General features: G+C 74.4%; 93 protein-coding genes, 1 other RNA gene, 3 pseudogenes and 1 riboswitch. Of the genes and pseudogenes, 53 read left to right on the top strand and 44 right to left on the bottom strand.

The window, feature by feature from the left end:
• Window positions 1–39 precede the first annotated feature (39 nt).
• Window positions 40–546: a GNAT family N-acetyltransferase gene (locus IF83_RS0117830; RefSeq protein ID WP_030545229.1), complete on the bottom strand. Its 507-nt coding sequence runs from the start codon at window positions 544–546 to the stop codon at window positions 40–42.
• Between the two features lie 144 nt (window positions 547–690).
• On the opposite strand from IF83_RS0117830, the gene IF83_RS0117825 reads away from it, so the two are divergent.
• The 4 genes from IF83_RS0117825 to IF83_RS0117805 all read left to right on the top strand — a co-directional run bounded on the left by IF83_RS0117825 (window position 691) and on the right by IF83_RS0117805 (window position 7,491).
• Complete coding sequence (locus IF83_RS0117825) at window positions 691–1,383, top strand: preprotein translocase subunit SecG (RefSeq protein WP_051722879.1); 693 nt, start codon at window positions 691–693, stop codon at window positions 1,381–1,383.
• A gap of 419 nt (window positions 1,384–1,802) precedes the next feature.
• Complete coding sequence (locus IF83_RS33770) at window positions 1,803–2,375, top strand: hypothetical protein (protein WP_158711060.1); 573 nt, start codon at window positions 1,803–1,805, stop codon at window positions 2,373–2,375.
• 882 nt (window positions 2,376–3,257) lie between these two features.
• On the top strand, window positions 3,258–4,739 hold the full coding sequence (locus IF83_RS35325; protein WP_030545222.1) for an IPT/TIG domain-containing protein: 1,482 nt from the start codon (window positions 3,258–3,260) through the stop codon (window positions 4,737–4,739).
• Between the two features lie 568 nt (window positions 4,740–5,307).
• On the top strand, window positions 5,308–7,491 hold the full coding sequence (locus tag IF83_RS0117805) for a bifunctional glycosyltransferase 87/phosphatase PAP2 family protein (RefSeq protein ID WP_051722877.1): 2,184 nt from the start codon (window positions 5,308–5,310) through the stop codon (window positions 7,489–7,491).
• Between the two features lie 117 nt (window positions 7,492–7,608).
• Here IF83_RS0117805 and IF83_RS0117800 read toward each other — a convergent pair whose 3' ends face one another.
• The 3 genes from IF83_RS0117800 to IF83_RS0117790 form a co-directional block, all read right to left on the bottom strand.
• On the bottom strand, window positions 7,609–8,310 hold the full coding sequence (locus tag IF83_RS0117800) for a hypothetical protein (RefSeq protein WP_030545218.1): 702 nt from the start codon (window positions 8,308–8,310) through the stop codon (window positions 7,609–7,611).
• Between the two features lie 117 nt (window positions 8,311–8,427).
• Entirely contained in the window at window positions 8,428–9,021 is a 594-nt protein-coding gene (locus IF83_RS34825; RefSeq protein ID WP_244177113.1) for a DUF6114 domain-containing protein, read from the bottom strand.
• A 1-nt stretch (window position 9,022) separates the two neighbouring features.
• On the bottom strand, window positions 9,023–9,658 hold the full coding sequence (locus tag IF83_RS0117790; RefSeq protein ID WP_030545215.1) for a DUF6230 family protein: 636 nt from the start codon (window positions 9,656–9,658) through the stop codon (window positions 9,023–9,025).
• A gap of 159 nt (window positions 9,659–9,817) precedes the next feature.
• Here IF83_RS0117790 and IF83_RS0117785 point away from each other — a divergent pair, with 159 nt between their 5' ends.
• Window positions 9,818–11,038, top strand: a complete 1,221-nt coding sequence (locus IF83_RS0117785; RefSeq protein ID WP_030545213.1) for an RNA-guided endonuclease InsQ/TnpB family protein — start codon at window positions 9,818–9,820, stop codon at window positions 11,036–11,038.
• Between the two features lie 287 nt (window positions 11,039–11,325).
• Here IF83_RS0117785 and IF83_RS0117780 read toward each other — a convergent pair whose 3' ends face one another.
• The 5 genes and pseudogenes from IF83_RS0117780 to IF83_RS0117760 all read right to left on the bottom strand — a co-directional run bounded on the left by IF83_RS0117780 (window position 11,326) and on the right by IF83_RS0117760 (window position 18,209).
• A complete protein-coding gene (locus IF83_RS0117780) occupies window positions 11,326–12,171 on the bottom strand; it encodes an ECF transporter S component (RefSeq protein WP_208605894.1) in 846 nt (281 codons plus the stop codon).
• A complete protein-coding gene (locus IF83_RS0117775) occupies window positions 12,168–13,907 on the bottom strand; it encodes an ABC transporter ATP-binding protein (RefSeq protein ID WP_030545209.1) in 1,740 nt (579 codons plus the stop codon). Before IF83_RS0117775 ends, IF83_RS0117780 begins: the two co-directional genes overlap by 4 nt.
• Window positions 13,908–14,616: 709 nt before the next feature.
• A pseudogene (locus IF83_RS0117770) lies at window positions 14,617–15,664 on the bottom strand (CbiQ family ECF transporter T component); the annotation flags it as partial.
• Window positions 15,665–16,167: 503 nt separating this feature from the next.
• Window positions 16,168–16,869, bottom strand: a complete 702-nt coding sequence (locus IF83_RS0117765; RefSeq protein WP_030545206.1) for an SCO2322 family protein — start codon at window positions 16,867–16,869, stop codon at window positions 16,168–16,170.
• 68 nt (window positions 16,870–16,937) lie between these two features.
• Entirely contained in the window at window positions 16,938–18,209 is a 1,272-nt protein-coding gene (locus IF83_RS0117760; protein ID WP_030545204.1) for a prenyltransferase/squalene oxidase repeat-containing protein, read from the bottom strand.
• Window positions 18,210–18,375: 166 nt separating this feature from the next.
• Window positions 18,376–18,536: riboswitch (cobalamin riboswitch) on the bottom strand.
• Window positions 18,537–19,046: 510 nt separating this feature from the next.
• On the opposite strand from IF83_RS0117760, the gene lanKC reads away from it, so the two are divergent.
• From lanKC to IF83_RS0117740, 4 genes are all read left to right on the top strand, one after another.
• Entirely contained in the window at window positions 19,047–21,767 is a 2,721-nt protein-coding gene (lanKC, locus tag IF83_RS0117755) for a class III lanthionine synthetase LanKC (RefSeq protein WP_030545202.1), read from the top strand.
• Window positions 21,764–21,898 carry a SapB/AmfS family lanthipeptide gene (locus tag IF83_RS0117750; RefSeq protein WP_030545200.1) on the top strand — a complete coding sequence of 45 codons (135 nt, stop codon included), beginning with the start codon at window positions 21,764–21,766 and terminating at the stop codon, window positions 21,896–21,898. Before lanKC ends, IF83_RS0117750 begins: the two co-directional genes overlap by 4 nt.
• A gap of 129 nt (window positions 21,899–22,027) precedes the next feature.
• Window positions 22,028–24,448: an ABC transporter ATP-binding protein gene (locus IF83_RS0117745; RefSeq protein ID WP_107046796.1), complete on the top strand. Its 2,421-nt coding sequence runs from the start codon at window positions 22,028–22,030 to the stop codon at window positions 24,446–24,448.
• Between the two features lie 260 nt (window positions 24,449–24,708).
• Complete coding sequence (locus tag IF83_RS0117740; RefSeq protein WP_037680409.1) at window positions 24,709–26,709, top strand: ATP-binding cassette domain-containing protein; 2,001 nt, start codon at window positions 24,709–24,711, stop codon at window positions 26,707–26,709.
• A gap of 84 nt (window positions 26,710–26,793) precedes the next feature.
• Here IF83_RS0117740 and IF83_RS0117735 read toward each other — a convergent pair whose 3' ends face one another.
• Together IF83_RS0117735 and IF83_RS0117730 are read right to left on the bottom strand one after the other, a co-directional pair.
• On the bottom strand, window positions 26,794–27,432 hold the full coding sequence (locus IF83_RS0117735; RefSeq protein WP_030545192.1) for a response regulator transcription factor: 639 nt from the start codon (window positions 27,430–27,432) through the stop codon (window positions 26,794–26,796).
• A gap of 166 nt (window positions 27,433–27,598) precedes the next feature.
• Window positions 27,599–28,330, bottom strand: a complete 732-nt coding sequence (locus IF83_RS0117730; protein WP_051722876.1) for a TetR family transcriptional regulator — start codon at window positions 28,328–28,330, stop codon at window positions 27,599–27,601.
• 354 nt (window positions 28,331–28,684) lie between these two features.
• Here IF83_RS0117730 and IF83_RS0117725 point away from each other — a divergent pair, with 354 nt between their 5' ends.
• From IF83_RS0117725 to IF83_RS0117715, 3 genes are all read left to right on the top strand, one after another.
• Complete coding sequence (locus IF83_RS0117725) at window positions 28,685–30,064, top strand: glycosyltransferase family 4 protein (RefSeq protein WP_037680354.1); 1,380 nt, start codon at window positions 28,685–28,687, stop codon at window positions 30,062–30,064.
• A gap of 66 nt (window positions 30,065–30,130) precedes the next feature.
• Window positions 30,131–30,946, top strand: a complete 816-nt coding sequence (locus IF83_RS0117720; protein WP_030545186.1) for a class I SAM-dependent methyltransferase — start codon at window positions 30,131–30,133, stop codon at window positions 30,944–30,946.
• A complete protein-coding gene (locus IF83_RS0117715) occupies window positions 30,943–32,046 on the top strand; it encodes a glycoside hydrolase family 15 protein (RefSeq protein ID WP_030545184.1) in 1,104 nt (367 codons plus the stop codon). Before IF83_RS0117720 ends, IF83_RS0117715 begins: the two co-directional genes overlap by 4 nt.
• Before the next feature lie 205 nt (window positions 32,047–32,251).
• On the opposite strand, the gene IF83_RS0117710 is transcribed toward IF83_RS0117715, so the two are convergent.
• The 4 genes from IF83_RS0117710 to IF83_RS0117695 form a co-directional block, all read right to left on the bottom strand.
• Window positions 32,252–32,548, bottom strand: coding sequence for a hypothetical protein (locus IF83_RS0117710; RefSeq protein WP_030545182.1), 297 nt, complete (start codon window positions 32,546–32,548; stop codon window positions 32,252–32,254).
• 430 nt (window positions 32,549–32,978) lie between these two features.
• Window positions 32,979–33,863: a hypothetical protein gene (locus IF83_RS0117705; RefSeq protein ID WP_030545180.1), complete on the bottom strand. Its 885-nt coding sequence runs from the start codon at window positions 33,861–33,863 to the stop codon at window positions 32,979–32,981.
• A 245-nt stretch (window positions 33,864–34,108) separates the two neighbouring features.
• Entirely contained in the window at window positions 34,109–35,032 is a 924-nt protein-coding gene (locus tag IF83_RS0117700; protein WP_030545178.1) for an N-acetylmuramoyl-L-alanine amidase, read from the bottom strand.
• Between the two features lie 23 nt (window positions 35,033–35,055).
• Window positions 35,056–35,724 carry a class I SAM-dependent methyltransferase gene (locus tag IF83_RS0117695; RefSeq protein WP_030545176.1) on the bottom strand — a complete coding sequence of 223 codons (669 nt, stop codon included), beginning with the start codon at window positions 35,722–35,724 and terminating at the stop codon, window positions 35,056–35,058.
• A 753-nt stretch (window positions 35,725–36,477) separates the two neighbouring features.
• Here IF83_RS0117695 and IF83_RS0117690 point away from each other — a divergent pair.
• Both IF83_RS0117690 and IF83_RS0117685 read left to right on the top strand, forming a co-directional pair.
• Window positions 36,478–37,218: an SDR family NAD(P)-dependent oxidoreductase gene (locus IF83_RS0117690; protein ID WP_244177111.1), complete on the top strand. Its 741-nt coding sequence runs from the start codon at window positions 36,478–36,480 to the stop codon at window positions 37,216–37,218.
• 267 nt (window positions 37,219–37,485) lie between these two features.
• Window positions 37,486–37,770, top strand: coding sequence for a hypothetical protein (locus IF83_RS0117685; RefSeq protein ID WP_030545173.1), 285 nt, complete (start codon window positions 37,486–37,488; stop codon window positions 37,768–37,770).
• Window positions 37,771–38,208: 438 nt separating this feature from the next.
• Here the strand turns inward: IF83_RS0117685 and IF83_RS34110 are convergent, their stop codons facing one another.
• Both IF83_RS34110 and IF83_RS34820 read right to left on the bottom strand, forming a co-directional pair.
• Complete coding sequence (locus IF83_RS34110; RefSeq protein WP_167343598.1) at window positions 38,209–38,370, bottom strand: hypothetical protein; 162 nt, start codon at window positions 38,368–38,370, stop codon at window positions 38,209–38,211.
• A 163-nt stretch (window positions 38,371–38,533) separates the two neighbouring features.
• Window positions 38,534–40,123: a hypothetical protein gene (locus tag IF83_RS34820; RefSeq protein WP_051722875.1), complete on the bottom strand. Its 1,590-nt coding sequence runs from the start codon at window positions 40,121–40,123 to the stop codon at window positions 38,534–38,536.
• Between the two features lie 349 nt (window positions 40,124–40,472).
• Between IF83_RS34820 and IF83_RS0117670 the strand changes: the two genes are divergently transcribed.
• Genes IF83_RS0117670 through IF83_RS0117660 form a run of 3 tightly spaced genes read left to right on the top strand, consistent with a single transcriptional unit; the run spans window position 40,473 to window position 43,338 of the window.
• On the top strand, window positions 40,473–41,348 hold the full coding sequence (locus IF83_RS0117670) for a Nif3-like dinuclear metal center hexameric protein (RefSeq protein WP_030545171.1): 876 nt from the start codon (window positions 40,473–40,475) through the stop codon (window positions 41,346–41,348).
• A complete protein-coding gene (locus IF83_RS0117665; protein ID WP_208605904.1) occupies window positions 41,345–42,088 on the top strand; it encodes a zinc ribbon domain-containing protein in 744 nt (247 codons plus the stop codon). The genes IF83_RS0117670 and IF83_RS0117665 overlap by 4 nt, the downstream gene beginning before the upstream one ends.
• A gap of 5 nt (window positions 42,089–42,093) precedes the next feature.
• Window positions 42,094–43,338 (top strand): bifunctional RNase H/acid phosphatase, encoded by a 1,245-nt coding sequence (locus IF83_RS0117660; RefSeq protein WP_030545169.1) that lies wholly within the window; start codon window positions 42,094–42,096, stop codon window positions 43,336–43,338.
• Between the two features lie 295 nt (window positions 43,339–43,633).
• On the opposite strand, the gene yaaA is transcribed toward IF83_RS0117660, so the two are convergent.
• The 4 genes from yaaA to IF83_RS0117640 all read right to left on the bottom strand — a co-directional run bounded on the left by yaaA (window position 43,634) and on the right by IF83_RS0117640 (window position 46,912).
• Complete coding sequence (yaaA, locus tag IF83_RS0117655; RefSeq protein ID WP_030545168.1) at window positions 43,634–44,443, bottom strand: peroxide stress protein YaaA; 810 nt, start codon at window positions 44,441–44,443, stop codon at window positions 43,634–43,636.
• A gap of 340 nt (window positions 44,444–44,783) precedes the next feature.
• Entirely contained in the window at window positions 44,784–45,068 is a 285-nt protein-coding gene (locus IF83_RS33200) for a hypothetical protein (protein WP_030545167.1), read from the bottom strand.
• Window positions 45,069–45,191: 123 nt separating this feature from the next.
• Window positions 45,192–46,217 (bottom strand): hypothetical protein, encoded by a 1,026-nt coding sequence (locus tag IF83_RS33195; protein WP_208605893.1) that lies wholly within the window; start codon window positions 46,215–46,217, stop codon window positions 45,192–45,194.
• Entirely contained in the window at window positions 46,214–46,912 is a 699-nt protein-coding gene (locus IF83_RS0117640) for a MerR family transcriptional regulator (RefSeq protein ID WP_051722874.1), read from the bottom strand. Before IF83_RS0117640 ends, IF83_RS33195 begins: the two co-directional genes overlap by 4 nt.
• 92 nt (window positions 46,913–47,004) lie before the next feature.
• Between IF83_RS0117640 and IF83_RS0117635 the strand changes: the two genes are divergently transcribed.
• The 3 genes and pseudogenes from IF83_RS0117635 to IF83_RS34815 form a co-directional block, all read left to right on the top strand.
• Window positions 47,005–47,574 carry a Uma2 family endonuclease gene (locus tag IF83_RS0117635; protein WP_030545650.1) on the top strand — a complete coding sequence of 190 codons (570 nt, stop codon included), beginning with the start codon at window positions 47,005–47,007 and terminating at the stop codon, window positions 47,572–47,574.
• On the top strand, window positions 47,571–48,155 hold the full coding sequence (locus IF83_RS0117630) for a Uma2 family endonuclease (protein ID WP_030545164.1): 585 nt from the start codon (window positions 47,571–47,573) through the stop codon (window positions 48,153–48,155). Before IF83_RS0117635 ends, IF83_RS0117630 begins: the two co-directional genes overlap by 4 nt.
• A 107-nt stretch (window positions 48,156–48,262) precedes the next feature.
• Window positions 48,263–48,589 (top strand): annotated as a pseudogene (locus IF83_RS34815) (STAS domain-containing protein); the annotation flags it as partial.
• On the opposite strand, the gene IF83_RS0117620 reads toward IF83_RS34815, so the two are convergent.
• The gene (locus IF83_RS0117620; protein ID WP_078843567.1) at window positions 48,581–49,699 is read right to left on the bottom strand and encodes a sigma-70 family RNA polymerase sigma factor; all 1,119 of its coding nucleotides are present in this window, start codon (window positions 49,697–49,699) and stop codon (window positions 48,581–48,583) included. The pseudogene IF83_RS34815 and the gene IF83_RS0117620 overlap by 9 nt on opposite strands.
• A 189-nt stretch (window positions 49,700–49,888) precedes the next feature.
• Here IF83_RS0117620 and rnpB point away from each other — a divergent pair.
• Window positions 49,889–50,295: RNase P RNA component class A (gene rnpB / locus IF83_RS31270), an RNA gene on the top strand.
• A gap of 720 nt (window positions 50,296–51,015) precedes the next feature.
• Entirely contained in the window at window positions 51,016–52,644 is a 1,629-nt protein-coding gene (locus tag IF83_RS0117615; RefSeq protein ID WP_030545161.1) for an alkaline phosphatase D family protein, read from the top strand.
• Window positions 52,645–52,788: 144 nt separating this feature from the next.
• Here IF83_RS0117615 and IF83_RS0117610 read toward each other — a convergent pair whose 3' ends face one another.
• On the bottom strand, window positions 52,789–53,772 hold the full coding sequence (locus IF83_RS0117610) for a Gfo/Idh/MocA family protein (RefSeq protein WP_394297336.1): 984 nt from the start codon (window positions 53,770–53,772) through the stop codon (window positions 52,789–52,791).
• Window positions 53,773–53,989: 217 nt separating this feature from the next.
• Between IF83_RS0117610 and IF83_RS0117605 the strand changes: the two genes are divergently transcribed.
• The 5 genes from IF83_RS0117605 to IF83_RS0117580 all read left to right on the top strand — a co-directional run bounded on the left by IF83_RS0117605 (window position 53,990) and on the right by IF83_RS0117580 (window position 59,502).
• A complete protein-coding gene (locus tag IF83_RS0117605; protein ID WP_107046806.1) occupies window positions 53,990–55,336 on the top strand; it encodes a multidrug effflux MFS transporter in 1,347 nt (448 codons plus the stop codon).
• Complete coding sequence (locus IF83_RS0117595; RefSeq protein ID WP_051722914.1) at window positions 55,333–56,493, top strand: serine hydrolase domain-containing protein; 1,161 nt, start codon at window positions 55,333–55,335, stop codon at window positions 56,491–56,493. The genes IF83_RS0117605 and IF83_RS0117595 overlap by 4 nt, the downstream gene beginning before the upstream one ends.
• Before the next feature lie 285 nt (window positions 56,494–56,778).
• A complete protein-coding gene (locus IF83_RS0117590; protein ID WP_030545158.1) occupies window positions 56,779–57,870 on the top strand; it encodes a small ribosomal subunit Rsm22 family protein in 1,092 nt (363 codons plus the stop codon).
• A gap of 88 nt (window positions 57,871–57,958) precedes the next feature.
• A complete protein-coding gene (locus IF83_RS0117585) occupies window positions 57,959–58,561 on the top strand; it encodes a TetR/AcrR family transcriptional regulator (protein ID WP_030545157.1) in 603 nt (200 codons plus the stop codon).
• A gap of 200 nt (window positions 58,562–58,761) precedes the next feature.
• On the top strand, window positions 58,762–59,502 hold the full coding sequence (locus tag IF83_RS0117580; protein ID WP_030545156.1) for a bifunctional DNA primase/polymerase: 741 nt from the start codon (window positions 58,762–58,764) through the stop codon (window positions 59,500–59,502).
• Window positions 59,503–59,591: 89 nt separating this feature from the next.
• On the opposite strand, the gene IF83_RS0117575 is transcribed toward IF83_RS0117580, so the two are convergent.
• Window positions 59,592–60,566, bottom strand: a complete 975-nt coding sequence (locus IF83_RS0117575; protein WP_030545155.1) for an SCO2278 family lipoprotein — start codon at window positions 60,564–60,566, stop codon at window positions 59,592–59,594.
• A gap of 325 nt (window positions 60,567–60,891) precedes the next feature.
• Here IF83_RS0117575 and IF83_RS0117570 point away from each other — a divergent pair, with 325 nt between their 5' ends.
• Window positions 60,892–61,638 carry a CDP-alcohol phosphatidyltransferase family protein gene (locus IF83_RS0117570; protein WP_051722873.1) on the top strand — a complete coding sequence of 249 codons (747 nt, stop codon included), beginning with the start codon at window positions 60,892–60,894 and terminating at the stop codon, window positions 61,636–61,638.
• Here the strand turns inward: IF83_RS0117570 and IF83_RS0117565 are convergent.
• Entirely contained in the window at window positions 61,592–62,062 is a 471-nt protein-coding gene (locus IF83_RS0117565; RefSeq protein ID WP_030545153.1) for an FAD synthase family protein, read from the bottom strand. The two genes, IF83_RS0117570 and IF83_RS0117565, sit on opposite strands and share 47 nt — an antisense overlap.
• Window positions 62,063–62,234: 172 nt before the next feature.
• Between IF83_RS0117565 and IF83_RS0117560 the strand changes: the two genes are divergently transcribed.
• From IF83_RS0117560 to IF83_RS0117550, 3 genes are all read left to right on the top strand, one after another.
• The gene (locus tag IF83_RS0117560; protein WP_030545152.1) at window positions 62,235–63,497 is read left to right on the top strand and encodes a glycosyltransferase; all 1,263 of its coding nucleotides are present in this window, start codon (window positions 62,235–62,237) and stop codon (window positions 63,495–63,497) included.
• Window positions 63,497–65,284 (top strand): lipopolysaccharide biosynthesis protein, encoded by a 1,788-nt coding sequence (locus IF83_RS0117555; protein WP_051722872.1) that lies wholly within the window; start codon window positions 63,497–63,499, stop codon window positions 65,282–65,284. Before IF83_RS0117560 ends, IF83_RS0117555 begins: the two co-directional genes overlap by 1 nt.
• Before the next feature lie 194 nt (window positions 65,285–65,478).
• Window positions 65,479–66,747: an MATE family efflux transporter gene (locus IF83_RS0117550; RefSeq protein WP_030545150.1), complete on the top strand. Its 1,269-nt coding sequence runs from the start codon at window positions 65,479–65,481 to the stop codon at window positions 66,745–66,747.
• Window positions 66,748–66,925: 178 nt separating this feature from the next.
• Here IF83_RS0117550 and IF83_RS0117545 read toward each other — a convergent pair whose 3' ends face one another.
• Window positions 66,926–68,539, bottom strand: coding sequence for a hypothetical protein (locus tag IF83_RS0117545; RefSeq protein WP_347877108.1), 1,614 nt, complete (start codon window positions 68,537–68,539; stop codon window positions 66,926–66,928).
• A gap of 178 nt (window positions 68,540–68,717) precedes the next feature.
• On the opposite strand from IF83_RS0117545, the gene IF83_RS0117540 reads away from it, so the two are divergent.
• Window positions 68,718–69,875 carry a glycosyltransferase gene (locus IF83_RS0117540; RefSeq protein WP_030545148.1) on the top strand — a complete coding sequence of 386 codons (1,158 nt, stop codon included), beginning with the start codon at window positions 68,718–68,720 and terminating at the stop codon, window positions 69,873–69,875.
• 60 nt (window positions 69,876–69,935) lie between these two features.
• Here IF83_RS0117540 and IF83_RS0117535 read toward each other — a convergent pair whose 3' ends face one another.
• The 4 genes from IF83_RS0117535 to gmd all read right to left on the bottom strand — a co-directional run bounded on the left by IF83_RS0117535 (window position 69,936) and on the right by gmd (window position 75,508).
• A complete protein-coding gene (locus IF83_RS0117535; protein ID WP_030545147.1) occupies window positions 69,936–70,772 on the bottom strand; it encodes a glycosyltransferase family 2 protein in 837 nt (278 codons plus the stop codon).
• Window positions 70,769–71,551 carry a hypothetical protein gene (locus IF83_RS0117530; protein ID WP_030545146.1) on the bottom strand — a complete coding sequence of 261 codons (783 nt, stop codon included), beginning with the start codon at window positions 71,549–71,551 and terminating at the stop codon, window positions 70,769–70,771. The genes IF83_RS0117535 and IF83_RS0117530 overlap by 4 nt, the downstream gene beginning before the upstream one ends.
• A complete protein-coding gene (locus IF83_RS0117525; RefSeq protein WP_030545145.1) occupies window positions 71,548–74,283 on the bottom strand; it encodes a LamG-like jellyroll fold domain-containing protein in 2,736 nt (911 codons plus the stop codon). The genes IF83_RS0117530 and IF83_RS0117525 overlap by 4 nt, the downstream gene beginning before the upstream one ends.
• A gap of 226 nt (window positions 74,284–74,509) precedes the next feature.
• Entirely contained in the window at window positions 74,510–75,508 is a 999-nt protein-coding gene (gene gmd, locus IF83_RS0117520) for a GDP-mannose 4,6-dehydratase (protein WP_030545144.1), read from the bottom strand.
• 208 nt (window positions 75,509–75,716) lie between these two features.
• Here gmd and IF83_RS0117515 point away from each other — a divergent pair, with 208 nt between their 5' ends.
• A complete protein-coding gene (locus tag IF83_RS0117515) occupies window positions 75,717–76,667 on the top strand; it encodes a GDP-L-fucose synthase family protein (protein ID WP_030545143.1) in 951 nt (316 codons plus the stop codon).
• An 88-nt stretch (window positions 76,668–76,755) separates the two neighbouring features.
• Here the strand turns inward: IF83_RS0117515 and IF83_RS0117510 are convergent, their stop codons facing one another.
• The 3 genes from IF83_RS0117510 to map all read right to left on the bottom strand — a co-directional run bounded on the left by IF83_RS0117510 (window position 76,756) and on the right by map (window position 80,425).
• Entirely contained in the window at window positions 76,756–78,237 is a 1,482-nt protein-coding gene (locus IF83_RS0117510; protein ID WP_051722871.1) for a sugar transferase, read from the bottom strand.
• Between the two features lie 240 nt (window positions 78,238–78,477).
• Window positions 78,478–79,158: a biliverdin-producing heme oxygenase gene (locus IF83_RS0117505; RefSeq protein WP_030545141.1), complete on the bottom strand. Its 681-nt coding sequence runs from the start codon at window positions 79,156–79,158 to the stop codon at window positions 78,478–78,480.
• A 409-nt stretch (window positions 79,159–79,567) separates the two neighbouring features.
• Complete coding sequence (gene map / locus IF83_RS0117500; protein WP_030545140.1) at window positions 79,568–80,425, bottom strand: type I methionyl aminopeptidase; 858 nt, start codon at window positions 80,423–80,425, stop codon at window positions 79,568–79,570.
• Between the two features lie 101 nt (window positions 80,426–80,526).
• On the opposite strand from map, the gene IF83_RS0117495 reads away from it, so the two are divergent.
• Window positions 80,527–80,772, top strand: coding sequence for a hypothetical protein (locus IF83_RS0117495; RefSeq protein ID WP_030545139.1), 246 nt, complete (start codon window positions 80,527–80,529; stop codon window positions 80,770–80,772).
• A gap of 107 nt (window positions 80,773–80,879) precedes the next feature.
• On the opposite strand, the gene IF83_RS0117490 is transcribed toward IF83_RS0117495, so the two are convergent.
• Entirely contained in the window at window positions 80,880–81,521 is a 642-nt protein-coding gene (locus tag IF83_RS0117490; RefSeq protein WP_030545138.1) for a hypothetical protein, read from the bottom strand.
• A 189-nt stretch (window positions 81,522–81,710) separates the two neighbouring features.
• Between IF83_RS0117490 and npdG the strand changes: the two genes are divergently transcribed.
• From npdG to IF83_RS0117475, 3 genes are all read left to right on the top strand, one after another.
• A complete protein-coding gene (gene npdG, locus IF83_RS0117485) occupies window positions 81,711–82,415 on the top strand; it encodes an NADPH-dependent F420 reductase (protein WP_030545137.1) in 705 nt (234 codons plus the stop codon).
• 132 nt (window positions 82,416–82,547) lie between these two features.
• Window positions 82,548–82,739, top strand: a complete 192-nt coding sequence (locus IF83_RS0117480) for a hypothetical protein (RefSeq protein WP_030545136.1) — start codon at window positions 82,548–82,550, stop codon at window positions 82,737–82,739.
• 119 nt (window positions 82,740–82,858) lie between these two features.
• Window positions 82,859–83,149, top strand: a complete 291-nt coding sequence (locus IF83_RS0117475; RefSeq protein WP_051722870.1) for a hypothetical protein — start codon at window positions 82,859–82,861, stop codon at window positions 83,147–83,149.
• Here the strand turns inward: IF83_RS0117475 and IF83_RS0117470 are convergent.
• The gene (locus IF83_RS0117470) at window positions 83,122–83,946 is read right to left on the bottom strand and encodes a site-2 protease family protein (RefSeq protein ID WP_037680350.1); all 825 of its coding nucleotides are present in this window, start codon (window positions 83,944–83,946) and stop codon (window positions 83,122–83,124) included. The two genes, IF83_RS0117475 and IF83_RS0117470, sit on opposite strands and share 28 nt — an antisense overlap.
• Window positions 83,947–84,064: 118 nt before the next feature.
• Between IF83_RS0117470 and IF83_RS0117465 the strand changes: the two genes are divergently transcribed.
• A complete protein-coding gene (locus tag IF83_RS0117465) occupies window positions 84,065–85,819 on the top strand; it encodes an NAD+ synthase (RefSeq protein ID WP_030545133.1) in 1,755 nt (584 codons plus the stop codon).
• A gap of 235 nt (window positions 85,820–86,054) precedes the next feature.
• Here IF83_RS0117465 and IF83_RS0117460 read toward each other — a convergent pair whose 3' ends face one another.
• Window positions 86,055–87,074, bottom strand: a complete 1,020-nt coding sequence (locus IF83_RS0117460; RefSeq protein ID WP_030545132.1) for an endonuclease/exonuclease/phosphatase family protein — start codon at window positions 87,072–87,074, stop codon at window positions 86,055–86,057.
• A gap of 330 nt (window positions 87,075–87,404) precedes the next feature.
• Here IF83_RS0117460 and panB point away from each other — a divergent pair, with 330 nt between their 5' ends.
• Together panB and IF83_RS0117450 are read left to right on the top strand one after the other, a co-directional pair.
• Window positions 87,405–88,283 (top strand): 3-methyl-2-oxobutanoate hydroxymethyltransferase, encoded by an 879-nt coding sequence (gene panB, locus IF83_RS0117455; protein WP_030545131.1) that lies wholly within the window; start codon window positions 87,405–87,407, stop codon window positions 88,281–88,283.
• 463 nt (window positions 88,284–88,746) lie between these two features.
• Entirely contained in the window at window positions 88,747–90,108 is a 1,362-nt protein-coding gene (locus IF83_RS0117450) for a glutamine synthetase family protein (RefSeq protein WP_030545130.1), read from the top strand.
• A 450-nt stretch (window positions 90,109–90,558) separates the two neighbouring features.
• Here IF83_RS0117450 and IF83_RS33765 read toward each other — a convergent pair whose 3' ends face one another.
• The gene (locus IF83_RS33765; protein WP_158711059.1) at window positions 90,559–91,317 is read right to left on the bottom strand and encodes a hypothetical protein; all 759 of its coding nucleotides are present in this window, start codon (window positions 91,315–91,317) and stop codon (window positions 90,559–90,561) included.
• A 23-nt stretch (window positions 91,318–91,340) separates the two neighbouring features.
• Entirely contained in the window at window positions 91,341–91,934 is a 594-nt protein-coding gene (locus tag IF83_RS0117445; protein ID WP_158711058.1) for a DUF6932 family protein, read from the bottom strand.
• 279 nt (window positions 91,935–92,213) lie between these two features.
• Between IF83_RS0117445 and IF83_RS0117440 the strand changes: the two genes are divergently transcribed.
• On the top strand, window positions 92,214–95,351 hold the full coding sequence (locus IF83_RS0117440) for a bifunctional [glutamine synthetase] adenylyltransferase/[glutamine synthetase]-adenylyl-L-tyrosine phosphorylase (RefSeq protein ID WP_030545128.1): 3,138 nt from the start codon (window positions 92,214–92,216) through the stop codon (window positions 95,349–95,351).
• A gap of 79 nt (window positions 95,352–95,430) precedes the next feature.
• On the opposite strand, the gene IF83_RS0117435 is transcribed toward IF83_RS0117440, so the two are convergent.
• The 4 genes from IF83_RS0117435 to IF83_RS0117420 are packed head-to-tail and all read right to left on the bottom strand — an operon-like array spanning window position 95,431 to window position 100,135.
• Window positions 95,431–96,405 (bottom strand): HAD family hydrolase, encoded by a 975-nt coding sequence (locus IF83_RS0117435; RefSeq protein WP_078843563.1) that lies wholly within the window; start codon window positions 96,403–96,405, stop codon window positions 95,431–95,433.
• Window positions 96,395–97,231, bottom strand: coding sequence for a phosphatase PAP2 family protein (locus tag IF83_RS0117430; protein ID WP_030545126.1), 837 nt, complete (start codon window positions 97,229–97,231; stop codon window positions 96,395–96,397). The genes IF83_RS0117435 and IF83_RS0117430 overlap by 11 nt, the downstream gene beginning before the upstream one ends.
• Window positions 97,232–97,266: 35 nt before the next feature.
• Entirely contained in the window at window positions 97,267–98,334 is a 1,068-nt protein-coding gene (locus IF83_RS0117425) for a LacI family DNA-binding transcriptional regulator (RefSeq protein WP_030545125.1), read from the bottom strand.
• 25 nt (window positions 98,335–98,359) lie between these two features.
• Window positions 98,360–100,135, bottom strand: a complete 1,776-nt coding sequence (locus tag IF83_RS0117420; protein WP_030545124.1) for a glycoside hydrolase family 13 protein — start codon at window positions 100,133–100,135, stop codon at window positions 98,360–98,362.
• Between the two features lie 364 nt (window positions 100,136–100,499).
• Between IF83_RS0117420 and IF83_RS0117415 the strand changes: the two genes are divergently transcribed.
• The 11 genes from IF83_RS0117415 (at window position 100,500) to IF83_RS0117365 (ending at window position 112,477) form a co-directional block, all read left to right on the top strand.
• Window positions 100,500–101,783 carry an extracellular solute-binding protein gene (locus IF83_RS0117415; protein WP_030545123.1) on the top strand — a complete coding sequence of 428 codons (1,284 nt, stop codon included), beginning with the start codon at window positions 100,500–100,502 and terminating at the stop codon, window positions 101,781–101,783.
• A 38-nt stretch (window positions 101,784–101,821) separates the two neighbouring features.
• Window positions 101,822–102,829: a carbohydrate ABC transporter permease gene (locus IF83_RS0117410; RefSeq protein WP_030545122.1), complete on the top strand. Its 1,008-nt coding sequence runs from the start codon at window positions 101,822–101,824 to the stop codon at window positions 102,827–102,829.
• Between the two features lie 5 nt (window positions 102,830–102,834).
• Complete coding sequence (locus tag IF83_RS0117405; protein ID WP_078843601.1) at window positions 102,835–103,785, top strand: sugar ABC transporter permease; 951 nt, start codon at window positions 102,835–102,837, stop codon at window positions 103,783–103,785.
• 98 nt (window positions 103,786–103,883) lie between these two features.
• A complete protein-coding gene (locus IF83_RS0117400) occupies window positions 103,884–105,599 on the top strand; it encodes a glycoside hydrolase family 13 protein (RefSeq protein WP_030545120.1) in 1,716 nt (571 codons plus the stop codon).
• A gap of 2 nt (window positions 105,600–105,601) precedes the next feature.
• Complete coding sequence (locus IF83_RS0117395; protein WP_051722869.1) at window positions 105,602–106,660, top strand: LacI family DNA-binding transcriptional regulator; 1,059 nt, start codon at window positions 105,602–105,604, stop codon at window positions 106,658–106,660.
• Between the two features lie 1,417 nt (window positions 106,661–108,077).
• Window positions 108,078–108,857 carry an AbfB domain-containing protein gene (locus IF83_RS33760; protein ID WP_158711057.1) on the top strand — a complete coding sequence of 260 codons (780 nt, stop codon included), beginning with the start codon at window positions 108,078–108,080 and terminating at the stop codon, window positions 108,855–108,857.
• Between the two features lie 214 nt (window positions 108,858–109,071).
• Entirely contained in the window at window positions 109,072–110,133 is a 1,062-nt protein-coding gene (locus IF83_RS33190; protein ID WP_051722867.1) for an AbfB domain-containing protein, read from the top strand.
• Between the two features lie 190 nt (window positions 110,134–110,323).
• Window positions 110,324–110,872 (top strand): RNA polymerase sigma factor, encoded by a 549-nt coding sequence (locus IF83_RS0117380; RefSeq protein ID WP_030545116.1) that lies wholly within the window; start codon window positions 110,324–110,326, stop codon window positions 110,870–110,872.
• Complete coding sequence (locus IF83_RS0117375; RefSeq protein WP_030545115.1) at window positions 110,869–111,366, top strand: hypothetical protein; 498 nt, start codon at window positions 110,869–110,871, stop codon at window positions 111,364–111,366. The genes IF83_RS0117380 and IF83_RS0117375 overlap by 4 nt, the downstream gene beginning before the upstream one ends.
• 58 nt (window positions 111,367–111,424) lie before the next feature.
• On the top strand, window positions 111,425–111,565 hold the full coding sequence (locus IF83_RS33755) for a hypothetical protein (RefSeq protein WP_158711056.1): 141 nt from the start codon (window positions 111,425–111,427) through the stop codon (window positions 111,563–111,565).
• Between the two features lie 171 nt (window positions 111,566–111,736).
• Complete coding sequence (locus tag IF83_RS0117365; RefSeq protein ID WP_030545114.1) at window positions 111,737–112,477, top strand: hypothetical protein; 741 nt, start codon at window positions 111,737–111,739, stop codon at window positions 112,475–112,477.
• A 31-nt stretch (window positions 112,478–112,508) separates the two neighbouring features.
• On the opposite strand, the gene IF83_RS0117360 is transcribed toward IF83_RS0117365, so the two are convergent.
• Window positions 112,509–113,012, bottom strand: coding sequence for a DinB family protein (locus tag IF83_RS0117360; RefSeq protein ID WP_030545113.1), 504 nt, complete (start codon window positions 113,010–113,012; stop codon window positions 112,509–112,511).
• Between the two features lie 265 nt (window positions 113,013–113,277).
• Window positions 113,278–113,734 (bottom strand): annotated as a pseudogene (gene tnpA, locus IF83_RS32190) (IS200/IS605 family transposase).
• 50 nt (window positions 113,735–113,784) lie between these two features.
• Here tnpA and IF83_RS0117355 point away from each other — a divergent pair.
• Window positions 113,785–114,789 (top strand): RNA-guided endonuclease InsQ/TnpB family protein (locus tag IF83_RS0117355; RefSeq protein WP_051722911.1); only part of this gene is annotated, 1,005 nt, incomplete at its 3' end.

Here is a 114,789-nt window from a genome sequence, read left to right as displayed (position 1 = left end):
GCCGCCCGGTTCCCCTGTGGAGGTCGGCCGGTGTGGACGTCAGCCGAGCCTCTTGGCGAACCAGTGCTCGGCGTACGGGTCCGCGTTGTAGGCGGGCACCTCCGCGTAGCCGTGTTTGGCGTACAGCGCCCGTGCCTCGACGAGATCGTGGCGGGTGTCGAGGACGACGCGGTCCGCCCCCAGCTCCCGGGCCGCCGTCTCCACCGCCGCGAGCAGGGCGCCGCCGCCGCCCGTGCCCCGCGCCTCCGGGCGGACGTAGAGCCGCTTGAGCTCGGCCGTGCCCGGCCGCAGCAGACGCAGCCCGCCGCAGCCGGCCGGCTCGCCGCCGAGGCGGGCGACGAGGAAGACGCCCGTGGGCGCGGTCAGGTCGTCGCTGTGGTGCTCGACGAGCCCTTCGTCGATCTCCGCCTTCGTGACGGCGCGCCCGTAGTACCGGCCGGCGACCTCGGCGTAGTAGTCGCGCAACAGCCGCCCGGCGACGGGCGATCCGACGGGTTCGGGGGAGACGGTCCAGGTGGCGGTGGGGTGGGTGCCGGTCCAGGTCATGGACGCATTCTGTGACGGCCGCGGCCCCGGTGGCAGCCCAATTTCCGGATGCCGGGGTCGGTTTGGCGGCGTTTGCGGTCCGTGGCCGGGGCAACACGCGGTGATGAAAGCCTCGCACGAGGGGAGCTCAGCGAAAGGCACGACATGTCCACAGGCGTGATCATCATCTTGGCCGTGGCGGCTCTCGTCATCGTCGCGCTCGTGCTCGCCCCGCGCGTCATGCAGAGTGGCGGTGGCGGTCTGAAGCGCCGGTTCGGCCCCGAGTACGAGCGGACGGTGGCCCACCACAACGGCGACCGGAAGGCCGCGGAACGGGAACTCTCCGAGCGGCTGCGGCGTCACGGCGATCTGCGGACGCGCCCGCTGAGCGCCGAGGCGCGCGAACAGTACGTGGCCCGCTGGGCCGGTGTGCAGGAGCAGTTCGTCGACTCGCCGTCGCAGGCGGTCGACGCCGCCGAGCGGCTGCTGGGCGAACTGATCCGCGAACGCGGCTTCCCGGCCGACGAGTACGACGAGCAGGTCGCGGCCCTGTCGGTGCACCACAGCCACCACGTCGACGGCTACCGGCACGTGCACGCCGTCGCCGCCCGGGCCCGCGACGGCCGGGCGGAGACCGAGGAACTGCGCGAGGCCGTGGTCCACGCCCGCGCGCTCTTCGAGGAACTGGTCACCACGCACCCGCAGGACAACGCGCGGCACCGCGCCGGCGACCGCGGCACCGAGCGGCACGGCGCCCGCACCCCGGCCGCCGGGGCCGGCAAGCAGCGGCTCACCGAGCGCCTGCAGGGCCCCTGGGCCGCCCGGCACAACACCGGAACGACGAAGGGCGGTGCGTAATGGCGCATCTCGGCAGGAACAAGCACGGTAACGAACACGAGCACGGCGACGGATTCGCGCGGGGACCGGGCTCCGGCCCGGAACCGGCGACGGCCGGCGACGGCGGCACCGCGGGCCAGGGCTTCCCGGCCACGGGGACGGCTCCGGCGGGCCCCGCGTCCCCCACGGCCCCGGCGGCCCCTGCGTCTCCCACGGCCCCCACGGCCCCCGCGGCTCCCGGGACTTCGACGGGCGCGGAGTACGCGGGCGGCCCGGAGGCTCCGGCGACTCCGGCGGCTCCGGCGACTCCGGGGCACACGGGCGGCGCGGCGGCTCCCGTCACCCCGCCGGACCCGGCCGGTCCCACGGCGACCACGGCCGCCCCCGCCACCTCGGCGGCCCCGTACGCCCCGCCGGCGCCGGACGGCGGGACCGCCCCGGTGGACCCGGCCACCGGCCTCCCGGCCCGCCCGTACTCCGGCCCGGACGCCCACCCCGGAGGCTCGGGCTCCCCGCACCACGACGGTGCGGCGCACGACGGCCGTGCGGCGTACGGCGACGGCGCGACGCACGACGACCGTGCGGCGTATGGCGACCGTGCGGGGTACGGCGACGGCGCGGCGTATGGCGACCGCCCGGCGTACGGCGGTGCCGCGGCTCACGGCGGCGGTGCGGCGCGCCACGGCGACACCGCTCTCCGGTCCGCGGCAGCGCCGCTGCTGCCGCAGCGTCAGTGCGACCAGCTCACGGAACGGCTGCAGCACACGGTGACGGGCTTCGTCGACAGCCCTCGGGAAGCGGTCCGCGAGGCCGACGCCCTGTTCGAAGAGGCCGCGGAGAACTTCGCGAAGGCCCTCACCGAGCAGCGCCGCAAGCTGCGCGCCGCCTGGGAGCACAACGGCGGCAACGGCAACGGCAAGGGCAAGAGCGGGGAGGCCCACCCCGACACCGAGGAGCTGCGCACGGCCCTGCGCGACTACCGCGATCTGACGGAGCGCCTGCTCCGCGTCTGAACCGCCGCCGCACTGCCGCGGCCGGCCGTCGGACCCTTCGGACACCCGTTGGGGGAGGGGCCGGTACGGCCCGCGAGGCCCCGGAAGCCACACGGCTTCCGGGGCCTCTCCGCCGTGCGTGCGCCCCGGACGAACACCGACCCGCCAAGGCATTCCAGGCCCTGCCCTGCCTGGCCCTGCCCCGTCCGGCATGGTCCGGCCCCGCCCCGCCCCGCCCGGTCCGGGGCGGTCCCGCATGGCCCGGTCCGGCCCCGCACGGTCCGGGGTGGTCAGCGCGCGGTTCGGTGTGGCGGCAAGGGTCGTTGCGGCCCAGTGCGGTCCGATGCGGCGTCCCCCACCGGGCCCGGCTCCCGGCATGTCCGGTCCGGTGCGCCGGCTGTCCCTGCCCCCCGGCTTGCCGAGGCGTTTCCGATCCGGCCCTGCCCGGCCTTCACTGCCCGGCATGCCCCGGCTCACCCGGCGCTCCCTGCCCAGCCCAGCCCAGCCCGGCCCGGGCGTGGCGCGGCGCCACCCGGCCCGGGCGTGGCGCGGCGCGGCCGGCGCCCGTGAGGGCGGCCGCCGAGCGGCGGGGAAGGGCGGCCGCCAGTGGTGCGCGGGAGCCTCCGGGGTGGCGTGAAACGGCGCGTACTATAAGAGGTTTGCTGCTGAATGGCAGGTATTGAGGCCATCGCCCCGGTTATGTCTGTCCGGGGCAGGGGATCAGCAGAAGGTCCGCGGCAGGCGGGCCATGTGCCGGCCCGGCCGGGGCCGCCGGCCCGCACGGCCGGGGCCGCCGGAGATCCGGCGGACGCGGGACCCGCGCAGGTCCACCGGGCGCCGATGCCGCACACGGCACCCGCTCCGGGCGGGCACCACACTCCGTACCTCTACGGGAGATTTCCCATGGACGCGCACACGCAGCAGTCCCGGCAGCGGGCGGGGCGCCCGCCCCGGCAGACGGACGGACGGCCGCCCCGGGCGCCGGGGGCCCGAACGGCGGCCGCGCGGACCGGCGTTCCGCAGCCGTCCGCGATCCCGGCCGGTACCGCGCCGTCCGCCGTGGCGGTCACACCGGAAGGCAAGGTGCGCGTGATCCCCGCCGACGCCGGCCGCACCTCCGGCCCCGCCCCCGGCCCCGGCACCGGCCCCGGCTCCGGTCCCGACCCCGGCCCCAACTCGGGCTCTGGTACCGACCTCGGCCCCGGCTCCGACCTCAACGCCGACTCCGGCTCCGAACTCAACCCTGGTTCCGGCCCCAGCTCCAACCCCGACCCCGGCCCCAACCCCAACCCCGACCCCGGCCTCCAGCACAGGTCCGCCCCGGGGGCGGCGGCCGGCACGGTCGGTGCCGGCATCGTGGCCATCGTCGCACTGCCGCCCGGTACCGAGCCGGTCGCGATCGCCCTCGCGGACGAGGGCCGGGCCGCCCGCGTGACCGACGGTGCCGGGGACGTGGCGCTGGTGATCGACACGGCCACCAACACCCTTCTGCAGACCGTCGCGGCCGGCACCGCGCCGTACGGGTTCGCGGTCGCTCCCGGCGGCGGCATCCAGGTGTTCGACCATGCCACGGGTGAGGTCAGGGCCCTGGCCGTGCCCGGGGTCCCGGGCGTCGCCCCGGCGACGGGACCCTCCACGGGCGGGACGGCGATCACCATCACCGGCAGTGGTTTCACCGGGGCGACCGACGTCACCGTCGCCGGGGTGCCGGCCGCTTCCGTCACCGTGGACGGCGACACCTCCGTCACCGCGGTCACCGCGCCCGGTACGGGCACCGGCCCGGTGATCGTCACCACCGCCGAGGGGTCCGGCACGAGCGCCGGCGTCTTCACGTACGTCTTCACCCCCACCTCCACCATGACGAGCCTGGAGGTGATCCCGGGGCAGGCGGCGTGCGGGGAGGGCGTCGCGCTCCGGGCGACGGTGCTCACGGCGGCCGGAGACGCGGTGACCACCGGTGCGGTGACCTTCCTTCTCGGCGACGCCGGTCCCGCCCGGACGGTGGCCCTGGACACCTCCGGGCAGGCCGGTGCGGTCTTCTCCGGCCTCGGCCTGGGTGGGCGGCAGGCCGCGGCGTTCTTCGTCCCGGCCGGCCCGGGCACCGCCGCGTCGAACTCCCCGCTGACGCCCGTCACCGTCGACTCGCTCGCAACGCCCGCCCCGGGCACGGCCGTCCACGCCTCCACCACACCGGGATCGCCCGCCGCGCCGCCACCGCCCCCGTCACCGCCATCACCCCCGGCACCCCCGCGGCCTTCCGCGCGGTACCGACCGGCGTCCCCGGCACCCCCACCGCCGGCAACACCCCGCCGGCCACCCCCGGGCAGGGCCTTCCGGGCGCTGCCGTCACTGACGCCTCCGGTGTCGCCACCCACGGCGATGTGACCGTCCGATCGACCCCGGACCGTTCCCAACCCCGGGCCCGTCCCCAACCCCGGTGCGACCCCGATCCCAGGGCCTGACCCCCGCCCCGTTCCCCGACCCGTTCCCGGGTCCGATCGGTTCCCGTTCCCGTCCCCGGGGCCGGCCCGTTCCCGGCGGCGGCCCCGGTCGGCTTCCACCGGCCCGGACCGGTCTCGCGCAACCTCGCCCAACCCCGCGCGGTCCCCGTCCACAGCCCGTCCGCCGACGCGGCGCCGCCGGGCTTCCGGCACGCAGCCGGTCGGGGTCGCGGGGTTGCCGTACCACGAGCCGGGGGCCGTACCGGGTGGTGACCAGAACCTCGCTGCGGCTCCCTTCCAGCCCCTTTTGCGCCGTTCCCGCCCCGGCGGCGGGATCCGGCCACTGCCCCCCGCCACCACCGGCCGACAAGGCCGGAAACACCCGGACAAGCCGCCCACGTCCCGGAGAAGATCGGGGCTAATCTGCGGGCAATGCGCGGCGACGGTCAGGTGGCCGCCGGGTGTCCCGCGTCTTGCCGGGCGCGAGGGCAGCGGACAGCGGACACCCACGGGTGGAGAAGACGGGGGACGGGCGGACGGTGGCGAATCCGGAGAGAAGCGGACTGGGGGCGGTCGCGGAACCGGCGGCATCGCGGGCGGTGCCGGCCGCCGTCGCGCTCTGGCTGATCGTCGCCCTGCTGGCGGCCCGTCAGGCAGCGGCCGTACTGCAACTGCCCCCGCAGCGCCGGCTGGCCGATCTGGAGACCTGGATCGGGGAGAACGGCGTCCTGCGGGCCGGACAGCCGCTGTACGGGGACGGTGACGGGGCCGACGCCTTCACCGGAACCCCGTTCGCCGGGCTCGTCCTCAGCCCTCTGACCCGGGCCGCCGAACAGACCCTCGGGGTCGGCTGGACCTTCGGCACCCTGCTGCTGGTCGTTGCCACCGGACTGGTGACGGCGCGTCTGCTGCCGGGGCCGCGCTCCCGCAACGCCGTGCTGTTCGGCGCGCCCGTCGCGCTGGTCCTGCTGGTCGTCTCGGTGCCGGTGCGCAACACCTTCACCCTGGGCCAGACGAGCGTCCTCCCCGTTCTGCTGGTGCTCACCGCCTTCCTGCCGCGCTGCTCCGCCCGCGCCTCCGGTGTACTCATCGGGATCGCGGCCGCGCTCCAGCCGACCGTGCTGCTCTTCGCCGCACTGCTGTGGGCGACCGGCCGGCGGCAGGCCGCGGCGACCGCCGCGGGAACCTTCGCCGCCTGCTCGGCCCTGGCCTGGGCCGCGTCACCAGACGACTCCTGGACGTACTGGCTGCGCCACGCCGCCGGCGCGGGGCTCGGCGGGCCCGCCGACAGCCCCGCCAACCAGTCCCTGCACGGACTGCTGCTCCGGCTCGGCGCCCAGGGCCCGCTGGAGGTCGTGCTCTTCCTCGCCCTCGCGGCGGCCGTCGCGGTCCTCGGGCTGCGCCGGGCGGCGCGGTACGCGGCCGACGGCCAGTGGCTGCTCGCCGTGGCGCTGGCCGGCTGCGTGGCGGTGGCCGTCTCGCCCACCGCGTGGCAGCACCAGCAGCTGTGGATCCTGCTCGCCGCCGTCGGGCGGGTCGGGCGGCGCCGCGCCGACCGGCTCGTCTGGCCCGCGGTCGTCGTCCTGGTGATGACGCTGCACCGGGACGCCCTGGTGCCGAAGATCGAGTGGATAGGGCTCATCGGGGAGAACGCCCCGCTGCTGGCGGCGCTGGCCGCCGCCTGCGTAGTGCCGTTCCTGAGCCGCGCCGAGCCCGAGTGGCGGCGGCCGCGCCCGGCACCGCAGGCCGCCCCCGCGACGGCCGGGACCGCCGCGGCCGCCGCGGCCGGGCGGCTGCCGCTGCTGCGCTCCTGGCCGCGCCCGCTCACCCGGCCCAATCTGCTGCTGGAACTGCTGCTCATCCGGGTCGGCTACTGGGCGTACTCCTGGGTCCGCGGCCAGGCGCCCGACGGCCGGTGGCTCGCGGAGCACCACGGGTGGCAGATCCTGGAGATCGAGGCGGCGCTCCGTATCGACGTCGAACTCTGGTTCAACCTGCTGGTGGCGCGCACCGGTTGGCTGGAGAGCGCCATGAACTTCTCCTACACGACCTTCCACTTCCTGGTGCCGCTGTCGCTGCTGGGCTTCATGTATCTGCGCCGCCCGGTGCTCTACCGCTGGGGGCGCACCTCGCTCGCGCTCGCCACCCTGCTGGCCCTGATCGGCTTCTGGGCCTATCCGCTGGCGCCGCCGCGCCTGATGCCGGGGCTCGGTTTCGTCGACACGGCCCACGGCCCGCAGGACCTGGACCACCCGGACTTCGGCGCGCTGACGGGGATCTCCAACCAGTACGCGGCCATGCCGTCGCTGCACGTGGGCTGGTCGCTGTGGTGCGCCGTGGTGGTGTGGCGGCTGACGCCCGCGCTGTGGCCGAGGGTGCTGGGCGTGCTCTATCCGGTGCTCACGACGGTGGTGATCGTCGGCACCGCCAACCACTATCTGCTCGACGCGGCGGGCGGGGTGGCGGTGGTGGCGGCCGGCTTCGGACTGCGGCATCTGCTCATCGGCCGTGCGGCGGAGGGGGCCGGTGATGCGGAGGCGCCGGGCGGTGCGCCGCGGGAGCGCGGCGCGGGCGGGGCCCGTGCGCCGGGTGTACCAGGCGCGGCGAACACGCCGGATCCGGTGGGGGCGGCAGCGGAGGCGGTGGATGCGCCGGGCTCGGCGGACGCGGTGACCGGAGCCGACCGTCCCGGGTGACGCGGGCGCCGGCACCGCGCGGGGACCCGTACGGACCGGGCGCGCAACCGGTCCGTACGGGCGTCGTCCCGCTGTCCGGCGGAGGGGACCGGCGCGGACCGCGGGAGCCGGTGCGGATCAGCCGGTGACGGTGATCTGCGAGGCCGGGTCGGTCACATCGGTGACGTCATAGGTGGCGTTGAAGGCCGAGGTCTTGGCGCTGGTCGGGCAGCCGAAGCCGCCGGTCGCGGACACCGGGACCTGGGCGTCGGTGAAGTCGAGCTGCGAGGGAGCGCCGTTGGTCCAGGTGCCGGCCACGGGCGCGGCGCCGTCGGGGGCGGCGGTCACCGTGCAGGAGGCGAGACCGCTGGTCTTCAGCACGAAGCCGCCCTGGGGGATGGTCAGGGTGGCGCCGCTGGGGTCGCCGTGCTGCATGGAGACTCCCCAGATCCCGGTGGTGGTGATGGTGACGGACACCCCGGGGAGGCTGGAGCGGCAGGAGCTGTAGGTCGGAGCGTTGATGACGCTCTCCACCGGGCCCTCGGCGTTGGTGTTGCCGGGGGCCTCGGGGACCTGGTTGGCGCCCGCGGTGCCGCCCGCGGCGGGCGCGGAGCTGGAGACGGTGCAGGTGACGGTCACCGCGCCGGCCTTGAAGGTCGCCGATCCGTTGAGGGTGGCGGCGAACTGGTGTCCGGCGGGGGAGACGGTCGTCGGCCCGGCCGCGGCGGTGTCCGCCGGGGCCGCGGTGGCGGAGCCGGCGCCGGTGAGGGCCAGGGCGGCGGCGGTGGCGGCTCCGGTGCCGCAGGCGACGAGGGCGCGCAGGGATAAGGCTCGCGTCATGGTGGGGGTTCTCCTTGTGAGGGTCGGGGTGGGGGTTGGGTGAGGAGGGGGTGGTGCGTGTGCGGGGGGACGAGCCCGGGGATCGACTCCCGGTTACGGCGGCCGGTTCGGGCCCGGTCACCGGCGCCGGCGTCGGCGCCGGGGCGGTGGCCGGTCCCCGGCCTCGTCCCCCTTCGCCCGCTGCGGCACGGGCCGCCAGGCGAAGATCATGGAGCCGCCGACGATGCCCAGCACGGTGCCGATGAAGAAGCCTCCGAGGTTGGACATCACCAGCGCGGCGGCGGCGAGCAGGACGGTGACGACGCCCGCGAGGCCGCGGTAGTGGGGCGCGAACCAGACGCTCAGCCCCAGCACGATCATGATGAGGGCGAGCAGGACGGAGGGCAGGCCCGCGATGCCCTGGTGCAGCATCATCTCGACGGGGGCGAGCGGGATGACGCTGATCTCCAGACCGGCGAGGACGGTGACGAGGCCGCCCCAGAAGGGCCGGCTCCGGCGCCACCGCCGCCACCGGGCCCGGAGGCCGGGCCGGGCTCCCGCTCCGGCACCAGTTCCGGCCCCGGCGCCGTCGTCGGAACCGGAGACGACCGGGGAGCCGCCGGTCACGTCCGTGCCGGCGGTCGCGGCGGCCCCGACGGGGGCGGCTCGCCCGGCGGGTCCGGCGGGTCCGGCGGCGGCGCGGGCCGGGTCGGAGGGGGCGCTGCCGGGCACGTCAGAAGCACTCCGTCCGGCCCTTGTGGATCTTCATGTGCAGCCCGGCGAGCTTGAAGGTGCCGGCGGTCGTCGCCCAGGCGGTCTGCCTCAGGTTCGTCATGCGGATGTCGTCGGCCTGCTGGGAGAAGAGGTCCTGCATGCCCTGGGCGCCGTCCGGCCCCTTGTCGAGCGTGGAGGCGTCCCGGCCGATCTCGATGTTGGTGAAGGAGGCGTTGCCCGCGAGCTGGGTGGCGTCCAGCATCAGGTCGGTGGCCTCGACCTTCTTCTTCCCGGTGCCTGCCGAGAGCTTGAGCGAGATGTCGCCGACGACCGGGAGGCTGGTGACGACGGACTGGCAGAGATTGGTCATCTCCGCCTTCCGCAGTCCGGTCACGGCCACGGGCAGCAACTCGTCCCGGACGTTGGTGTCGAAGCTGCCGTACTGGACGAAGCCGTCGCCGGTGAGTTCGTCGGCGGAGACCTTGAACTCCTGGCCGGAGACGGCGAACGAGGCGGCGAGCGCCCCGTTGGCCAGGGCGACGGCGAGCGCCGCCGTGGCCGCGAAACCCGGGACCGCGAGTAACGCGAATCTCCGTATGCCGACCCGGCCGGTGACGTGACCGTCCGCGTCGTCCTTGTTCCGAACGTCTTCCATCAGACCTTCTTTCGAGGGGACCACCGGCTTCAGCCGGTGGGGGAATCGAATCTTTGGGCCGGAGCCGCGCAGCGGCGGAGCACGCTGCGTTGTCAGTGGGGGTCGGTAGCGTGAACCCGCCGGTGTCGGCCGCGGGGAAACGGGGGAGGCGGGGTGGGTGTGAGGCGGGCGTACAAGTTTCTGCTGCGTCCCACGGTCCGGCAGGAGCGGGCGCTGGTGGAGATGTTGCGGGATCACTGCTCCTTGTACAACGGGGCTCTTCAGGAGCGTCGTGATGCCTACCGGCACAGTTCCCGGACGTCGGTGCGGTACGGGGATCAGTCGGCGCAGTTGAGGGAGATCCGGGCGTTTGATCCGGAGCGTCAGGGCCGGTGGTCCTTCTCGTCCCAGCAGACGACCCTGCGCCGTCTGGACCGGGCTTTCCAGGCTTTCTTCCGGCGGGTGAAGGCCGGTGGCACCCCCGGGTACCCGCGGTTCAAGGGGGTCGGGCACTTCGACACCGTGACCTTCCCGAAGGACGGGGACGGCTGCCGGTGGAACTCCACCCCCCACGACACGCGCACCCGGGTCCGCCTGCAAGGCGTCGGGCACGTCCGGGTCCACCGGCACCGGAGCGTGAAGGGCCGGGTCAAGACGGTCAGCATCAAGCGGGAGGGCCAGCGCTGGTACGTGATCCTGGCCTGTGACGAGGTGCCCGCCGAGCCGCTGCCCCCGACCGGCAGCAGGGTGGGTATCGACCTGGGCACGGTCCACTTCCTCACCGACTCCAGCGGCCGCCACGTCGGGAATCCGAAGTTTCTTGCAGCCTCGGCCGGGGAGTTGGCCGCAGCGCAGCAGCACCTGGCGACGTTCCCGAAGCGCACGCGGCGTCGTACGAAGAAGCATCGTGCCGCGGCCCGCAAGGTCGCGAAGCTGCACGCGAAGATCCGGCGCCGGCGTCTGGATCACCACCACAAAGCCGCACTCGACCTCGTGCGCGAGCATGATGTGATCGGGCATGAGCGGCTGAACACCGCGGGCATGACGAGGGCGCCCGCACCCAAGCCCGACCCCGACCGCGACGGTGCGTTCCTGGCAAACGGCGCGGCGGCGAAGGCCGGGCTGAACCGCAGTATTCTCGACGCGGGTTGGGGGCAGTTCCTGCGGATCCTGGCGGACAAGGCTGAAAGCGCCGGTCGCCGTGTGATCCCGGTGGACGCCCGCAATACTTCCCGCACCTGCCCACCCAGCATTGGCGGGTGCGGGCACGTGGCGAAGGAGAACCGCGTCACCCAGGCGAAGTTCGCGTGCGTCAACTGCGGCCTGGTCGCGAACGCCGACCACGTCGGCGCGGTCAACGTCAAACACAGGGCCGGGCTGGTCCTCTGCGACGGTGCATAGCCACCGACACAGGAAGCCCGCGACTTCAGTCGTGAGTGGAGTCACCGTCTGTCCCCTTGCTGGTGAGCGGTGAAGAACGGGGTCAGCGCCTCGGACTGCGCGTCAGCGGTGCGTGGGGGAGGTGGTGCGGCTCTGTGCGCGGTACGAAGGGGCGCGGTGATGCAGTATTGAGTGCATGTCAAGCCGTGGGTTACCGAGGGTATGACTCGTCGGTAACCATGGCAAGACCGCTGCGGGAAAGGGCTTGCCGGACCGCCGGGGCCCGTCGCGGCGCGCCGGGCCCCGGGTCAGGGGCGCTCGAAGGCGACCGGGGCCTCGAAGGCGGCGCGGCGGGTGGCGCGGCGGAGGGCCGCCAGGACGGTGGAGCCGAGGGTGAGGGTCAGCACCACGGTCAGCGCGGCCCGGGGCAGGTCCCAGCCGAGGGAGGTCGCCAGGCAGTAGGCGGCGAAGCGGACCAGGTTCTCGTGCACGGGGTCGCCCGGGACGAAGGAGATGCCCGTCCCCAGGCCGCCGATGTACGGCCAGCCCTGGAGGTTCATCACCGTGCCGTAGAGGACGGCCGTGGCCCCGCCGTACGCGGCCAGCATCCACCGCTCCGCCCGGCCGCGCAGCCGTTCCGCCCCCGGCAGCAGGCCCGCGCCCATCGCCACCCAGCCCATCGACAGCATCTGGAACGGCATCCAGGGACCCACCCCGCCGGTCAGCAGGGCCGAGGCGAACATCGTCACCGCGCCGAGGACGAAGCCGAAGCCCGGGCCGAGTACCCGGCCGCTCAGCACCATCAGGAAGAACATCGGCTCCAGCCCGGCGGTGCCCGCGCCGAGCGGCCGCAGCGCGGCGCCGGCCGCCGCGAGCACGCCCAGCATGGCGATGGCCTTGGCGTCCAGCCCGGTGTCGGCGACCGTCGCCACCACCACGGCCACCAGCAGCGGCAGCAGCGCCGCGAACAGCCAGGGCGCGTCGCCCGAGTGCGCGAGCCCGGAGGCGGAGTCGGCGAGCAGCGGCCAGCCGAAGGCCATCACGCCGATCGCGCTGACGAGGACGAGCGCCGCGACCGAGCGCGGGCCCAGGCGGACCGCCCGCACCCGGCGGGGCGCCGGCTGCCCGGTGGGTGCCGGCTGCTCGGGGCTCACCGGGCGGCCTCCGTCCGGGAAGGGGCCTGCGAGGCGGCCTGCGGGGACGCCGCGGACAGGGCGTTCCGCACCTCGGAGACGGTCAGCCACGCCTGCGGGGCCAGGATCTTCGACACCTGCGGGGAGAAGGCCGGGGAGGCGGTGACGACCTCGGCGGTCGGGCCGTCCGCGACCAGCTCGCCGTCCGCCAGGATCACCACCCGGTGCGCCAGTTCGGCCACGAGCTCCACGTCATGGGTCGCCAGCAGGACCGCGTGCCCGTCCGCCGCCAGCCCGCGCAGGATCTCCACCAGCCGGGACTTGGCGGCGTAGTCGAGGCCGCGGGTCGGCTCGTCGAGCAGCAGCAGCGGCGGACGTGCCGTCAGTACGACGGCCAGCGCGAGCGCGAGCCGCTGGCCCTCGGAGAGGTCGCGCGGGTGCGTGGTGTCGGAGACGTCCGGCAGCAGGGCGGTGACCAGCGCCCGGCAGCTGCCCGGCTCGGCGTCCGCGTCCCCGTCCGCCGCCGCGCACTCCGCCGCGACCGTGTCCGCGTAGAGGAGGTCGCGCGGCTCCTGCGGTACGAGCCCGACCCGGCGGATCAGGTCGCGCGGGGGCGTGCGGTGCGGGACGACGCCCCCCACGACGGCCGTGCCGGCCGCCGGGCGGTGCAGCCCGGCGAGGGTGTTCAGCAGCGTCGACTTGCCCGCGCCGTTGCGGCCCATCAGGGCCACCGTCTCGCCCGGCCGCACGGTCAGCCCGATCCGGCGCAGCACCTCGGTACGGCCGCGCCGCACCGAGAGCCGGGACACCTCGGCGGCGGGGGCGGTGGCTGTGCCGGCGCCCGGTGCGACATCCGGCGCGGAGTCCGGGACGGTTCCGCCGGCGGCCGGGCGCGGGGCGGGTACGGAGTCCGCGCCCGGGTGCGGCTCCGGGGTGAGCCCCGCGAGCCGTTCCCGCAGCGGGCCGGCCATCCGGCGCGCGTCCCGTACGGACAGCGGCAGCGGCGACCAGCCGGCGAGCCGCCCCAGGGAGACGACCGGCGGCGTGACCGGCGACACGGCCATGATCTCGGCCGGTCCGCCCGTCACCGGGGGCGCCCCGGGCGCGGGCAGCAGGATGACCTGGTCCGCGTAGTGCACCACCCGCTCCAGCCGGTGTTCGGCCATCAGCACCGTGGTGCCCAGGTCGTGCACCAGCCGCTGGAGGACCGCCAGCACCTCCTCGGCGGCGGCCGGGTCGAGCGCGGAGGTCGGCTCGTCCAGCACCAGCACCCGCGGGTGCGGGGTCAGCACGGAGCCGATCGCCACCCGCTGCTGCTGGCCGCCGGAGAGGGTGGCGATGGGGCGGTCGCGGAGCGCGGCGAGGCCGAGCAGATCGAGGGTCTCCTCGACCCGGCGGCGCATCACGGCCGGGGCGAGGCCCAACGACTCCATGCCGTACGCCAGTTCGTCCTCGACGGTGTCGGTGACGAAGTGCGCGAGCGGGTCCTGTCCGACGGTGCCGACGACGTCCGCCAGCTCGCGCGGCTTGTGGGTGCGGGTGTCGCGGCCCGCGACGGTGACCCGGCCGCGCAGGGTGCCGCCGGTGAAGTGCGGGACGAGACCGCTGACCGTACCCAGCAATGTCGACTTGCCGACTCCGGAGGGGCCGACGAGCAGGCACAGCTCGCCCTCGGGGACGGTCAGGTCCACACCGGTGAGCGCCGGTGAGGCGGCCGCGCCTTCGTAGCGGACCGACACGTCGTCGAACCGGATCACGGTGTCTCCTCCGGTGGGGTGGTGGACGCGGCGCTGCGGCGCTCCGCGCGGCGGGACGGGCGGGGGCGGTCCGGCGGGGTGGCGGGCGAGGCGGCCGGACGGTCCGGCCCGCTGGTGCCGCTCCGCGCGGGCCCGGGGCGGCCGGTACGGCGGCCCCGGGCGGGCGGATCGTCTGTCGGGAGACCGGCGGACGTGCCCGGGGCCGGCCGCTCGGCCATGCGGTGCGGCGGCTCTGGCCGCTCCGCCGGGCCTTCGGCCGTCCGCTCCCGGTCCGGGCGGGCCGGGGCGGCGGGAGCCGCGGGGGCGCCGTCGCCCCCGGCGGTGCCGGTGGCGTCGTCCGCGCCGCCGTGCGCGTCGGCGTCACCGCCGCCGGGGCACCGCTGGGTGCCGGGCTCCGGGGTCTCGGCCGGTGCCGTGGCCGGCACCGCCCCGCCGGCCGTCCGGCCGCGGATGGAGCCGCTTCCTGCCGGGCGGAGGCGCCAGGCGGCGACGGCCCTTTCGGGGACGGCGTCCGGGTCCGGGTCCGGGTGGGGAGGGGAGGACGGGGCCGGGAACCGGCTTCTCCGGGCGTCCCGTTCGTATCGGCCGCCGCGTGCGTACCGGCGGTCCCGTTCGACCCGCTCGTCCGCCGGACCGCCGGCTTCCGCCCGCCGCGCGCCGGGGAGCGCCCCGGACCCGTCATCCGCCCCCGTACGGCGGGTGCGGGACGCGGGCGCCGGGGCGGCCACCGCCGGGAGCAGGCCCAGCAGCACTCCGGCCGCGGGCCACAGGGGGAGGGCCGGCGCCGTCAGCGGGACGACCGAGGGGTGCAGGTCCGCCCGGCCGGGGGAGGCGGAGGCGGACCAGATCATCACCGCCGCCACCGCCGCCCCGGACCCGGCGACCAGCCAGGAGCGCACGCCCCAGCGGTCCGGCCGGTAGCGGCTGCGCACCGAGCGGCGGCCGCCCAGCCACAGCCCGCCCAGTGCGGCGAGCAGCCCCAGCAGCAGAACGGGCAGGCCGAAGCCCGCGCCCTCCGCGGCCAGCAGACCGTAGGTGCCGGCGCAGACGCCGAGCAGTCCGCCGAGGGTCAGCGCCGTCGTGGTGTGCCGTACGGCGGCCGGGACCCGCGCCGTGCGGCCGTAACCGCGCGCGTCCATCGCGGCCGCGAGCGCGACGGACCGTTCCAGAGCGCCCTCCAGCACCGGCAGCGCGATCTGGAGGATCGCCTTGACGCCCCGGTCGGCGCGCCCGCGCAGCCGGCGGGCGGCGCGCAGCCGCACCACGTCGGCGACCAGGTTGGGGGCGAAGGTCATGGCGACGACGACGGCCACGCCCGCCTCGTACAGCGCGCCCGGCAGCGACTTGAGAAGCCGCGCCGGGTTCGCCAGCGCGTTCGCCGCGCCCACGCAGGCCAGGAGCACGGCCAGTTTGAGGCCGTCGTAGAAGGCGAAGACGAGCCCCTCGGCGGTGACCCGGCCGCCGATCCGCACCCCGCGCGCCCACTCCGGCAGCGGCACCTCGGGCAGCGTGAAGAGCACCTGGCTGCCGGGGATCGGCGAGCCGAGGAGGACCGAGAAGACCAGCCGGATGCCGATCACCAGCAGGCCGAGCTTGAGGAACGCGCTGTAACTGCGCGCCCAGGGCGCGTCGGTGCGCCGGGCAGCCACGACGTAGCCGGCGACGGTGGCCAGCAGGGCGAGCAGCAGCGGGTTGGTGGTCCGGGACGCGGCGGTGGCCAGGCCGAGGGCCCACAGCCACCAGGCCCCGGCGTGCAGGGCGTTGCCGCGCGTCGCCTCCGGCGCCCGGGACGCGAGACGGCTCCGGAACCGCCGTACCGTGGACGGTCCCGCGCCCCGGCCCGTGCCCGCGGCTCGGGTTGTGCCCGCGACTCGGGCTGCGCTGGCGTTCGGGCTCGCGGCTCCGGCCGTGCCTGCGGCTCGGGCTGTGCCCGCGACTTGGGCTGTGTCCGTTCCCGGGGCCGCGCCCGTCTCCGGGGCCGCGCCCGTCTCCGGGCCCGCGCCCGCGTTCGAGCCCGCGTCCGTCTCCGGGCCTGTGTCTTCGCCCGGCTCCGGGTCCGGGCTCGGGCTCCGGTGCGGGCTCGAGGTTGTGCCCTCGCGCGGATCTCTGCCTTTGCCCGGGGCGGACTCCCGCTCCGGCCGGCGCCGTGCGGCGGGTGCGGCGGCGGCCGGAGCCGGGCGTGCCGGAGCGGCACCGCGGTCCGCTGCCGGCCGGGTGCTGCCGAGGGGGCCGGGACGGGGCGTCCCGGGGGTGCCGGTGCTCATCCGCGGCGTCGGCGGGCCTGCCAGACGGCGCCCGCGGCGAGGACGGCGACGACGGCGGCACCCGCGTAGAGGCCGGTGGACGAGCCGCCGGCCTCGTCCACCGGTGCGTCACCGGCCCGGTCGCCGCCCGCACGGTCGTCACCGGCACGGTCGGAACCGCTCTCACCGGACGACTCCCCGCCGCCCGTCCCGGCGCCCGCGTCGCCGGACACCTGTTCGCCGCAGCCGCGCTCCGGGTAGCCGGCGATCGCGCACAGCAGCGCGGAGGTGTTGTAGCGGAGCGGCTTGGCCACGGCGGCCAGGGCCTCGCCGCTGGTCGCGTCCTCGGGAAGGGAAGCGCACTCCGTGCGGGGCTCCGGGGGCCGTTCGCCGTCCGGCGCGTCCCCGGCGGTGCCGAAGTCCAGCAGCAGGGCGACCCGCTTGCGGCCGTCCTCGGCGGGGGTGCCGGCGCAGATGGCGTCGAAGTCGGCCCTGCCGCGCGGCTTCGCGGCGTCCTGGCTGTCGGCGCTCACGGAGAAGCGGAAGCCCTCGACGTCGCCGTCGGCGGGCCGGGCGGTCGCCGGCCCCTCGGTGGCGTAGCTCCAACTGCCGCCGTCCCGCTGCCAGAAGGACCAGTAGCGGTACCCCTCGGCCTGCGCGGGCCCCGCGCCGAGCGCGGTGACGGCGACGGCGAGCGGCAGGACGGCCGCCCCGCGCACCCCGAGGCGCGCGACCGGGCGCCGTCGGACGCCGGCCCGGCGTCCGGCGGCGCCTCGCGGTCGCCCGTTCACGACCGCTTCCTCCGGGCACCGGCCAGCAGCAGGGCGGCGCCGGCGACGAGACCCGCGAGCACGCCCGCGCCCAGGACCCACCAGAGGACGGAGACGTCGCCGGATCCGGCCTTCTCCCCCTCCTCGCCGGCGTCCGCGCCGGCCGCCTTCACCGACTCCGGCTCCGGTCCGGTGGCGTTGAGCTGCTTCACCAGGTCGGTGCCGCCGAAGGAGCGCGGGTCGCCGCCCGTGGCGTGCGCGGCGAGGACGAGCGTGCCCAGACCGGCCGGGTTGTCCGCGGCCCACTCGGCGGAGTTCTTCTCCAGCCAGGCCAGCGGCGCCTCGGCCGCCTCCGGGTGGCCGGCCGCCGCCAGGGCGATCACGGCCTCGGCGGTGTTGGAGTGGTCCGGCACCGGCTTGTCGGCGCCGGGCGCGACGGAGGTGAGGTGCCCGTCCTTCTCCAGCAGTCCGGTGAGGTACGCGGCGGCGCCGGACGCGGCCTCCTCCGGCGTGCGGTCGGCGTCCGCGCCGGAGCCGCATTCCAGCGGCTCGGGTGCGCCGCCGCCCTTGCCGTCCCCGGCGGCCGGGTCGACCAGGAGGCCCTTGCCGTGGCCGGCCAGGACACCGGCCACCGTGGCGTCGGCGTTGGCGGCGAGGGCGCCCTTCTTGTCCGGCTGGTAGGCGTAGGCGCCGCGGTCACCGGCGTCGGCGTCGCAGCCGAGCTGCAGCTCGGCCAGCGCGTCGTACGGGGACTTGCCGCCCGCCCGGGCCGCCTCCGGCTTCTCGCCGGCCGCGGCCAGCGCGCCGGCGACCACGGAGGTGGAGTTGGTGTCGCTGGGGCTCCCGGGCAGGTAACCCCAGCCGCCGTCCTCGTTCTGCACGGACTTGAGCCAGCCGACGGCCTTCCGGACCTCGCCGGTGTGCCCGCCGAGAGCCGCGAGCGCCTGTACGGCGATGGCGGTGGCGTTGCTGTCCACCGGTGTCTTGGCGTCGCACCCGGCCGAGGCGTCCGCGCGGTACGCGGCGAACGCGCCGGAGTCGCACTGCTGTCCCGTCAGCCAGTCCACGGCCTCCGCGGACGGGGTGACACCCGCGGTGTCCTGGGCGAGCAGGGCTATGGACTGCCGCCACACACCGTCGTAGGTGGGGTCCTTGTCGCCGTGGAGCCCGGCCGGGAGCTTCGCGGCGGAGGGAGAGGGCGCGGCGGTGCCGGCCGAGGCGGCGGGTGCGGCGAGCGCACCCAGCACGGCGGACGCGGCGAGGGCCGCGGCGGTGCGGCGTACGTTCATGGTTCGGTGCCTTCCGTAGGTGGTTCTCGCGGTGGGGGGCAGCCGGGCACGGCCGACCCCGGACGCGCGGACCGCACGCGGAGGGCACACCGGGCTCGTCTTCCGTATACCTCGACGGTGCCGTCCGGGGAGCGGGCGCCTCGGAGGGCGACGCACCGGCGGACGGGAGCCTGTTCGCGCCCGGACAGGTGCTCCGGCTTGTACGGCCGCGCGGGGCGCGGGTTGTACTCACGGTTGCGGGTCAGCGCCGGATTCGCACCGGTCTTCCCCTGTCAGGGCACGGATGAAGTTGTCGGGAGACACCATAACCGGCCGGTAGAAGATCATCGAACGGGCGTCCGCCCATCCCGCCGGAGTGCGCCCCGAGACTCTCCCCGGCATGAGTTCCGAAGGCTCCGGAGGTGCCCGGGAGTCCGCGGAGCGCGGGTGATCCGCGAAAGGTGTGCCCGGTGCGGGAAACCGCGTGCCCGGTGTGCTGTTCGCCACCGGATGTCCGGAGACGCCCGGCGTGCCGCTCCGGGCCGGGCATCACCCCGGGGCGGGAGGCGATACGTGCCGGTCCTCCCACGGAGCCCCGCCGCCGCCCCCGCGGCCCGTATCCGCGACGCCTCCGGGGCGGCACCGGCCGTGAGCGGGCAGGCCGGGACACATGGAGGCAGGGCGGGACATCCGGGCCGGCGAGATATCCCCGTTCGACACCATTCGAACTGCCCTAACTTACTCATGCGTTCCGCACACCAGGGTCGTGACAGCTGTGACTGTTCCCGCCGGCGCCCCCGGTGACAGTCTCGAAGCACACCGAGAGGCCCGCACCACCGGACGGGATGAAGGAGCGTCATGGACCTGGGGTACGCCGTGTACTGCGACGCGGACCGCACGTTCTACGACGCCCCGCACCGTCTCTCCGCCGGCGCCGGGGACACCCCCGGAGCGCCCGGCGCGCTCTACGAGCACGCTCGCCGCGAGGCCCCCGAGGGCTGGCAGCGGCACAGCAACGGCGACTGGCTGGCCTTCCGCCCGCTCGACACCGCGCTGCCCGCCCAGGGCTGGAAGATCCACGTCTCGGCCACGCTCGACAACGCCGAGAAGATCCTCACCCGGGTCTGGGACTACTGCGTGCCGCGGTCGGTGGCCTTCAAGTTCATCCCGGGCCGGCACCTCCTCCGCGCCCGCAACGCCAAGTACGCGGACCGCGGCGCCAGCGGCAAGTTCATCACCGTCTACCCGGAGAACGACGAGCAGTTCGCGGTCATCGCCCGCGAGCTCGGCGAACTCCTCGACGGGGAGCCCGGCCCGTACATCCTCAGCGATCTGCGCTGGGGCGCCGGCCCGGTCCACGTGCGCTACGGCAGCTTCACCGAACGGCACTGCTACGACGACCAGGGCGTCCTGCGCCCCGCCGTGGCCGACGCCGAGGGGAGGCTCGTACCCGACCGCCGGGACCCGGCCTTCCACATACCCGACTGGGTGGAGCCGCCGGCCTGCCTCACCCCGCACATCGAGGCCCGCACGGCCACCCGGACCACCGGCATCCCCTACCGCATCGAGAAGGCGCTGCACTTCTCCAACGGCGGCGGCGTCTACGCCGGGACGGACACCCGCACCGGTGAGAAGGTCGTCCTCAAGGAGGCCCGGCCGCACGCCGGCCTCGCGGCCGACGGAGCCGACGCCGTGGCCCGGCTGGAGCGCGAACGCGCCGCCCTGGAACGCCTGTCGGGGCTGCCGTACACCCCGGAGGTGCGCGACTCCTTCGTCCTCGGCGACCACCACTTCATGGTGCTGGAGTTCCTGGAGGGCAAGCCGCTCAACACCTTCTTCGCCCGCCGGCACCCGCTCATCGAGCCCGCCCCCTCACCGGAGGCGCTCGCCGAGTACACGGACTGGGCGATACGGATGCACGGCATGGTCACCGAGGCCGTCGAGGCGGTCCACGCCCGCGGCGTCGTCTTCAACGACCTGCATCTGTTCAACATCATGGTCTCCGAGGACGAATCCTCCGTCGCCCTCCTCGACTTCGAGGCCGCCGCGCACATCGACGAGGGCCGCCGCCAGGTCGTCGCCAACCCCGGTTTCGTCGCCCCCGCGGGACACCGCGGCTTCGACGTCGACCGCTATGCGCTCGCCTGTCTGCGCATCGCCCTCTTCCTTCCGCTCACGAGCCTCTTCGCCGTCGACCGGAACAAGGCCGCGCACCTCGCGGAGATCGCCGCCCAGGAGTTCCCGGTGGCCCGCGAGTTCCTCGACGAGGCGGTGGCCGAGATCCTCCGCGACCCCGCGGCGGAACCGGCGGCCGGCGCGGACGGCAGCGCCCCGGCGGCCCGCGCCCCGTACCTGCCCGTCGAGCCCGCGGACTGGCCCCGCAGCCGGGACTCCATGGCCCGCGCCATCCTCGCCTCGGCCACCCCGGACCGCCACGACCGCTTCTTCCCGGGCGACATCGCCCAGTTCCGGGCCGGCGGCGGCCTCTGCTACGGCTACGGCGCGGCCGGTGTGCTGCACGCCCTCGCCGAGACCGGCGGCGGACGGCACCCGGAGGCGGAGGAGTGGCTGCTGCGCCGCACCGAACGGCCCGCCCCCGGCACCCCGCTCGGCTTCTACGACGGCATCGCCGGCATCGCCTGGACCCTGGACCGCCTCGGCCACCGCGAACGCGCCCTGGAACTCGCCGGGCGCGCCCTCGCCGAGGACTGGTCCGGCATGGCGCCCGACCTGCACAGCGGACTCGCCGGCATCGCCCTCGCCCTGGATTCCCTGGGCGCGAGCACGGGCGAGATCGCCCTGGAGGACGCGGCCGCGCGCTGCACCGCGATCGTCGCGGACCGCTTCGCCCGCTCCGACGGAACCGAGGCCGCCACCGGCGGCGGAACCGGACGGACCGGCGGCGGAGTGCCGCGCGCCGGACTCCTCCACGGCGGCGCCGGCCAGGCCCTGCTCTTCATCCGCCGCTACGAGCGCACCGGGGACCCCGCGCTGCTGGACCTGGCGGCGCAGGCCCTGCGCCGCGACCTCGCCCGCTGCGTCGAGGGGGCCGGGGGAGCGCTCCAGGTCGACGAGGGCAAGCGCACCATGCCCTACCTCGGCGCCGGCAGCGTCGGCATCGGCATGGTCCTCGACGACTACCTGGCCCACCGCCACGACGAGGACTTCGACCGGGCGCGCGGCGGGATCGTGCAGGCCGCCCAGGGCAAGTTCTACGCCCAGCCCGGGCTGTTCCGGGGCGCGGCCGGCATGGTCCTGTACCTGGCCCGCACCACGGCCGGCGGCCCCGGCACGGACGAGAGCGCCCTGCGCCGCCAGATCACCTCCCTCACCTGGGGCGCCGTCCCCTTCCGCGGGGAACTCGCCTTCCCCGGGGAGCAGATGATGCGTCTCTCCATGGACCTCAGCACAGGCACCGCCGGGTGCCTGCTCGCCCTGGGCAGCGCGCTGCACGGCTCCCCCGTGCACCTGCCCTTCCTCCCGCCGCCCACCGGGCGGCCCCACGAGCCGGTCTCCGCCGGAGGCCGTACCCGAGAAAATCCCGTCCCCACGGACATCAAGGAAAGGACACTGTCATGACCCTTCTCGACCTGCAGACCCTGGAGACCCCCGCCGAGGAGATCACCGGTGAGCTGGCGACGGGCGGCGGCTCCCGCGCCTCCCTGCTGCTCTGCGGCGACAGCTCCCTGAGCGTCACCACCTGCAACTGATCCGGGCCTCCTAGGAGGCAGATGGATCTGCGCGGCCCCGGACGGCGACACTCCGCCCGGGGCCGCGCGCCCACCGTACGCGCCGCCTTCGTCCGCGCGTCAGCGCCAGGAGGGGAGAGACCGCAGCCCATGGCCACCGAGCCGGCCGGCACCGGCCCCTCCTCCGCGGAAGTTCCCGACGCCGGGGCCCGTGGCCCCGAAGCCCCCGGCCCCCGGGCAGGACGTGAGAAGCCCCGGCGCTCCGGCGCCCGCTCCACCGGTTCACCGGCCGCCGCTCCGGGGAGCGACGGGGCCGCAGGCGGGGACGATCGCGGTGAGCCGGCCCGTACCGGTGAGGCCCGTACCCAAGAGCCCCGTGGCGGGGCAACCCCCGGTGAGCGGCCCCCGGCCGGAGGAGTCCGCGGCGGCCGGGCCCGGACCGCCGGGTCACCGCGGGACGAAGCCCGCACCGTTCCGCCCGGCGCGGGCACCGCCGGCACCCCGGCCGCCGCCGGGACGTCCGCCGCCGGTGCCGCCGGGCAGCCCCGTGCCGCAGAGGCCGCCGGACAGCCCTCCGCTCCCCGCGCCCGCCGGCTGCTGGCCGGCGCCGCGCGCCGCAGCACCGGCCGGGCCGTACTGATCCTCCTGGCCACCACGGCCTCCGCCGCCGCGACCATCGCCCTGCCCGCCGTGCTCGGCCACACCCTCGACCTGCTCCTGGACCGGCGGGACGGCGCCCGGACGTGGGTGGCGCTCTGCGGCGTGCTGCTCGCGGCCGAGGTGCTGCTCGACGCGCTCACCGCCCACGCCACCGGCGTCACCAACGCCCGTTCCACCGCCTGGCTGCGCAACCTCGGCACCGTCCACCTCCTCTCCGTCGGCCCGCGCCGCGCCGCCCGCTTCGCCCCGGGCGACGTCGTGACCCGGCTGACGGGCAACGCCGCCGAGGCGGGCACGGTGCCCGCCACCGCGGCCGCCTCCGCGGCCTCGGTGCTCACGCCGGTGGGCGGCATCGTCGCCCTCGTCCTCGTCGACGCCTGGACCGCCGCGGTGTTCCTCGCCGGGGTGCCCGTCCTGCTCCTGCTGCTGCGCGTCTTCGTGCGCAGCTCTTCCGACAGCGTGACGCGCTACCAGCGCGTCCAGGGAGACATCGCGGCCCGGCTGATGGAGGCGCTCGGGGGCGCGCGGACCGTCGCGGCCGCCGGTACCGCCCGCCGCGAGCGGGACCGGGTGCTCGCGCCCCTCCCCGAACTCGACGCCCAGGGGCGCCGGATGTGGCAGGTGTACGGCCGCGCCGTCACCCAGGGCGGCATCCTGGTGCCGCTGCTGACCACCGCCGTCCTGGCCGTCGGCGGGGTACGGCTGGCCGCCGGGCACCTCAGCGTCGGCGAACTCCTGGCCGCCGCCCGCTACGCGGGCCTCGCCGCCGGGATCGGGGGCGTCGTCGGGCAGCTCAACGCCCTGGTGCGGGGCCGGGCGGCCGCCCGCCGCACCGCCGAACTGCTGTCCGCGCCACGTGTGCGCCACGGCACTCGCCGGCTGCCGCCCGGCGGGCCCGGCCGGCTCGAACTGCGCGGCGTCGCCGTCGTACGGGGCGGCGCCCGGGTGCTGGACGGCGTCGACCTCACCGTCCCCGGCGGTGTCACGGCCGCCGTCGTCGGGCGGTCCGGCGCCGGCAAGTCGGTGCTGGCCGCCGTCGCGGGCCGGCTGGAGGACCCGGACGACGGCGAGGTCCTGCTCGACGGCGTACCGCTGCCCGAACTCGACCGGACGGAGCTGCGTCGCGAGGTCGGCTACGCCTTCGAACGCCCCGCGCTGTTCGGCGGGACGGTGGGCGCGGCCATCGCCTTCGGCACCGGCGACCCCCCGGAGGAGTCCGTGCGGGCCGCCGCCCGCACCGCGCGCGCCGACTCCTTCATCCGGCTGCTGCCCGCCGGATACGGCACCCCGCTCGCCGACGCGCCGCTCTCCGGCGGCGAGCTGCAACGCCTCGGCCTGGCACGGGCGTTCGCCCACGCCGGCCGGCTGCTGGTGCTGGACGACGCCACCTCCAGCCTGGACAGCGTCACCGAGCTGGAGGTGGGACGCGCGCTGACCCGCGACGTCCGGGCCGGCACCCGTCTGCTCATCGCCCACCGGGTGTCCTCGGCGGCCCGCGCCGACCTGGTGGTCTGGCTGGAGAACGGCCGGGTCCGCGCCGTGGGCCCGCACGAGACCCTGTGGGAACGCCCCGCGTACCGCGCGGTCTTCGCCGACCCGGAGGACGTGCCGGACCCGGCCGGCACGGCGGCGACCGGCATCGCCTCCCACCCCCCGGGCATCCCCGGAGGGCTCGCACCGGAAGCCGCGGACGGTCCGGAGCGAACCGGCGAAGCCGGCGCGACGGTACGGACGGCCGTGCGGGACTCCGTCACCGGCCGGCCGGAGAAGGGCGCTCCGTCCGCGTCCGCCGTGCCCGGCGCACCGCGGGGCAACGGCCTGGAGCGCACGCCCGGGGGCCCCGGGGCACACGCCGGTGGACCGTCCGTCTCCCGCGCTGCCGGCCGGGACCGGACGGGAGGCACCCCGTGACCCGGCCCGGGCGGACGGAGGACACCGCGCCGGAACGGTGGGCCGTACCCGGCCCGGAGGCCGGACGGCGGGGCCAACCGGCGGTGGAGCGGGACACCGCTGCCCCACACCCCGTCGCGGGAGGGGACGGCGCGGGACCGGACCGGGCCGGAGAAGGCCGCGCCGGGACGGGCCGCGCCGGGACGGACCGTGCCGGAACGGGCCGGGCCCGCGAGGACGGGACCGGTGAGGACCGGGCCGGGCGGGGGGCGCTGCGGCGGATCCTGCCGCAGGCGCGCCGGTTCCTGGCGGCGCGGCTCCGCGTCCTGGCCGCGCTCGGCGGCTGGTCGCTGCTGGAGTCGGCGCACACCTTCCTCGGCGGCTACAGCGTGGCGCAGGCCCTGGACCGGGGCTTCCTCGCCGGGGACACCCGCACCGGCCTGCTCTGGCTGGCCGTGGCCGCCGCGGCCGTCGTCGTCGGCGGCTTCGCCAACCAGGGGGTGTTCCGCGGTCTGGCCGGTCTCGTCGAACCCCTGCGCGACGGACTGCTGCGCCGGGTGGTGTCGGCCTCCCTGCGCGAGGCGGTCGCCGATCCGGCGCGGGCCGACAGCGCGGTCGTCTCCCGGATCACGCATCAGACGGAGACCGCCCGGGACAGTTTCGCGGGGCTCGTGCTGGTCGCCCGCTCTTTCCTGTTCACCGCCGCCGGAGCCCTGCTCGGGCTGGCTTCCCTCGCCCCGCTGCTGCTGCTCGTCGTCGGGCCGCCGCTGCTGCTGGGCCTGGCGCTGTTCCTCGGCACGCTGATCCCGATGGCCGCCCGGCAGCGCGACTACCTCCGCGCGGACGAGGCGCTCGCCGAGGAGTACGGGGCGGTCGCCGGGGGCGTCCGGGACATCGTGGCCTGCGGCGCCGAGGACCGTACGGCCGCGCGCGCGGCGCGGCTCGCCGAGGCCGAGGTGGGCGCCGCGCGGTCGCTCGCCCGGTGGGCCGCGGCGCGCACCCTGTCGCTCGGCGTGGCCGGGCAGTTGCCCGTCCTGCTGCTGGTCGTCGCCACGCCCTGGCTGCTCGACCGGGGCGTCACGGCCGGTGAACTGCTGGGCGCGCTGACCTACTTGACGCAGTCGCTGCTGCCCGCGCTGCACACCCTGATGACGGCGCTGGGCGCCGCGGGCACCCGGCTGCTGGTGATCCTGGACCGGCTCACCGGCGGCCACGAACCCTCACGTGACGCGGGGGAGCCGGGCGCGACGGTCGCGGTGCCGGGTCCGGACCCGTTCGCGACGGCGCCCTCCGCAGCGGCCGGCGCAGCGGACGGCGCGACGGCCCGTGCGGGGAGCCGGGAGCCCGCCGGACAGCCGGGACACCCCGGGCCGGCCGCGCCGGCGGCAGGATCCGCCGTGCCCTCCGGGCCTGCTGGTTTCTCCGGGTCCGCCGGAGCCGATTCCGGCCCGGGCGGGAGCCCGGACCCGGGCCCGCTCACCGCGGAAACCGTCGGCGCGGCGGCCCCCGCGGCCGCCCCGGGCGATCCCGGGCTCGCGGCCCTGGTTCCGGGTGCGGGCGCCCCGGCCGTCGAACTCCGCTCGGTCACCTTCGCCTACGGCGCCGGCGCGCACCCCGTGCTGCGCGATCTCGACCTCACCGTCATGGCGGGGGAGTGCCTGGCCGTGGTCGGGCCCAGCGGCATCGGCAAGTCCACCCTGACCGGCCTGGTCGCCGGGCTGCTGACCCCGGACCGGGGTGAGGTCCGGGTGCTCGGCCGCCCCGCCGGCTCGTGGTCGGCCGGTGAGCCGGCGCGGCTGCGGGTCCTCATCCCCCAGCAGGCGTACGTCTTCACCGGCACCCTGCGGGAGAATCTGCTCTACCTCTGCCCGGACGGCGCCCCGCCGGAGGCGGTGGCGGCCTCGGCGGAGGCGGTGGGCCTCGGCCCGCTGGCGGACCGGCTCGGCGGCCTCGACGCGGTCGTCGACCCCTCCGTACTGTCGCAGGGCGAGCGGCAGTTGATCGCCCTGGCCCGGGCCCATCTGTCGCCCGCCCCGGTGGTGCTGCTGGATGAGGCCACCTGCCACCTGGACCCGGTGGCGGAGGAACGGGCCGAGCGCGCCTTCGCGGAACGGCCCGGCACGGTGATCACGGTCGCGCACCGGATCAGCTCGGCCCGCCGCGCCGACCGCGTCCTGGTGATGGACGGTGTCCACGCGGTCTGCGGCAGCCACGACGAGGTGCTGGACCGCTCCGGCCTCTACCGCGACCTCGTGGGCCACTGGCAGACCGCGCGCGTCTGACCTCCGTCCCGCCGCCGCGGTTCACGCCCCTGCCCGCCGCCCGGTCCCGGAGGACAGGCGGCGGGCAGGGGCGGGGAACAGATATCAGACCCAGCCGGCGCTCTGCGATATGCGCACGGCGTCGATGCGGTTTCTCGCGCCGGTCTTGCGGATCACCGAGGCCATGTAGTTGCGCACGGTCCCGTTGCACAGATGGAGACTCTTGGCGATCTCGGCGATCGGCGCGCCCTCGGCGGCCAGGGACAGCACGCTCAACTCCCGTGCCGTCAGCGGCATCTCGGCCGCCTGCATGAAGCCGAAAGCGAGCGATTCGTCCACGAATCGCTCGCCCTTGGAGACCTTCCGGATGGCGTCCAGTAATCGCTGCGGGGTCGCGTTCTTGCTGACGTACCCGAGGGCGCTGGCGTCGAAGGCGCGGCGGAGCGCGCCGGGCCGTCCCGCGGTCACCAGGGCGAGCAGCGCGCTGCCGCGGCCGGAACCTCCGGCCCTTCCGGCTCCCCGGGCCTCTGCCTCCCGTTCGGCGGCTTCCAGCACGGTGGTGACCGAGTCCGAGGCCGGGTTGTCCGCGTCGACCACGCAGACGTCCGGACGGGTGGCTCGCGCCCGTGCCGGGAACTTGTCCCAAGTCGCCGCCGTGACCTCCAAATCCTGTTCCCTCCCCAGCAGTGCGGCCAGCGCCGACCGCAGAAGCCCGATGTCGTGCACCAGAAGTACCCGGATCACTTGCCCGTCCCCTCCAGACTCGTGTGCACCGGTGGTCTCCGATGTATCCGTCGGAACATCTGAATAGTTGATGCGTCCAAGAGCGCGTTCCCACAACCGGCGCGAGGGAACGGCCGTTACGTGACTTGGCATACGGAGTTGCTCTACGCCCCGTGCTGTACTCGAATCAGCGGGCGCGTTCCGGAGCTCTTCCGGGGCTTCGCGCGCCCCCTGCGCACGCCTCTTCCGCGCCTGCCCCCTCCGCGCCCGCCCGGGCCTCCGCGGGTGGCCCCCCGGGCGCCCCCGCCTCCCCCGGGGCCGTGAGGTCGATGAGCCGGCAGGCGGTCTCGATGTCGGTGCGCACCCGCTCCGTCGAGGAGCGGCCGGCCAGCCAGGCCACGAGCGTGGCGTGCCAGGTGTGTTCGATGACGCGGACCGCCGAGAGCCGCTCGGGACCGGGGTCGCCGGTCTGCCCCACGGCGTCCAGGATGATCCTGGTGGTCAGCCGGGACACGGCCGCCACCTCCTCGCTCACCGACCGGTCGGCGAAGGTCAGCGCCCGCACCATCGCGTCGGCCAGCAGCGGTTCGCGCCGCATCGCGCGGAAGGCGCGCAGCACCGTCTCGGCGACCCGGGCCGAGGGCGCCTCCGCCGTCACGGGCCGGCGCGCCGGTGTCTCGTGGAGCCGCTGGAGCTGGTCCCGCAGGGTGGCGACCAGCAGGTGGATCTTGGACGGGAAGTAGCGGTAGAGGGTACCGAGGGCGACCCCGGAGCTCTCCGCCACCTCGCGCATCTGTACGGCGTCGAAACCGCCCCGGCTCGCGAGTTCGGCACTCGCACGCAGGATCGACAGGCGGCGGGCTTCCTGACGCTCCGTCAGGCGAGACGGGGAGAGCTGTGACGCTGATTCCGTGGTCATATGTCCCGATCTGTGACGTCCGTGGCGTGCGCCGGCATCCGCAGGGGCACCTCACCGTGCCCGAGTGCTCACAGCGGGCGCAAGCTCAGGCCATGAGTGGCGGGCGCGGAAAAGCCCGGCGGCGCGCCGACCGTGGTGCGAATCACCCGGCCCGGATCTGCGGTACGTGCTACCTGCCGGTAGATTCAAAGCTTCCCTCCGGGGCGGACGACCACGCGGGGCCCATGGGTGACCGGGCGGACAGCCGGCGGGCGGACGGACGGGTGGCCGGGTGGCCGCCCATTCTGAAACTTGTTCTACATTGGCGCGAGCCGTTACGCTCCGGCAGAACTGAAGCGAGAAGGGGCCCGAAGAGTGACCGCTGAGGCCGCACCGGCAGCCGCATCGAGCCCCTCCGCCGGGACCACCGGCCCCCTCGCGGCCGACGGCGGACGCCCGCTGCGCATCGCCCTCCTCACCTACAAGGGCAATCCGTTCTGCGGCGGCCAGGGCGTCTACGTCCGGCACCTGTCCCGCGAACTCGCCGCGCTCGGCCACACCGTCGAGGTCATCGGCTCCCAGCCCTACCCGGTCCTCGACGAGACCGCCGGCCCCGGCCGGGTGAGCCTCACCGAGCTGCCCAGTCTCGACCTCTACCGGCAGCCCGACCCGTTCCGCACCCCGAAGCCCGGCGAGTACCGGGACTGGATCGACGCCCTGGAAGTGGCCACCATGTGGACCGGCGGCTTCCCCGAACCGCTCACCTTCAGCCTCCGCGCCCGCCGTCACCTCGCCGCCCGCCGCGGCGAGTTCGACGTCATCCACGACAACCAGACCCTCGGCTACGGCCTGCTCGGCGGTCCCGCCCGGCTCGGCGCCCCGCTCGTCACCACCGTCCACCACCCCATCACCGTGGACCGCCGGCTCGACCTCGACGCCGCCACCGGCCTCTGGCGCCGCGCCTCCGTCCGCCGCTGGTACGGCTTCACCCGCATGCAGAAGCGCGTCGCCCGCCGGCTGCCGTCCGTGCTGACCGTCTCCGGCAGCTCCCGCGACGAGATCACCGAGCACCTCGGCGTGCCCGCCGACCGCGTCCACGTCGTCCACATCGGCGCCGACACCGAGCTGTTCTCCCCGGACCCCGCCGTCCCCGAGATCCCCGGCCGGATCGTCACCACCTCCAGCGCCGACGTCCCCCTCAAGGGCCTGGTCCACCTCGTCGAGGCGCTCGCCAAGCTCCGCACCGAGCACCCCGGCGCCCATCTCGTCGTCGTCGGCAAGCGCGCCGAGGACGGGCCCGTCGCCGCCGCCATCGAACGCTACGGCCTCACCGACGCCGTCGAGTTCGTCAAGGGCATCAGCGACGCCGAACTCGCCGACCTCGTGCGCGGCGCCCAGATCGCCTGCGTGCCCTCCCTCTACGAGGGCTTCTCGCTGCCCGCCGCCGAGGCCATGGCCACCGGCACCCCGCTCGTCGCCACCACCGGCGGGGCCATCCCCGAGGTCGCGGGCGAGGACGGCGAGACCTGCCTCGCCGTACCGCCGGGCGACGCGGGTGCCCTCGCCGCCGCGCTCGGCCGGCTCCTCGACCCCCACGACGGCCCCGCGCTGCGCCGCCGCCTCGGCCACGCCGGCCGGGAACGCGTGCTCTCCCGCTTCACCTGGGCCCGCGCCGCTCGCGGCACCGCCGAGCACTACCGGCGGGCCGTGGAGCGGCAGGGCGCCGCCCTCCCGGCCGGAGCCGCCGCCCCGTAACCGCCCCCCACCGGCCGCCCGCGCGGCCGGCCGGACGCACCCCCGACCGAAAGAGGCAGACCCCGAGTGCTGACCGTCGACTTTTCCCGGTTTCCGCTGGCCGCGGGCGACCGCGTGCTCGATCTGGGCTGCGGCGCCGGCCGGCACGCCTTCGAGTGCTACCGGCGGGGCGCGCACGTCGTGGCGCTCGACCGCAACGCCGAGGAGATCCGGGAGGTCGCCACCTGGTTCGCCGCCATGAAGGAGGCGGGCGAGGCCCCGGCCGGCGCCACCGCCACCGCCATGGAGGGCGACGCGCTGGCGCTGCCCTTCCCCGACGACAGCTTCGACGTCGTCATCATCTCCGAGGTGATGGAACACATCCCCGACGACAAGGGCGTCCTCGCCGAGATGGTCCGCGTCCTGAGGCCCGGCGGCCGGATCGCCGTGACCGTGCCCCGCTACGGGCCGGAGAAGGTCTGCTGGGCGCTCTCCGACGCCTACCACGAGGTCGAGGGCGGCCACATCCGCATCTACCGCGCCGAGGAACTGATCCGCAAGATCCGCGAGGCCGGGCTGCGCCCGTACGGCAGCCACCACGCGCACGGGCTGCACTCGCCCTACTGGTGGCTGAAGTGCGCCTTCGGCGTCGACAACGACAAGGCGCTGCCGGTCCGCGCGTACCACAAGCTGCTGGTCTGGGACATCATGAAGAAACCCCTGCTCACCCGGGTCGCCGAACGCGCGCTCGACCCGCTGATCGGCAAGAGCTTCGTCGTCTACGCCACCAAGCCGCAGCTGCCGGCCACCGGCCTCGACGACACGGCCGCAGGCCCCGACGACACGGCCGCCGGCACCCCGGCCACCGGGACCGCCGAAGGAACCGGCGAGGGCCGGGCGTGACCAGCCCCGGCCGCACCGAACGCCTGGTCCTGCCCGGGGTCCTCACGGCCGAGCAGGCCGCCGCCACCGTGGCGGGCATCCTCGCCCACCAGCGCGAGGACGGCGCCATCCCGTGGTTCCGCGGCCACCACCTCGACCCCTGGGACCACGTCGAGGCCGCCATGGCCCTGGACGCCGCCGGCGAGCACGAGCACGCCGAGGCCGCCTACCGCTGGCTGGCCGAACACCAACTCCCGGACGGCTCCTGGTACGCGGCCTACGCCGACGGCGACCCGGCGGCACCCACCGACCGCGGCCGGGAGTCCAACTTCGTCGCCTACGTGGCGGTGGGCGTCTGGCACCACTACCTCTCCACCGGCGACGACACCTTCCTCGACCGGATGTGGCCCACCGTCTACGCCGCCGTCGAGTTCGTCCTCGCCCTCCAGCAGCCCGGCGGGCAGATCGGCTGGAAGCGCGAGGCCCCCGAACCGGACGGCACCCCCGGGGAGGCCGTCGCCGACGCGCTGCTCACCGGCTGCTCCTCCATCCACCAGGCGCTGCGCTGCGCCCTGGCCATCGCCGAGCAGCGCGAGGACCCGCAGCCCGACTGGGAGCTGGCGACCGGGCTGCTCGGCCACGCCATCCGGCACCACCCGGAGCGCTTCCTGGACAAGTCCCGCTACTCGATGGACTGGTACTACCCGATCCTCGGCGGGGCGCTGACCGGCACGGCGGCCAAGGAACGCATCGAGGAGGGCTGGGACGACTTCGTGGTCCCCGGCCTCGGCGTCCGCTGCGTGCTGCCGAACCCGTGGGTCACCGGCGGCGAGAGCGCCGAACTGGCGCTCGCCCTCTGGGCCATGGGGGAGTCGGACCGCGCCGTGGACATCCTCCGCTGGATCGGTCATCTCCGTGACGACGACGGCATGTACTGGACGGGCTACGTCTTCGAGGACGGCGCCTTCTGGCCGGAGGAGCAAACCACCTGGACGGCCGGCTCGGTGCTGCTGGCCGTCGCCGCCCTCGGGGGCGACGAGGCCACGACGGCGGTCTTCGGCGGCGAACGGCTGCCGGCCGGGCTGGAACCGGACTGCTGCCGGGCCGCGAGCGGTTCCTGAGGCGGGAGCGCTCCTGAGGCGGGAGCGGCGCCGGTCCGGCATCCGGCCGGCATCCGGCCGGGAACCCCGGTCGCGGCGGGGTCCCCGGCCGGACGGCGAGGGGCGCGGGGCACGGGCCGGGAAGGGGCCGGCCGTACCCGGCTGTCCCGTACGCGGCCGTTCCGTACCCGGCGGTTGGTGCCCGGCTGCCGGTGCCCGGCGGGGGTCAGGCCCCGCGCGGCATACGGGCCGCCAGGGCGTGCCCGATGGCGAGGTACACCACCGCCGGCAGGCCGTAGTTCAGCACCACGCGCAGCCAGTCGAGATCCATCGTGAACAGGTCGCGGGACCATCCGGCCAGCCAGTGGGCCGCGTTCTGCACGAAGTTCACCAGGTCGTTCGCCCGGTTCGCGTCGAGCAGATACATGATGATCCACAGGACCAGGATTCCCGCGGCCACATTAGCCACCAGCCGGATCGCCGCGGCCGCGGTACTGCCGCCTGAACGTCGGTAAGGGCTCATGCACCGCGTCTTGCCCCGTTCATGCCGGCGAAACCACCGGGGCCGCGAGCCCGTACGGCACGGGCGGATCCGTCAAGTCCGGTACCGGGCGGAACGGCTCGTGGAGTTCACGGGGCCCGCCGGGTCCGCGGGGCTGCTGGGTTGACCGGTCTGCCCGGTCACCGAGCGAGCTGAGTCCGCCGGTTTCACCGGGTCCGCCGGGTCCACTGGTGCGGGCGGGTCCGTCACCACCGGACGGGCCCGCCCGAAACCTCCGGACCGCGCCCGGCCGGACGGTACCCCGGTGCGTGGGAAGACGCGCAGCGCCAACGGAGGCGGCCCCCGCCCTCCCGGACATCCCGGAGACGGGATGGGACAGGAGAGCGGGGGCCGTGGAATCCGCCGTGCCCGGCTCCGGAGACACCGCCGGGCGGCGCCGCGCGGTGCCGGATCAGCCGCGCTGGATGCCGGAGGTGTCCTGCAGGACGCCGCGCCGGCCGTCCTGGGTCTGCGCGATGAGCGCCTGACCGCGCTGCTCGACCGCCAGGTACCAGGTGCCGGGCGCCAGTTCGGCGATCGGCGCCGGGGAGCCGTCCTCCGCGTACAGCGGGCGGGCCACCGGCACCGCGAACCAGAACGGGGAGAAGTCCGCGCCGCCCTGCGACTGCGGGCCGGCCTGCTGGCCGCCCTGCGGACCGGGCGCGGGAGCACCCGCGTGCGGCTGGCCGCCGTACGACGGCTGCTGCCCGCCGGGGCCGGGCTGCCCCGCCGGGCCCGGGTAGCCGTAGCCCTGCGGCTGCTGCTGGCCGCCCGGGTAGCCGTAGCCGCCCTGGCCCGGGGCGCCCGGTCCGGCCCCGTACGGGGTGGGCGCCTGCGGCTTCGGGGCGCCCAGCAGGGACGCCTGGAGGGCGGGCACCCGGCTCGGCAGCAGGGCGCCGGCGGCCAGGGCGAGCCCGCCGAGCAGCGCGAGGATCGCGCCGAGGCCGACGCTCACGCCGTCCGGCGTCACGATGAGGCCCCAGACGGAGTTCCACGCGGCGGCCAGCGCCAGCCCGGTGCCCCACTCGCCGAGGCTCAGCCCGAGGACCTTGCGGCCCTGCGGCTGGAAACGGCCCGCGATCAGCAACCCGGTCGCGATCAGGCCGAGCAGGAAGACGGCCGGCAGGACCAGCAGGAGCGTGTCGACGTCCCAGGCATTGGGCAGATCCTTCTTCGCCTGGTCGCAGAACTCGCCTTCGCAGTCCACGGAGTAGTAATTCAGGAACGAGGCGATGAACAGCAACACCGCTGCTCCGATCACCACGCCGTCGCCTCGAGTGAGGGAGCGGATGTTCACGTAAGGTCCTTCGTCGTCTCGTGAGTGTGGTTGCTGCCGCCGGTACGCGGGTGGCCTGGCGCGGGGGTGGCCCCCATCGTACGGACGGACAAAACGCCCTGTGGTACCGGGTGTGACAGCGGGTCACCATGACGTCCGCTTCCCCCGTCTTCCCCCGCTTTCCCCGTTTCCTCCCCCGTTTCCCCGTCCGGCCCGGCCCTCCCCCCTTCTCCAGGGCGGCCGGGGAGGGCCATGGGCGGTGCCGTTCACGTCGTCAGGAAGGACTCCACGCCGTCCGCGATCCCCCGGGCCGCGCGCCCGCGCCACCGTGCGCTGGTGAACTGCGCGGCGTCGCGCGCGTTCCGCATGTTGCCGCACTCGACGAACACCTTGGGGACCGTGGAGAGGTTGAGCCCGCCGAGGTCGGAGCGTACATCCAAGCCGCTGCCGCCGCCGAGGTAATCCGCGGGCCGGAAACCTGTCTCCCGGGCGTAGGCGCCGGCGACGCGCTCGCCCAGCTCGCGGGAGGGCTTGGTGATCGCCGCGGTGTCCGCCCGGCCCTCCCGGACCCGGCCCGGGAGGATCACATGGAAGCCCCGGGCGCCGGCCGGGGCGCCGTCCGCGTGGACGGAGACGACGGCGTCGGCGCGCGCCTCGTTGCCGATCTCGGCCCGCTCGTCGATACAGGGCCCGTACGGGCGGTCGCCGTCCTGGGTCAGCACCACCTCGGCGCCGCGCTGTTCGAGCAGGGTGCGCATCCTGCGCGCGACGTCAAGGGTGAACTCGGCCTCCGCATAACCGGATTCGGTGGCCGTGCCGGTGGTGTCGCACTCCTTGCGGTGGGTGCCGATGTCGACGGTCCGGGCGATCTCCCGGGTGTGCTCGCGGTTGCCGGGATTGTGCCCGGGGTCGATGACCACGACCTTCCCGGCCAGCGGCCCGTCCCGGTCACCGTCCCCGCTTCCCGAGGGCGCCGGGACCCCCGGGGCGGGCTGCTCCGCGGACGGCGCCGGGGTGACCCCGCCGCGCGGCTCCGAGGGCGGGCCGCTCCCGGGGCCGTCCCCGCCCGGACCGCCGGCCGGCTGCCAGAGCAGCCAGCCGGCCACCGCGGCGGGCACCAGCACGGACAGCCCGGTCAGCGCACGGCGGCGGGCCCGGCGGGGCCGTGCGGAAGTGTTGCCGTTCGACACGTCGGCGATGCTAGCGGCGCGGGTCAGCCCTCCGTGCCCGTACGGCGCAGCACGTGCAGGGAGCGGGTGGCGGACAGCTCGGTGAAGTCCCCGGAGTCCAGGGCGCGGCGGTAGATCCGGTACGGGGCCTGGCCGCCGTCCGCCGGGTCGGCGAAGACGTCGTGGATGAGCAGCAGCCCGCCGGGCGCCAGATGCGGGGTCCAGCCCTCGTAGTCGGCGGTCGCGTGCTCGTCGGTGTGGCCCCCGTCGATGAAGACCAGGCCGAGCGGCCGGCCCCAGACCCGCGCCACCTGCGGCGAGCGGCCGACGACCGCGACGACGTGATCCTCCAGCCCGGCCGCGTGCAGGGTGCGGCGGAAGGCGGGAAGGGTGTCCATCCGGCCCACCTCAGGGTCCACCAGGGTCGCGTCGTGGTACTCCCAGCCGGGCTGCTGCTCCTCGGAGCCGCGGTGGTGGTCCACGGTGACGGCGACCGTGCCGGCGTCCCGGGCGGCGGCGGCCAGCAGGATCGTGGACCGGCCGCAGTAGGTGCCGACCTCCAGCAGCGGCAGCCCGAGCGCGGCCGCCTCCACGGCGGCGGCGTAGAGGGCGAGGCCCTCGTCGGCGGGCATGAAGCCCTTCGCCGCCTCGAACGCGGCCAGGACCTCCGCGTCGGGCCGGGCGGTCGTCGCCTGCTGGGGCTGGGGGGCCATGGCTGTCCTCACTGTTTCGGGCGGAGCTGTCCGGAGGGTCCGTCCGTGCGGCGGTGGCGGTACGGGCCCGCGCGGCCCGGGTTTGCCGCCCCGGGCGGGGCCGGCCTTCCGGCGTCCGCGCCGACGGGCGGAGCCGGCGGAGAACCCCATGCTGCCCGATGACCTGCGCGGGGAGACGAGCGGGGGCGGCGTAGGAGGAGGAAGCGCGACGGCAGGCCCTGCCGACGGCATCCGCCGGCGGTTCGGGGCGCACTCCGGCCCTGCGAGGGCACCGCTCCCGCCGTGTCCGGACCGGGCACGGGCCGGAAGCGGCAGACCTCCGGTACGGCCGTGCCGGGCAGCGGCGTGTCACACCTGCGGCGGGGCGGTCCGGTCCGGAGGGCCGGGACGGTGCCGGTCCGGGCCGGGCCGCTCGTAGGGTGGGACCCGCCCGGCGGTCGGACCCGGACCGCTGAAGCGGTGCCGGTTGCGCGGCCCGCCGGGGGAACGCGAGACGTGAGGAAGTGGTACGCCGTGGCTGCCGCCAACCAGCCGTCCGGGAACTCCCGTCCCGGCGTGGAGCCCGCCCCGGAACCCGCCATGGGCCGGGGGAGGACCGGTGCCGCGGCGGCGGCGTCCGACCGGAGCCCGGGGGCAGTACCCGGCGCCGCCGGTGCGGCGCCCGCCTCCGGGGACGGGCCCGCGGCCCCGGCCGCGGCAGCCGTTGCCGCCGCCCCGGCCGCCGTGCCGCCGTTCCCGTCCCGAGGGCGGCGAGTGCTGGTGACGGGGGCCTCGCGCGGACTGGGGCGGGCGCTCGCCCGGGCGTTCGCGGCGAACGGCGACCGCGTCGCGGTGCACTACGGGACACGGCGCGCGGAGGCGGAGCGGACCCTCGCCGCCCTCGACGGCGACGGCCACGCCCTGCTGGGCGCCGACCTCGCCGACCCCGGAGCGGCGGCCGGACTGGCCGACGCCGCCCGTGAGGCGCTGGGCGGTCTCGACGTCCTCGTCAACAACGCGGCCGTCAACACCCCGCACCCGCCCGCCTCCACCGGCTTCGCCGCCTGGGCGGAGGCGTGGCGCCGCCACGTGGACGTCAACCTGCTCGCCACCGCCCACGTCTCCCACAGCGCCGCGCGATGGATGATCGAGCAGGGCACGGGCGGCCGCATCGTCAACATCGGCTCCCGGGGCGCCTTCCGCGGCGAACCCGACCATCCGGCGTACGGGGCGACGAAGGCCGCGGTGCACGCGCTCGGCCAGTCCCTGGCGGTCGCCCTGGCCCCGTACGGCATCGCGGTCGCCTCGGTCGCCCCCGGCTTCATCGGCACGGAACGGGTCGCGCACCGGCTGACCGGCCCGGAGGGCGAGGCGATCCGGTCCCAGAGCCCGTACGGCCGCGTCGCGGACCCGGACGAGATCGCGGCGGCGGTGCGCTGGCTCGCCTCACCGGAGGCGGAGTGGAGCTCGGGCACGGTGCTGGACCTCAACGGGGCCTCGTACCTGCGGACCTGAGAAACCGGGCGGGCCGGGGAGGCGCGCGGTGGCCGGCGCGGTGAACCCACGGGCGGGGGCGGCTCCTGGCGGCCGGAGCCGGCGGGTTCGCGGCCCGCACGCCGGCGCGGAAGACGGTCTCGACAACCCGCGCGGTGGACGGCCCGGGGGCGCGCCGGCCGACAGGGCGCCCGGAGCGCGGCGGAAACCTCCCGCCCGGTGAGAACCGGCCCCCGCCGTGCCGGCGTCTCCCCTCGCGACCGCCCCCCCACGCACGGGAGAAACATCGTGAGCGACAAGGAAGCAGAGCGGACCGACGAGCGGGTCCACCCCGTTTCGCCCTGGTGGGCGGGGATGGGGACGTGGGGAGCCGTCGCCCTGATCGTCTTCGGGGGCGTCGCCGCGGCGTGGGTCTTTCTCCGGCTGCCCGGCACCTCGGAGGAGGTGACGCAGGGCTACTACCAGGCCGCGAGGGTCGTCGCCGTCGGTTCGGTGATCGCGGGCTGCGCCCTGCTGGGCCGCCGTCGCGCCCGGGCCGGGGCCGAGGAGACCGGCGAGCGGGAACGCGCCTGACGCCGGGGGCCGTCAGCCGCCGGTCCGGCCCTCGGTCCGGCCACCGGCCTCGCAGCCGGATGACGGACGGACGCGGGCGGCGGTGGGCGGTGGACGGTGGACGGTGCCGCGAGGGACGGGCGGTGCCACGGAGGGCGGGCGCTGCGTGTGTCTCCCGCCCCGGCGCGTCGCGGTATCCCGGGCCGCCGTCCCTCCTCGCGGGCGGAGCTTCCTTCCGCGCGGGAGCCGGCGTGGCCGGCGGGGGGTCCCGGTGCGGCCGGCCGTTGCGGAAGTCGCTCGGAGGCCCCATCGGAAAGGCTGTACGGAGCCCTCACGGGCCGGACCGGTGGCGCCCGCGCCCGCGCTCTCCGGGTCCGGACGCGGCTGTGGCCGCCGGGGTCGGCCGGCGGCCACAGACGTACCGTTTCTGCTTCTTCTGCTTCTGCCCGGCGGGGCGGGTCAGGCGTCGCGCTCCGGTGACGGACGGCGGTGCCTGCCGCGGGCGGGAGCGGTGGCGTCCTCGGACGCGGCCGGCCCCCGGTGCTTCCCCGGGCCGGAAGACATCTGGACGGTCCCCGTGCGCGGGCGGGCCGCGATGGTCTCGGTCTGTGTTTCGGACATGTCGGTGCTTCACCCCGTTGACTGACTGCTTGCTGTGTCCGGGGTCCGCGGCCCGCGACCACGGCATGCGGCACCCGCCGGCCATGCCAAGTCCCCTGCGGCGCACCGGTCGTGGACGGGCGCCGACCCCCGCCGGGAGTCTATCGCCGAGGCTCTCCGGCGCTCATCCGGAGGTGCCGGGACACGCCGTGGGCATCTCCCGGAGGGGAACCGGTCCGGGGCCGGGCCGAGTCGCCCTGCGGAACAGCCCAACGGGCGTTGCGCGCACCGCTGTTGAAGAGCCGCCGAGGTGCTGTTCGCCGGCTGCGCCGAGCGGTGGCGCGGGCTCCCCCGCCGGTGCGCCGTCCGCTCCGGCCGGTGTTCCGGCCGGCGGTGTGGCGAGTGGCGAGGACGGTGGTGCGGCCGGTGGTGCGGCCGGTGGTGCGGCCGGTGGTGCGGTGCCCGCTCCCGGCAGTGCCTCCGCAGCCCTTGCCGCCGCCGCCCGGAGGTCTCTCCTGGGGATCATCCGGAACGCCATCCTGGGCAGCCGCGCCGGGCGGAGGAGCGGTGCGGTGGCGGGCAGGGGCACCCGGGCCAGACCGCAGGGCACGTCCGCCGTCGCGTACGGGAGCCGGAGTTCGCCGTCCGCCGTCCACAGCCCGGTGCCCGGCAGCCAGCCCTCCGGCGCCGTGAGCAGCCGCAACCGGCCCTCGGCCGGCCGCCACACGCCCACCCGGGGGCCGTCCGGACCGTCGATCCGCAGGGCCACCCCGCACTGTTCGGGCAGCAGCACCTGGCCGGGCTGCACCGCGAAGGGGACCGGTCCCGGCCAGGCCGCCACGGCTTCTCCGCCGCCGCTCCCGGTGCGGCCCTCCCCGGCGTTCCCGCCGCCCGTGCCGCTCGCACCGTCCGTGCCGCTCGCACCGTCCGCGCCGCCCATGCCGCTTTCACCGCCGACGCCGTCCGCATCGGTCCGGCCGGGGCGGACCGGCCCGCCGGCCCCGTACAGCAGCGCGCCGGGGAAGCGCGCCGGGCGGGCGCTGCCGAGCACGCCCCAGCCCAGCCGCTCCCGGCCCGGCGCGTTCGACCGCAGCAGCAGCAGACCGCTGTCCGGGTCGGCGAGCAGCAGCCGGTCGTCGCTGTCCTCCGTGATCCGGAGCAGCGGGCTCGTCTCGCCGCCGCGCCCCACCTGGACGCTGATCGTCTTCGTGCGGCCGTCTACCGTCCGGTCCAGGGCCAGCAGGTGACCTCCGCGGTCGAGCCAGGCGCCGCCCGAGCAGTGCCCGGGGATCTCGGTGACGCGCTCCGGCCCGTCGGAGCAGCCGTGGACGCGCCACAGCTCCGTGGTCCGCTCGCCGGGCGCCAGCGCGTAGACGGTGACGCCGTCCGGCGCGGGCGGGAGCAGCCGCAGCCGCTCGCGGCCGACGAAGCCGGCGGGCTGCTCACCCGTGCCGGGGCCGGCCGGGTAGAGCAGCGCCAGCGCGTGCCGGCCCTCAAGGCGGCGGCGGATCAGCACCCGCCCGTCCGCGAGCGGCAGTACCTCGCTGTCCGGTGCCTCCGGGCGGGCGCCGGGCAGCCGCACGGCATAGGGCTCGGGGCCGTTCAGGGTCCACCGCTCGGTGAGCAGGCCGCCGTCGGGGCCGGGCCGCAGCCGCGCGGCGTACGAGCCGTCCGCGGCGATGGTGAGCGCCGGGGCCCCCGCCGGAGCGGGGGCCGGGGGTCTTGCCGGTGCCGTGTCGTCGTCCACGGCGGTCTCCAGGACACAAGCCGTCATATTCGGTCACCTCCGGCTACCGATACTGGGTTTCGCCGGCCGGAACGACCCCATGGAGCCGGGGTGCTTCATGCGTACGGGTGGCGTTCCCCCGAACCGGCTGAGCGGAGGGGCACGGATGTGCTGCCGCCCCCGCCGGTCGCGCGGATACGGCCCGCTTCCGGGCGGCCGGCGGGGTGACCGGCGGGACGGGCGGCGAGGGCTTCCCACGTCACCGGACCGCGGGGGCACCCCGCGGCCGGGCCCCGGTCGGCGGGGCACCGGCCGGCCCGCCGGGGGGATGGCCCGGAGAGCCCGGGCCGGGGCCCGGGGCGGGTCTGCCGGGTCCGGGTGCGGGTAGCCTTTGCCCGTGCCCGCACTGTCTGAAGTCATCGCCGCGCTCGACGCCCTCTGGCCCCCCGGGCGGGCCGAGGAGTGGGACGCCGTCGGCACCGTCTGCGGTGACCCCGACGCTCCCGTCCGGCGCGTGCTGTTCGCCGTCGACCCCGTGCAGGAGGTCGCCGACGAGGCCGTGCGGCTCGGCGCCGATCTGCTCGTCACCCACCACCCGCTCTATCTGCGCGGGACGACGACGGTCGCCGCGACCACCTTCAAGGGCCGCGTCGTGCACACCCTGATCCGCGGGTCCGTGGCGCTGCACGTCGCCCACACCAACGCCGACCGCGCCGACCCCGGTGTCTCCGACGCCCTCGCCGGCGCGTTGGACCTGAGGATCACCGGCCCGCTCGTGCCCGATCCGGCCGATCCCGAGGGCCGCCGCGGCCTCGGCCGGATCTGCGAACTCGACGAGCCGGAGACCCTCGCCGCCCTCGCCGACCGGGCGGCGGCCCGGCTGCCCGCCACGGCGCAGGGCATCCGCGTCGCCGGCGACCCCGGCCGCCTGATCCGTACCGTCGCGGTCTGCGGCGGCTCCGGCGACAGCCTCTTCGCCGACGTGCGGCGCGCGGGCGCCGACGCGTACCTCACCGCCGACCTGCGGCACCACCCGGCGTCCGAGGCGCGCGAACACGCGTTGCACTCCGGGCACGGGCCGGCGCTGCTGGACGCCGCGCACTGGGCCACCGAGTGGCCCTGGACCGAGCAGGCCGCCGCCCAGCTCGACGAGATCTCCGACCGGAACGGGTGGGACCTGCGCACCCACGTCTCCCGTACGGTCACCGACCCCTGGACCGCCCACGCGGCGTCCGCCGATCCCTTCACCGACATCCCGGGAGCCCCGAACTGAACGCCGAGCCCGCCGACCAGATCCGCCTTCTCGACGTCCAGGCCCTCGACGTCCGGCTCTCGCAGCTCGCGCACAAGCGCAGGACGCTGCCCGAGCACGCCGAGATCCAGACCCTCGAAGCCGACCTCGCGCAACTGCGCGACCTGCTCGTCGCCGCCCAGACCGAGGAGAGCGACACCGCCCGCGAGCAGACCAAGGCGGAGCAGGACGTCGACCAGGTGCGCCAGCGCGCCGCCCGGAACCAGCAGCGGCTCGACTCCGGTGCCGTGACCTCCCCCAAGGACCTGGAGAACCTCCAGCACGAGATCGTCTCCCTCGCCAAGCGCCAGGGCGACCTGGAGGACGTCGTCCTGGAGATCATGGAGCGCCGCGAGTCCGCGCAGGAGCGCGCCCGGGAACTCGCCGGACGCGTCGAGTCCGTGGAGGCCAAGCTCGCCGACGCCGCCACGCGCCGGGACAACGCCGTGACCGAGCTCGACCAGGAGGTCGCGAGCATCACCAAGGAGCGCGAGGTCGTCTCCGCCTCCGTGCCCGTCGATCTGATGAAGCTCTACGAGAAGCTCCGCGTCCAGCAGGGCGGGGTCGGCGCGGCCCGGCTCCACCAGCGGCGCTGCGAGGGCTGCCGGCTGGAGCTCAACATCACCGAGGTCAACGACGTCCGCGCCGCGGCGCCCGACCAGGTGCTGCGCTGCGAGAACTGCGGCCGCATCCTGGTCCGCACGCCCGACTCGGGTCTGTAGGGGCGATGAGCGGACGCAAGCGGCGCTTCATCGTCGAGGCCGACGGCGGCTCCCGGGGCAATCCGGGCCCCGCCGGGTACGGTGCGGTCGTGCTGGACGCGGCCACCGGCGAACCCCTCGCCGAGGCGGCCGAGTTCATCGGCACGGCCACCAACAACGTGGCCGAGTACCGGGGTCTGATCGCCGGTCTGCGGGCGGCGCGCGCCCTGGACCCGGAGGCCGAGATCCAGGTGCGGATGGACTCCAAGCTCGTCGTCGAGCAGATGTCCGGCCGTTGGAAGATCAAGCACCCGGACATGCGGCCCCTGGCGGCCGAGGCCAAGACGATATTCCCCACCCCCGGGCAGGTCAGCTACACCTGGATCCCCCGGGAGAAGAACAAGCACGCCGACCGGCTCGCCAACGAGGCGATGGACGCGGGCAAGCGCGGCGAACGCTGGAAGCCGTCGCTCTCCACGGCCGCCCTCGACGCCGGGCCCCGGCCGGAGGCCGTCGCCGACTCCGCCGAACCGGACGAACTGGACGAGCTGGAACGGCTGTCCGAACGGGCCGGAGGCCCCGCGCCGGCCGGCCGGGCCGCCGCGCCCGCCGTCCCACCGCCCGGCTGGGCCGCCCCCGCCGACCTCGGCGCCCCCGCCACCTTCGTCCTGCTGCGCCACGGCGAGACCGCCCTCACCCCGGAGAAGCGCTTCTCCGGAAGCGGCGGCACCGATCCCGGGCTGTCCCCGGCCGGCCGTCGGCAGGCCGAGGCCACGGCGGCGGTGCTCGCCGCACGCGGCACCGTCCAGGCGATCGTCAGCTCCCCGCTGCGCCGCTGCCGCGAGACCGCGGAGCTCGTGGCGGCCCGGACGGGCCTGGACATCCGGGTCGACGAGGGCCTGCGCGAGACGGACTTCGGGGCCTGGGAAGGCCTGTCCTTCGCCGAGGTGCGCGACCGCTACCCCGACGACCTCGACGCCTGGCTCACCTCGCCCCGTGCCGAGCCCACGGGCGGCGGGGAGAGTTTCGCGACGGTCGCCCGCCGGGTGGCCCTTTCCCGGGACAAACTCATCGCCCGCCACGCGGGCCGCACCGTGCTGCTCGTCACCCACGTCACGCCGGTGAAGACACTGGTCCGGCTGGCGCTCGGGGCACCCCCGGAGTCGCTCTTCCGCATGGAGCTGTCCCCGGCCTCCCTGTCGGTGGTGGCGTACTACGCGGACGGCAACGCCTCGCTGCGCCTGCTCAACGACACCGGCCACCTCCGCTGACCCGCCGCCCCGGGCCCGCCGGGGCCGGGACCGGCCACCCCCGGGGCCCCCGCGGGGCGGACCCGTCCGGGGCCGGCAGGCCCCGGGGGCCCGTTCTCCCGGGAGGCACCTCTGTCGATCCCGTTCCTGGCGGGTTCCGTTCCTGCCGGAGAGCCGGCCGGCTCGCCGTCGGGCCGGCCCGAGCGGGTCCTGCTGCCGCTCGATGTCGCCACCGGTGCCGCCCCGCCCCGGTGGCCCGACGGAACCGGGCGGGACCGGACGGAACCGGGCGGCATCACCGCCGCCGACGTATCCCTCAGCGGACGTCGGTGACGATCACGTCCAGAGCCCAGGACTTGCCGGCCCTGCCGGTCTTCGGTGCCGGCCGCACTTCGACGGTGTGGCCCAGCTCGCGCAGCGCGTCGGCCAGTTCGGCCGGATGCGCGGGCTCCACGCCGGCGACCAGCAGGTCCCGGACGATCCTGCCCTTGGTGGCCTTGTTGAAATGGCTCACCACGGAGCGCTTCTCCACCCCGTTCACGATCTTCGAGTGCAGCACCCGGACCGTCGCGGTCCGCTCCGCCACCGCGCCCTTCGGTTTCCATGCCGTGGCATACGCCGCCGAGCGGAGGTCCAGCACCAGGCCCTCACCGGCCGCCTCCGGCAGCACTTCCGCCATCGGGCCGCGCCAGTAGGCCCCCAGGGCGCCGAGGCCGGGCAGCTTCACGCCCATCGAGCAGCGGTAGGACGGTATCCGGTCGCCGGTCCGCACCGCGCCCCACAGCCCGGAGAACACCAGCAGCGTCCGCTCCGCCCGGGCGCGGGCGGCGGCGTCGAGGGAGGCGAGGTCCAGGGCGTCGTAGAGCACCCCCGTGTAGATCTCGCCCGCCGGCCGGGTGCCGGCCGTGAGCAGAGCGGCGTTCTTCGCGACCTCGCCCCGCAGCCCCTCACCGATCCCGAGGACCGTGCGCGCCTTCTCCTCGTCCGCCTCGCACAGGGCCACCAGCTCGCGCAGCACCTCATCCCGCGCAGCGGAGAGCCCCGGCAGCGACAGCGCCTCCAGGTCCAGCGGGTCGCCGGACCCCCCGGCGGCCTTGCCTTCGGACGGCGGCAACAGCACGAGCACGACGGAACTCCTCGCGGGGCGGACGGAAGCGGGGGTGGACGGCAGCGGGGCGGATACGGACGGTGACGGAACGGGCCGGGATCCGTGCCGCGGAACAGCCGGCTCCGGTCCGAGCTTAGAACCCGCGCCGACGACTTCTGCCAGGGGCCCGGAACCGGGCCCGGCAGCCGGACCGGGCCCGGGGCGCCTGCGGCTCGCCCAGAGGCCGAACCCGGGCCGGACCACAGGGAAGGACGGGCGGGGAAGGCAGCGACGGGCGGGGAAGGGGGCAGGCGAAACGGGGGTCGGCCCCCATGGAGCCGGAGCGGCCACCGGGAGCCGACCGCCGCCCGCGCGCGGGTCAGCCCTCGGACGTCCTGCCGAGCCGGAAGGGCCCGGCCGCCCCGGGCCCGAACATCACCGGAAGCCGGTTGCCCGCCGGGACGAGCACGATGGGCTCGTCCCGGTACTCCCGGAGGAAGCACTCGAGGGGCTCCCAGATCAGCGTCCGGTAGCCGGACTCCGTCCGCTGCGGGGCGAAGGACAGGGACAAGGACTCGCCCTCGGACTCCCCGTCGGTCACGCTGACGGCCTCCACCGCGAGCCATTCCCCGCCGACCCACGCTTCGAGGCGTATGTAGTCCATGCCGCAAGCCTGCCCCGAGTCACCCTCCGTTCGCACCTCGGCCGGGAATCGGTTCGGCGTCGGTCGTATCCCGTTCCGGGCACACTGCCCGTCATCGCCCCCCGCTGCCTCCCAGCCCCAGCCTCACCCGGAGCCGCCGGAGCCGGAGCCGGAGCCGGAGCCGGAGAAGGGGGCAGGGGAGCCGGCGGGCGTCCCGGCCACCGGCGGAGCCGGGGCCGAGGCCGTGCCCGGAGCCGCGGGCACGGCCGACCGCTCACCCTCCGCGACGTGCTTCCGCCGGAGCGCGTCCACCGCGGCCCGCGGATCGTCGGCGTGGAACCGTATGAGCTGGGCCCGGACCGGCTTGCCGAGCGGCCGCACGGCCGTCACGGGCGCCGTCAGCTCGACCGTGACGGAGGTCTGGCTGTCCACGGCCAGATCGAGGGCGCCGGCCTCGTCCACCCGCAGCAGCCGGCCGTCCGTGTACCGCCGCTCGTACCGGGCCGAGGCGATCAGCTCCGCCGGTATCCGCAGGTCGAAGAGCGCGCCATAACGGATGCGAAGCGAACCGTCCGCACCGACGACATGAGGGCGGGTGACGCAGGAGGCGTGCAGAGCCACCACCATCAGCACTCCGTACAGCCCCAGCACGAGGAGAACCGCGTGGACGACGGGCCAGGGAATGACGAGCGCCGGCACCACCGTCTCGATGACGGAGGCGAGCGTCAGCAGGAACATCATCGGAGCCTGGCACCGGGCGTAGCCGGCGGCCCGGGCGCCCGGGCCCACCCCGTGTCTCCGCCGGGCCGCCCAGAGCACGAGACTCACCATCGCCCGCGCCTCGTGCGCGATCAGCCGCCGTACGAGCGGAGGCATCCCCTCCCGTACGGCCCGGCGCAGGGCGGGACCGCGCTCCTCGCCGGCGCGACGGGCCCGCCGGTAGCGGCGGGCCGCCATGATCACCCCCGTGGTGAGCGCGGTGAAAGCCAGCGCTTCGGCGACGAGCACCACCGGCCACGGAAACCGCGCCCCGGAGGCGAGGCACACCAGCACCGTCAACTCGCCCACCACGACGGCGCCGACACCCCACCGCCGCCACCGGGAGGGGCGGCCGCCGTCCGCTCCCGCCGTGACCGGAGCCGCCGCTCCACCGGTGCCGTCCCCGTTCATGTCCGCTCCTTCCGCTCGCTGAGAAGACTCATCGCACGGCGCAGTGCCGCCGCCTGGGCCGGGCCGAAACTCTCGAAGAGGGCGGCCCGGAAGCCCTCGGACGGGCGGCCGACGGTTCCGTGCGCGCCGGTGCTCCCGGCTTCCTCCGCCGCCATGAGCGCGGATATCGCCTCGCCGGGGACGCAGTCGGCCAGTGCTCGCGCGGCCCGCTCCACCCGCGGATCCGCCGGGTCGGCCTCCGCCAGTTCGTCCAGCAGCGCGTACACCTCGTAGGCGCGCTCGGCCACCCGCGGGGCCGCCGCCATCTCCCGGACCAGCTCCGACAGCCGGCGCCGTTCCTCCGGGCCGGAGCCGACGGTTTCCAGGAGCGCCAGCACCTCCCGGTCCATGGCGGCCATGCGGGGCTCCGGGCCCGGCAGTCCCGCGGACAGCCGGGCCATCTCCTCGAACAGGGCTCCCAGCTCCGGGGAGACCGGCCCCTCCGGCGGGAGACCACCGCCCTCCCGGGCCTGCCGCAGCAGCACCCCCAGCCGCTCCCGCCGGGCGCGGATCGCCTCCTCCTGCCGTGCCAGATCGGCGTCCAGCTCCTCCAGCACCTCGTGCAGCTCCCGGCCCGCGTCGTCCGCGAGGACGTCCCGCACCTCGTCCAGGCCGAGCCCCAGTTCCGTCAGCCGCCGTATCCGGGCGAGCCGCACCGCGTCCCGCAGCGCGTAGACGCGGTAGCCGTTGGCACGATGCGGCCCCCTCCGCTCCCTACCGTGGCGGCGAGACCGGGAAGGTGCGTGACATGAGCGCCATGGCACATGAACACGAGCCGCTCACGCAGGAAGAAGTCCTGCTGGAGGGCTTCTTGGCCCTGGACACGCCGGAAGGCTTCCGGGCCGAGCTGATCGAGGGGGAAATCGTTGTGACGCCGCCACCGGAGGGGGCCCATGAGGCGAACATCAGCCGGATCATCAGGCAGGTGGCGCGGCACTCCGCCGTGGACATGGATGTATCCGGCAACAAGGGGCTCGCGGTGCCCCGTGGCGGACAGTGCGTGAAGAACCACGTCATCCCGGATCTCACCTTCGCCGAGGCCCGTGTGGGCCTCTTCGACGACGCGGGAGCGTGGATGCCGTGTGACGAGGTCGCGATGGTCGTCGAGGTGACCTCGACCCGAGCCGACCGCGACCGCACGGCCAAGCGCCACTGCTATGCGCGGGGTGGCATCCCGCTCTACCTCCTGGCCGACCGGGAGAAGAACTCCGTGACGCTCCTCAGCGAGCCGGGAGAGGACGACTACCGGCAGGTGAACACGATGCGGCCCCCTCCGCTCCCTACCGTGGCGGCGAGACCGGGAAGGTGCGTGACATGAGCGCCATGGCACATGAACACGAGCCGCTCACGCAGGAAGAACGCCTGCTGGAGGGCTTCTTGGCCCTGGACACGCCGGAAGGCTACCGGGCCGAGCTGATCGAGGGGGACATTGTTGTGACGCCGCCGCCCGACGGGGATCACGAGGAACACATCAGCTCCATCGCGGAGCAGGTGTACATCCGGTCGGCGACACCCATGCAGTTCTCGGGCAACAAAGGGCTGGCCATCCCGCGGAACTCCCTCAGCGTGAGGAATCACGTCATTCCGGACGGGACGTTCGCGCCGAAGGAGCTGCGGCTTTTCCGGGGAGCCGAGCCGTGGATGCCCTGCCGGGGGGTGGCCATGGTGGTCGAGGTGACTTCGACGAACCCGGATCGTGATCGCCGGGCCAAGCGCCTCTGTTACGCGCTGGGGAGCATCCCGCTCTACCTGCTCATCGACCGCCAGAATGGTTCGGTGACGCTCTTCAGCGAGCCGGAGGGCGGGGAGTACCGGCACACCTCAACGGTTCCCTACGGCAAGCCGATCGCCCTCCCCGCCCCCTTCTCCTTCGACCTCGAAACGGGCGAGTTCGTTTGAGTGCCTGAATGCCGCTCCCGCCGTGCCGGGGCCGGGGCGGCTTCCGATGAGTTCCGCGCGGTCCGAACGTCTGTCTCTCCTGTGAAGCCCGCGACAGGAGGACGGCGATGCCCCGTTCCGACGAATCACCGGCCGCGCCCTCCCAAGAGGTGCCGCCACCCGGCAGACCGCGCTCTCCCGCCCCCGGCGACCCTCTGGGCACGGTCGTGCTGACACTTCCCGGCACCGTCGCCCCCGGCGAGGTGGCCGCTCTCTGTGAGCGGTTGCGCGCCCTGTTGGAGCGGCGCGAGGAGACCGGTGACGTCCCCGGCCGCGGCGAACCGTTCGCGGTCGTCTGCGATGCCGGTGCCGTCACCCGGCCCGATCTGGCGACCGTGGAAGCCCTCGCGCGGCTCCGGCTCACCGCCCGGCGGCTCGGATGCCGCTTACGGCTGCGGAACGCCCACCCCGAGCTGCGGTGCCTCCTCCGTCTCCTCGGCCTGGACGGCGTTGTCGGGGACCAGGGCATTGCCGTCGGGGCCCAGCCGCGGGGGCAGGCCGAAGAGGGGGAAGAGGTGCGGGGTGTCGAGGAAGGCGTTGAGCCCGGTGATCCGGCCGTCTGAGATCTCCAGGACCTGGAGCGCCCAGGGTTCATATCCGTGACCGTCGGCGGCGGGGCGGTACTGGCCGAAGGCGGGGCAGCCGTTGGCGGTGACGGGGAGCAGCCGGGAGCCGCGGCAGCCGATGCCGGTGCCCAGCATCCAGGCGCGGATCTCGGCGTGACCGCGCAGCCACAGCGGGTACGGCGGCATGGACAGCCGCGCGTCCTCGTGGAGCAGGGTGGTCAGCGCGTCGAGGTCGTAGCGCTGGAAGGCGTCGACATAGCGCTCCAGCAGGGCGCGCTGCTCCTCGTCCAGGGGGCGGACCGTCTCGGCGGTGTCCGCCCCGGTGGCCTCGATGGTCGAACGGGCCCGCTGCAGAGCGCTGTTGACCGAGGCGACCGTGGTGTCCAGGAGCTCGGCGACCTCGCTCGCCTTCCAGGCCAGCACCTCCCGGAGGATCAGCACGGCCCGCTGCCGGGGCGGCAGGTGCTGGAGCGCCGCCACGAAGGCCAGCCGGACCGAGTCCCTCGCCACCGCCACTTCGGCCGGGTCGCCGCCGGACGGCAGAACCCGGCCGTCGGGGGCCGGCTCGACCCAGGCGCTCTCCGGCAGGGCCTCGGGGAGCGGGGTGCTCGCGGGCTGGGGGGAGGAGAGGTCCATGGGGCGGGCGCGGCGGTTGTTCCCCTTCAGCAGGTCCAGGCAGACGTTGGTGGCGATGCGGTAGAGCCAGGTGCGGAGCGACGCGCGGCCCTCGAAGCGGCCGAGGCCCTTCCAGGCGCGGACCATGACCTCCTGGACGGCGTCCTCGGCGTCGAACGCCGAGCCCAGCATCCGGTAGCAGTAGCCGGTCAGCTCCACCCGGTACCGCTCCAGCCGTTCCTCGGGCCCGGGCCCGCCGGGCCCCGCCGCCTCCCCGGCCGTCGCCGTACCGGACGTTCCGCACGCTGCTACGAGATCACTCACCGAGGCTCACCTCACGCCGTACCCGGACACCGTTTCGGACCGGCTTCTCCGGTCACGGGCACACAGTAGGAGGGGGGTCTGACAACGACCCCTCGGCGAACGGACCGGCCGCGTGGCCCGCCCCGCGGCCGACCGCCCCGCGCGGCACGGCCGCCGCGCACCGGCGGGTAGCATGGCCGTCACGGCGGACGAGCCGGCCGGGCGGTCGCGTCGGGGCCCTTTCCGGGGTCCCGCCGAGGAACGTCCGGGCTCCACAGGGCAGGGTGGTGGGTAACACCCACCCGGGGTGACCCGCGGGAAAGTGCCACAGAAAGCAGACCGCCGGGGCCGCGAGGCACCCGGTAAGGGTGAAACGGTGGTGTAAGAGACCACCAGCGTCCGGGGTGACCCGGACGGCTCGGTAAACCCCACCCGGAGCAAGGTCAAGAGGGGCTGTCTCCGGACGGCCCTGCGCGGACGACCGAGGGCTGCCCGCCCGAGTCCGCGGGTAGACCGCACGAGGCCGGTGGTGACACCGGTCCCAGATGGATGACCGCCTCCCCGCGGGCCGCAAGGCCCCCGGGAGACAGAACCCGGCGTACAGGCCGACTCGTCCGTCGTCATGGCCCCGGCCCGGGGATTCACCCGGGCCGGGGCCGTCCTGCGTGGGCCGGGACTCCGGCGCGACCGGAGCGGGACCCCCGCGCCGCCGGGGCGGCCCGGGCCCGCCGGGTGCCGTCCGCCGAGCCGCGCGGTGGCGGATGAGCAACCGGGGCAAGCGGAATGAAACAGGCATAACGGGTGACTCGCGCTGCGCCGGTCCCGCGGGTGCCGAGGCTGGAGTTCCGCCGGATCCGGACTTCCGGTGGTCCGCACACGGGGTGTGAAGCACGCGCACAGATTTTTCCGTGCGCACACCCTGTCTTTTGTCCGCGATGCGCGGTTCACTCGGATCACGGGTCGCCGCCCCCCGCCCAGCGGCCCGCTTCGCTCCGCCCCCGGTCGCACACCTCCTCCCTCCGCGCGACGGGGGCGGGGCCGTGCCCGCCGCACCTTCCGTACAACCGCCGCCGTGCCCGTACCCGCCGTGCCTCCCGTGCACCCGGCGCCGTGCCCTTCTACGCGCCGCGCCGGCCGCCCCGCCTCCCGCCCCGGGCGGAGAGCGGTCCGCTCCCCGCCGCCCCGGCGAGGCCCCCGCCGGACGTAATGCGGCCGATCGCCCCAGTCGGGGGCGAAGCTCATCCGACGGCCATGTGTGCGTTGTGCACACGACAACGGCCCGCCGTTCCCCGCCGCCACTGTCTTCCCGACACCAACCCACGTCAGGGGAGGGCCACATGACGTCCACGTTCCACGAGCGGGAACTCCGGGCCGCCGCCGCGCACCTCGGCCGCCGCCGCTTCCTCACCGTGACCGGAGCCGCCGCCGCGCTCGCCTTCGCCACCAATCTGCCGGGCAGCTCGCAGGCCGCGGAGCTGGACGCCCGCCGGGCGCTCGCGTCCGATCCGTTCACCCTCGGGGTCGCGTCCGGCGATCCCCGGCCCGGCTCCGCCCTGCTGTGGACGCGGCTCGCCCCCGAGCCGTACACACCCGACGGCGGGATGCCGGAGGCCAGAGTCGAGGTCTCCTGGGAGGTGGCGCGCGACGAGCGGTTCACCCGGATCGCCCGGCGCGGCACGGCCACGGCGCACCCCGAGTACAACCACGCCCTGCACATCGAGGCGGACGGCCTCGAACCGGACCGGGTGTACTGGTTCCGCTTCCGCGCCGGGGACTACGTCAGCCCGGCCGGCCGCACCCGCACCGCGCCCGCCGCCGGCGCCCGGATCGCGGACCTCAAGCTGGCCGCCGTCTCCTGCCAGGCCTACCACCAGGGCTACTTCACCGCCCTCCGGCACCTCGCGGAGGAGGAGCTGGACGTTGTCTTCCACCTCGGCGACTACCTCTACGAGTACGCCGTGAACGCCGCGGGCGGCGCCCGCGCCTACACCGGCGGCCGCACCCTGCCCGCCCACTTCAACCGGGAGACCGTCAGCCTCGACGACTACCGGATGCGCTACGGCCTCTACAAGTCCGACCCGGACCTGATCGCCGCGCACGCCGCGCACCCCTTCGTCGTCACCTGGGACGACCACGAGACCGAGAACAACTACGCGGGCGGCATCCCCGAGAACGGCGTGCCGCCGGAGGAGTTCCTGATCCGCCGCGCCGCCGCCTACCGCGCGTACTGGGAGAACCTTCCGCTGCGCGCCCCCCAGCGCCCCAACGGCGCCGACATGCGGCTCTACCGGCGGCTGGCGTTCGGCAAGCTGGCGCAGTTCGACATCCTCGACACCCGCCAGTACCGCTCCGACCAGGCCTACGGGGACGGCTGGAAGACCCCCGGGCCCGAGTCCGAGGACCCCTCGCGCACCATCACCGGCACCGCCCAGGAGCGCTGGCTGCTGAGCGGCTGGCGCGCCTCGCGGGCCCGCTGGAACGTCATACCGCAGCAGGTCACCTTCTCCCGGCGGCGCAGCAACTCCACCGACGACTACACGGTCAGCATGGACGCCTGGGACGGCTACCCCGCCTCGCGCGAGCGGGTGCTGGCCGGGGCGGAGTCGGCCGGGGTGGAGAACCTCGTCGTCCTCACCGGGGACGTGCACGTCGGCTACGCGTTCGACATCAAGCGGGACTTCGACCGTTCGGACTCCCGCACGGTCGGCACGGAGTTCGTCGCCACCTCCGTCAGCAGTGGCGGTGACGGCGCGGACCAGCCGGCCAACTACCGGCGCTACATGGACGCCAACCCGCACATGCGCTTCTACAACGGGCGGCGCGGCTACGTCACCGTCACGCTCGACGGGGAGAAGGCCCGCGCGGACTTCCGCACTCTCCCCGCGGTGACGACCCCGGGGGCGCCGATCGGCACGGCGGCGTCCTTCGTCACCGAGGCGGGCGACCCGGGGCTGCGGAAGGTCTGACCGCCCGGGGCGCGTGACCCGGCCGCGTGGCCCGGGCCGTCCTGCCCCGGCCTCCGGCCCGTCCCGCCGGCTCCCGGGCGGGACGGGCCGCCACGGCGCGGCGGCGGGAAGGGGACCGTGAACTCCTCCCCGCCGCCGCCCCGTTCATTTCTCGCCCGGGTAGCGGACGCCGATCCGCTCGCGCACCGCGTCCAGCGTGCGCATCACGGCCAGCGTCCCGTCCAGCGGCACCAGCGGGGACTCCGTCTCACCCGCCCGCAGACAGCGCATGACCTCGGCCGCCTCGTGCTGCATCCCGCTGTGCTCGCTCGTTGCGGTGATCTCCTCCGGCTCGCGGCCCGGCCGGTGCAGCACGCACTGCCGCGGGTCGAAGAAGCCGCGCGGGAACTCGATCCGCCCGGCCGTCCCGGTCACGGCCGCCGTCATCGGGGTGTCCGCGGTCATCGAACAGCTCAGCATCCCCACCGCGCCCGAGTCCCAGCCCAGCAGAATGCCCGTGTTGGCGTCCACGCCCTCCGGGGTGAGCTCCGCCCGCGCCTGGACGTCGTCCGGCTCGCCCAGCAGCAGCTGCGCGAACGCCACCGGGTAGACGCCGAGATCGAGGAGCGCGCCGCCGCCCTGCGCCGGGTCGCGCATCCGGTGGCCGGCGTCGAACGGGCCGGTGATGCCGAAGTCGGCGTGGACCGCCCGGACCTCGCCGATCGCGCCGTCCCGCACCAGCCGCAGCATCTCCAGCACCACGGGATTGCAGTACGTCCACATGGCCTCCATCAGGAAGCGGCCGCGGGAGCGGGCCAGCGCCACCAGCTCCGCGGCCTCGGCCGCGTTCAGCGTGAACGGCTTCTCGCAGAGCACCGCGCGCCCCGCCTCCAGGCAGAGCCCGGCCGCCGCCCGGTGCGCGGCGTGCGGCGTCGCCACGTACACCACGTCCACGCCGGGGTCCCCGGCGAGTTCGGCCCAACTCCCGTACGCCCGGGGGATGCCGAAGCGTTCCGCGAAGGCCTCGGCCGGTCCCGCGCTGCGGGAGGCCACGGCCACGACCTCCGCGTCCGGCAGCTTCCGCAGCTGCTCGGTGAAGGTGGAAGCGATCCCACCCGTTGCCAGAATGCCCCACTTGATCTGATCCATGACCATCCCCGCCTGATATCGGCCCCGCTGATGCTGAGAGGATATGGGAGCGATTTCAACAGTGATGGAGAGGCTTATGCGGAAGAGCGGCCCGGCCGGTGACCGGCTCATACCGGGGCAGCGGTCCCGTCCCGCCCGCCGCGCCGGCGGCGGGCGCGGCACGGCGGCGGCCGGACAGCGGCGGACGAGTCTGCTGGTCACCCTGATCCTCGGCGGTATGACCGCCGTCCCGCCGCTCTCCATGGACATGTACCTCCCGGCGCTGCCGGAGGTCGGCCGTTCCCTCGGCAGCTCCGCGGCCACGGTCCAGCTCACCCTCACCGCCTGCCTGACGGGCCTGGCGCTCGGCCAGCTGGTCCTCGGCCCGATGAGCGACCGCTGGGGGCGCCGCCGCCCGCTGCTCACCGGCATGGTCGTCTACGTGATCGCCACCGCCCTCTGCGCGCTCGCGCCCGGCTCCGGGGCGCTCATCGCCCTCCGGCTGGTGCAGGGGCTGGCCGGCTCGGCGGGCATCGTGATCGCCCGTGCCGTCGTGCGCGATCTCTACGACGGCAACGCGATGGCCCGCTTCTTCTCCACCCTGATGCTGATCTCCGGGGTCGCCCCGATCATCGCGCCCGTGATCGGCGGGCAGGTGCTGCGGATCACCGACTGGCGCGGGGTGTTCGTCGTCCTCACCCTGATCGGCACGGCGATCACCTTCGCCGCCTGGCGGTGGCTGGGCGAGACCCTCCCGCCGGAGCGGCGGCACGGCGGGGCGGCCCTCGGCGGCACCCTCCGCACCATGCGCGGGCTCCTCGGCGACCGCGTCTTCACCGGCTACACGCTCACCAGCAGCTTCGCCTTCGCCGCCCTCTTCGCGTACGTCGCCGCCTCCGCCTTCGTCGTCCAGGAGATCTACGGCGCCTCCCCGCAGACCTTCAGCCTCCTGTTCGGGATCAACTCCATCGGCCTGATCGGCGTCAGCCAGATCAACGGCAGGATCCTCGTCGGACGGGTCAGCCTGGACAAGGTGCTCGCCTTCGGCCTCGCCGTCATCACCGCGGCCGCGGCCGCCCTGCTGCTCATGACGAGCGGGGTGTTCGGGGCGGTGGGGCTGGTGCCGGTGGCGTCCGCGCTGTTCGTCCTGATGTCCGCGATGGGCCTGGCGATGCCCAACACCAACGCCCAGGCGCTGATGCGGACCCCGCACGCCGCCGGTTCCGCCTCCGCGCTGCTGGGCACGAGCACCTTCCTCGCCGGGGCCGTGGCCTCGCCCCTGGTCGGCATCGCGGGCGAGGACACGGCCGTGCCGATGGCGGTCGTCCAGCTGGTCTGCGCGCTGGCGGCCGTCGCGTCCTTCCTGCTGCTGTGCCGCCCGTGGCGGCGCCGGGAGACGGCGCCGGCGAAGGAGGCCGCGGCCGGGCCGGCGAACCGGGGAAGCGCGGAGCACCCGGAGCGGACGGGGCACCCGGAGCGGACGGAGCCCCGGGAGCGGGCCGAGTGCCGCGGGGGAGCGGGCGGTCCGGAGAGGGGCCCGGAGCGTCCGGAGAAGCCGGCGGGCCGGGAGGGAGCGGGGAGCTGAGCCGCCTCAGACTGCGGCCGGGCAGCCCCGGGCGGGCCGGACTGGACCCGGAGGAGTTACGCCGCCTCGCCGCCGGGGTCCGGGAGAGCTGCGCGGGCGGCCGGCCGTGGTGCGCCGGGGCCGCCGTCGTCGCCGGGCGCGGCCCGGTCGTCGCGGTCGAGGAGACCTCCGGCTGGGCCGTCCGGTACGGCGCGTACGACGAGCGGACCGGCCTGGGCGTCCCGCTGCCGCCCTCCCGCATGGTGCCCGTGCGGACCGGCACCCTCTTCGATCTGGCCGGGCTCACCCAGCTGTTCACCGCCGTCGCGGTGCTCCAGCAGGCCGAGCGGGGCACCCTCGACCTGGACGGGCCGGTGGCCGACCGTGTCCCGGAGTTCGCCGCGGCCGGCAAGGCCGGCATCACCGTACGGCAGCTCCTCGCGCACACCGCCGGACTGCGTCCGGGCCTTCCGCTGCACCGGGCCCGGGGGCGCGCGGCGCAGCTCGCGATGGTGTGGCGCGAGCCCCCGCTGTCCGCGCCCGGGCGGGTGCGCCGGCACTCGGAACTCGGCGCGCTCGTCGCCCAGGAGCTGCTGGAACGCGTCACCGGCAGTCCGCTCGACGCCTGTCTGCGCCAGGGCGTCACCCGGCCGCTGGGCATGGCCGCGACCTCCTTCGGGCCCGTCCCGTACACGCAGGCCGCGGCGACGGAGGATCAGCGGCGGCCCTGGTCCCCGCTCGACCGCGGCATGCTGCGCGGCACCGTCCACGACGAGAACGCCCACGCGCTGGGCGGCGTCGCGGGCCACGCCGGGCTCTTCTCCACGGCGGCCGATCTCGCCGTACTGTGCCGGGCGCTGCTCGGCGGCGGCGCGTACGGCACCGCGCGGATCCTCGCCCCGGAGTCCGTGGACGCGCTGCTGGCGCCGCCCGGGCTGGGCCTGGCGGTCGACCGGCCCGCCTTCATGGGGGAGCTGGCGGGGCGGGGCGCGGCCGGACTGACCGGCTTCACGGGGCCGAGCCTGGTGCTGGACCGGGCCACCGACACCTTCCTGGTGCTGCTGGCGAACACCGTTCACCCGCGCCGCCGTCCCGTGGACCACGGCCCCCGCGCGGCCGCCGCGACCCGGCTGGCCCGCGCGGTACGGAAGGCGGGCCGGCCGGGCGGCGGGCACTGAGCGGGGCCCGCGGCCCGGCCGCGAGCGCGGGGCCGGCGGCCCACGGGCCTCGCGGGACCCGCCTCGCACCGTCCGGCCCGGGCGTCGTGTCCAGCCGGGCCGGACGGCCGGGCCGGACCACCGGCCACACGGCGGGGGACCGGCTCGGCCGGTCGGTCCGTGCCGTCCGTGCCGTCCGTGCCGTCAGCGCGCGCGTCCGTCTCGTGTGTCCGGTCGTCCGAGTGCCGGCCGCCGGTCCGCCCGCCGTGGTCCGGGCTGTTCCTCCGAGCGCCTAAAATCGGCCGGATGTACGCCTCTCCCTCCGAGCCGGCCGAGGCCGTCCCCGTCGGTGACGATCTGCGGGCCGGGCTCGCGCGCCTGCTCGACGGGCTGCCGCCCCGGCAGGCCGCGCGGGCCGTCGAACGGCTGATCGCCACCTACCGCGGACGCACCCCGACCGACGCCCCGGTGCTGCGCGACCGGCCGGACGTCGCCGCGTACGCCGCCTACCGGATGCCCGCGACCTTCGAGGCCGTCGTCTCCGCGCTCGCGGCCTTCCGCGCGAACACCCCCGGCTGGGAGCCGGCGAGCCACACCGACATCGGCGGCGGCACCGGTGCCGCGGTCTGGGCGGCCGAGGCGAACTGGCCCGGCGGGAACCGCCGCACCACCGTGCTGGACTGGGCCGAGCCGGCCCTCGCCCTCGGCCGCGAACTGGCCGGCGCCGCCGGGTCCGCCGGTCCGCGCGCGGCGGAGTGGCGGCGCGCGGCCATCGGTGACGGGCTGCGCCTGGCGGAGACCGACCTCGTCACGGTCTCGTACGTGCTGGGCGAGCTGACCGCGGCGGACCGCGGTGCCGTGGTCGCCGAGGCGGCCCGCGCGGGGCAGGCCGTGGTCCTCGTCGAACCAGGCACCCCGGAGGGCTATCTCCGGCTCCGCGAGGCCCGTGAGCAGCTCCTCGCGGCCGGACTGCGGATCGCCGCCCCCTGCCCGCACGGCGCGGCCTGCCCGATCGAGCCGGGCCGGGACTGGTGCCACTTCGCGGCCCGGGTCGGCCGGTCCTCGCTGCACCGCCAGGTCAAGGGCGGCTCCCTGCCGTACGAGGACGAGAAGTTCGCCTACGTGGCGGCCACCCGCCTCCCGGCCCCGGCCCCGGCCCCCGGCCCGACCCCGGCCGCCGGCGCCGGCGCGGACGGGCCCGCCGCACCCGCGGCCTCGCGCGTCGTGCGCCATCCGCAGATCCGCAAGGGGCAGGTGCTGCTGGACCTGTGCACGCCGGAGGGCGCCCTGCGCCGGGTGACGGTCACCAAGCGGCACGGCGCCGACTACCGCCGGGCCCGCGACACCGCCTGGGGCGGCACCTGGCCGCCGGGGCCAGCCGGTCCCGAGGCGGACTGACGGAACACCGACGGAACACCGAAGGAACGGCCGCCCGAGGCGGTTCGGGGTGAAATATGCCGCCTCGCCCGACTGCTAGATTCTCGCCATGGCCGAACCCCGCACCCCGCAGACCTCCCGACGCAGCGAACGCTCCCGCCGCGCCATCCTCGACGCCGCTCTCGAACTGGTCGCCGAGACCGGGTTCGGCAAACTCACCATCGAGGCGATCGCGGCCCGGGCGGGCGTCGGCAAGCAGACGATCTACCGCTGGTGGCCGTCCAAGGCGGCGGTGCTGTTCGACTCCTTCCTCGCGCTCAGCGAGGACGCGGGCGGGATCGCCCTCCCCGACACGGGTGATCTGGAGGCCGATCTCAAGCTGGTCATGCGGGCCACGGTCGACGAGCTGAACGACCCCAGGTACGACCTGCCGAGCCGCGCGCTCGCCGCCGAGAGCCAGAACGACCCCGCGCTGGCCGCCGAGTTGACGGCCAAGGTGCTCGAACCGCAGCTCGCCGCCTACGAGGAACGGCTGCGCAGCGCCCAGCGGGCCGGGGACATCGCGGAGGGCACGGATCTGCGGGTGGCGCTGGAACTGCTCGTCGGGCCGCTCCACCACCGCTGGATGCTGCGGACCCGCCCCCTGACCCACGCCTTCGCGGACACCGTCGTCGAGATGGTGCTGCGCGCGCTCGCTCCCCCCGGCCGGTGACGGAAAGGCCGGTGTGACGGACACCCGGCTCGCCGGGTGCTGTGAGCATGAAGACAGTGGCGGAACGGCATATCGGGACATGAGGGGTGAAGACAAGCCACAAGGCGGGTAACTCCGAGAGCCCCGGATGTGAACACCGGCCACTTCGGGCCCCGGAAAGTGGCAGCATTGACCGCGCAACGGTCGAGGTAAGGGGATCGATGGAACGCGAAAAAGGGTTCTCCCAGTGGCTGCGCCGCCGCCCGCGCGGTGGGGCGCGGGGCCGTACGGCCGCCGAGGCGGCGGCCGCGGACCGCGAGAACCTGCTGCTGGCGGCCGTGGCCGCGGGCTTCCCGCTGGCCGAGGCCGCGTACCCGGAAGGGTACGGCTGCTCCTGCGACCGGATCGGCTGCCCCACACCCGGCCGGCACCCCGTCTCCTTCGCCTGGCAGACGCAGGCGACCACCGACGCCGAGAAGATCCGCAAGCTGCTGCACGACCGTCCGCAGGCCAACTTCATCACCGCCACCGGCATCGACCACGACGTGCTCGACGTCCCCGCCGAGGCCGGGCACCAGGCGCTGGAGCGGCTGGAGGCCGAGGGGGTGGAGGTCGGCCCGGTCGCGGAGAGCGGCGACGGCGGACCGCTCGGCCGGGTGCTCTTCTTCACGGCCACCCGCGGCAAGCCCGAGGACGAGGACGAGTGGTGGCCCTGTGAACTGGACTGCCATCCCGAGACCATGGACGAGCATCCGGGCCTGCGCTGGCACTGCCGCGGCAGCTATGTGCTCGTACCGCCCGCCGCGCTGCCCGCGGACGGCTCGGTGCGCTGGCTGCGCGGACCGGAACGGCCGCTGCCCGACCCGCTGACGCTGCTGGAGGCGCTGACGGACGCCTGCGCCCAGTACGCGGACGGCGCGGGCGCGGGCCAGGAGGCCCCGGCCTGGCCCATGGGTCGCTGAGCGGCACCGGTCCGGCGGGTGGACGCCGGGGGACGGCCGGCCGGGTGTCCCCCTGACGGTGGCGGCCGGCCCCCCGGCCCCGGTGGCGGTCAGCCGCCCCGGGCTGCGGTCAGGCCCTCCAGACGGTTGAGGAAGACCACCTTCCCGCCGTCCTTCTTCGCGGGGATGCTCACCGCCGACTGCGATATCCGCACCAGGGTGAGGCTCTTCTCCGCCTTCCCGGTCAGCAGGGCGTTGGCCTTCTGATCGTTGACCTTGTTGATGGTGAAGCCCTCGGCCATCGTCTGCTTCTGCGTGTGGTGCGCCGCGAAGAAGGCGAGCGCCCCGCCGTCCTCCGTGCGCAGGGCCACGGTCCCGTACTGCGGCGGCCGCGCGGGCTGGTCGGCGAACTGCGTCCAGTACTTGGGGGTCTTGCTCTCCCGCTTGCGGTACGCCAGTTGGCCGGAGGTGGCGTAGCCGTCGGCGAAGAGATCCCCCCGGCCCGAACCGAGGTAGTCGGTGTACGTCTTGCTGATCTTCGCGGGGTCCGTGACCAGCCCGGAGCCCCGGCCGCCGGTCACCGGCTCGGCGTAGCCGTCCTCGTCCACCGCCAGTTCCGGCACCTCGTCCCGGCTCAGGATCGACAGATACGCGGCCTTCCACGGGTCGTCCAGCGCGCCCCGGGTGAAGACGATGAGCCAGCGGTTGTCGTCCCGGTTGCTGTCGGTGTCGGCGACGAAGAACTTCGGCCAGCCCGCCTGCCGGGGGATGGCGAAGCGGGCGTCGGTCAGCTTGAGCGGCGGGTAGTCGGGCAGGCCGTCGGGATTCTTCACCCGGCGGGCCTTGAGGTCGGCCTCCCCCATGGCCTGGAGCGCGCCGGTCTCCACACGGGCGCCGAGGGCCGGGTCGAGTTCGCGGTTGGCCTGGTTGTAGCCGTCGGTGAACCGCTGGAGTGCTGTGGCCGCCTCGGCCTTCGTCACGGCCGGGACCACGGCGCGTTCGCCGTGCACCGTCACGCAACCCGTCAGCGTCAGCAGTGCTGTGGCCGACAGGACCGACGCCACCTGCGGCACCCTGCGTCTCATGGGGCTCAATGCTCCTTCGGACTGCTCGATTCGGCGCAACTCTACTGGGCGGGGGACCGGCGCCGGGGCCGGATCCGCTTCCGGTGCCCCGCGGACCGCGTCCGCGGACGCGCGGGCAACTGAGGGAACGCGCCGCACCGGTGGGAGGTTCGGCCCCCGTCCCGATGCCCGGGTGCGGGACGGGGACCGGGGCGGCGGGGCGCCCCGTACGGCGGGTGAGGTTGGGGGCGCCGGTCCTCGGGTACGGCGGGTGGTTGTCCGTGGTGCGTGCCATCATGCACGGCGTGGGTGACCGCCCACCAAGGGTGTGCTTTCGTCTGGGGGGATGATGGCCGGGACTGCGGAATCGGGGTACGCGGCGGCGCTGCGCGAGCTGCGCGGGGCGCAGAAGACGGCGAAGGGGGTGTCGCTCTACTCCCGGTACGTCAACCGCCCGGCCGGGCGGGTCCTCGCCGCGGCGGCGTACCGGATCGGGCTGACGCCAAATCAGGTCACATTGATCAGCGGCGCGTTGAGCTTCGCCGGGGTGGCGGCGCTCGCTCTGGCCCGGCCCTCCTGGTGGCTGGCCGCGGCCGTCTGGGCGGCGCTGTTCGCCGGCTTCGCGCTCGACTCGGCGGACGGCCAGCTGGCCCGGCTGCGCAAGGAGAGCAGCCCGGCGGGGGAGTGGCTCGACCATGTGGTGGACGCGGCGAAGATCACCGCGCTGCACGCCGCCGTGCTGGTCTCCTTCCACAGATTCTTCGAACTGCCCGGCCCGGGCTGGCTGCTGGTGCCGCTGGGCTTCCAGTTCGCCGCTCTGCTGATCTTCACGGGCGGGCTGCTGGCCGACAAGCTCAAGCCGAGGGGCACGGCGGCCGGTGCCTCCGCTCAGCCCGCGCAGCCCCTCTCGCGGCTGCGGGCGGTGGCGTTGCTGCCGGTGGACTACGGCGTCTTCTGCGCGGTGTTCCTGCTGCTCGGCAGCGAGACGGTCTTCCTGGCCGCCTATACCGCCCTGTTCGCCGTGCACGCGCTCTTTCTGGTGGCCTTCATGGCGAAGTGGTTCCGGGAGCTGAACGCGATACGCCCGGCGTGACGGGCGGCGCCAGGGCGTCGAGGGCGCGCCGCAGTTGGGTGCTGGAGGTGTGGACGGTGTACGGGAAGTAGACGACCTCCACTCCCACGGTGGCGAACTTCCGCTCCAGTTGGTCGCCCTTGGGCGTGCCGCGCCAGTCGTCGCCCTTGAAGATCTTGTCGAAGCGGACCTGCTGCCAGGTCTCCAGCTTGTCCGGCACGGTCTCGACGAACGCGGCGTCCACGAACCGGATGGAGCGGATGATCTCCAGCCGCTCCACCAGCGGGACCACGGGCTTCCGGCCTTTGGCCAGTTCCGCCATCTCGTCCGACACCACTCCCGCGATGAGATAGTCGCACCGGGCGCGGGCGTGTCTCAGGATGTTGAGGTGACCCACGTGGAACAGGTCGTAGACCCCCGGCGCATAACCGACGGTGTGCGTCATGCGGTGGTACCCCCCTTCACAGCGCGCTCCCCAGCGCGCCGCTGTCGACGATAGCCGGATGCGGGGCGCTCCACGGTCGATTGCGAAAGGCCAACTAACAGAGAAGAAAGCCATGTTGCAGTAATGAACGGCTAGGGTTGCTGCCATTCGACTCCGGGGGGAGGAGCGTGCCATGCCGGAGACCGGTACGGCCGCGGCGGGACGGGTTCTGCTCGTCTCCACCAACTACGCGCCAGAGCAGGCCGGAATAGGGCCGTACGCCACGCAGATCGCCGAACACTGGGCCGCCGGCGGGCGGATCGAGACCCATGTCCTCGCGGGCATCCCGCACTACCCCGCCTGGCGGGCCGATCCGGCCTACCGCGGCGTGTGGCGCCGCGAGGAGACGCGTGCCGGCGTCCGGGTCCACCGCCGCCGGCACACCGTGCCGCCCCGTCAGACCGCCGTGCGCCGGGCCCTGTACGAGGCGTCCATCCTCGCCGGAGGACTGCTCGCCCCGCCCCGGATGGGCCGGCCCGACGCCGTGATCGCCCAGCTGCCGAGCCTCGCCGGCGGCGTCCTCGGCGCCCGGATCGCCCGCCGGCACGGCGTCCCGTACGTCCCCGTGGTCCAGGACCTCATGGGCGCCGCCGCCGCGCAGAGCGGCATCCGCGGCGGTGACCGCGCCGCCGCCGCGGCCGCCGCGGTCGAGCGCCGTGTGCTGCGCCGGGCGACCCTGGTCGGCGTCATCCACGAGACGTTCACCGACAAGGTGGCCGCCATGGGGGTGGACCCGGGCCGTATCCGGCTGGTCCCCAACTGGTCGCACGTCGCCCGCCCTTCGCGGCCCCGGGCCGAGACCCGCGCCCGCCTCGGCTGGAGCGCGGAGCGCACCGTCGTGCTGCACTCCGGCAACATGGGCCTCAAGCAGGGGCTGGAGGTGCTCGTCGGCGCCGCCCGCGCCGAACCGGGCGTCGACATCGTCCTCATGGGCGACGGCAACCAGCGCGAACGGCTCCAGGACCTGGGCCGGGGGCTGCCGAACCTGCGCTTCCTCCCGCCGGCCGAGGAGGCCGAGTTCCCCGACGTCCTCGCCGCGGCCGACGTCCTGGCCGTCACCCAGCGCGCCTCCGTCCTGGACATGAGCATCCCGTCCAAGCTCACCTCCTACTTCGCCGCCGGCCGGCCCGTGATCGCCTCCGTCGCGGAGGAGGGCGGCACCGCCGGGGAGGTACGGCGCTCCGGGGCGGGCGTCCTCGTCCCCCCGGAGGATCCGGAGGCGCTGCTGGACGCGGTCCGGAAACTGGCAGCCGACCCCGCCGCGGCCGACGCGCTCGGCGCCCGCGGCCCCGCCTACGTCGACGCCCACCTCAGCCGCGAGGCGGGGCTGGCCCGGATCACCGGGCTCCTCGACGAGGCACTGGAAACCCACCCGAGCCCGAGGGGACCCCGCTGATGACGGTGGTACAGCACGGCGCCCAGCAGGGGTCCGACGAGCCGGACCTGCTGCGCGACCAGTTCCGCCAGCTGCTGCGCTACCGCGCGCTGATCGTGGCCGGTGTCGTCCTCGGCCTGCTCGGCGGGGCCTGGACCGCCCTCGCCGGCGGCCCCGCCTACACGGCCACCAGCGAGGTGACCGTGCGCTCGGCCAGCTTCGACCCCTTCTCGCCCGGCGGCGGCAGCCCCGAGAAGGAGGTCAGCATGGGCTCCGAGCGGCAGACGGCGCTCAGCAACGCCGTCGCCGCCCGCGCCGCGAAGGAACTCGGCGACCCCGACCGCGTCGACCGGCTGCAGGACGGCCTCCAGGTCACCAACCCGCCCAACACCCTCGTCCTGCGCTTCTCCTACACCGACGGCTCCCCGCGCACCGCCGCGACGGCCGCCAACGCCCTCACCCAGGCCTATCTGGACAACCGGCGCGACCAGACCCGGTCCGTGATCGACAACATGATCAAGGGCTACGAGGAGCAGCTCGAACCGCTGAAGAAGCAGCGCGACAAGCTCGCCGAACAGATCGACGGGCTCGGCGACGGCCGGGCCCTGGACACGACGCTCTCCGTGCAGTCCGGCGTCATCGGCCGGATCTCCGAGCTCAACAGCAGCATCACCAAGCTGAAGGCGGTGGACACCACCCCCGGCTTCGTGGTCCGCACCGCCACCCCGCCGGCCGGCCCCTCCGGGCCGGGGCTGCCACTGCTCCTCGGTCTCGGCGGGGCCGTCGGCATCGGCATCGGCCTGGTCGCCGCCTGGGTGCGGCTGGTCTTCGACCCCACCGCCCGTTCCCAGAGCGACGTGGTCCGTGCCCTGCGCGCGCCCGTGCTGGGCACGCTGCCCCGGCCGCGGCGGAAGCAGCCCCGCCGGCTGCTGGCCCAGGGCCGGGTCGCCGAGGAGTACCGCTCGATCGCCTTCCGCCTCGCCTACGACCAGGACTTCGCCGAACGGCGGCGGCTGCTCGTCGTCGCCCCGCGCGGCCCCATCGACACCGCCGCCGAGGCCTCCGTCAACCTCGCCGCCTCGTTCGTGGAGATGGGCCGGGACGTCCTCCTCGTCGAGGCCGATCTGCGCACCCCCGGCCTCGCCCACAAGCTGCGCTCGGCCGAGGGCATACGGCCCGGCTGGGCCCGCACCCCGTCCCGCGGCGACAACGGCTGGCCCACCGGCCTGCAAATACCCATCGACGCCGGGGAGTCGGGCGCCTTCGACCTGGTGCCCGGCGGCAAGGTGCGCAACGTCGCCCGCGCGCTCACCTCCGGGCCCGCCACCCGGCTGTTCGCCGAGGCGGACTCCCCCGGAACCGTGGTCGTCGTCCTCGCGCCCGCCGTGCTCTCGTACGCCGACGCGATCGCGCTCGCCGACCGCGTCGACGGGGTGCTCGTGGTCTGCGACCCGCGCGAGGTGCGGCGCGACGACCTCGCCCGGGTCCGCGAACTCGTCGGCGGCGCGGGCGGCAAGGTCCTCGGGGCGCTGCTGCACTCCGAGGACTCCGCCCGGCGCGGCCGCCTGCCGGCCCTCCGCCGCCGCGGGCGCGACGCGGCGCGGTCCCGCCCGGCCGCGGACGCCGGCGACCCGGGCGCCGCGCACGACACGGCACCGGAGCCCGCACCGGGGACCGGAGCCGGGGGCGGGCCCGCGTCGGGCGGCCCGGAACGCCGGGTCTCCTGGCCGGCCGCCGGGGAGGCTTCCGGCGGCACGGGCGAGGAGGACGACCGCACCGCGGACCCGGCCCGCCCCGCCCGCCGGTGACGCACGGCCCGTCGGACGGCACCCCGGACCCGGACGCCGGGACCCGGCCCGCCGGCGCGGCAGCCGAAGAACCCGGGGCCGAGGAGCCCGTGCGGCGCCGGGCCGCGGAGCCTGCGGCCGGCAAGCCCGGGGCCGGGCCGCACGGACCGGGGGAACCCGGGGCACGGGACGGTGGCGGTACCGGGGCCGGGGGGTTGCGGACGCGGGCCGCCGTGGTCTGTTCCGTCGCCGACCAGGGCGTCTCCGCGCTCACCAATATCGTCGTGCTCATCGTGGCCGCCCGGCTCTCCACCGCCGCCGGCTTCTCGGTCTTCTCCATCGTCTACACCGTCTTCACCGTCCTGCTCGGCCTCTGCGTCTCCTACGTCGGCCAGGCCCTCGTGCTGGAGCGCGGGGAGCCGGCCGCCGTCCGCTCCGCCTGCCGCTCCGCGGTCGTCTTCACCGCCGCGGCCTCCGCCGTGACCGGCGCCGCCATGGCCGCCGTGCTCGCGTTCGTGCCCGGGGAGACGGCGCGCGGACTCGCCGTCCTCGGGCTCGTCCTGCCGGTCGTCCTCACCCAGGACGCCGTCCGCTACTGCTGCTCCACCCTCCGGCTGCCGCATCTGGCGCTCGCCGCCGACCTGCTGCGGCTCGCCGCCGTCGCCCCCGCCCTCGCGCTTCAGCCGCAGGGCAGCGGGCCGAGCCGGCTCATCGCGGTCTGGGGCCTGTCCGCCCTCCCCGCCCTCCTGCTCGGCGCCGCGCTGCTGTGGCCGCGGCTGCGCGGTGTCCCGGGCGACCCGCGCCGCTTTCTGCGCCGGGGCCATCTGGGGCGGCGCTTCGTGCTGGAGTTCGCCGTCGGCAACGCGTCGAGCCAGCTCGCGATCGTCGGGCTCGGCCTCTTCGCCAACCAGCTCGCCGTCGGCGCGCTCCGCGGCGCCGTGGCCCTCTTCGGCCCGATGAACGTCCTCTTCAACGCGGCGACCTCGTTCGGCCCGCCGCTGCTGAACCGCGTCTCCGGCACCGGCCGCCGCATCCGCGCCACGGCCGTCCTGGCCCTAGTCCTCGCGGGCACCGCCGCCCTCTGGGCCAGTGTCCTCAGCCTGCTGCCCGGCCGGGTGGGACGCGAACTCCTCGGCGCCACCTGGGAGTCCGCCTCCGCCCTGCTCCCCGCCACCGGGGCGCAGTACACGGCCATCGCGCTGGGCACCTGCGCCCTGCTGACCCTGCGCGTGCTCAGCCCCCGGAGCACCCTGCCGATCCAGGTGGTCTTCTCGCTGCTCGCGGTGGCCCTCCTCCTCGGCGGCTACGTCCTCGGCGGCGTCCTCGGCGCGGCCTGGGGTCTCTGCCTCGGCTCTGCCCTCAAGGCGGCGGCGGCCTGGACCCGCACGCTTCTCCTCGGGCGCGGGGCGGCGCGGGGAACCGGCGCGGCCCGGCCTCCCGGCGCCCCGGCGGAGGCGGGGACGCCCGGGGCCGGCGGCCGCTAGTCAAGCGGCCGGCAGGCACCGTCCGCCCGCCGGGAAGCGGCGCCAGGTGTGGCGCGTGGGGGCACCCACGGCTCGGAGAGCTTGGGGCAGCCGCCGCGACGGGGCGCGTGCTGCCCGCACCGGCCGATCGGCTCACGGGCGGGTGTCCGTGCGCGGCGGGCGCCCCCGGCCCCACCCGTTACCGCAGCAGCCTCCGGGCGTCCGAACGGAACGTCGTCACCAGGGCCAGGCAGAACAGCGCGATCCCGATGCGCCCGGCCGCCTGCAGCAGCGGTCCGCGGAGCAGGATGAAGGAGTAGCCGGCGATCAGCGGGATCACGGCCGCGGTGATGTTGCCCGGCCGTTCGTCCTCCACCGTGCGCAGGGTGTACCGGCGGTCGCCGCGGGCGCAGAGATAGCCGAGCCCCAGGAAACCGGCCACCATGCCGCCGGAGCCGAAGTCGAGCCACAGCTCGGCCCAGAGCGGTGAGGAGAGATTGGTGTTGGTCATGCCCATCCACTGGCCGACCCGCACCCCCGAGTCCAGGGGCTTGCCGTCCCAGACCGAGCGGGGCACGAAGAAGAACGTGGTCCCGGCCAGCTGCCGCCCGTAGGAGTGGCCCGCCCCCGACTCGACGAAGGTGATGGTGTTGGCGAACATGCCGATCTGGTCGTAGTCCTTGAGCGTCAGGGGCTCCACGAAGGAGGTGGACTCCACGGCCTTGCGGCCCTCCTCGTCGTACCGGAAGCGGTCCATGAAGGGGAACAGCAGCAGCGCCGCGATCACCCCGAGGGCCAGCGAGGCCCGGTACATCACCGGGCTCTTCGGGAAGGCGGTGAAGAGGATCGCGAAGGCGACGGTGAGGAACCAGTACCGCGGGTTGGAGATCGGGTTGTTGACGACGATGTTGACGACCACCAGCCCCGCCAGGAGCAGCAGGACCATCGGGCTGCGCCGCGGCACCTTGGACGTGACCATCCAGCGCAGCACGAAGAGCAGCGCCAGCAGCGCCGGTACGGTGCCGAAGCCGCGCAGGAAGGCCGAGCCCACGTTGCCGTCCCCGCCGCCCGCCCCGCTGGCCCCGATGGACTCGCTAATCTCCTGGCGGCTCTCGAAGAAGACGGCGGGACCGCCGAGCTGGGCGATGAACAGCCCGCTGCCCGCGTAGGCGAGCAGGATCAGCAGATAGAGCCGCCGGCGGCCCACCGAGGCCGCGGGCGGCGTCCAGCGGATGCGGAGCGCCGGGCGGTGCCGGGCCAGCAGCACGCCCACGTCGAACGCGACGCAGCCCAGCAGCACCAGCGCGATGGCGAGCACCGTGTCCGAGCGGGGGCCGACCACCGGGGTGGGCGTGCGGCCGAGTACGGCCTGCGCGAGCGGGGCCACCCCCATGGCGATGTAGCAGAACAGCCAGAAGGAGCCCTGGATCAGCCGGCGCCGGGCCGTCAGCACCATCGCGGCGAGCCGGGCACCGGCGTAGCAGGTCAGCACCAGCTGCAGCCAGTACGCCGCGTCGCGCACCCCCTCGCCGTACTGGGCGGAGACCACGGCGGGCAGGCCGCCGACCAGCCCGAGGATCAGCGGGACGGACAGCGCCCGGGAGAGCACGGCGCGCGGCGCGGACTCGGCGGCGGGCGGGGTCACGGGCACGGGCGGGACGGGCGCGGGCAGGCCGCCGGGCGCGGTCGGGCCCCCGGAACCGTCCCCGCGACCGCCCCCCGGACCGCCGCGTGGGCCGTCCCCCGGTGCGGCTTCCCCCGGCCCGGCCCGTCCCGCGGCGCCGGCCGGTCCCGTCGGCAGATCGACTGCCATGTCCCCCCAGATGCAAGCGAGTTCGCCCCCGGAGCGGCACGGCAGCCGCCCCCGCCCCGCAGTCTAGGAGCGTCCCCGCACACCGTCCGCCACTTCGTTCGATAAGCCTGCGGGCGGCCGCGCGCCGCCGATACGCTGACGGCACGATGCCGGGGGGCATCGGGGGGAGGAAGACTTCGTGAAGGTTCTGCACGCGGTCACGCTGCACACACCGACCAACGACTTCGGCGGTCCCACCCGCGTCGCGCTGAACCTCTCGCGAGGGCTGCGGCGGCGCGGCGTGGACGCCCGGATCACCGCGCTCGGCGACCGCTTCGACGGCCCGCTGCCCGACTCCGTCGAGGGGGTGCCCACCTGGCTGTACCAGGCCCGGCACGTGCTGCCGGCCTTCGAGGTCAGCGGCATCACCTCACCGGCGATGCTCGCCCGCGCGCACCGCATGGTGAAGGGCGCCGATGTCGTCCACGTCCATCTGATGCGGGATCTGGTGACGCTGCCCATCGCGCTGACCGCGCTGCGCTGCGGCGTCCCGCTGGTCCTGCAGACGCACGGCATGATCGACCCGACCGAGAAGCGCGTGGCCCAGCTCGTCGATGTCCTCGGGCTGCGCAAGGTGCTGCGCGAGGCCGACGCCGTGCTGCATCTGACGGAGATGGAGCGGGAGGACGTGGCCGAGGTCATCGCCCCCGACCCGCTGCGGTTCACCCACCGGCTGGTGAACGGCGTCCAGCCGCAGGAGCCCCGCCCCGCCACCACCGGGGACAGGCCGCCGACCGTGCTGTACCTGGCCCGCGTCCAGGCCCGCAAGCGGCCGGAGGACTTCATCTCCGCGATGCCCGTGGTCCTCGCCAAGTACCCCGGGGCGCGCTTCGTGCTCGCCGGGCCCGACACCGGTCCGCTCGCCGACGAGATGCTGGCCCTGGCGGCCCGCCTCGGAGTGGCCGACTCGGTGGAGTACGTGGGCCCGCTCGGCCACACCGAGGTGCTGGAGCAACTGCGCCGCTCCGACGTCTACGTCCTGCCGTCCGTGGTCGAGCCCTTCGCCGTCTCCATCCTGGAGGCCATGTCCGTGGGGCTCCCCGTGGTCGTCACGAAGACCGGCGGGCTGTCGCCGGACGTGGAGGCGGCGGGCGCCGGGCGGGTCGTGGACAGCCGTCCCGACGCCGACAACGGGCCGCTGGTCGGCCAGGCGATCCTCGAACTGCTGGACCCGGCCGCCAACGCCGAGGCGTCCGGGGCCGCACACCGCCTGATCCGCGACAAGTTCTCCATCGACGCGGTCGTCGAGGACCTGCACGGGGTGTACGAGAAGGTCATCGCCCGGCACGGGCGCTGACCCCGGCCCCTCGCGTCCCCTCCGGCCGGCCCGGAGGGAACGCGAGGGGGAGCCGGGTGGTCAGCCGATGCGCCCGGTCCGCCGTCCCTCCCGGGTCTTGAGCCCGATCTGCCACCGGTAGAAGCTCATGGCCAGGGCGTAGTCCAGACCGGCCCGCCCGTCGAGGAAGCCGAGCTTGTAGAAGTAGGCGTAGCCGAAGGACACCAGCGGCTTGAACGGCGCCTTGTGGAAGAGCTGCCCCTGCCGGGTCTTGGCCAGCCGGATCTCCTCCCGCACCTCCGGGTGGAGCTCCAGCCAGGCCTCCCAGTCCGAGTACCGGTTGTGCCGGTCGAACCAGGTGCGCACCGGGTCCAGGTCCTCGTGCTCGATGGGGGAGCGCAGCCGCCGCACCGACTCGGCGATCGGCTGGTAGTGGCCCTCCTGCTCGCCCATGCCCGGCGCGTCGAGATCGCCGAGCACGGGGAAGTAGCAGCGGCCCCGGTCCATCAGGGCCCGCTTGACGATGGTGTAGCCGTGCCGCAGCCGCTGCCCCGCGAACCAGTAGCCCAGCGGTATGTCGAAGGCCGCCTCCTCCACCGGCCCGGAGAAGACCTGCCGCAGCTCCGCCAGCAGCGCCGGGCTCGGCGTCTCGTCACCGTCCAGGAAGAGCATCCACGGGATCTCCGGGCGGACGTGGTCCAGACACCACTGCTTCTTCTTGGGGTACTTGCCGTCCCACTCGTACGGCACGATCTCCGCGCCGAGTTCCGAGGCGATCTTGCGGGTGTCGTCGGTGCTGTCCGAGTCGACGACGACCACCGCCTCGAAGTGGCCCATGACGGAACCGACCGCCGCGGCGATGTTCTCCGCCTCGTTCTTGGTCGGGATCGCCACGACGATGGGGAGTTTGGCGCTCACCCTGTGCCTCCTGAGTTCAGCCAGCTGTGGCAGCCCGTGGAACCGAAGCCGCGGGCCGACGCCGGGATGGTGATCTCGATGTCCCCGCCCTGGGACCGGCCGGAGCCGGAGTCCAGCTTCTTGCCGCCGGCTCCGGTGATCCGCCAGACGCACTCCTCGCCGCCGCCATCCCCGCCCCGTCCGGCGTCCGCGGCGGACGGGCCCGGCCCGGGGGAGCGGTAGCGGCCGGGGACGATGACGCGCCCCGCCTTCCGCCGCTCGCCGACCGCGAACTCGCCGTCGGGGAAGCCTTGGTCGGCGGCCTCGACCAGCGGCATCCGCCGCGGGCAGAGGTGGGTGACGGCATCGCGGGCGCCCCGGATCTCACCGAGGATGAGCGCGCTGACCGCCATGTCCTCGTTCCGCCGCTCCAGGAACGCCAGCCGGTCGCAGGCCTCCTGACCGCCCTCCAGGACGGCCGCCGGGTCCTGCCCCTCGGGCACCCGCCCGATGAGGTACTTCTTCTCCTTCTTGCCGAACGACCCGGTGGCGGGAGTGAGGTCCGCCTCCGGCTCCTTGGGGCCGGGCGGGACACCGCCCGCGTCCGGGCCCCGGTCGTCCTCCGCCGGGGCCGAGGGGGCGGCGGCCGCGCCGGACCGCTCCTTCCCCGCCCGGCCGTCCTTGCCGTCCCGGCCGTCCCCGGAGCCGCTGCCGCCGTCCCCGCCGCAGCCCGCGAGCAGCACGGCGGCGGCCGTCACCAGCGTGACGGCCGCGCCGCGGCGGGCACCGTGGCGCTTCACGGTGCCCCGAAGGTCAGCAGCAGGGTGGGGTCGCCGGCCGTCCCCGGGGCCTCCCGGGAGGAGAGCCACAGGCTGTCGGTGCCGTCCCCGGTCAGCGCGACGTCCATGTCCTGGCCGAGCCGGGAGGCCAGTGCGGCCGTGTCCAGCAGGGTGGAGTAGGTGCCCTGCGAGGCGGTGGCCCCGGTCAGTGTGCCCAGCACCGTCGAGGAGAGCTCGGGCTTGCCGGTGTAGGTGGTGCCGGTCTCCGTCCACGCGCCGGTGACGGGGACGATCCGCGTGGCGTCCCCCGAGCCGGCGAAGGAGTCCGAGGTGAGCTGCACCCGCAGCGCGGCGCTCTTGAGCACCTGGCCCGCCGGCGCCTCCGGCAGCGGGAAGCGCAGATACGCCTCGTACGCCGTGGAGCCGCGCACCGCGAGCTGCCCGGTGGTGCCGTAATTGGTGCCCGCCGCCTGCTGGTTGACGTAGGTGTCGGCCGACGGCTGCACCGCCGTCACGGTGTCCGAGGGCGCGGTGCCCAGCTCGTGGTGGTCCTCGACCTGCGCGGAGCTCAGCACACTCGGGTAGACGGCGGACTCGTCGAGCTGCCCGGCGAAGTAGTCGCTGCTCGGGCGGCTCGGCCAGCCGCGCAGGTTGTCGCCCCCGAAGCGCCAGTAGCCCTCGAAGTCCCGGCTGCTGACGACCAGCAGATTGCTGGCCCGCAGCTGTCCGTCCACGTAGAGGCGCATGCCGTTGCTGCCCTGGGTGGCGACGACGTGGTGCCATTCGCCGTCGTTGTACGAGCCGGGGGTCGTGATGGTCCGCGTCCAGCCGCTGGTGACGCCGAAGGTCAGCCGACCGGAGTCGGTCATGTAGACGTGCTTGTCGTGCCGCGAGCTGTTCTGCAGGATCCGGTCGCCGAACCCGGCGAGCATGCCGCCGGCCGTGGTGTCCGTCCTGAACCAGGTCTCGATGGAGTACGCCGCCGGCCGGGGCCGCCGCTTGTCGCTGTAGGTGTACGAGTCGATGCCGTCGTGGCCGACGGCCGTGCCGGTGCCGGGGACGGCCCCCGGGTTGACGGCGCGGGCCGGGCCGCCGCGGTGGATGCCGGCGCTCTGCGCGGCGTCGGAGGAGTCGGCGGCGAACGTGCCGGACGGCTCGTCGTAGCGCCAGTACAGCTCGGCGCCGTCGGTCCGCACCTTCTCCGCGTACGCCTCGGCGGTCAGGGCCGGGGTGGCCGACCGCGGCGGGGACTGGGCGCTGGTGTTGGTGCCGTCGCTCGCGCTGACCCGGTAGGTGTAGGTGGAGCCCGGGACGACGTCGGTGTCGGTGAAGGTCAGCTGCGGCTGCGACCACGGCTTGGAGGAGGCGCTGACGGTGTGCACCGGCGTGGACGAGCCGTTGCGGTAGACCCGGTAGGTCAGTTCGCTGTCGTCGAGGTCGACGCTCGGCTGCCAGCGCACCGTGACCGAGCCCGGCGCCGTGCTCGACGCCTCGGTCTGCGGCACCGGCGGCGCGCCCGTGTCGGGGCTGTCGGCGAAGCGGGTCAGACCCTGCTGGCCGTCGCCGTTGACGGTGGTGAACTCGCCGCCGACCCAGAGGTAGTCCCGGCCGCCGGCCGAGGAGAGGGCCATGGTGCGCGGCCCGATCATCTCGCCGAGGCCGTCGTTGGTGTCCGGGAACCAGCCGAGCAGCTCCGGGTCGTTCACCGACTGGGCCAGCAGGTGGTAGCGCTCCTGGTTGGGGAAGGCGCCCATGCTGCTGCAGTCGTGCGCGTGTGAGCCGCTGTAGAGGACGTCCCCGTGGGTCTGGACGGACTGGGTCGCGCCCAGGCAGGTGTCCCGCCAGCGCTGGTCCAGGGTGACGGGATCGTAGGCGACGCGTCCGTCGAAGACGCCGCCGCCGTTGCCCTCGCTGGCCGAGTAGACGCCCGAGGCGTCGGCGAAGATGTCCTTCACCACGGAGGTCTGCGGAAAGAAGCCGAGCGGGTAGCTCTTCTCGACCGCGCCGGTGGCGGCGTCCACGGCCGCCAGCGCGTGCGAGTCCTCGTCGTTGACGGTGAAGAAGTCGCCGCCGAGCATGACGGTCCCACCGTCCGGGGTGACCTCGACGGCCCGGCCGGGCTCGTCCGCGTCGGCCCGCCAGGGCAGGACGTCCCCGCCGGTGGAGACGGCGGCGAAGCGGCTCCGCGACTGGCCGCCGACGGTCTGGAAGTCCCCGCCGAGGTAGACGGCGCCGTCCGTGGCGGCCAGGGCCCGGACGGTGGCGTTGACCGAGGGCTTGAAGTCGGTCCGGGGGGTGCAGGTGTCGATGTCGATCGCGGCCAGGCTGCTGACCGGGACGCCGTTGACCGCGCCGAAGAAGCCACCCGCGTAGAGCGTCTCCTCGTCCGGTGACACGGCCAGCGCCCGGACGGTCGCGCTGCCGGAGCCGACCGTGAAGGACAGCTCGCAGTCCGTCGGCGCGCCGGTCGCGGCGTCGAGGGCGGTGAAGTTCACCGCCGACCGCTGCTGGCTGCTGCCGGCGGGCGTGCCGGGCGGTCTGACGGTCGAGAACGTACCGCCGGCGAAGACCACCCCGCCCGCCTCGGCCATCGCCCAGACGATGCCGTTCGTCTGCCACGTCGGCAGCTCGTCGGCGGTGATGCCGACGGGCGGGGTGAGGGCGGCCGCCGGCGCCGCCGCCACCGTTCCCAGTCCCGTCAGTGATGCGGCCGCCAAAGACAAGGCAGCCGTGTAGACCCCCACTGTGCGCATGTGCCCCCCCCGGGCTGTGCATTCCGTGCATTCCCCGACGCGGCCCAGCGGCCGCCTTAGCTGGCGAGAGTAAGCCGTTGGCGTCGCACCGGTCACCACTTCGGTTGAACTCATTGCCGTTTGTTGGCCGTTGCACATCCCGGGGCGCGCCACGGCCGGGCCGGCGCCGGGCCGGGGAAGCCCGACGGCCGGACTCCGGCCCGCGCCCGGCCGGCGGCCCGTCATGTCAGCGGTCGATCCGCACGGCGGTGCCGGAGAGCTCCGACTCCAGCTGGGTCCGGTCGGCGTCCACCATGATCCCGGCGAGTTCCGGCCACATCACCCGCGGCTTCCACCCCAGCAGCGACTCGGCCTTGGAGGCGTCCCCGATGAGCGCGTCGACCTCGCTCGGCCGTTCGTACTTGGGGTCGAAGCGGACGTGCTCGGACCAGTCCAGCCCGGCGGCGGCGAACGCCGTCTCCGTGAACTCCCGCACGCTGCCGGCCTGCCCGGTCGCCACCACGTAGTCGTCCGGCTCGTCGCGCTGGAGCATCCGCCACATCGCCTCGACGTACTCCGGGGCGTAGCCCCAGTCCCGCACCGCGTCGAGATTGCCGAGGTAGAGCCGGTCCTGCAGGCCAGCCTTGATCCGGGCGACCGCGCGGGTGATCTTGCGGGTCACGAAGGTCTCGCCCCGGCGCGGCGACTCGTGGTTGAAGAGGATGCCGTTGACCGCGTAGAGGCCGTACGCCTCGCGGTAGTTGACGGTCGCCCAGTAGCCGAAGACCTTGGCGCAGCCGTACGGGCTGCGCGGGTGGAACGGCGTCCGCTCGTTCTGCGGCGGCGGGGCGGAGCCGAACATCTCCGAGGAGGAGGCCTGGTAGATCCGCGTGTCGATGCCGCTGGCGCGGATGGCCTCCAGCAGCCGCAGGGAGCCCATGCCCGTCACGTCGCCGGTGTAGAGCGGGGCGTCGAAGGAGACCCGCACGTGCGACTGCGCGCCCAGGTTGTAGACCTCGTCCGGCCGCAGATCGCGGAGCAGGTTGACGAGCGCCACCCCGTCCGACAGGTCCGCGTGGTGCAGGACGAGGGTGCGGCCCGGCTCCTGCGGGCCCTGGTAGATGTGGTCCAGACGCTCGGTGTTGAAGGACGAGGACCGGCGGATCAGGCCGTGGACGGTGTAGCCCTTCGACAGCAGCAGTTCGGCCAGATACGAGCCGTCCTGCCCGGTGACGCCGGTGATCAGCGCGGTTCTGCCCCCGCGCCGCGATGTGCCGGTGCCCGTGCCGGTGCCGGTGTCGTTCTCGTTCTCGCTCAACGGTCTTCTCCCCCTCGGGACGGGGCCGTACGGCGGTACGGCCCCTCTGGTCGGCGCGGGGCCCGGTGCCCGTGTGCCGTGCGCGGTTTCCTGGTTTGGTGTGCTACGCGCCGAATGCCCTGGCAGAATCCGGGACATGACCCAGACGCATGAGCTGCTGCCGGCGACGGCCCGGATATTCGTGGCGGGCCACCGCGGCCTGGTCGGATCGGCGGTGGCGCGCCGCCTCACCGCCGACGGCCACGAGGTCGTCACCCGCGACCGGGACCGACTCGATCTGCGCGACGCCGCGCGCACCGAACGCTTTCTGCGCGACATCCGGCCGGACGCCGTGGTGCTGGCCGCCGCCAAGGTCGGCGGCATCATGGCCAACAGCACCTATCCGGTGCAGTTCCTGGAGGACAACCTCCGCATCCAGCTCAGCGTCATCGCGGGCGCCCACGCGGCGGGCACCGGCCGGCTGCTCTTCCTCGGCTCCTCCTGCATCTATCCGAAGCTCGCCCCCCAGCCGATCCGGGAGGACGCCCTGCTCACCGGCCCGCTGGAGCCGACCAACGAGCCGTACGCCCTCGCCAAGATCGCCGGGATCACCCAGATCCGGTCCTACCGGCGGCAGTACGGGGCCTCCTACATCTCCGCCATGCCGACCAACCTCTACGGCCCCGGCGACAACTTCGACCTGGAGACCTCGCACGTCCTGCCCGCCCTGATCCGCCGCTTCCACGAGGCGAAGGAGACCGGCGCTCCCGAGGTCACCCTCTGGGGCACCGGCACCCCGCGCCGCGAGTTCCTGCACGTGGACGATCTCGCCGCCGCCTGCGCGGTGCTGCTGCGCTCCTACGACGGCGACGACCCCGTCAACGTCGGCTGCGGCGAGGACCTGACGATCCGAGAACTCGCCGAGACCGTCCGGGAGGTGACCGGCTACCCGGGCCGTATCGCCTTCGACGCCGGCAAGCCCGACGGCACCCCGCGCAAGCTCCTCGACATCTCCCGGATCTCCGCCCTCGGCTGGAAGCCGCGCATCCCGCTCCGCGACGGCATCGCGGCCGTCTACGCCGACTGGCGCGCCGGCGCCGCGGCCTGAGCCCCGGCGTCCCCGGCCCGTGCGATGCTCCCCGCCCGGCCGGCCCCTCACCCGCTGCTCACCTCGCGCACTCCCGGCACCCCTTCGCTCAGTACGCTCCGCGTCCGTCGACGACGGCGCGGAACGTACGGGCGAGCAGATCGAGATCGCCGCGGAGGGACCAGTTGTCGGCGTAGCGCAGATCCAGCGCCACGCTCTCGTCCCAGGACAGGTCGGACCGGCCGCTGATCTGCCAGAGGCCGGTGAGCCCCGGCTTGACCGCCAGCCGCCGCATCGCCACCTCGTCGTACTGCGCCACCTCGTCGGGCAGCGGCGGACGCGGGCCGACCAGCGACATCTCGCCGCGCAGCACGTTCACCAGCTGCGGCAGCTCGTCCAGCGAGCTGCGCCGCAGCCACCGGCCCACCCGGGTCACCCGGGGGTCGCGGCGCATCTTGAACAGCGGGCCGTCCTGCTCGTTGGCGGCGGACAGCTCCGCCCGCCGCTGCTCGGCGTCCGCGACCATGGTGCGGAACTTCCACATGGTGAACGGCTTGCCGTCCAGACCGGTCCGGGTCTGCCGGTGCAGCACCGGCCCCCGGGAGTCCAGCCGTATCACCAGGGCCAGCAGTCCGTACACCGGTGCGAGCAGCAGCAGGCCGAGCGCCGCGCCGGCGCGGTCCAGCGCCGCCTTGAGCGCCGTCTGCGGGCCCCGGCGGTGCGGCGGGGCGATGTGCAGCAGCGACAGCCCGGCGACCGTGCTGGTCCGCAGGCGCCGCGGCGCCACATCCGTCAGCCCCGGCGCCAGGGCCAGCGGCAGCCCCGCGTCCTGCAGTGCCCAGGACAGCCGGCGCAGCCGCTCCCCGCTGATCCGCGGGCCGGGCGCCACCAGCACGAGATCCGCGGCCAGTTGCTCGGCGGCGCCCAGGACCGGAACCCAGTCCTGCTCGCCCCGCGCGGGCGGCGCGGAGCCGATCCGGGCCGGCGCGGGCACCCCGGAGGTCAGCAGAGCGCCCCCGACCGGGACCACCCCGGTCACCACATAGGCGTGGTCGGTACGGGAGGCGAGCCGCTCCACCACCTCGTCGGCGGCGGCCGGTTCACCGATCACCAGCACCCGGTGCACCGACTGCGCGGAGCGGCGCTGCCGCGTCAGATGCCGGTGGGTTGCCCTGCCGCAGAGGGTGGCCAGCAGCGGGGCCGCGGAGAGCGCCGCCAGGGCCGTCATGGGATCGGAGGTCTCGCCGGCCGCGATGCGGACCACCGCCAGCAGGCCGAGCAGCGTCAGCCAGTCGTGGAGCGCGGGTATCACGCCGCGCGATTCGCCGAGGGCCTCGGAGCCATAGCGGTGGCGGGCGGCGCGGACCACGGTCCACAGAGCCGCCGCGACGAGAGCCGCCGGTACGGGATGCGGCTGCCCCGTACCGGCGAAGACGAGGGTCACGGGAAGCGCGGCCCCCAGGATGTCGGTGGCCAGCGCCGCGGGTAAGTACCACCGCGCCTTGCCGCTGCGCGGACGGTGCGGTGACCCCCCTTCGCGGACGCCGGAGGTTGGCGCCGATCTGGTCTTGGACACACCAATATGCCGCATGAACCCCCCTGGCAACGCGACCGTGACGGCGCGCGTACCCTTCCCCAAAGGCCACACGCCTGCGTACGACTGACCGTATGGCAAACGTCTGTACGTCCGCTGCCGTTTGAAGAACTTTGCTCGGGGATATCCCTGAAATTCACTTCTTGGCGTGAAGACCCACCCTGCGCTGCCGTCACAGCGCCGGAAATGATATAGGGGCGCGGAGGCCCGGCTTGAGTGCGCCCGCCGGCGCGGGGCTCACGCGCTGAGCGAGTCCTCCGCGCGCCGCGCGAAGTGGTCACCCAGCTCCCGGAAGAGCGCCGTGTTCAGGGTGAAGGCGAGCCGGCACTCGTCCACCACGCGCTCCTTCTCCGCGTCGTCCACGGGCAGGGCGTCCAGCAGTTCCCGGTACTCCCGCTTGAAGGCGGCCGGATTGCCGATCCCCTCGAAGACGTAGAACCGCACGCCGTCGCCCTTGCGCGCGAAACCCCAGGTCTTCTCCGCGGCGGAGCGGATGATCTGGCCGCCGCTGAGATCGCCGAGGTAGCGGGTGTAGTGGTGGGCCACATAGCCCGCGGGCCACTCCCGCGCGACCTCGGTGATCCGCGCGGCGTAGGCGGCGGTGGCGGGCAGGGGAACGGCGGCGGCGCGCCGGCCGGGGCCCCCGAGGTGGTCGAGGTCGCGTTCCAGCTCGGGTACCCGCCGCAGCTCCGTGCGGAGAAACGGTCCTGCGACCGGGTCGCCGGCGAGCGCGTCCGCCGGCTCCTCCAGGGCCCGGTAGACGAACCACAACTGCTCGGTGTAAAGGGCGTATGCCTCCACGCCCAGCCGGCCGGCGAGCATGTCACCGACGAAGGAGGAGTTCTCGGCCTCGGTGTGCTGCGCCTGCGAGGCGCTGCGGATCAGGGCCGAGAACGGGATGCTGCTGGGGGCGTCGATGGCGGGCCTCCGGGGACCGGTGCGGGCGGGTCGGTGCGCCGTGGCCCCTCCGCGCGGGTGCGGCGGAGGCGCGGGCGCCGGCTGGCGTCTGCTCGGGTCTGCTCCGGGCCCGCTTCCGCGCCGGCCCGGGGGCCGAGTCTACCGTTTCCCGACGGGCTGTCGGGAAATCCGCGGGTCCGCCCGCGGTCACTTCCGGCCGTCCTGCCGGCCGTTCCGCCGGTCGTCCCACTGTCCGATACGCGGCCCGCGCCGGCCCGCCGCAGACCGCCGCGGCCGCCGTAACCGCCGCAACTGCGCAAACGGAGCCACCGCCCGCCCGGCGCTCTCCGGGCGGGCGGTGAAGGCGGCGGTCGGTGGGCGGCGGCGCCGGTGGGCCGTGCCACGGCGGGCCCCGGGCCGGGGCACACGGTCAGGGCAGCGTCAGTATCTCCGCGCCGGACTCCGTCACCACGAGCGTGTGCTCGAACTGGGCTGTCCGCTTCCGGTCCTTGGTGACCACGGTCCAGCCGTCCTCCCACATGTCGTACTCGTGGGTGCCGAGCGTCAGCATCGGCTCGATGGTGAAGGTCATCCCCGGCCGCATCACCGTGGTCGCGTGCGGGCTGTCGTAGTGCGGGACGATCAAGCCGGAGTGGAACGAGCTGTTGATGCCGTGCCCGGTGAAGTCCCGGACCACGCCGTAGCCGAAGCGCTTGGCGTACGACTCGATGACCCGCCCGACGACGTTGATCTGCCGGCCCGGCCGCACCGCCTTGATCGCGCGGTTCAGCGCCTCCCGGGTCCGCTCGACCAGCAGCCGGGACTCCTCGTCCACGTCGCCGCAGAGGTAGGTGGCGTTGTTGTCGCCGTGCACGCCGCCGATGTAGGCCGTGACGTCGAGGTTGACGATGTCCCCGTCCCGCAGCACGGTCGAGTCGGGGATGCCGTGGCAGATGACCTCGTTGACGGACGCGCAGAGCGACTTGGGGTAGCCCCGGTAGCCGAGGGTCGAGGGGTAGGCGCCGTGGTCGCACATGTACTCGTGCGCCACGCGGTCCAGTTCGTCGGTGGTGACGCCCGGCGCGATGTGCTTCGCGGCCTCCTCCATCGCGCGGGCCGCGATGCGCCCGGCGATCCGCATGCGCTCGATCGTTTCGGCGTCCTGCACCTCGGAGCCCGTGTACGGGGTGGGGGCGTCCTTGCCCACGTACTCGGGGCGCGGAATGGAGGCGGGTACGGAGCGGCGGGGGGACAGCGTCCCGGGGACAAGCAGCGACTGGCCAGACATGCCGCGAGTGTATCCGCGGTCGCTCGGGCAACATGAGCGGCAGAGCGGCCCGACGGCCGCCGGCGGCGGCCGGGAGCCGCCGCGAGGAGAGGAGCCCTTCGATGGCGCTGTTCAGCAGGAACCGTCCGGCCGGCAAGGCGGGGGAGTGGTACTACTGCCTGAAGCACGGGAAGGTCGAGGAGGGGCCCGAGTGCCCGGCCAAGGACCGTATGGGCCCGTACGCGACCCGGCCCGAGGCCGAGCACGCGATGGAGACGGCGGCGGAGCGCAACGCCGAGTGGGAGACCGACCCCCGCTGGCACGACGGCGACGGGACGGCGAACGGCCCGGGCAGCGGCCGGGGCTGAGCCGGGGCTGAACCGGGGCCGAACCGGGGCCGAACCGGGGCCGGACGGTACGGACGGCGCGACGGGTGCGGACGCCGCGGTCGCGGCGCGGACGGCGCCCGGGCGGTCTACCAGCCGGCCGGCGGCGGAGTCATCAGCTCCTCGGCCAGCCGGGAGAGCCGGTCCCGGAAGCGGCGCCGGCCGCGCGGCCCGGGGAGGCCGTTCTCCCCGGCCGCCGCGCTCACCAGGTGCTGCGCGGTGTCGAGGCCGAGCACCGCGGCCGGCGCCGCCCCCGCCGCCCCCGCCGCCCCCGCCCCCGTCTCCGGGGCGGTCAGCGTCTCGTGCGCCAGGGACCGCAGGTCCCGGTCGCCGCCGTCGATGGCCAGGACGGTCGCCCCGGCGCGGCGGGCGCCGCGCACCCGTTCCAGCAGCTGTTCCCCCGGTGCGTCCGGCGTGACGACCAGCAGGGTCTCGCCCCGCCGCACCGCCTCCAGCCGGGCCGGCCCGACCGCCAGGTGCGCGGGCTCTCCCGGCCGCACCCGGTGCCGCACCAGCGTGGGGGAGAGCTGCGGCAGGCCGGACCAGGCGGCCTCGTCGTCGAGGTGGGCGGCCAGATGCCAGGGCTCGTACTCCGGGCTCCCCACCAGCAGCAGCCCGCCGCCGCGCGGATCGACACAGTGGCGCAGCGCCCCGGCGAACCGCCGGGTGGCGTCCAGCCAGGCGGTCCCGGCGAGCACTTCGCGGAGCAGGGCCACGCGTACGGCGTCCATGGCGCGCATCCTGTACCAGCCGCGCAGCCGTCCGCCCGCCGGACGGGCGGACTTCCCCCGAAATGGTGGCCCGGCCCGGCGCTTCCCACCGGCGCTTCCCGCGGGCGGTTTCCACGGGCGGTTCCCCGGACCCCGGAGAACGCTCCGGAGCTGCCGGAGCGCCGGGGCGGCTATGACAGGATCACTGTCATGACTTCCACCGACGCAGCGCAGAAGGCCCCCGCCAAGGACCCCTGGCAGCTCCCCGACGTGACCGGCCTGGTGGTCGGCGTCCTGGGCGGTACCGGTGACCAGGGCCGGGGTCTCGCCTACCGGCTGGCCCGGGCCGGACAGCGGGTCGTCATCGGCTCGCGGTCCGCCGAGCGGGCGGAGACCGCGGCCCGTGAGCTCGGCCACGGTGTCGAGGGCGCGGACAACGCCGAGTGCGCCCGGCGCAGTGACATCGTGATCGTCGCGGTGCCGTGGGACGGCCACGCCGCGACCCTGGAAGACCTCCGCGACGACCTCGCGGGCAAGCTCGTCGTGGACTGCGTCAACCCGCTCGGCTTCGACAAGAAGGGCGCCTACGCGATCCGGCCCGAGGAGGGCAGCGCGGCCGAGCAGGCGGCCGCTCTCCTCCCGGAGTCGCGGGTCACCGCGGCCTTCCACCACCTCTCGGCCGTCCTGCTGAAGGACCCGGCGATCGAGAAGATCGACACCGATGTGATGGTGCTCGGCGAGATGCGGGCCGACTGCGAGATCGTGCAGGCCCTGGCCGGACGCATCCCCGGCATGCGCGGCGTCTTCGCGGGCCGGCTGCGCAACGCCCACCAGGTGGAGTCGCTGGTCGCCAACCTGATCTCCGTGAACCGCCGGTACAAGGCCCACGCCGGTCTGCGGATCACCGACATCTGAGCGCCGGCGGCCGTCCCGTCCCGTGTTCCGGCCCGGCCGTCCGTGAGGGGGGTGGGGGAGAAGAGATCCGGAGCGGGCTGGGGGACAATGGCCGGGTACCGTCGCACCCGCCTCTCCGAGGAGCCGACCGCCATGCCCCGCCTCGCCCTCTTCTCGCTCGCCGTCTGCCTGCTCGCCACCGCCGCGGCGGTGGTCTCCTTCGTCGAGGGGAACTGGCTGGGCATCCTCTGGGTCATGATGGCGGGCGTCTCCTCGAACATGGCCTGGTTCCACTTCCGCAAGGCCAAGGCCCAGCGAGCGGCGACACACCACCCCGCCGCCTGACCCCCCGCGGTCCGGAAACGGCCTCACCTGCCGAAGGGATGGATCGCATGACCGAACGGAAGACGTACGAGGTCGTCACGAAGCGCTGAAAGCGCGGGTGGGATCTGCACATCGGCGGGGTGGGCGTCACCCAGTCCAGGACACTGCTCGACGCGGAAGGCATGGTCCGCGACTACGTGGCGACGCTCATCGGCGTCCCCGAGGACTCGTTCGACGTCGCGATCGCCCCCGAGATCGGGGCCGGAGCCGACGGAGAGATCCTCGACTTGCGGGAGGCCGACCGTGAGGCGGAGGCCGCCCGGGAGCGCGCCGCCGCTCTGCGCCGGAAGCGGCGTCGTGACGGCTGCGGCCCGGCGAGGCCGTCCCCCGGCTCACCGGCCGGCTACAGGAGGGGCGCGACGTCCTCATAGCGGAACCAGCCGCTGTCCGGTTCGCCCTGCCAGAAGCGGAACCACTCCAGGCCGAGCGCCGTCTCGAACTCGCTCACGCCGAGCGCGGCCAGCAGAGCGTCCACCCCGCCGAAGAAGACCCGGTTCACCTCCGGCACCCACAGCAGGGCGAACACCAGCAGCAGCCCGAACGGCGCGACCTGGTCCAGCTGCCGCCGGGCTCCCCGCGACAGCCAGGGCTCGATGACGCCGTAGCCGTCCAGGCCCGGTACCGGCAGGAAGTTGAGGGTGGCGGCCGTCACCTGGAGCAGCGCCAGGAAGGCCAGGGCGCAGCGGAAGGCGAGCGGTACGCCGCTCAGCGCGTCCAGCCAGAACGGGGCGGTCAGCACCACCGCGAAGAGCGCGTTGGTGAGCGGCCCGGCCGCCGAGATCAGGCTGTGCCGCAACCGCCCCGGGATCCGGCCCCGCTCGATGAAGACCGCGCCGCCCGGCAGGCCGATCCCGCCCGCGATCACGAAGAGCACCGGCAGCACGATGCTCAGCAGGGCATGGCTGTACTTCAGCGGGTTGAGCGTGAGATAGCCCTTGGCGCCGACGGAGATGTCGCCGCTGTGCAGGGCCGTCCGGGCATGGGCGTACTCGTGCAGGGAGAGCGAGACGATCCAGCCCGAGAGGACGAAGAGGAACACGAGGAGGCCGGCGCTCACCGGAAGCTCCCCCTGAACCCACATCGCCCAGCCCGAGGCGGCCATGACGGCGGCCAGTGCGAGGAAGACGGGACTGACCCGGTTGTGGCGCGGGACTGCCGGGGTGCTCATGGGCCGACCGTACTGGAGCGGCCCGGGCCGGGTAGACGGCGGCCGGGAGGGGTGGGGAGAGCGCCCCTCCGCCCCGTATCGCGTCAGAGAGACGATTACCGTGACTAGACTGGCGGCCGTGCCCCAACTTCGCCTCGCACTGAATCAGATCGACTCGACCGTCGGCGACCTCGCCGCGAACGCCGAGTCGATCCTCAACTGGACCCGGCACTCCGTCGAGCAGGGCGCCCACCTCGTGGCGTTCCCGGAGATGGCGCTGACCGGCTACCCCGTCGAGGACCTGGCGCTGCGCCGCTCGTTCGTCGAGGCCAGCCGCGCCGCCCTCGCCTCGCTCGCCGCCCGGCTGCGCGACGAGGGGCTCGGCGAGGTGCCCGTCGTCGTCGGCTACCTCGACCGCTCCGAGCACGCGCAGCCACGCTACGGGCAGCCCGCCGGCGCCCCGCGGAACGCCGCCGCCGTGCTGCACCGCGGCGAGATCGTGCTGACCTACGCCAAGCACCACCTTCCCAACTACGGCGTCTTCGACGAGTTCCGCTACTTCGTGCCCGGCGAGACCCTGCCCGTCATCCGTGTGCACGGCATCGACGTGGCCCTCGCCATCTGCGAGGACCTCTGGCAGGACGGCGGCCGGGTCCCCGCCACCCGCGCCGTCGGCGCCGGTCTGCTGCTCTCGATCAACGCCTCCCCGTACGAGCGGGAGAAGGACGACACCCGGCTGGAGCTGGTCCGCAAGCGCGCCCAGGAGGCCGGCTGCACCACCGCCTATCTGGCGATGATCGGCGGCCAGGACGACCTGGTGTTCGACGGCGACTCGATCGTGGTGGACGCCCGCGGCGAAGTGATCGTCCGCGCCCCGCAGTTCTCCGAGGGCTGTGTGCTCGTCGACCTCGACCTGCCCGCCGCCGGCGAGATCCCCTCCGGCACCGCCGGGGACGGGCTGCGGGTGGAGCACGTGGTCATCAGCGAGGACCCGCTGCCGCCCTACGAGGCCGAGCTGACCGCCGGCTACGCCGACCGCCTCGACGACGACGAGGAGGTCTACTCGGCCCTCGTCGTCGGCCTGCGCGCCTACGTCGCCAAGAACGGCTTCCGCAGCGTCATCCTCGGGCTCTCCGGCGGCATCGACTCCGCGCTCGTCGCGGCCATCGCCTGCGACGCCCTCGGCGCCGCCAACGTCCACGCCGTGTCGATGCCGTCCCGCTACTCCTCCGAGCACTCCAAGGGCGACGCGGCCGATCTGGCGGAGCGCACGGGGCTCAACTTCCGCACCGTCCCGATCGGCCCGATGTTCGACGCCTACATGGAGTCGCTGGGGCTCACCGGCCTCGCCGAGGAGAACCTCCAGGCCCGGCTGCGCGGCACCCTGCTGATGGCGCTCTCCAACCAGGAGGGCCACCTCGTCCTGGCGCCCGGCAACAAGTCCGAGCTGGCCTGCGGCTACTCCACCCTCTACGGCGACTCCGTCGGCGCCTACGGCCCGATCAAGGACGTCTACAAGACCGGGATCTTCCGCCTCGCGCGCTGGCGCAACCGGGCCGCCGAGGCGCGCGGCCAGACCCCGCCGATCCCGGAGCACACGATCAGCAAGCCGCCGAGCGCCGAGCTGCGCCCCGGCCAGGTGGACACCGACTCCCTCCCGGACTACGACGTCCTCGACCGGATCCTGGAGCTCTACGTCGACCGGGACAAGGGCCGCGAGGAGATCGTCGCCGCGGGCTTCGACGCGGAGCTGGTCGCCCGGGTGCTGCGGATGGTGGACACGGCGGAGTACAAGCGGCGCCAGTACCCGCCGGGCACGAAGATCTCCGCGAAGGGCTTCGGCAAGGACCGGCGGCTGCCGATCACGAACCGCTGGCGCGAGGAGACGGGCTGAGCCGGGCGGGCCCTCCCCGGGCCTGCGCCCGGGTTCGGATTCCCGTCCCCGCCCCGCCGACTACCCGGCCCGCCCCGCCCCCGGCAAGGACCCGGACGGACCCGTACCGCGCCGGGTCCCACCGTGGCCCGGCGGGACCCGGCGGGACCCGGCCCCGTATCACCGCCGCACAGTGGCCCCGCACCCGGTGCCCGGGTGCGGGGCCACTGTCGTCCGCGCGGCGCGGCCGCCCCGGTCAGAAGTCCACGGAGGCCGCGACCGGCAGATGGTCGCTGCCCGTCCTCGGCAGCGACCAGGACGCGACCGGCTCCACCCCGCGCACCATGATCTGGTCGATCCGCGCCATGGGGAACGACGCGGGCCAGCTGAACCCGAAGCCGTCGCCCGCCGCGCCCTGCGTCGACCGCATCTGCGAGGTGACCGGCGACAGCGCGCGGTCGTTCATCGTGCCGTTCAGATCGCCCAGCAGGACCACCCGGTCCTGCGGCTCGTCCCGGATGGCCACGCCCAGGGCCTCTGCGCTGCCGTCCCGCTGCCCGGCGGTGAACCCCGCGTCCAGCTTCACCCGTACCGACGGCAGATGCGCCACGTAGACGGCGATGGGACCGCCCGGCGCGCTGACGGTGCCGCGCATCGCCCGGGTCCAGCCCATGTCGATGTCGACACCGCGGACGCTCGTCAGCGGGTACTTGCTCCAGAGGCCGACCGTGCCCTTCACCGCGTGGTGCGGATACTCCGCGGCCAGTCCCTTCTCGTACGCCGGGACCGCCCCCTGCTTCAGCTCCTGCAGCGCCACCACGTCGGCGCCCGAGCCGGCGATCGCCCGCGAGGTGCCCGCCGGATCGGCGTTGTCGGCGTTGACGTTGTGCGTGACCACCGTCAGTCCGCCGCCGGTGCCCGCTTTGCCGGTGACGAGGCCGCCGAAGAGGTTGAGCCAGACGGTCAGCGGCAGCAGCAGCGCGATCAGCGCCGTCGCCGAGCGCCGCAGCAGCCCCAGGGCGAGCAGCACCGGCAGGGCCAGCCCCAGCCAGGGCAGGAAGGTCTCCAGCAGGCTGCCCAGGTTGCCGACGCGGTTGGGTACCTCGGAGTGGAAGGCCATCACCAGCGCCACCAGGACGGAGCAGAGCGCCAGCAGGATTCCGCGCCGCCAGGTGCCCGGACCGAACCGCGCGGCGGTCAGACGCCGGAACCGGGAACCGGTCCGGTCCGGGTCCGGGCCGCCGGGTCCCGACTCCGTCATGTACGCCTGCGCCATGTGCTGCCCTTCGTGCCTCGTTCGCGCTGGTCCCGCCGTACGCACCCTAGGGGATCAGCGTGTACTGCCCGCCGTGCGCGGCGGCCTTCCGCTACGGGGACGTCCGGGGCGGCGCGCGGGGTTCCGGACCGTACCGGTGCCCCCGCCGCTGTGACGGAAACAGGACATCCGGCGCCGATCGCCCCCGCCCGCCGCGGGTTTTCCCGGCGATCCGGCCCCGCGGCGCGAGGTGTGGGGCACGCCACTTTCCGGATCGCCCGGCCGGTGCCACCATGGGAGGTGATCCGGGGACGCCGTCAGGGCGCCTCGAGACGACAAGGAGCCGAAGCCATGACGCACGTTTCGCCTGCGCCTGCCCCGAAGCAGCCCGCGGCCGACAGCGGGAAGACGCTGTACGGCGGCACGGGAAACCGGCGTATCACCGTCCGCGACATCGCCGCCGCCAAGCAGCGCGGTGAGAAGTGGCCCATGCTCACCGCCTACGACGCCATGACCGCCTCCGTGTTCGACGAGTCCGGCATCCCCGTCATGCTCGTCGGCGACTCGATGGGCAACTGCCACCTCGGCTACGAGTCCACGGTGCCGGTGACCATGGACGAGATCACCCTGCTGTCCGCCGCCGTCGTACGCGGCACCAAGCGGGCGCTGATCGTCGGCGACCTGCCGTTCGGCTCCTACCAGGAGGGTCCCGTCCAGGCGCTGCGCAGCGCGACCCGGCTGGTCAAGGAGGCCGGCGTGGGCGCGGTGAAGCTGGAGGGCGGCGAGCGCTCGGCCGACCAGATCGAACTGCTGGTCCAGTCCGGCATCCCCGTCATGGCGCACATCGGCCTCACCCCGCAGTCCGTCAACGCCTACGGCGGCTACCCGGTCCAGGGCCGCGGCGAGGAGGCGGCGCAGCAGCTCCTGCGCGACGCCAAGGCGGTGCAGAACGCGGGCGCCTTCGCGGTCGTCCTCGAACTGGTGCCGGCCGAGCTCGCCGCCGAGGTCACCCGCTCCCTGCACATCCCGACCGTCGGCATCGGGGCGGGCCCCGACTGCGACGCGCAGGTGCTGGTGTGGACGGACATGGCCGGCATGACGTCCGGCCGGGTGCCGCGCTTCGTCAAGCAGTACGCGCAACTGCGCGAGGCGCTGGGCGGCGCGGCCAGGGCGTTCGCCGAGGACGTCGTCGGCGGCGCGTACCCGGCGGCGGAGCACAGCTTCCACTGATCCCCGGTCCCGGTCCCGGTCCGCCGGGACCGGCCCGCTGTGCCGTCCGTCCCGGCACCCCCTGAACCACTGTGAGGCCGACAGCCCGCCGACTTCCCCCATCGGCGGGCTGTCGGTGTGTGCCGGGGGTGCGGGGCGTGCCGGGGGCGTCCTCACAGCACCGTGCGCGGGGGCGGTGAGCCCGCGAAACGCCTTGGTAATCCCCGGTTGCGATACTGGTGTTCGAGCCGTCGCGCGGGAGACTCGTGGAACGGTGTCCGACCTGCGAGGATGGCTCGTGTGACGCCTCCATCCGGCAGGGGGACGGCCCTTCCGCCCCGCTCCGCGGAGCCGTACGCCGGCCGGGTCCCGACCGCTGCCCGAGGGCGGGGCCCCGGCGTACTACGCTGCTCGTGGCTCCCAGGGCGGAGGACGCGTTCCCTCCCGGCCTCCCCCGGCCGGGAATCCCCACGCAAGGAGAGAGATGGACAAGCAGCAGGAGTTCGTGCTCCGTACGCTGGAGGAGCGCGACATCCGGTTCGTGCGGCTGTGGTTCACCGACGTGCTCGGCTTCCTGAAGTCCGTCGCCGTCGCGCCCGCCGAGCTTGAACAGGCCTTCGACGAGGGGATCGGTTTCGACGGCTCCGCCATCGAGGGCTTCGCCCGGGTGTACGAGTCCGACATGATCGCCAAGCCCGACCCGGGCACCTTCCAAATCCTGCCCTGGCGCGCCGAGGCCCCCGGCACCGCCCGCATGTTCTGCGACATCCTGATGCCGGACGGCTCCCCGTCCTTCGCCGACCCGCGCTACGTCCTCAAGCGCATCCTGGCCAAGACCTCGGACCTGGGCTTCACCTTCTACACCCACCCCGAGATCGAGTTCTTCCTGCTGAAGAACAAGCCGGTGGACGGCACGCGCCCCGTCCCCGCCGACAGCTCCGGCTACTTCGACCACACCCCGCAGAACGTCGGCATGGACTTCCGCCGCCAGGCCATCACCATGCTGGAATCCATGGGCATCTCCGTGGAGTTCTCCCACCACGAGGGCGCCCCCGGCCAGCAGGAGATCGACCTCCGCTACGCCGACGCGCTCTCCACCGCCGACAACATCATGACGTTCCGGCTGATCATGAAGCAGGTGGCGCTGGAACAGGGCGTGCAGGCCACGTTCATGCCCAAGCCGTTCTCGGAGTACCCGGGCTCCGGCATGCACACCCACCTCTCGCTCTTCGAGGGCGACCGCAACGCTTTCCACGAGTCCGGCGCCGAGTACCAGCTCTCCAAGGTCGGCCGGTCCTTCATCGCGGGCCTGCTCAAGCACTCCGCCGAGATCTCCGCTGTCACCAACCAGTGGGTCAACTCCTACAAGCGCATCTGGGGCGGCTCGCAGCGCACGGCGGGCGCGGGCGGCGAGGCCCCCTCGTACATCTGCTGGGGCCACAACAACCGCTCGGCGCTCATCCGGGTTCCGATGTACAAGCCGGGCAAGACCGGCTCCACCCGCGTCGAGGTCCGCTCCATCGACTCCGGCGCCAACCCGTACCTCACCTACGCCGTGCTGCTGGCGGCGGGCCTCAAGGGCATCGAGGAGGGGTACGAACTCCCGGCCGGCGCCGAGGACGACGTCTGGGCGCTCTCCGACTCCGAGCGCCGCGCCATGGGCATCGAGCCGCTCCCGCAGAACCTGGGCGAGGCCATCGACCTGATGGAGCGCAGCGAACTCGTCGCCGAGACCCTCGGCGAGCACGTCTTCGACTTCTTTCTGCGCAACAAGAAGCAGGAGTGGGAGGAGTACCGCTCCGAGGTCACGGCCTTCGAACTCCGCAAGATGCTGCCGGTGCTGTAAGGGCAGGTCAGAGCGGGTTCCCCGCTGATTCGGCGAGTGGGGCCGACGGTCACGGACCGTCGGCCCCACGGCGTCTCACAGACCCTGGGCCGTCTCTGGGCCGTCCGGCGCCGGATCAATGCCCTCGTACAGGCCGTCCACCGCCTTCCGGGCCCGCGCGTCGCTGCTCGGCATGAGGCGCGGGCAAAAACCGAGGATGTGAGTGACCGGGTCGGCTCGGGCCGGCCCGCCATGAGCATGCTCAGCCGCCTGCACCTTGCTCGGCGATCGAGAGCCCCAGGAGCAGGTAGCTGTGGTGCTCTCGCCCACCAGGTGAGCGAGCTGTCAGCACATGCACGTCAGCGGCAACTTGACGTTCTGCGTACGCAGCCACGATCCCCGTTACGTTCTCCTTCTCCGTGCGGATCACGACCACGCGCCCATCAGGCGTCTCCAGTTCGACGACGCCCCTCAGCTTGCTTCCCCCACTACCGTCCCGATCAGCCGGTCATCGCTGCCTTCAACACGGGCTGACTTGAGCGCTTTTCGGCATCGTTCGGCGTCCATGCTTGTCAGACGAGAGACGCGCCGCTCGGTGATCTTGGATTCCCAGGTGAGAGTCACGTTTGCGCCTGTGGAAGCAAGGACCGCCGAGAGCTCGGATAGATGGCTGATTGCGCGGCGCCCAAGCGGCAAGGCGGCGTCCAGCACCGCGTCCTCCGGCCCCGAAGCGGAACCTGCTTGATCGGTTACGTCCAAGATTTTGTTGATCGTGCGATCCAGCAGGTCAGTGCCTGTGCCCGGTAGCTCGTCCTGCCCTGGTGCCGGGGAGCCTTCGAGGATCATGCCGTAGGAAGAGGCGAAGACCGGCCCAGACAGCAGTTTGGTTACTCCTTGGATGCCCTTGGGTACAGGTCCGGCCTCACGCGTCGGACGCATCTCATCGAGTGCGTATGCGACGGAGTGAACGGCAGTCTGCAGTGCTTGCAGCCAATTGCCGAGCACGCCGACTTCCACTTTGTGCCCGGGAACAGGTTCACCGTCCAGGGCAAACCGCAAGATCGGGCGCGCAGGGCGCTCAAGTGACTCATGGTCCTCTGAGCCTCGCATGACGTAACTGAGCTTCTGTAGCTGGCGTGCGCGCAACCCGGCCTTGGTTCGCGCAGGCGGGTTGTCGCCATCGTTGCGTCTGGCGGCCATCCACTGGCGCAGCGCGGTCTTGTCGTTCAACGCAGGCCACGCTTGGGGAGTGTTCATGGTGATACCTCCACGTAGCCCCTTCGTCGACCGTTTCCCTCTCGGCAACGCCGCCAGATCTCGTCATACAGGCCAAGTAGCTGAAAAACCTCAGCGTCTTCCGGCGTCATGGCGCCGGTTACACCAAGGTCCCGAAAGTCCACTGTCGCGGGCAGGCTCAGGACGTAGGCATCGATACGCATGCCGTTCCTGATACACCACTCACGGTCCATGAGGTTATCCAGGTCTTCAACGTCGCCTCCCTCGGGTATTGCCCTGTACACGTCTGCCTCAAGCAGATAGGTGACGTCGACGTCGGAGGGGTGCAGCTTGCCGCTGACGAAGCTGCCGGCGAGCCACATGCGGCTCACGGACCCAGTGAGGCACTCCGTCATCGCCCGATGGACCTCAAGCTCTTTCCAGAGGGCGGGCCTCGTCGCCGACTTGTTGAAGGCTTCCGACAGCACCAAGGAATCTCGCACATCGTCCCAGGTGAGAAGGTAGCGCCCCGGCGGCGGGCACTGTGTGTCCGTTTCGAACGGCGGCAGCGGAGGCATGCAACTCCAAGGCTTTCTGGATGTAGCTGCAACTCTAAGTGACTGGAACGTCACGATGGGGCCGAATGAGGTATCCCCGCAGCCCGACGCCGGCTGGAGCCATCCGCACTCGGCTGCGGCTGCACGGCAGCTTCTCAGTCCCCGGCTCGGTCACCGATCACTCTCCTCCCACTCGGCAGGCCGGCACTGCTGATGAGGAGCGTAGAGAGAGCACCGAGCCCAGGCGCCGGGGAATTGTCATCCACGAAAGCCGCGCGCGTGCGCCCCCGAAAGCCCCCGGCCGCCCCGTCGGGCATAGGCTCTGGACCATTCCTGAACAGCACCGGAGGCCAGATGACTCTGTCGAGCGGACGCCGGAACAGTAACCACGCCCGGCTGTTGCGGAACGGGTTCACCGACCCGGCCGCGGCCGAACGGCTGCTCGACGCGCCCGAACTCGCCGGTGTGCGGCACGACCCGCTCCTCCTCGACGCCCTCGGCGCCACCGCCGACCCGGACCTTGCCCTGCGGGCCCTGGTCCGCCTGGCCGAGGCGCTGGCCGCGCGCGACGCACACGAGGCCCCGCCCACCCCGCCCGGCGCGCCCGGAACGAGCCCGGGCACGCCCCCCGCCGGGGACGAGCCCCCGGAGACCCGCGCCCCCGCGCCCGGTCCCCGGACCCGGGCGCTGCTCGACACCCTCGTCACCGCCAAGCCGTTCCGCGACCGCCTGCTGCGCGTCCTCGGCGTCTCCGAGGCGCTCGGCGACCACTTGGTGCGGCATCCGCTCGACTGGCAGACCCTCGTCACCTACGACTCCGGCGACCTCCACCCCGGCCTGGCCGAGTTCGAGCAGGACCTGTCCGGCGCGGAGGACGCCGACAGCCTCCGCGCCGCCTACCGCCGCTCCCTGCTCACCATCGCGGCCCGCGACGTCTGCGGCACCATCGACGTCGCCGAGGCCGCCGCCGAGCTGGCCGACCTCGCCACCGCCACCCTCCGCGCCGCCCTCCGCATCGCCGGGGCCGCCGCCCCCGCTGACGCGGCCGTCTGCCGGCTGGCCGTCATCGCCATGGGCAAGTGCGGCGGCCAGGAACTCAACTACGTCTCCGACGTGGACGTGATCTTCGTGGCGGGGGCGGCCGCCGGCGACCGGGCCTCCGCCGAGGAGGAGACGGAGGCCCTGCGCGCCGCCACCCGGCTCGCCTCGCACATGATGCGGCTCTGCTCCGACACCACTGCCGAGGGCACCATCTGGCCCGTCGACGCCAACCTCCGCCCCGAGGGCCGCAACGGCCCCCTGGTCCGCACCCTCTCCAGCCACCTCGCCTACTACCAGCGCTGGGCCAAGACCTGGGAGTTCCAGGCCCTCCTCAAGGCCCGCCCGGTCGCCGGGGACGCCGCCCTCGGCCGGGAGTACTGCGACGCCGTCGCCCCCATGGTCTGGCAGGCCGCCGAGCGTGAGAACTTCGTCGCCGACGTGCAGCAGATGCGCCGCCGCGTGGTGGAGAACATCCCCGCCGCGCAGATCGACCGCGAGCTCAAGCTCGGCCCCGGCGGCCTGCGCGACGTCGAGTTCGCCGTCCAGCTGCTGCAGCTCGTCCACGGCCGCGCCGACACCGGCCTGCGCAGCGGCTCCACCCTGGAGGCCCTGGCCGCGCTGGCCGCCGGGGGCTACGTGGGCCGGGCCGACGCCGCCGCCCTCGACGAGGCGTACCGCTTCCTGCGCGCGATGGAGCACCGCATCCAGCTCCACCGGCTGCGCCGCACCCACCTCGTCCCCGAGGACGAGGCCGACCTCCGCCGCCTCGGCCGCTCACTGGCCACGGCCTTCCACTGGGACCGCGGTACGGAAGCGGTGGTGACGCTCCGCCGGGAGTGGAAGCGGCACAGCCGCGAGGTGCGCCGGCTGCACGAGAAGCTGTTCTACCGGCCGCTGCTGGACGCCGTCGCGCAGCTGGAGCCCGGCGCCGTCCGGCTCAGCACGACGGCGGCCCGGGAGCGCCTGGTGGCCCTCGGCTACGCGGACCCCGCCGCCGCCCTCCGCCATCTGGAGGCGCTGGCCTCCGGTGTCAGCCGCAAGGCCGCCATCCAGCGGACCCTGCTGCCGGTGCTGCTCGGCTGGTTCGCCGACTCGGCCGACCCCGACGCCGGGCTCCTCAACTTCCGCAAGGTCTCCGACGCCCTGGGCGGCACCCCCTGGTATCTGCGGCTGCTGCGCGACGAGGGCGCCGCCGCCGAGAACCTCGCCCGGGTCCTCTCCGGCGGCCGGCTCGCCCCCGACCTGCTGATGCGCGCCCCGGAGGCCGTCGCCCTGCTCGGCGCCCCCGACGGGCTGCGCCCGCGCGGCCGCGCCGCCCTGGAGCAGGAGGTGCTGGCCGCGGTGGGCCGCGCCGACGGTCCCGAGCAGGCGGTCACGGCCGCCCGCGGCGTGCGCCGCCGCGAGATGTTCCGCACCGCCGCGGCCGACCTCATCGGTGCGTACGGCACCGAGGAGAGCCCCGCCCAGCACGACCCCGGCAGCGCGGTGGACCGGGTCGGCACCGCCCTCACCGACCTCAACGCCGCTACCATCGCCGGCGCGCTGCGAGCCGCCGTCCGCGCCCAGTGGGGCGACACCCTGCCGACCCGCTTCGCCGTCATCGGCATGGGCCGCTTCGGCGGCCAGGAGCTCAACTACGGCTCCGACGCCGACGTCCTCTTCGTCCACGAGCCGCGCGAGGGCGTGCCCGAGGAGGAGGCCGCCCGCGCCGCCTTCGCCGTCGCCAACGAGATGCGCCGGCTGCTGCAACTGCCCTCCGCCGACCCGCCGCTGCTCATCGACGCCGATCTGCGCCCGGAGGGCAAGAGCGGCCCGCTGGTGCGCAGCCTCTCCTCCTACGCCGCCTACTACCGGCGCTGGGGGCAGCCCTGGGAGAGCCAGGCGCTGCTCCGCGCGACGCCGGTCGCGGGCGACGCCGGGCTGGGGGAGCGGTTCATCGAACTGATCGACCCGCTCCGCTATCCGGCCGAGGGCCCGGACGAGCACATGGTCCGCGAGATCCGCCGGCTCAAGGCCCGGATGGAGAAGGAGCGGATGCCGCGCGGCGCCGACCGCACGGCCCACGCCAAGCTCGGCCGGGGCGGGCTCTCCGACGTCGAGTGGACCGTCCAGCTGATCCAGCTCCGGCACGCCTGGTCGGAGCCGGGCCTGCGCACCACCCGCACCCGGGAGGCGCTGGCCGCCGCGCACGCGGCCGGGCTCATCGGGACGGAGGACGCGGAGATCCTGGACGAGGCGTGGCTGCTGGCGACCCGGCTCCGCAACGCCGTCATGCTCGTGCGCGGCCGCCCGGGCGACACGTTCCCCGCCGAGGTGCGGGAGCGGGCCGCCGTGGGCCGCTACCTCGGCTACGAGATCGGCAGCAGCGGCGAACTCCTGGACGACTACCGCCGCGTGACCCGCCGCGCCCGCGGCGTGATGGAACGCCTCTTCTACGACGACGAGGGCTGACCGGGCCGCGTCCGCCGGCCCCGGCCGGCCGGGGCCGGGGAACGGAAACCGTACGGGGCCCGGCGGGCCCGCCGCCCCGTCAGTCCCGGTACACCGGTGGCGCCGGGGACCCGCCCCGCCGGTGAGCCGCCACGCCGGGCGGCGCCGCCCCGCGCGGGCCCGGCAGCACGGCGGGGCCTGTGCTCTGCCCGAATCCGTCCCCGTCCCCGCAGGGCCCGAACAGGCGCTCAAGGACCACCGCCACACCGTCCGCGTCGTTCCCCGGAGCGGTCTCGTCGGCGGCCGCGAGCAGCTCCGGATGGCCGCCGGCCATCGCCACGCCGTATCCGGCCCAGGCCAGCATCGGCAGGTCGTTGGGCATGTCGCCGAAGGCGATGGTGTCCTCGGCGGTGAACCCCAGCAGCTCGGCGGCAGCCGCCAGCCCAGCCGCCTTCGTCGTACCGGCCGGCAGCAGTTCGACCATGCCCGGCTGGGAGTGGACCACCGTCATCGCGTCCCCCGCCAGCCGCCCGGCGGCCTCGGCGACGGCGCCGTCGGGCAGCTCCCGGTGGCGCAGCAGGACCTTCTCGATCGGCTCCGCCCACAGCAGGGCCCGGTCGGCCACCGTCTCGCTGCCGGGCGGCGGCGGGGCGAAGAAGCCGGCCGTGCTCACGCACCGGTTCTCCGGCGCCGCCGTGACCACGCCCAGCTCCAGCGGCCCGAGTTCCCGCTCCACCGCGGCGACCAGGGCACGGGCCGGCCCCCGGTCGAGGGAGGCCGTCCTCAGCAGCCGGCCGGTGGTGGCGTCGTAGAGCTGGGCGCCCTGTCCGCAGACGGCCAGGCCCGCGTACCCGAGGTCCAGCAGGAACGGGAGGCAGGAGGAGGCGGGCCGGCCGGTGACGACGAGGTGCCGCGCACCGGCGCCGGTGGCCAGCTTGAGCGCCTGCCGGGTGCGGAGCGAGAAGGTGAGGTCGCTGCGGAGGAGGGTGCCGTCGAGATCGGTGGCCACCACCCGGTACGGCAGCGCGCTCCCGTCGCGGGGCCCGGGCCGCGCGCCGGTGGGCTCAGGCCGCATGGAGCGGGGTCACGTGCCGGGGGAGCCGGTAGGAGACCGAGCGGTACCAGAAGTAGGAGAGCCCGTAACCGGCGCCCAGGCAGAGCACACCGCCGACGGCGTCCAGCCAGAAGTGGTTGGCGGTCGCCACGATCACGAGCAGGGTCAGCGGCGGATAGAGCCAGCCCAGCACCTTGGCCCACAGCGCCGGCGCCAGCATCACGATGGTGATCCCGCACCACACCGACCAGCCGATGTGCATGGACGGCATCGCCGCGTACTGGTTGGACATGCTCGCGAGGTTGCCGGAGGCCATCGAGCCCCAGGTGTCGTGGACGACGACCGTGTCGACGAAACCCCCGCCCGGCACCAGCCGGGGCGGGGCCAGCGGATAGAGGTAGTAGCCGAGCAGCGCGATCCCGGTGGTCAGGAAGAGCACCAGCCGGGTCGCGGCGTAGCGGCCCGGATGCCAGCGGTAGAGCCATACCAGCACCCCGATGGTCACGATGAAGTGCAGGGTGGCGTAGTAGTAGTTCATGCCCACGATGAGCCAGGTCACCGAGTTCACCGCGTGGTTGACGGTCTGCTCGACGGCGATGCCCACCGCCTGCTCCGCCCGCCATATCCAGTCCGCGTTGCGCAGGGCCGCGGTCTTCTGCTCCGGGACGGCGTTGCGGATCACCGAGTAGATCCAGTAGCTCACCGCGATGAGCAGGATCTCGAATCGCAGCCGTGGGCGTCGCGGCAGTCTGAGCCGTCCGATCGAAAGGCGTTCCCCCCCGGGCTGGGCCTCTGGCCGTGTGTCGGCCGGTGATTTCTCCAGAGTCCTCACAGTCACGTCACCCACGCGCCACAGTCTGCCAGACCCCGGCGTGTTCCCGATCACCCTCGGGCCGGGACGTCGTCCGGTGCCCTCCGGGCCGGTGAGGACTGTCCTTGCGGACCTGCGGCGGTCGATCCGCGGACCACCAGTTCGGGCAGGAAGATGAACTCGCTGTGCGGGGCCGGGGTCCCGCCGATCTCCTCCAGCAGCGCGCGCACCGCCGCCTGGCCCATGGCCTGGACCGGCTGACGGATGGTGGTCAGCGGCGGGTCGGTGAACGCGATCAGCGGGGAGTCGTCGAAGCCGACGACCGAGACGTCGCGGGGGACGGCGAGGCCCTGCTGCCGGGCGGCGCGGATGGCGCCGAGCGCCATCATGTCGCTGGCGCAGATCACGGCCGTGCAGCCGCGCCGGATCAGCGCGTCGGCCGCGGCCTGCCCGCCCTCCAGGGTGTAGAGGGAGTGCTCGATCAGCTCGTCGCACTGCTCCGGGGACATCCCGAGCTGCTCGCGCATCCCCTGCCGGAAGCCCTCGATCTTCCGCAGCACGGGGACGAACCGCTGGGGGCCGACCGCGAGCCCTATCCGGGTGTGGCCGAGGGCCACGAGATGCGTCACGGCCAGCCGCATCGCCGCGCGGTCGTCGGGCGAGACGAAGGGCGCGCGCACCTTCGGCGAGAAGCCGTTGACGAGGACGAAGGGCACGCCCTGCCCGCGGAGCTGGTCGTAGCGCTGCATGTCCGCGGAGGTGTCCGCGTGCAGCCCGGAGACGTAGATGATGCCGGAGACCCCGCGCTCCACCAGCATCTCGGTGAGCTCGTCCTCGGTGGAGCCGCCGGGGGTCTGGGTGGCGAGCACCGGGGTGTAGCCCTGGCGGGTCAGGTTCTGCCCGATGACCTGCGCGAGCGCCGGGAAGATGGGGTTGTCCAGCTCCGGGGTGATCAGCCCGACGAGTCCGGCGCTGCGCCGCCGCAGCCGCACCGGGCGTTCGTAGCCCAGGACGTCGAGCGCGGCGAGGACGGATTCGCGGGTGGCCGCGGCCACCCCCGGCTTGCCGTTGAGCACGCGGCTGACTGTCGCTTCGCTGACCCCCGCCTGGGCTGCGATGTCGGCAAGCCGTGCGGTCATAGAGGTGGACTGTACCGGTCGCATGTCAGATTGCCCACCACGCACAGGATTCGGCCGGAATGCGGACGGTTCCGCCGTCCTCGCGCGGGGCGGGGGCGGTCAGCGGGACGCTGCTGAGCAGGGGGCGGCCGGGCCGGGGCAGGGTGACGGGGCGGTCGAGGGTGTTGAGCACGCAGACCACCGGGCCCCGGGCCCCGTCCGCGGCGTCTCCCTGCCCGGCCCCGCCGGACGGCGCCGGCGTCGGCGCCGGAGGGGGCGTGCGGCGGAAGGCGAGGACGCCCTCGGGCGCGTCCAGCCACTCCACGGTCTCGCCCGCGCCGAGCACCGGGTGCTCGCGGCGCAGGGCGATCGCGGCGCGGTAGAGCTCCAGGGTCGAGGAAGGGTTCCCGGTCTGCGCCTCGACGCTGTACTTGGCCCAGACGTCGGGCTGCGGCAGCCAGCTCGGGCCGCCGGGTTCGGGTCCGAAGCCGTACGGGGCCCCGGTGCCGGACCACGGGATCGGGACGCGGCAGCCGTCGCGGAAGCCGTCCTGTCCGTCGGCGCGGAGGAAGGAGGGGTCCTGGCGGACCTCGTCGGGCAGGTCGGTGACCTCGGGCAGCCCCAGCTCCTCGCCCTGGTAGACGTAGACGGAGCCGGGCAGCGCCAGCATCAGCAGGGCGGCGGCCCGGGCCCGGCGCATCCCGCGCTCCGGGTCCCCGTCCGCGTAGCGGGTGGTGTGCCGCACGACGTCGTGGTTGGAGAGCACCCAGGTGGTGGGCGCGCCCACGGAGGCGGTGGCGGCGAGGGAGGTGTCGATCACCGTACGCATCTCGGCCGCGTCCCAGCCGCTGCGCAGGAACTGGAAGTTGAACGCCTGATGCATCTCGTCGGGGCGGACGTAGAGGGCGAGCCGCTCGGAGGTGGGGGCCCAGGCCTCGGCGACGCCGATCCGTTCGCCGTCGTAGGAGTCCAGCAGCCGGCGCCAGTGGCGGTGGATCCCGTGCACGCCATCCTGGTCGAAGAACGGCAGCTTCTGGGTGCCGATGAGGCTGGCCTGCTGCCCGTGGCCGATGTCCGGGAGGCCCTCGGCCTTGACGAGGCCGTGGGCCACGTCGATGCGGAAGCCGTCCACGCCCAGGTCCAGCCAGAAGCGGAGGATGGCGTCGAACTCGCGGCGGACCTCCGGGTGCTCCCAGTTGAGGTCGGGCTGCTCGGGGGCGAAGAGGTGCAGGTACCACTCGCCCGGGGTGCCGTCCGGGTCGGTGGTGCGGGTCCAGGCGGGGCCGCCGAAGACGGACTCCCAGTCGTTGGGCGGCAGCTCGCCGTCGGCGCCGCGGCCGGGGCGGAACCAGTAGCGGTCGCGGGCGGGGGAGCCGGGGCCCTCGCGCAGCGCCTGCTGGAACCAGGCGTGCCGGTCGGAGGTGTGGTTGGGGACGATGTCCATGATCACGCGCAGGCCCAGCCCGTGGGCGGCGCCGATCAGTTCCCGGGCGTCGTCGAGGTCGCCGAAGAGCGGGTCGACGGCGCGGTAGTCGGTGACGTCGTAGCCGCCGTCGGCCTGCGGGGAGAGGTAGAAGGGGGTGAGCCAGACCGCGTCCACGCCCAGCCGGGCCAGGTGCGGCAGCCGCTCCCGGGCGCCGCGCAGGTCGCCGATGCCGTCGCCGTCGCCGTCGGCGAAGGAGCGGACGTAGATCTGGTAGATCACGGCGTCCCGCCACCAGTGCGTCGCGGGGCCGGAGCCACCGCGCGGGGCGGGCCCGGCGTCGGCGGCGGGGGCGGGGGCGGGCCGGTCGTGGAGGGCGGGCGTGAGCTCCTGAGTCATCGTCGTTCCCCTTCGGTAGCCGGTGTGACGCTCGGCACGGACGCCAGAGAGGACAACGCGCCGCGGCCCCCCGTGGTTGACGTCTGGAACGTAACAGCTCTGCAAGCTCTTGCGGAAGCATCGGCAGTTTCTTGCGGCAGGGCCGAAAGTCCCCCGGCCAGTACCGTCAAGGGGTGGAGTGACAACTGTTTCAGACACGCCGCTGTAACGATACGGCTGCCTTGCAGAAAGTTGCCGCAAAGACTTTCGGCCACATTGCATCCCTGTTACGTTCGCGGTACACCCGGCGCCGCGATGGCGCGGTCAGGGCAGGAGGTCCCCCGGGACCTCTGGCCATCACGGGCTCTCATGAAGGAGTAACACCATGCGGCGTGGCATAGCGGCCACCGCGCTGGTCGCGACGCTCTCCCTGGCGGCGACCGCGTGCGGCGGGGACAGCGACAGCGGCGACAGCGGCGAGAAGAAGGGCTCGGGCGAGCTCTCCGGCACCGTCACCTTCTGGGACACCTCGAACGAGGCCGAGAAGGCGTTCTTCAAGAAGACCGCCGAGGGCTTCGAGAAGAAGCACCCCAAGGTCGACGTCAAGTACGTCAGCGTCCCCTTCGGCGAGGCGAGCAACAAGTTCAAGAACGCCGCGGGCGGCGGCTCCGGCGCCCCCGACGTGATGCGCACCGAGGTCGCCTGGGTCGCCGACTTCGCCAACCTCGGCTACCTGGCCCCGCTGGACGACACCGCGGCCGTCGACAACAAGGACGACTACCTCGACCAGGCCTGGGGCAGCACCCAGTTCGAGGGCAAGACCTACGGCGTGCCGCAGGTCATCGACACCCTCGCCCTCTTCTACAACAAGGACCTGCTGAAGAAGGCCGGCGTCGAGGTCCCCGAGTCCGTCGAGGACATCAAGAACTCCACCAAGAAGTTCAAGGGCGAGGACGTCACCCCCTTCTACATGCGCGGTGACGACGCCTACTGGTTCCTGCCCTTCCTCTACGGCGAGGGCGGCGACATGGTCGACGCCGAGGCGAAGAAGATCACGATCGACGACGGCGCCGGCGCCAAGGCGTTCGAGACGATCAAGGACCTGGTGGACTCCAAGGCCGCGACGACGGACATCACCGACGGCTGGGAGAACATGCAGAAGTCCTTCAAGGACGGCAAGGTGGCCATGATGCTCAACGGCCCCTGGGCCATTGAGGACACCCTGGCCGGCAAGGAGTTCAAGGGCAACGAGGACAACCTCGGCGTCGCCCCGGTCCCGGCCGGCAGCGAGGCCCAGGGCGCCCCGCAGGGCGGCCACAACCTCTCGGTCTACGCGGGCTCCAAGAACCTGGACGCCTCCTACGAGTTCGCCAAGTACATGAGCTCCGCCGAGGTCCAGAAGGCCACCACCGAGGAGCTGAGCCTGCTCCCGACCCGCACCTCGGTGTACGAGGAGAAGACCGTCAAGGACAACACGATGGTCCAGTTCTTCAAGCCCGCCGTGGACAAGGCCGTCGAGCGCCCGTGGATCGCCGAGGGCAACTCCCTCTTCGAGCCCATCCGCGTCCAGCTCGCCGACGTGCTGACCGGCAAGACCGAGCCCGAGGCCGCCGCCAAGGAGATCGGCGACGAGTACGCCAAGCTCCTCAAGAAGGGCGACTACAAGTAGGACCGGCGGAGAACTCAGGGAGAGGCTGACCGACGACCATGGCTGTCGAGACAGGCCGGTCGGTGGCACCGGCCGCGGGCGGAGACGCCCGCGGCCGCGGCCGCGGAACCGGAAAGACCCAGGGCCCGCTGCGCCGCGCCCTGGCCACCCACTGGTACGCCTGGGCCATGGTGGCCCCCGTGGTGACCGTCATCGCGGTGATCATCGGCTATCCGCTGGTCCGCGGCATCTATCTGTCGCTGACCGACGCGGACGAGGCCAACGTCGCCCGCACCATCGGCGTCAACGAGATCGAGGCGAGCTACGAGTTCGTCGGCCTCGACAACTACCAGGCCATCCTCACGGACGGCGTCTTCTGGGACCGGCTCGGCTGGACCGTCCTGTGGACGGTGGCCTGCGTCGGCATCACCTTCCTCCTCGGCCTGATGCTGGCGTCCATGCTCAACCGCAAGGTGCGCGGCCGGACCGCCTACCGGATGGCGCTGATCCTCCCCTGGGGCATCCCCGCCTTCGTGTCCGTCTTCGCCTGGCGGATGCTCTACAACGAGAAGAACGGCATCCTCAACCAGCTCCTGGCCGGCGGCGGCATCGACGGCGTCCCGTGGCTGGGCGACCCGACCTGGGCCAAGATCTCCGTGATCGCGGTGAACGTCTGGCTCGGCGTGCCGTTCATGCTCGTCGCCATGCTGGGCGCCATGCAGGGCATCCCCGCCGAACTGCTGGAGGCCGCCGAGATGGACGGGGCGAACGCCTGGCAGCGGTTCCGAAACGTCGTGCTGCCCGGCATCCGCTCGGTCAGCAGCACGGTGATCCTGCTGAGCACCATCTGGACCTTCAACATGTTCCCGGTGATCTTCCTGCTCACCCGGGGCGGCCCGGGCGACTCCACCGAGATCCTGGTGACCTACGCCTACCGGCTGTCCTTCCTCGTCAGCCCGCGCGACTTCGCGTCCTCCGCGGCCTGGGGCGTGCTCATCCTGCTGCTCCTGTCGGCCTTCGCGGTGGTCTACCGCCGTTCGCTCCGCAAGCAGGGAGAGGTGTGGTGACGATCATGAAGAGCACCGGAACCACCACGGGCACCACGACGCCCGACCCCGTCACCACCGGCCCCGTGCCGGCCGCCGTCCGCAAGGGCGGCGGGGGCACCGGCCCGGGCGGCGCCCGCCGCGTCCGCGGGCGCGGCGAGCGCGGACCGCTGGCCTCCCTCGGGCTGCACGCCGGCCTGCTGCTGGCCGCCGTCGTCGCCGTCTTCCCGCCGCTGTGGCTGCTGGTGACGTCCTTCAAGCCCAAGAGCGACGCCTTCACCACCTCGCTGGTGGAGAACTTCACCTTCGCCAACTACGACCACGTCCTGAACGACACGGAGTTCCTGACCTGGTTCGGGAACTCGGTGCTGGTCGTCCTGGTGACCACCGTCCTGGGCGTGTTCATCTCGGCCACCACCGGTTACGCCGTCAGCCGCTTCCGCTTCCCGGGTATGCGCCCGCTGATGTGGACCCTGCTGATCACGCAGATGTTCCCGATGGCGATCCTGATCGTGCCGCTCTACAACCTCATGGCACAGCTCGGGCTGCTCAACCAGCCCATCGGCCTGATCATCACCTATCTGACGATCGCCGTGCCGTTCTGCGCCTGGATGATGAAGGGCTTCTTCGACACCATCCCCGTCGCCATCGACGAGTCGGGACGCGTCGACGGACTCAACCCCTTCGGCACCTTCTGGCGGCTGATCCTGCCGCTGGCCAAGCCCGGCATCGCCGTCACCGGCTTCTACAGCTTCGTGACCGCCTGGGCCGAGGTCGCCTACGCGTCGGCCTTCATGACCGGCGAGGAGAACCTCACCCTGGCCGGCGGCCTGCAGACCTTCGTCAACCAGTACACGAACGACTGGGGATCGATGACGGCCGCCGCCGTGATCATCGCCGTACCCGCCATGATCGTCTTCGGTTTCGCCCAGCGCCACCTCGTCGCCGGGCTGACCGCGGGCGCCACCAAGTCGTGACCGGGACCGGCCGCTTACCCACCCCCACCTGCCACCCGGCGGCCGCCGCGGCCACACCCCCGCCGCGGCCGCCGCGCTCCCCGAGATTCAGGGATGACATGACCCACGACCTCACCGGCACGTCCCCGTCCGGCTCCGCCGCCCCCACCGCGGAACAGCGCACCGGCTGGTGGCGTGACGCGGTGATCTACCAGGTGTACCCGCGCAGCTTCGCCGACGGCAACGGCGACGGCATGGGCGATCTGGAAGGGGTGCGCACCCGTCTGCCGTACCTCGCCGGGCTGGGCGTGGACGCGGTCTGGCTCAGCCCCTTCTACGCCTCCCCGCAGGCCGACGCCGGCTACGACGTGGCCGACTACCGCGCCATCGACCCGATGTTCGGCACCCTCGACGACGCCGCCGCGGTCATCCGCGAGGCCCACGCCCTGGGCCTGCGGATCATCGTGGACCTCGTCCCCAACCACTGCTCGGACCAGCACGTCTGGTTCCGGCAGGCGCTGCGCGAGGGCCCCGGCTCACCGCTGCGCGAGCGGTTCCACTTCCGTCCCGGCAAGGGCGCGGACGGCGAACTCCCGCCCAACGACTGGGAGTCCATCTTCGGTGGCCCCGCCTGGACCCGCACCGCCAACCCGGACGGCACCCCGGGCGAGTGGTACCTGCACCTCTTCGCCCCGGAGCAGCCCGACTTCAACTGGGAGCACCCGGCCGTCCACGACGAGTTCCGCTCCATCCTCCGCTTCTGGCTCGACCTCGGCACCGACGGCTTCCGCATCGACGTGGCCCACGGCCTCGTCAAGGCCGACGGGCTTCCCGACATGGGCCACGGCGAGCAGCTGAAGCTCCTCGGCAGCCAGAAGCTGCCGTTCTTCGACCAGGACGGCGTCCACGAGATCTACCGCTCCTGGCGCAAGGTCCTCGACGAGTACGCGGGCGAGCGGATCGGCGTCGCCGAGGCCTGGACCCCCAGCGCCGACCGCACCGCCCTCTACCTGCGCCCCGACGAGCTCCACCAGGCGTTCAACTTCCACTACCTGGGCGCCGGATGGGACGCCGCCGAACTGCGCGAGGCCGTCGACGACTCGCTCGACGCCATGCGTCCCGTGGGCGCGCCCACCACCTGGGTGCTCTCCAACCACGACGTCGTGCGGCACACCACCCGCTACGCGGACGGGGACCCGGAGCGCGGTCTGCGCCGGGCCCGGGCCGCCGCCCTGCTGATGCTGGCGCTGCCCGGCTCCGCGTACGTCTACCAGGGGGAGGAACTGGGGCTGCCGGAGGTCACCGACCTGCCCGACGAGGTCCGCCAGGACCCCTCCTTCTTCAAGGAGAACGGCCAGGACGGCCTGCGCGACGGCTGCCGGGTGCCGATCCCGTGGTCCGGCACCGAGGCCCCGTACGGCTTCGGGCCCGAGCCCGGCGGCCCGAGCTGGCTGCCGCAGCCCGACGTCTGGGCCAAGTACAGCGTCGAGGCGCAGGCCGGCGACCCGACCTCCACGCTGGAGCTGTACCGCGGCGCGATAGCCCTGCGCCGTGAGCACCCGGCGCTCGGCGCGGGGGAGGCCGTGGAGTGGCTGGACGCGCCCGAGGGCGTCCTCGCCTTCCGCCGCATCCCGGTGGACACGGCCGGTGCGCCGGGGTCTGCCGGTGCGGCCGGCAGTGCTCCGGAGGGCGCCTTCGTCTGCACCGTCAACACCACCGGCGAGCCCGTCCGCCTCCCCGCGCCCGGCCGGGTGCTGCTGGCCAGTGACGGCGCGGTCACCGAGAACGGCGAGGCCGTCCTGCCCGCCGACTCCGCCGTCTGGTGGACGACGTGACCATGGCCATGCCGCGGGGCGGCGGCGAACCCGCCGCCCCGCGGCTCGCGGACATCGCCGCCCAGGCGGCCGTCAGCGAGGCGACCGTCAGCCGGGTGCTCAACGGCAAGGCGGGCGTGGCCGGTGCCACCCGGCAGCGGGTGCTCGCCGCGCTCGACGTCCTCGGCTACGAACGCCCGGTGCGGCTGCGGCAGCGCAGCGCCGGGCTCGTCGGACTCGTGATCCCCGAGCTGACCAACCCGATCTTCCCGGCCTTCGCCCAGGTCATCGAGCAGTCCCTGGCCGGGTACGGCTACACGCCCGTGCTCTGCACCCAGATGCCCGGCGGCGCCACCGAGGACGAACTGGTGGAGCAACTGGAGGAGCGCGGCGTCACCGGCATCATCTTCATGTCCGGGCTGCACGCCGACACCACCACCGACCCCGCCCGCTACACCCGGCTGACGGCGCGCGGCGTGCCGTTCGTCCTCATCAACGGCTACAACGAGCACATCGCCGCGCCCTTCGTCTCGCCCGACGACCGCTCGGCGGCCCGCATGGCCGTACGGCACCTGGTGGAGCTGGGCCACGAACGGATCGGTCTGGCCGTCGGCCCGCAGCGCTTCGTCCCCTCCCGGCGCAAGGCCGAGGGATTTGTCGCGGAGCTGCGCGAAGCGCTGGGGCAGTCCCGCGAGGAGGCCGAACGGCGCGTCCAGCACACGCTGTTCGGCCTGGAGGGCGGCCAGGCCGCGGCGGGCGCGCTGATCGACGAGGGCTGCACGGGCGTGGTGTGCGGCAGCGACCTGATGGCGCTCGGCGTGATCCGGGCCGCCTGGCAGCGCGGGCTGGACGTGCCCGGCGACATCTCCGTGGTCGGCTTCGACGACACCCCGCTGATCGCCTTCACCGACCCGCCGCTGACCACGGTGCGGCAGCCGGTGCAGTCGATGGCGACGGCGGCGGTCGGTGCCCTGCTGGAGGAGATCGAGGGCAACCCGGTGCAGCGCACGGAGTTCGTCTTCCAGCCGGACCTGGTCGTCCGCGGCTCGACGGGCCCGGCGCGGAGGGCGGCGGGCGGCTGAGCAGTTGGGGCGCGGGGCGGTGGTTGCGGCGCGCTGTGGCGTCCCGTTGGGCTCCGGCCGTCGCGCACCGCCGTGGGCGCGCCTCCCGCCGCGCCGGTCCGCGTCCCGCCCGGGCCGTGGGTGCCACGCCCACGCGCAGACCAGGGCGCCCCGTGCCCCGTTGGCGTTCCCTGTGAGTGTTTCCCTGCCCATGCCCCGCCTCCGTTGCTCCTGCTGGGCCTGCCGCCGGGCCGGGCGGCTCCGTGTCGTCCGCGGCCACCCCTTCCGTAACACTCCGCGCCCGAGCCGGGCCCGTCCGGGACCGGAACCCGCGCCCTGATCCCGCCGCGGCGCCCGCCGGTGCCATCGGGCAAAGCGATGGCGGATCTTCCTCTCCGCGAACTGTGTTGCTCCCGGGGCCCTTTCGGCTACTGTGGCGCGCGCTCCCACAGGCGCCCCCCACCAGCCCGTATCCGGGCTGCCTCGCGCTGTGCGCTCGCCGGAAGGTTCGAGAGAGGAACCACCGTTGGCAGACGGCCGCCAAGCACGCCATGACGGCACGGAGCCGGAGCGGGACGCACCCGAACCGGGCACTCCGGGACCGGACCAGGACGTACGGATACCGCCGTACCTCGAAGAGGACGAGGGGAACGCGGAGCAGCCGGCGGGCCCGGGTGCCGACCCGGGTTCCGATGCGGGGGCCGACGCGAGTTCCGGCACCGGCGATGGCCGGGGCGACGGCCCCGGTGACGGCGCCTCGTCGGGTAACGGTGCCTCGCCGAGTGACGGCGCCCCGTCCGGCAGCGGGAGCGCGCCGGCGACGGGACGGCAGTCCGGAGAACCGGCAGACCCGGGCCCCGGCCCGGCTGCGCCGCAGGCCGGCCCCGCCGCGGGCGCCGACGGGCAGGGCGGCCCGGCCGCGACTGCCGACGGGCACGCAGACCCCGCCGCGCCGGCCGAACCAAGCCCCGGGGCCGCCCTGTTGACGCCGCGCGCCGGTTCGCCCGCGCCGCACACCGGCCCGGCCGCACCGGCCGACCGGCACGCCGGCTCCGCCGCGCCGGCAAACCCGAGCCCGGTCCCGGCCGCGCCGGCGGACCCAGCCCCCAGCCCGGCCGTGCCGCGCACCGGCCCCGCCACGACGGCTGACCGGCAGGCGGGTTCCGCGACGCCGGCCGACCGGCAGGCGGACCCCGGCGCGTCGGCCGGCCTGCGCCTCGGTCCGGCCGCACCGGTCGGCCCGGTCCCGGTCCCGGCCGCGCCGTCGGCACCGCGCGCCGGCTCGGCCTCGGCCGCCGACCGGCCGCTGGTCGCGCCCCCGCCGTGGCGGCGGGACCGGCCCTCCGGGCCGCCGCCCGCCGCGGAGGACCCGGTGTTCCGCTCGGCGTTCGTCCCTCCGGACGACCCGCGGCCGCGGTCCCGGCCGATGGTCCCGGTGGTGGCCGTCTCCGGCCTCGTCATCGGCTCGGTGCTGGCCCTGGCGCTGTGGTTCGGCGGCGGCGACGGCCCCGAGGACGCGGAGGCGGGCTCCGGAGTCACCCCGTCCTGGCACGCCGGCCCCCGGCCCACCCCGTCCCTGCCGGGCGGCTCCCTGGAGGAACCCTCGAACTCCCCGTCCGGGACGGAGAAGACCGCCTCCCCCTCGCCCAGCGCGTCGCGCACCTCCGCGTCGCGCCCGGAGGCCTCCGCGTCCCGTACCGCCGCCCCGTCCTCCGGCTCCCGCGCCGGTGCGGACGGCGGGGGCGGTGCGAAGGAGGAGCGCGGCAGCATCAGCGGCGGCGGCACCTCCCGGACCGGATCGGAACGGTCGCTGCGCGCGGTCAACTACCCGGACCGGTACCTGCGTCACCGCGACGGCCGGGTCTTCCTCGACCCCGTCGGTTCCTCCGGCGCCGCCCGGGACGCCACCTTCTCCCTCGTCCCCGGCCTCGCCGACGGCCGCTGCCACTCCTTCCGGACACTCGACGGCCGCTACCTGCGGCACCGCGACTTCCGGGCGGTGGTGGCGGGAAACGACGGCTCCCGGCTGTTCCGCGAGGACGCGACCTTCTGCATGCGCCAGGGGGCCGCCGGGCAGGGATCGGTCTCCTTCGAGGCGGTCAACCACCCCGGCCACTTCCTGCGCCACCGCAACTTCGAGCTCCGGCTCGAGCGGTGGGAGAACTCGGGGCTCTACCGGGCCGACATCTCCTTCCAGCTCACCGCGCCCCTCGGCTGAGCGGCACCCTTTCTCGGCTGAGCGCCGCCAGGCTGCCGCTCCGCGCCATCAGCGCTGCTTACTGCAGTTATAGGAGGCGAAACGTGTTGCGGCGAAGGTCATTTGGGCTACTGTGACGCGCGTTCGCCCGCGCCTCCCGGGGTACCGCCACCGGTCGGAGGCTGCCGCCCCAAGGGCTGTGCGCTGGTCAGAGAAAGTCTTGGGAGGACCCGGGATGACAGCCGACACGCCGCGTGACGACGGCCCGGCGCAGGACCCGACCGTATGGACCCCTCCCTACTGGGAGGACGGAGCTGAGCTGCCCTCCGGTGGCTACACCGGCGCGTTCCCGGCAGCGGCCGGAGGGCCGGGCGCCGCGCCGGGCGCCGACGACCTGGTGGGAGCCGCCTCCGGGTCCTTCTACGGTTCCGGACCCCTGATGCCCCCGCCGCCCCCGCCTCCCGCGACCCGCGGCCGGCGCCGCAGGAAGGACACCGGCAGGGCGGGCGGTCCGCCGCCGAACCTCTCGGAGTACGGCCTCCCGCTGCCGGACGACGGCGGCGGCACCGGCACCGGCGCCCGGCCCCCTCGCCGGGCCCGCCGCATCGGATGGCGTCTCCGCGACTGGCCGCTGAACCCGATCCTCCTGCTGGCCGGCCTGCTGGCCGCCTCGCTGGCGGGCACGGTGTGGTTCTTCGGGATGGACATGATGGGCGCGGACGGCGACGACGGCCCGGCGGGCGGCGGAGGCGCGGCGCCCGGCACCTCGGCACCGCCCGGAGCCCCCCCGCGGCCCACCCCGTCCCTGCCCAACGCGCCGGGCCCGGGCCCGTCCGGGAAGGGCGGGTTGCCCGCGGAGGGGGCGACGGCGAACCGCTCGCTCCAGTCGGTCAACTACCCCAGCCGCTACCTCCGCCAGCGCAACGGCGCCGTCTTCCTCGACCCGGTCAGCTCCGGCCCGGCCGCCGAGGCCGACGCCAAGGACGCCACCTTCACCGTGACGCCGGGCCTCGCCGACGACAAGTGCTACTCGTTCAAGACCGCGAACGGGCGGTATCTGCGCCAGCAGGATTTCCGCATCCGAGTCTCCGCCATGCAGGAGACGGGCCTCTTCCGCCAGGACGCCACCTTCTGCGCCACCGAGGGCATGGTCGCCGGCGCCACCAGCTTCGAGTCGTACAACTTCCCCGGCCGCTTCCTGCGCCACCACGACTTCAAGCTGCGGCTCGACCGCCCCGACGGCTCGGACCTCTTCAAACAGGACTCCTCGTTCCGGGTCATCGCCGCCCTGAGCTGAGCCGGCGGGGCCGCGGTGGGCGCCGTCCCCGGCCGGCCCGGATCCCGTTCCTTCCGCGCGTTCATCACGAGGGCACGCGGGGAGAGACACCGGGGCGCGGGACCCCGGCCCCTCGCCCGGGATCCCGTGAACCTTTCCGCCCCGCGTACCGACTGTTGCGGTGAGACGCGGAACCGGAAGGGGAGGTGCGGTGAGCGGCGACGAGCGGCGTGACGGGCTGCTGGTGGTGCGCTGCCAGCTCGGGGAGCGGGAGGCGTTTCCCGAACTGGTGCGTGCCTGGCACGCCCCGTTGTGGCGCTACGTGCGGGGCATGACCGGCGATCCGCACCTCGCGGACGATCTCGCCCAGGAGGTCTGGGTCGCCGTGGTGCGCGGACTGCCGCGGCTGCGGCAGCCGGAGCGGTTCGCCCCGTGGCTGTTCACCATCGCGCGGCGCGCGGTGACCGACCATCTGCGGCAGGCGTACCGGGCGCCGGAGACCTTCACGGAGGAAGCGGACGCCGGAGCCGCCGCCGACGACTTTCCCGGCGGCCTGCTCACGACGATGCAGGTGGAGGCGGGCCTGGGCGGGCTGCCGCCCCTGGAGCGTGAAGTGCTGGTCCTGTTCCACCTGCAGGACCTGCCGCTGGCCGCCTGCGCGGAGGTCCTCGGCGTACCGGCCGGCACGGTCAAGAGCAGGCTGCACCGCGCGCGCCGCATGTTGCGGGCCGGCCTCGCCGAAAGGGGACACGAGACATGAGGGAACCGAACCCCGCGGCCCGGCGGGGGGTGCCCGGGGAACTGCGGCGCGCGCTCGCCGCGGAGGTATCGCTGGGTTCCCGGATCCGCCACGTGGCCGTGGGACTGGCCGGAGGGTGCGGCGCCGCACTGATCGCGGTGCTGTGGGCCACCGAGCCGCATCCGCTTCCCGTGCGCACCCGGGCCGCCTTCGCCGGGCTGATCGCCATCGGGCTGGCCTGGGCGGTCTTCGCCGGCTGGGTGCTGAGCAGACGGCGGCCTCTCTATGCCCGGGACCGGGTGCTGGCGGCCCGGCTCGCGCTCGTGGCCGCCGCCGCGACCGGCGCGGCGGGGACGGCGCTGGCCGCGGTGCGCGCCGGCACGGCCGGAGCACTGGTCACCGCCCTGGCCGGCGTCCTCCTCGTCACCGCCGCGGGGCTCGCCCTGGCCCGGGCCCGATCGCGCCGCCGCGCCCTGCTCGGACTGCGGGCAGCTCTGCGGCGGGACACGTCCTGAGCCCCGGCCCACCCCGCCTTCCCTCCCTTCACCGAGATCACCGATCAAGGAGACAGCCGTGAACGACAAGACCACCCCGGTGGGCCCGCCGGCCTTCGCTCTGCGCCTTCGCGGGGCCGGCCGGCGCACCGTCCTCCTCCTCGCCGCGGCGGCGTTCGCGGCGCTGCTGCTCGGGGCCGGCCTCCTGCTGCTGACCTGAGTCCCCCGGGCCGGAGCGCGGCAGCGGCCGGCCCGCCCCGGGCGGACCGGTCACCGGCTTCCGCGCCGACGGGCTTGCGCGCCGGACGCCGCCCGGGCCCGCCGCGGATTATCGTGAGCGCCGACCGGATCGAACCGCCGGAAAAGCGGCACAGCGGAACAGGGCGGCCCCATGGGGGACTGGTGGTATCGCAACATCGTGGAACCGGGCAAGCTGCCCCTGCTGCTCAGCCTGGCCGGGTTCGTGACCGTCTTCCTCATCACCCGCGGGATCACCCGGAGTATCCGGGCCGGCCGCGGCCCGTTCCGGAACGTCAGCACCGGCCGGGTGCACATCCACCACATGGTGCCCGGGATCGTGCTGGCCGCCATCGGGGGCTTCGGGATGGCGGCCATGGCGGACGAGAGCGGTGGCGCGGCGGCGATGGCCCTGGTCTTCGGTGCCGGAATGGGCCTCGTCATGGACGAGTTCGCGCTGATGCTCTACCTCAGCGACGTCTACTGGTCCCAGCAGGGCCGCGCCTCCGTCGAGGCGGTCACCCTCACCGCGGCCGCCGTCGGCATGGTGCTGCTCGGCGCGCTGCCGGTGGGCGTGGACGACGTCAGCGAGTCGGAGCAGGACAACCGGGCGGGGCTTGCCCTGACCGTGACCCTGCACTTTCTGATCGTCGTGACGGCCTTCGCCAAGGGGAAGCTGCGGCTCGGGGTGATCGGGGTCTTCCTGCCGCCGGTGGCCTGGGCCGCCGCCGTACGCCTCGCCCGCCCCGGCTCCCCCTGGGCCCGCCGCTTCTACGCCGAGGGCTCACGCCGCCGGCGCCGGGCCACCGAGCGGGCGCGGAAGCACGACGCGCGCTGGGGCCGCGCCGGCGCGAAGGCGGGGAACCTCCTGGGGGGCCGGCCGGACCGGCACTGAGCACCGGGCCGGCAGGGCCCCGGCCCCGGTGCTACTCGCCGACCGCTCCGTCGATCCGCTCGCGCAGGAAATCGGCGTGGCCGTTGTGGCGGGCGTACTCCTCGATCATGTGGGCGAGGATGTAGCGGAGCGAGACGACCTCGCCGTGGTGGCGGCCCGTGACGTCGAGGGACTCGGCGGCCTCCACGATGGCGCGGGACCGCGCGCACGCCTCCCGCCAGACGCGGAACGCCTCCTCCGGGTCGGCGGCGTCGACGTCGAAGGCGCCGTCCGTACCGTCCTCGCGCGGCCAGTAGCGGGAGACGCTCTCGCCGTTCACCACGTTGCGGAACCAGCCGCGTTCGACATCGGCCATGTGCCGCACCAGCCCGAGCAGGGAGATCGGCGACGGCGGCACGGCCCGCTCCCTCAACTGCTCGGCGGAGAGCCCGGCGCACTTCATGGCGAGCGTGTCCCGCTGGTACTGCACATATCCGCTGAGCGTGGCCCGCTCGCCGTCGACCGGCGGCGGGCCGGTCCTCTGATGATCGGTCATCGGGACATCATGCCGTCCGGGACACCGGGCCGCCATGCCGGACTACCGCCCGGCGCGGTCCCGTTGACCGCGGCCCGCACGCGGCGGGCACGCCATGGGCAGCGTCCGGGCCATGGGCCGGCGGGTCGAGTGGTTCAAGTGCCCAGGCAGAGCGCGCCCGTTCATGCTGCTGGGCCGGCTCCAGCAGTACAGCCCGAGCCCGTGAAAGACCTGCTGGGCGCGGGCGCTCTGACCTGTGCGGGTGCACGGGTCTGTGCTGTTGACCTCAGCCTGGACGTTTCTGGTTCTCGATGTATTCCTTGATGACGGCGAGCGGGGCGCCGCCGCACGGGGCGGCGAAGTAGGACGGCGACCAGAAGTGCTCACCCCACAGGTACTCGCGGATGTGGCCGGGGACCTCTCCCCCCGCCTTCGGCCGGGAGGTGCCCCCAGCCGCAGGCGCCGGGCGGAGACGCCTTTGAGGGAGCCGACGAGTCGGGAGATGGCGGCCTCGGGCGGGTAGTGCACGAGCAGGTGGACGTGATCGCGTTCGCCGTTGAACTCCCGCAGCTCCGCGCCGAAGTCGGTGCACACGTCGCGCATGACCTCTTCGCAGCGCCGAAGGATCTCGTCGGTGAACGGTCCGCGCCGGTACTGGGGATGAAGACCAAGTGCGCGTGCAGGGTGTGGACAACGCTACGCCCCCTGCGGATAGCGGAGTTTGATTCCCAGCGTGGTGACATAGATCAATGCTACGATCACGCCCGTGAAGATCGTGACACAGGTCAAACTCATGCCGGACGCCGCGCAGGCATCCGCGCTTGAGCGCACCCTGCGCACGGTCAATGACGCCGCGAACTGGGTGTCGGCGGTGGCGTTCGAGCACGGCGTGCCGCGTGAGTACGAACTGCGCAAGCACACCTACACCGAACTCAAAACCCGTGGGCTGGGAGCGCAGGCCGCGCAGCACGTCATCAAGAAGGTGCGCGACTCCTGCACCACGCTCCAGGCCAACATCCGGGCCGGCAACCTCGGCAGCCAAGGCTCCAGGCGTCGCCGCAAGGCCGAGTCCAAGCCCATCACCTTTCGCCCCGAGGCCGCCCAGCCGTATGACGACCGGTGCCTGAGCTGGCAGTACGACCAGCGGACCGTGTCCATCTGGACCGTGGACGGCCGGGTCAAGAACATCCGCTTCGCCTGTTCCGCCGACGCGCTCAAGATGCTCCAGACGCACCGGCAGGGCGAATCCGGCCTGATCGAGCGCGACGGCGTGTTCTACCTCGTCGCCACCTGCGACGTGCCCGAGGCCGAGAGGTACGAGCCGGACGGCTTCATCGGCGTGGACCTCGGCATCGAGAACATCGCCACCGCCTCCACCGGCTACCTCGCCGCCGGGCGGGGGCTCAACCGGTACCGCGAGCGACAGCTTGCCCTGCGGGCCAAGCTCCAGAAGAAGCGCACCAAGAGCGCCATACGCCGGCTCAAGGCCCGTGCCCGCAAGGAAGCGCGGCACGCCGCGAACACCAACCACATCATCTCCAAGACGATCGTGACCGAGGCTGAACGCACCGGGCGCGGCCTGTCCCTGGAAGAACTCAAGGGCATCCGGCAGAGGGTACGGCTCCGCAAGCCCCAACGGGTCGCACTCCACTCCTGGGCCTTCGCCCAGCTCGGAGCCTTCATCGTCTACAAGGCCAGGCGGGCCGGTGTGCCTCTGGTCTTCGTTGATCCCGCGTACACGTCGCAGACGTGCGCCGAGTGCGGCCACGTCGACAAGCGCAACCGTGTCGACCAGGGG

This window comes from Streptomyces albus subsp. albus (assembly GCF_000719865.1).
In the GTDB taxonomy this organism is placed as follows: Bacteria; Actinomycetota; Actinomycetes; order Streptomycetales; family Streptomycetaceae; genus Streptomyces; species Streptomyces albus_E.
This window is presented reverse-complemented; position numbering and strand designations above follow the sequence as displayed.

Excerpts from the sequence above, each read along its gene's own strand:
- IF83_RS0117830 (WP_030545229.1), bottom strand. The coding sequence starts at position 546 with ATGACCTGGACCGGCACCCACCCCACCGCCACCTGGACCGTCTCCCCC.
- IF83_RS0117825 (WP_051722879.1), top strand. The coding sequence starts at position 691 with ATGTCCACAGGCGTGATCATCATCTTGGCCGTGGCGGCTCTCGTCATC.
- IF83_RS35325 (WP_030545222.1), top strand. The coding sequence starts at position 3,258 with ATGGACGCGCACACGCAGCAGTCCCGGCAGCGGGCGGGGCGCCCGCCC.
- IF83_RS0117800 (WP_030545218.1), bottom strand. The coding sequence starts at position 8,310 with ATGACGCGAGCCTTATCCCTGCGCGCCCTCGTCGCCTGCGGCACCGGA.
- IF83_RS0117790 (WP_030545215.1), bottom strand. The coding sequence starts at position 9,658 with ATGGAAGACGTTCGGAACAAGGACGACGCGGACGGTCACGTCACCGGC.
- IF83_RS0117760 (WP_030545204.1), bottom strand. The coding sequence starts at position 18,209 with ATGAACGTACGCCGCACCGCCGCGGCCCTCGCCGCGTCCGCCGTGCTG.
- lanKC (WP_030545202.1), top strand. The coding sequence starts at position 19,047 with ATGGACCTGGGGTACGCCGTGTACTGCGACGCGGACCGCACGTTCTAC.
- IF83_RS0117750 (WP_030545200.1), top strand. The coding sequence starts at position 21,764 with ATGACCCTTCTCGACCTGCAGACCCTGGAGACCCCCGCCGAGGAGATC.
- IF83_RS0117745 (WP_107046796.1), top strand. The coding sequence starts at position 22,028 with ATGGCCACCGAGCCGGCCGGCACCGGCCCCTCCTCCGCGGAAGTTCCC.
- IF83_RS0117730 (WP_051722876.1), bottom strand. The coding sequence starts at position 28,330 with ATGACCACGGAATCAGCGTCACAGCTCTCCCCGTCTCGCCTGACGGAG.
- IF83_RS0117710 (WP_030545182.1), bottom strand. The coding sequence starts at position 32,548 with ATGAGCCCTTACCGACGTTCAGGCGGCAGTACCGCGGCCGCGGCGATC.
- IF83_RS0117695 (WP_030545176.1), bottom strand. The coding sequence starts at position 35,724 with ATGGCCCCCCAGCCCCAGCAGGCGACGACCGCCCGGCCCGACGCGGAG.
- IF83_RS34110 (WP_167343598.1), bottom strand. The coding sequence starts at position 38,370 with ATGTCCGAAACACAGACCGAGACCATCGCGGCCCGCCCGCGCACGGGG.
- IF83_RS34820 (WP_051722875.1), bottom strand. The coding sequence starts at position 40,123 with ATGACGGCTTGTGTCCTGGAGACCGCCGTGGACGACGACACGGCACCG.
- IF83_RS0117660 (WP_030545169.1), top strand. The coding sequence starts at position 42,094 with ATGAGCGGACGCAAGCGGCGCTTCATCGTCGAGGCCGACGGCGGCTCC.
- IF83_RS33200 (WP_030545167.1), bottom strand. The coding sequence starts at position 45,068 with ATGGACTACATACGCCTCGAAGCGTGGGTCGGCGGGGAATGGCTCGCG.
- IF83_RS33195 (WP_208605893.1), bottom strand. The coding sequence starts at position 46,217 with ATGAACGGGGACGGCACCGGTGGAGCGGCGGCTCCGGTCACGGCGGGA.
- IF83_RS0117635 (WP_030545650.1), top strand. The coding sequence starts at position 47,005 with ATGAGCGCCATGGCACATGAACACGAGCCGCTCACGCAGGAAGAAGTC.
- IF83_RS0117630 (WP_030545164.1), top strand. The coding sequence starts at position 47,571 with ATGAGCGCCATGGCACATGAACACGAGCCGCTCACGCAGGAAGAACGC.
- IF83_RS0117615 (WP_030545161.1), top strand. The coding sequence starts at position 51,016 with ATGACGTCCACGTTCCACGAGCGGGAACTCCGGGCCGCCGCCGCGCAC.
- IF83_RS0117610 (WP_394297336.1), bottom strand. The coding sequence starts at position 53,772 with ATGGATCAGATCAAGTGGGGCATTCTGGCAACGGGTGGGATCGCTTCC.
- IF83_RS0117605 (WP_107046806.1), top strand. The coding sequence starts at position 53,990 with ATGACCGCCGTCCCGCCGCTCTCCATGGACATGTACCTCCCGGCGCTG.
- IF83_RS0117590 (WP_030545158.1), top strand. The coding sequence starts at position 56,779 with ATGTACGCCTCTCCCTCCGAGCCGGCCGAGGCCGTCCCCGTCGGTGAC.
- IF83_RS0117585 (WP_030545157.1), top strand. The coding sequence starts at position 57,959 with ATGGCCGAACCCCGCACCCCGCAGACCTCCCGACGCAGCGAACGCTCC.
- IF83_RS0117580 (WP_030545156.1), top strand. The coding sequence starts at position 58,762 with ATGGAACGCGAAAAAGGGTTCTCCCAGTGGCTGCGCCGCCGCCCGCGC.
- IF83_RS0117575 (WP_030545155.1), bottom strand. The coding sequence starts at position 60,566 with ATGAGACGCAGGGTGCCGCAGGTGGCGTCGGTCCTGTCGGCCACAGCA.
- IF83_RS0117570 (WP_051722873.1), top strand. The coding sequence starts at position 60,892 with ATGATGGCCGGGACTGCGGAATCGGGGTACGCGGCGGCGCTGCGCGAG.
- IF83_RS0117565 (WP_030545153.1), bottom strand. The coding sequence starts at position 62,062 with ATGACGCACACCGTCGGTTATGCGCCGGGGGTCTACGACCTGTTCCAC.
- IF83_RS0117560 (WP_030545152.1), top strand. The coding sequence starts at position 62,235 with ATGCCGGAGACCGGTACGGCCGCGGCGGGACGGGTTCTGCTCGTCTCC.
- IF83_RS0117555 (WP_051722872.1), top strand. The coding sequence starts at position 63,497 with ATGACGGTGGTACAGCACGGCGCCCAGCAGGGGTCCGACGAGCCGGAC.
- IF83_RS0117545 (WP_347877108.1), bottom strand. The coding sequence starts at position 68,539 with ATGGCAGTCGATCTGCCGACGGGACCGGCCGGCGCCGCGGGACGGGCC.
- IF83_RS0117525 (WP_030545145.1), bottom strand. The coding sequence starts at position 74,283 with ATGCGCACAGTGGGGGTCTACACGGCTGCCTTGTCTTTGGCGGCCGCA.
- IF83_RS0117515 (WP_030545143.1), top strand. The coding sequence starts at position 75,717 with ATGACCCAGACGCATGAGCTGCTGCCGGCGACGGCCCGGATATTCGTG.
- IF83_RS0117510 (WP_051722871.1), bottom strand. The coding sequence starts at position 78,237 with ATGCGGCATATTGGTGTGTCCAAGACCAGATCGGCGCCAACCTCCGGC.
- map (WP_030545140.1), bottom strand. The coding sequence starts at position 80,425 with ATGTCTGGCCAGTCGCTGCTTGTCCCCGGGACGCTGTCCCCCCGCCGC.
- IF83_RS0117495 (WP_030545139.1), top strand. The coding sequence starts at position 80,527 with ATGGCGCTGTTCAGCAGGAACCGTCCGGCCGGCAAGGCGGGGGAGTGG.
- IF83_RS0117490 (WP_030545138.1), bottom strand. The coding sequence starts at position 81,521 with ATGGACGCCGTACGCGTGGCCCTGCTCCGCGAAGTGCTCGCCGGGACC.
- npdG (WP_030545137.1), top strand. The coding sequence starts at position 81,711 with ATGACTTCCACCGACGCAGCGCAGAAGGCCCCCGCCAAGGACCCCTGG.
- IF83_RS0117480 (WP_030545136.1), top strand. The coding sequence starts at position 82,548 with ATGCCCCGCCTCGCCCTCTTCTCGCTCGCCGTCTGCCTGCTCGCCACC.
- IF83_RS0117470 (WP_037680350.1), bottom strand. The coding sequence starts at position 83,946 with ATGAGCACCCCGGCAGTCCCGCGCCACAACCGGGTCAGTCCCGTCTTC.
- IF83_RS0117460 (WP_030545132.1), bottom strand. The coding sequence starts at position 87,074 with ATGGCGCAGGCGTACATGACGGAGTCGGGACCCGGCGGCCCGGACCCG.
- panB (WP_030545131.1), top strand. The coding sequence starts at position 87,405 with ATGACGCACGTTTCGCCTGCGCCTGCCCCGAAGCAGCCCGCGGCCGAC.
- IF83_RS0117450 (WP_030545130.1), top strand. The coding sequence starts at position 88,747 with ATGGACAAGCAGCAGGAGTTCGTGCTCCGTACGCTGGAGGAGCGCGAC.
- IF83_RS0117440 (WP_030545128.1), top strand. The coding sequence starts at position 92,214 with ATGACTCTGTCGAGCGGACGCCGGAACAGTAACCACGCCCGGCTGTTG.
- IF83_RS0117435 (WP_078843563.1), bottom strand. The coding sequence starts at position 96,405 with ATGCGGCCTGAGCCCACCGGCGCGCGGCCCGGGCCCCGCGACGGGAGC.
- IF83_RS0117425 (WP_030545125.1), bottom strand. The coding sequence starts at position 98,334 with ATGACCGCACGGCTTGCCGACATCGCAGCCCAGGCGGGGGTCAGCGAA.
- IF83_RS0117420 (WP_030545124.1), bottom strand. The coding sequence starts at position 100,135 with ATGACTCAGGAGCTCACGCCCGCCCTCCACGACCGGCCCGCCCCCGCC.
- IF83_RS0117415 (WP_030545123.1), top strand. The coding sequence starts at position 100,500 with ATGCGGCGTGGCATAGCGGCCACCGCGCTGGTCGCGACGCTCTCCCTG.
- IF83_RS0117410 (WP_030545122.1), top strand. The coding sequence starts at position 101,822 with ATGGCTGTCGAGACAGGCCGGTCGGTGGCACCGGCCGCGGGCGGAGAC.
- IF83_RS0117405 (WP_078843601.1), top strand. The coding sequence starts at position 102,835 with ATGAAGAGCACCGGAACCACCACGGGCACCACGACGCCCGACCCCGTC.
- IF83_RS0117400 (WP_030545120.1), top strand. The coding sequence starts at position 103,884 with ATGACCCACGACCTCACCGGCACGTCCCCGTCCGGCTCCGCCGCCCCC.
- IF83_RS0117395 (WP_051722869.1), top strand. The coding sequence starts at position 105,602 with ATGGCCATGCCGCGGGGCGGCGGCGAACCCGCCGCCCCGCGGCTCGCG.
- IF83_RS33190 (WP_051722867.1), top strand. The coding sequence starts at position 109,072 with ATGACAGCCGACACGCCGCGTGACGACGGCCCGGCGCAGGACCCGACC.
- IF83_RS0117375 (WP_030545115.1), top strand. The coding sequence starts at position 110,869 with ATGAGGGAACCGAACCCCGCGGCCCGGCGGGGGGTGCCCGGGGAACTG.
- IF83_RS0117365 (WP_030545114.1), top strand. The coding sequence starts at position 111,737 with ATGGGGGACTGGTGGTATCGCAACATCGTGGAACCGGGCAAGCTGCCC.
- IF83_RS0117360 (WP_030545113.1), bottom strand. The coding sequence starts at position 113,012 with ATGACCGATCATCAGAGGACCGGCCCGCCGCCGGTCGACGGCGAGCGG.